This window comes from Ensifer sp. Root31 (genome assembly GCF_001424825.1).
GTDB classification, from domain to species: domain Bacteria; phylum Pseudomonadota; class Alphaproteobacteria; order Rhizobiales; family Rhizobiaceae; genus Ensifer; species Ensifer canadensis.
This window is the reverse complement of record NZ_LMCO01000056.1, coordinates 57,672-173,014: the sequence shown is the minus strand read 5'-3', so window position 1 is coordinate 173,014 and position 115,343 is coordinate 57,672. Positions and strand designations below refer to the sequence as shown.

The 115,343-nt window shown below is 63.0% G+C and carries 98 protein-coding genes, 1 other RNA gene and 1 riboswitch (2 of these 100 cut by a window edge); of the genes, 30 read left to right on the top strand and 69 right to left on the bottom strand.

Translation table 11 applies throughout. The annotated features are described in order from the left end of the window. Window positions 1-409, top strand: partial view of a VOC family protein gene (locus ASD00_RS32300; protein ID WP_025427711.1) — the 3' portion only. The gene continues 2 nt to the left of window position 1, outside the view; 409 of the gene's 411 nt are visible here — the last part of the coding sequence; the start codon is cut by the window's left edge — 1 of its three bases falls inside, at window position 1; it ends in the stop codon at window positions 407-409. Window positions 410-620: 211 nt separating this feature from the next. After that, window positions 621-1,274 carry a CatB-related O-acetyltransferase gene (locus tag ASD00_RS32295; RefSeq protein ID WP_198956844.1) on the top strand — a complete coding sequence of 218 codons (654 nt, stop codon included), beginning with the start codon at window positions 621-623 and terminating at the stop codon, window positions 1,272-1,274. A 34-nt stretch (window positions 1,275-1,308) separates the two neighbouring features. Here ASD00_RS32295 and ligA read toward each other — a convergent pair whose 3' ends face one another. From ligA to aqpZ, 10 genes are all read right to left on the bottom strand, one after another. Next, on the bottom strand, window positions 1,309-3,462 hold the full coding sequence (gene ligA, locus ASD00_RS32290) for an NAD-dependent DNA ligase LigA (RefSeq protein WP_025427713.1): 2,154 nt from the start codon (window positions 3,460-3,462) through the stop codon (window positions 1,309-1,311). Window positions 3,463-3,543: 81 nt separating this feature from the next. Further along, on the bottom strand, window positions 3,544-4,506 hold the full coding sequence (locus tag ASD00_RS32285) for a hypothetical protein (RefSeq protein WP_025427714.1): 963 nt from the start codon (window positions 4,504-4,506) through the stop codon (window positions 3,544-3,546). An 83-nt stretch (window positions 4,507-4,589) separates the two neighbouring features. Further along, window positions 4,590-6,263, bottom strand: coding sequence for a DNA repair protein RecN (recN, locus tag ASD00_RS32280; RefSeq protein WP_025427715.1), 1,674 nt, complete (start codon window positions 6,261-6,263; stop codon window positions 4,590-4,592). A 20-nt stretch (window positions 6,264-6,283) separates the two neighbouring features. After that, window positions 6,284-7,150, bottom strand: coding sequence for an outer membrane protein assembly factor BamD (locus tag ASD00_RS32275; protein WP_025427716.1), 867 nt, complete (start codon window positions 7,148-7,150; stop codon window positions 6,284-6,286). A 172-nt stretch (window positions 7,151-7,322) separates the two neighbouring features. Further along, entirely contained in the window at window positions 7,323-8,276 is a 954-nt protein-coding gene (gene lpxC / locus ASD00_RS32270) for a UDP-3-O-acyl-N-acetylglucosamine deacetylase (RefSeq protein WP_025427717.1), read from the bottom strand. 337 nt (window positions 8,277-8,613) lie between these two features. After that, window positions 8,614-10,383 carry a cell division protein FtsZ gene (gene ftsZ / locus ASD00_RS32265; RefSeq protein ID WP_057211125.1) on the bottom strand — a complete coding sequence of 590 codons (1,770 nt, stop codon included), beginning with the start codon at window positions 10,381-10,383 and terminating at the stop codon, window positions 8,614-8,616. A gap of 207 nt (window positions 10,384-10,590) precedes the next feature. Next, on the bottom strand, window positions 10,591-11,922 hold the full coding sequence (gene ftsA / locus ASD00_RS32260) for a cell division protein FtsA (RefSeq protein ID WP_025427719.1): 1,332 nt from the start codon (window positions 11,920-11,922) through the stop codon (window positions 10,591-10,593). Further along, complete coding sequence (ftsQ, locus tag ASD00_RS32255; protein ID WP_225906334.1) at window positions 11,919-12,824, bottom strand: cell division protein FtsQ; 906 nt, start codon at window positions 12,822-12,824, stop codon at window positions 11,919-11,921. The genes ftsA and ftsQ overlap by 4 nt, the downstream gene beginning before the upstream one ends. Window positions 12,825-12,856: 32 nt before the next feature. After that, on the bottom strand, window positions 12,857-13,783 hold the full coding sequence (locus tag ASD00_RS32250; protein ID WP_025427721.1) for a D-alanine--D-alanine ligase: 927 nt from the start codon (window positions 13,781-13,783) through the stop codon (window positions 12,857-12,859). Window positions 13,784-14,115: 332 nt separating this feature from the next. After that, a complete protein-coding gene (gene aqpZ, locus ASD00_RS32245; RefSeq protein WP_025427722.1) occupies window positions 14,116-14,802 on the bottom strand; it encodes an aquaporin Z in 687 nt (228 codons plus the stop codon). A gap of 323 nt (window positions 14,803-15,125) precedes the next feature. Here aqpZ and ASD00_RS32240 point away from each other — a divergent pair, with 323 nt between their 5' ends. After that, complete coding sequence (locus tag ASD00_RS32240) at window positions 15,126-16,436, top strand: MFS transporter (protein WP_057211123.1); 1,311 nt, start codon at window positions 15,126-15,128, stop codon at window positions 16,434-16,436. A 118-nt stretch (window positions 16,437-16,554) separates the two neighbouring features. On the opposite strand, the gene ASD00_RS32235 is transcribed toward ASD00_RS32240, so the two are convergent. The 18 genes from ASD00_RS32235 to ASD00_RS32155 all read right to left on the bottom strand — a co-directional run bounded on the left by ASD00_RS32235 (window position 16,555) and on the right by ASD00_RS32155 (window position 36,222). Continuing rightward, window positions 16,555-16,851 carry a hypothetical protein gene (locus ASD00_RS32235; protein WP_156585902.1) on the bottom strand — a complete coding sequence of 99 codons (297 nt, stop codon included), beginning with the start codon at window positions 16,849-16,851 and terminating at the stop codon, window positions 16,555-16,557. A gap of 446 nt (window positions 16,852-17,297) precedes the next feature. After that, window positions 17,298-18,272 carry a UDP-N-acetylmuramate dehydrogenase gene (gene murB, locus ASD00_RS32230; RefSeq protein ID WP_025427725.1) on the bottom strand — a complete coding sequence of 325 codons (975 nt, stop codon included), beginning with the start codon at window positions 18,270-18,272 and terminating at the stop codon, window positions 17,298-17,300. 2 nt (window positions 18,273-18,274) lie between these two features. Then, window positions 18,275-19,684: a UDP-N-acetylmuramate--L-alanine ligase gene (gene murC / locus ASD00_RS32225; protein ID WP_025427726.1), complete on the bottom strand. Its 1,410-nt coding sequence runs from the start codon at window positions 19,682-19,684 to the stop codon at window positions 18,275-18,277. Beyond that, the gene (murG, locus tag ASD00_RS32220; protein WP_025427727.1) at window positions 19,681-20,805 is read right to left on the bottom strand and encodes an undecaprenyldiphospho-muramoylpentapeptide beta-N-acetylglucosaminyltransferase; all 1,125 of its coding nucleotides are present in this window, start codon (window positions 20,803-20,805) and stop codon (window positions 19,681-19,683) included. Before murG ends, murC begins: the two co-directional genes overlap by 4 nt. Window positions 20,806-20,808: 3 nt before the next feature. Beyond that, the gene (gene ftsW / locus ASD00_RS32215; RefSeq protein ID WP_025427728.1) at window positions 20,809-21,963 is read right to left on the bottom strand and encodes a putative lipid II flippase FtsW; all 1,155 of its coding nucleotides are present in this window, start codon (window positions 21,961-21,963) and stop codon (window positions 20,809-20,811) included. Window positions 21,964-22,062: 99 nt separating this feature from the next. After that, a complete protein-coding gene (murD, locus tag ASD00_RS32210; RefSeq protein WP_025427729.1) occupies window positions 22,063-23,454 on the bottom strand; it encodes a UDP-N-acetylmuramoyl-L-alanine--D-glutamate ligase in 1,392 nt (463 codons plus the stop codon). A 7-nt stretch (window positions 23,455-23,461) separates the two neighbouring features. Beyond that, window positions 23,462-24,562 carry a phospho-N-acetylmuramoyl-pentapeptide-transferase gene (gene mraY, locus ASD00_RS32205; protein ID WP_025427730.1) on the bottom strand — a complete coding sequence of 367 codons (1,101 nt, stop codon included), beginning with the start codon at window positions 24,560-24,562 and terminating at the stop codon, window positions 23,462-23,464. A gap of 236 nt (window positions 24,563-24,798) precedes the next feature. Next, on the bottom strand, window positions 24,799-26,238 hold the full coding sequence (locus ASD00_RS32200; protein WP_025427731.1) for a UDP-N-acetylmuramoylalanyl-D-glutamyl-2,6-diaminopimelate--D-alanyl-D-alanine ligase: 1,440 nt from the start codon (window positions 26,236-26,238) through the stop codon (window positions 24,799-24,801). Between the two features lies 1 nt (window position 26,239). Continuing rightward, window positions 26,240-27,703 (bottom strand): UDP-N-acetylmuramoyl-L-alanyl-D-glutamate--2,6-diaminopimelate ligase, encoded by a 1,464-nt coding sequence (locus ASD00_RS32195; protein WP_025427732.1) that lies wholly within the window; start codon window positions 27,701-27,703, stop codon window positions 26,240-26,242. Between the two features lie 67 nt (window positions 27,704-27,770). Then, complete coding sequence (locus ASD00_RS32190; protein ID WP_025427733.1) at window positions 27,771-29,519, bottom strand: penicillin-binding protein 2; 1,749 nt, start codon at window positions 29,517-29,519, stop codon at window positions 27,771-27,773. Beyond that, a complete protein-coding gene (locus ASD00_RS32185; protein WP_025427734.1) occupies window positions 29,519-29,902 on the bottom strand; it encodes a hypothetical protein in 384 nt (127 codons plus the stop codon). The genes ASD00_RS32190 and ASD00_RS32185 overlap by 1 nt, the downstream gene beginning before the upstream one ends. Window positions 29,903-29,909: 7 nt before the next feature. Next, a complete protein-coding gene (rsmH, locus tag ASD00_RS32180; RefSeq protein WP_025427735.1) occupies window positions 29,910-30,935 on the bottom strand; it encodes a 16S rRNA (cytosine(1402)-N(4))-methyltransferase RsmH in 1,026 nt (341 codons plus the stop codon). 14 nt (window positions 30,936-30,949) lie between these two features. Then, window positions 30,950-31,390, bottom strand: a complete 441-nt coding sequence (mraZ, locus tag ASD00_RS32175; RefSeq protein ID WP_025427736.1) for a division/cell wall cluster transcriptional repressor MraZ — start codon at window positions 31,388-31,390, stop codon at window positions 30,950-30,952. A 588-nt stretch (window positions 31,391-31,978) separates the two neighbouring features. Next, window positions 31,979-32,378: RNase P RNA component class A (rnpB, locus tag ASD00_RS32910), an RNA gene on the bottom strand. Window positions 32,379-32,475: 97 nt separating this feature from the next. Beyond that, the gene (locus ASD00_RS32170; protein ID WP_025427737.1) at window positions 32,476-33,666 is read right to left on the bottom strand and encodes an FAD-binding oxidoreductase; all 1,191 of its coding nucleotides are present in this window, start codon (window positions 33,664-33,666) and stop codon (window positions 32,476-32,478) included. Window positions 33,667-33,997: 331 nt separating this feature from the next. Continuing rightward, window positions 33,998-34,525, bottom strand: coding sequence for a transglycosylase SLT domain-containing protein (locus ASD00_RS32165; protein WP_025427738.1), 528 nt, complete (start codon window positions 34,523-34,525; stop codon window positions 33,998-34,000). Between the two features lie 228 nt (window positions 34,526-34,753). Beyond that, entirely contained in the window at window positions 34,754-35,518 is a 765-nt protein-coding gene (locus ASD00_RS32160; protein ID WP_025427739.1) for an N-acetylmuramoyl-L-alanine amidase, read from the bottom strand. Next, the gene (locus ASD00_RS32155; protein ID WP_025427740.1) at window positions 35,515-36,222 is read right to left on the bottom strand and encodes a DnaJ family molecular chaperone; all 708 of its coding nucleotides are present in this window, start codon (window positions 36,220-36,222) and stop codon (window positions 35,515-35,517) included. Before ASD00_RS32155 ends, ASD00_RS32160 begins: the two co-directional genes overlap by 4 nt. Before the next feature lie 406 nt (window positions 36,223-36,628). Between ASD00_RS32155 and ASD00_RS32150 the strand changes: the two genes are divergently transcribed. From ASD00_RS32150 to ASD00_RS32140, 3 genes are all read left to right on the top strand, one after another. After that, a complete protein-coding gene (locus tag ASD00_RS32150) occupies window positions 36,629-37,843 on the top strand; it encodes a pyrophosphate--fructose-6-phosphate 1-phosphotransferase (protein ID WP_025427741.1) in 1,215 nt (404 codons plus the stop codon). A gap of 94 nt (window positions 37,844-37,937) precedes the next feature. After that, window positions 37,938-38,573: a LysE family translocator gene (locus ASD00_RS32145; protein ID WP_025427742.1), complete on the top strand. Its 636-nt coding sequence runs from the start codon at window positions 37,938-37,940 to the stop codon at window positions 38,571-38,573. A 116-nt stretch (window positions 38,574-38,689) separates the two neighbouring features. Then, a complete protein-coding gene (locus ASD00_RS32140) occupies window positions 38,690-39,682 on the top strand; it encodes a lytic transglycosylase domain-containing protein (protein ID WP_057211119.1) in 993 nt (330 codons plus the stop codon). Between the two features lie 38 nt (window positions 39,683-39,720). On the opposite strand, the gene ASD00_RS32135 is transcribed toward ASD00_RS32140, so the two are convergent. Together ASD00_RS32135 and ASD00_RS32130 are read right to left on the bottom strand one after the other, a co-directional pair. After that, window positions 39,721-41,076 (bottom strand): serine hydrolase, encoded by a 1,356-nt coding sequence (locus ASD00_RS32135; protein ID WP_057211116.1) that lies wholly within the window; start codon window positions 41,074-41,076, stop codon window positions 39,721-39,723. Window positions 41,077-41,140: 64 nt separating this feature from the next. Beyond that, complete coding sequence (locus tag ASD00_RS32130; RefSeq protein WP_057211114.1) at window positions 41,141-42,703, bottom strand: EAL domain-containing protein; 1,563 nt, start codon at window positions 42,701-42,703, stop codon at window positions 41,141-41,143. 177 nt (window positions 42,704-42,880) lie between these two features. On the opposite strand from ASD00_RS32130, the gene ASD00_RS32125 reads away from it, so the two are divergent. The 5 genes from ASD00_RS32125 (at window position 42,881) to ASD00_RS32105 (ending at window position 48,470) form a co-directional block, all read left to right on the top strand. Further along, window positions 42,881-44,131 carry a DUF3419 family protein gene (locus tag ASD00_RS32125; protein WP_025427745.1) on the top strand — a complete coding sequence of 417 codons (1,251 nt, stop codon included), beginning with the start codon at window positions 42,881-42,883 and terminating at the stop codon, window positions 44,129-44,131. Continuing rightward, the gene (locus ASD00_RS32120; RefSeq protein WP_025427746.1) at window positions 44,128-44,862 is read left to right on the top strand and encodes a class I SAM-dependent methyltransferase; all 735 of its coding nucleotides are present in this window, start codon (window positions 44,128-44,130) and stop codon (window positions 44,860-44,862) included. Before ASD00_RS32125 ends, ASD00_RS32120 begins: the two co-directional genes overlap by 4 nt. 120 nt (window positions 44,863-44,982) lie before the next feature. Then, window positions 44,983-45,768: a glycoside hydrolase family 25 protein gene (locus tag ASD00_RS32115; protein WP_025427747.1), complete on the top strand. Its 786-nt coding sequence runs from the start codon at window positions 44,983-44,985 to the stop codon at window positions 45,766-45,768. A 153-nt stretch (window positions 45,769-45,921) separates the two neighbouring features. Beyond that, window positions 45,922-47,115: a lytic murein transglycosylase gene (locus tag ASD00_RS32110; RefSeq protein ID WP_025427748.1), complete on the top strand. Its 1,194-nt coding sequence runs from the start codon at window positions 45,922-45,924 to the stop codon at window positions 47,113-47,115. Between the two features lie 416 nt (window positions 47,116-47,531). Continuing rightward, window positions 47,532-48,470, top strand: a complete 939-nt coding sequence (locus tag ASD00_RS32105; RefSeq protein ID WP_025427749.1) for a DMT family transporter — start codon at window positions 47,532-47,534, stop codon at window positions 48,468-48,470. A gap of 512 nt (window positions 48,471-48,982) precedes the next feature. Here ASD00_RS32105 and metF read toward each other — a convergent pair. The 4 genes from metF to ASD00_RS32085 form a co-directional block, all read right to left on the bottom strand. Continuing rightward, window positions 48,983-49,924, bottom strand: a complete 942-nt coding sequence (gene metF, locus ASD00_RS32100) for a methylenetetrahydrofolate reductase [NAD(P)H] (protein ID WP_025427750.1) — start codon at window positions 49,922-49,924, stop codon at window positions 48,983-48,985. 2 nt (window positions 49,925-49,926) lie between these two features. Next, on the bottom strand, window positions 49,927-50,946 hold the full coding sequence (locus ASD00_RS32095; RefSeq protein ID WP_057211113.1) for a metalloregulator ArsR/SmtB family transcription factor: 1,020 nt from the start codon (window positions 50,944-50,946) through the stop codon (window positions 49,927-49,929). Window positions 50,947-51,606: 660 nt separating this feature from the next. After that, on the bottom strand, window positions 51,607-53,256 hold the full coding sequence (ettA, locus tag ASD00_RS32090) for an energy-dependent translational throttle protein EttA (RefSeq protein WP_025427752.1): 1,650 nt from the start codon (window positions 53,254-53,256) through the stop codon (window positions 51,607-51,609). A 118-nt stretch (window positions 53,257-53,374) separates the two neighbouring features. After that, window positions 53,375-54,121: a ribonuclease gene (locus ASD00_RS32085; RefSeq protein WP_081788876.1), complete on the bottom strand. Its 747-nt coding sequence runs from the start codon at window positions 54,119-54,121 to the stop codon at window positions 53,375-53,377. 217 nt (window positions 54,122-54,338) lie between these two features. Here ASD00_RS32085 and ASD00_RS32080 point away from each other — a divergent pair, with 217 nt between their 5' ends. From ASD00_RS32080 to ASD00_RS32070, 3 genes are read left to right on the top strand one after another with little or no spacing between them, the layout of a single operon-like run. Beyond that, a complete protein-coding gene (locus tag ASD00_RS32080) occupies window positions 54,339-55,322 on the top strand; it encodes an alpha/beta hydrolase (protein ID WP_025427754.1) in 984 nt (327 codons plus the stop codon). Between the two features lie 12 nt (window positions 55,323-55,334). After that, window positions 55,335-56,288 carry a DMT family transporter gene (locus tag ASD00_RS32075; protein WP_025427755.1) on the top strand — a complete coding sequence of 318 codons (954 nt, stop codon included), beginning with the start codon at window positions 55,335-55,337 and terminating at the stop codon, window positions 56,286-56,288. Window positions 56,289-56,333: 45 nt separating this feature from the next. Beyond that, window positions 56,334-57,980: a thiamine pyrophosphate-binding protein gene (locus ASD00_RS32070; RefSeq protein ID WP_025427756.1), complete on the top strand. Its 1,647-nt coding sequence runs from the start codon at window positions 56,334-56,336 to the stop codon at window positions 57,978-57,980. A 276-nt stretch (window positions 57,981-58,256) separates the two neighbouring features. On the opposite strand, the gene ASD00_RS32065 is transcribed toward ASD00_RS32070, so the two are convergent. The 3 genes from ASD00_RS32065 to ASD00_RS32055 form a co-directional block, all read right to left on the bottom strand. Then, window positions 58,257-58,607 (bottom strand): cupin domain-containing protein, encoded by a 351-nt coding sequence (locus ASD00_RS32065; protein WP_025427757.1) that lies wholly within the window; start codon window positions 58,605-58,607, stop codon window positions 58,257-58,259. A 157-nt stretch (window positions 58,608-58,764) separates the two neighbouring features. After that, the gene (locus tag ASD00_RS32060; RefSeq protein ID WP_057211110.1) at window positions 58,765-59,103 is read right to left on the bottom strand and encodes a TIGR01244 family sulfur transferase; all 339 of its coding nucleotides are present in this window, start codon (window positions 59,101-59,103) and stop codon (window positions 58,765-58,767) included. A 77-nt stretch (window positions 59,104-59,180) separates the two neighbouring features. After that, on the bottom strand, window positions 59,181-60,026 hold the full coding sequence (locus tag ASD00_RS32055) for a DUF4432 family protein (protein ID WP_025427759.1): 846 nt from the start codon (window positions 60,024-60,026) through the stop codon (window positions 59,181-59,183). A gap of 166 nt (window positions 60,027-60,192) precedes the next feature. Between ASD00_RS32055 and ASD00_RS32050 the strand changes: the two genes are divergently transcribed. Together ASD00_RS32050 and ASD00_RS32045 are read left to right on the top strand one after the other, a co-directional pair. Beyond that, window positions 60,193-61,620, top strand: a complete 1,428-nt coding sequence (locus tag ASD00_RS32050) for a L,D-transpeptidase (protein ID WP_025427760.1) — start codon at window positions 60,193-60,195, stop codon at window positions 61,618-61,620. 490 nt (window positions 61,621-62,110) lie between these two features. Continuing rightward, window positions 62,111-63,400 (top strand): FAD-binding oxidoreductase, encoded by a 1,290-nt coding sequence (locus ASD00_RS32045; RefSeq protein ID WP_025427761.1) that lies wholly within the window; start codon window positions 62,111-62,113, stop codon window positions 63,398-63,400. Window positions 63,401-63,830: 430 nt separating this feature from the next. Here ASD00_RS32045 and ASD00_RS32040 read toward each other — a convergent pair whose 3' ends face one another. From ASD00_RS32040 to ASD00_RS32010, 7 genes are all read right to left on the bottom strand, one after another. Beyond that, window positions 63,831-65,351, bottom strand: a complete 1,521-nt coding sequence (locus ASD00_RS32040; RefSeq protein ID WP_025427762.1) for a globin-coupled sensor protein — start codon at window positions 65,349-65,351, stop codon at window positions 63,831-63,833. Between the two features lie 289 nt (window positions 65,352-65,640). Next, window positions 65,641-66,360 carry a ParA family protein gene (locus tag ASD00_RS32035; RefSeq protein WP_025427763.1) on the bottom strand — a complete coding sequence of 240 codons (720 nt, stop codon included), beginning with the start codon at window positions 66,358-66,360 and terminating at the stop codon, window positions 65,641-65,643. A 234-nt stretch (window positions 66,361-66,594) separates the two neighbouring features. Then, the gene (locus ASD00_RS32030; protein WP_025427764.1) at window positions 66,595-67,743 is read right to left on the bottom strand and encodes an iron-containing alcohol dehydrogenase; all 1,149 of its coding nucleotides are present in this window, start codon (window positions 67,741-67,743) and stop codon (window positions 66,595-66,597) included. Beyond that, window positions 67,740-69,125, bottom strand: a complete 1,386-nt coding sequence (locus tag ASD00_RS32025) for an aldehyde dehydrogenase family protein (protein ID WP_025427765.1) — start codon at window positions 69,123-69,125, stop codon at window positions 67,740-67,742. The genes ASD00_RS32030 and ASD00_RS32025 overlap by 4 nt, the downstream gene beginning before the upstream one ends. Before the next feature lie 86 nt (window positions 69,126-69,211). Further along, window positions 69,212-70,576, bottom strand: a complete 1,365-nt coding sequence (locus tag ASD00_RS32020) for a glutamine synthetase family protein (RefSeq protein ID WP_025427766.1) — start codon at window positions 70,574-70,576, stop codon at window positions 69,212-69,214. Between the two features lie 95 nt (window positions 70,577-70,671). Beyond that, window positions 70,672-72,219 (bottom strand): amino acid permease, encoded by a 1,548-nt coding sequence (locus ASD00_RS32015; protein WP_025427767.1) that lies wholly within the window; start codon window positions 72,217-72,219, stop codon window positions 70,672-70,674. Window positions 72,220-72,330: 111 nt separating this feature from the next. Then, entirely contained in the window at window positions 72,331-73,104 is a 774-nt protein-coding gene (locus ASD00_RS32010) for an N-formylglutamate amidohydrolase (protein ID WP_025427768.1), read from the bottom strand. A 173-nt stretch (window positions 73,105-73,277) separates the two neighbouring features. On the opposite strand from ASD00_RS32010, the gene ASD00_RS32005 reads away from it, so the two are divergent. The 7 genes from ASD00_RS32005 to ASD00_RS31975 all read left to right on the top strand — a co-directional run bounded on the left by ASD00_RS32005 (window position 73,278) and on the right by ASD00_RS31975 (window position 79,885). Further along, window positions 73,278-74,156 carry a MurR/RpiR family transcriptional regulator gene (locus ASD00_RS32005; RefSeq protein ID WP_025427769.1) on the top strand — a complete coding sequence of 293 codons (879 nt, stop codon included), beginning with the start codon at window positions 73,278-73,280 and terminating at the stop codon, window positions 74,154-74,156. A 187-nt stretch (window positions 74,157-74,343) separates the two neighbouring features. Then, window positions 74,344-75,447, top strand: a complete 1,104-nt coding sequence (locus tag ASD00_RS32000; RefSeq protein ID WP_025427770.1) for an ABC transporter substrate-binding protein — start codon at window positions 74,344-74,346, stop codon at window positions 75,445-75,447. A gap of 282 nt (window positions 75,448-75,729) precedes the next feature. Then, entirely contained in the window at window positions 75,730-76,605 is an 876-nt protein-coding gene (locus tag ASD00_RS31995; RefSeq protein ID WP_025427771.1) for an ABC transporter permease subunit, read from the top strand. After that, entirely contained in the window at window positions 76,602-77,390 is a 789-nt protein-coding gene (locus ASD00_RS31990) for an ABC transporter permease (protein WP_025427772.1), read from the top strand. The genes ASD00_RS31995 and ASD00_RS31990 overlap by 4 nt, the downstream gene beginning before the upstream one ends. 4 nt (window positions 77,391-77,394) lie before the next feature. Next, window positions 77,395-78,456 (top strand): ABC transporter ATP-binding protein, encoded by a 1,062-nt coding sequence (locus ASD00_RS31985; protein ID WP_025427773.1) that lies wholly within the window; start codon window positions 77,395-77,397, stop codon window positions 78,454-78,456. A 194-nt stretch (window positions 78,457-78,650) separates the two neighbouring features. Then, window positions 78,651-79,004 (top strand): TfoX/Sxy family protein, encoded by a 354-nt coding sequence (locus tag ASD00_RS31980; protein WP_025427774.1) that lies wholly within the window; start codon window positions 78,651-78,653, stop codon window positions 79,002-79,004. A gap of 166 nt (window positions 79,005-79,170) precedes the next feature. Next, a riboswitch (FMN riboswitch) is annotated at window positions 79,171-79,320 on the top strand. A gap of 91 nt (window positions 79,321-79,411) precedes the next feature. Continuing rightward, window positions 79,412-79,885 carry a 6,7-dimethyl-8-ribityllumazine synthase gene (locus ASD00_RS31975; protein WP_025427775.1) on the top strand — a complete coding sequence of 158 codons (474 nt, stop codon included), beginning with the start codon at window positions 79,412-79,414 and terminating at the stop codon, window positions 79,883-79,885. A 240-nt stretch (window positions 79,886-80,125) separates the two neighbouring features. Here ASD00_RS31975 and ASD00_RS31970 read toward each other — a convergent pair whose 3' ends face one another. From ASD00_RS31970 to ASD00_RS31890, 17 genes are all read right to left on the bottom strand, one after another. Further along, complete coding sequence (locus tag ASD00_RS31970) at window positions 80,126-81,403, bottom strand: low temperature requirement protein A (RefSeq protein ID WP_025427776.1); 1,278 nt, start codon at window positions 81,401-81,403, stop codon at window positions 80,126-80,128. 357 nt (window positions 81,404-81,760) lie between these two features. Further along, the gene (locus tag ASD00_RS31965; RefSeq protein ID WP_025427777.1) at window positions 81,761-82,198 is read right to left on the bottom strand and encodes an RpiB/LacA/LacB family sugar-phosphate isomerase; all 438 of its coding nucleotides are present in this window, start codon (window positions 82,196-82,198) and stop codon (window positions 81,761-81,763) included. 42 nt (window positions 82,199-82,240) lie between these two features. After that, the gene (locus ASD00_RS31960; protein ID WP_025427778.1) at window positions 82,241-83,008 is read right to left on the bottom strand and encodes a triose-phosphate isomerase; all 768 of its coding nucleotides are present in this window, start codon (window positions 83,006-83,008) and stop codon (window positions 82,241-82,243) included. Next, window positions 83,005-83,790, bottom strand: a complete 786-nt coding sequence (locus tag ASD00_RS31955; protein WP_025427779.1) for a DeoR/GlpR family DNA-binding transcription regulator — start codon at window positions 83,788-83,790, stop codon at window positions 83,005-83,007. The genes ASD00_RS31960 and ASD00_RS31955 overlap by 4 nt, the downstream gene beginning before the upstream one ends. A 104-nt stretch (window positions 83,791-83,894) precedes the next feature. Next, window positions 83,895-84,833, bottom strand: coding sequence for a TIM barrel protein (locus ASD00_RS31950; protein WP_025427780.1), 939 nt, complete (start codon window positions 84,831-84,833; stop codon window positions 83,895-83,897). 14 nt (window positions 84,834-84,847) lie between these two features. Beyond that, on the bottom strand, window positions 84,848-85,687 hold the full coding sequence (locus ASD00_RS31945) for a TIGR01459 family HAD-type hydrolase (protein WP_025427781.1): 840 nt from the start codon (window positions 85,685-85,687) through the stop codon (window positions 84,848-84,850). Beyond that, complete coding sequence (locus ASD00_RS31940; protein WP_025427782.1) at window positions 85,684-86,970, bottom strand: FGGY-family carbohydrate kinase; 1,287 nt, start codon at window positions 86,968-86,970, stop codon at window positions 85,684-85,686. The genes ASD00_RS31945 and ASD00_RS31940 overlap by 4 nt, the downstream gene beginning before the upstream one ends. Continuing rightward, window positions 86,967-88,019: a class II aldolase/adducin family protein gene (locus ASD00_RS31935; protein WP_025427783.1), complete on the bottom strand. Its 1,053-nt coding sequence runs from the start codon at window positions 88,017-88,019 to the stop codon at window positions 86,967-86,969. Before ASD00_RS31935 ends, ASD00_RS31940 begins: the two co-directional genes overlap by 4 nt. Window positions 88,020-88,031: 12 nt before the next feature. After that, window positions 88,032-89,564: a glycerol-3-phosphate dehydrogenase gene (locus ASD00_RS31930; RefSeq protein ID WP_057211108.1), complete on the bottom strand. Its 1,533-nt coding sequence runs from the start codon at window positions 89,562-89,564 to the stop codon at window positions 88,032-88,034. Further along, on the bottom strand, window positions 89,564-90,601 hold the full coding sequence (locus ASD00_RS31925) for a 2-hydroxyacid dehydrogenase (protein WP_025427785.1): 1,038 nt from the start codon (window positions 90,599-90,601) through the stop codon (window positions 89,564-89,566). The genes ASD00_RS31930 and ASD00_RS31925 overlap by 1 nt, the downstream gene beginning before the upstream one ends. Continuing rightward, window positions 90,598-92,175, bottom strand: coding sequence for an FGGY-family carbohydrate kinase (locus ASD00_RS31920; protein WP_025427786.1), 1,578 nt, complete (start codon window positions 92,173-92,175; stop codon window positions 90,598-90,600). Before ASD00_RS31920 ends, ASD00_RS31925 begins: the two co-directional genes overlap by 4 nt. Then, entirely contained in the window at window positions 92,175-93,299 is a 1,125-nt protein-coding gene (locus ASD00_RS31915) for an ABC transporter ATP-binding protein (RefSeq protein ID WP_057211106.1), read from the bottom strand. Before ASD00_RS31915 ends, ASD00_RS31920 begins: the two co-directional genes overlap by 1 nt. Then, window positions 93,296-94,414 carry an ABC transporter ATP-binding protein gene (locus ASD00_RS31910; protein WP_057211104.1) on the bottom strand — a complete coding sequence of 373 codons (1,119 nt, stop codon included), beginning with the start codon at window positions 94,412-94,414 and terminating at the stop codon, window positions 93,296-93,298. Before ASD00_RS31910 ends, ASD00_RS31915 begins: the two co-directional genes overlap by 4 nt. Window positions 94,415-94,417: 3 nt before the next feature. Then, window positions 94,418-95,275 carry a carbohydrate ABC transporter permease gene (locus tag ASD00_RS31905; RefSeq protein ID WP_025427789.1) on the bottom strand — a complete coding sequence of 286 codons (858 nt, stop codon included), beginning with the start codon at window positions 95,273-95,275 and terminating at the stop codon, window positions 94,418-94,420. 10 nt (window positions 95,276-95,285) lie between these two features. Next, window positions 95,286-96,209: a sugar ABC transporter permease gene (locus tag ASD00_RS31900; protein ID WP_025427790.1), complete on the bottom strand. Its 924-nt coding sequence runs from the start codon at window positions 96,207-96,209 to the stop codon at window positions 95,286-95,288. Between the two features lie 157 nt (window positions 96,210-96,366). Continuing rightward, the gene (locus ASD00_RS31895; RefSeq protein ID WP_025427791.1) at window positions 96,367-97,809 is read right to left on the bottom strand and encodes an extracellular solute-binding protein; all 1,443 of its coding nucleotides are present in this window, start codon (window positions 97,807-97,809) and stop codon (window positions 96,367-96,369) included. A gap of 126 nt (window positions 97,810-97,935) precedes the next feature. Beyond that, entirely contained in the window at window positions 97,936-98,904 is a 969-nt protein-coding gene (locus tag ASD00_RS31890) for a sugar-binding transcriptional regulator (protein WP_025427792.1), read from the bottom strand. A 32-nt stretch (window positions 98,905-98,936) separates the two neighbouring features. Here ASD00_RS31890 and ASD00_RS31885 point away from each other — a divergent pair, with 32 nt between their 5' ends. Next, window positions 98,937-99,233, top strand: coding sequence for a hypothetical protein (locus tag ASD00_RS31885; RefSeq protein WP_057211102.1), 297 nt, complete (start codon window positions 98,937-98,939; stop codon window positions 99,231-99,233). Window positions 99,234-99,572: 339 nt separating this feature from the next. Here ASD00_RS31885 and ASD00_RS31880 read toward each other — a convergent pair whose 3' ends face one another. After that, window positions 99,573-100,376 carry a LuxR C-terminal-related transcriptional regulator gene (locus tag ASD00_RS31880; RefSeq protein ID WP_082523797.1) on the bottom strand — a complete coding sequence of 268 codons (804 nt, stop codon included), beginning with the start codon at window positions 100,374-100,376 and terminating at the stop codon, window positions 99,573-99,575. A 186-nt stretch (window positions 100,377-100,562) separates the two neighbouring features. Here ASD00_RS31880 and ASD00_RS31875 point away from each other — a divergent pair, with 186 nt between their 5' ends. The 5 genes from ASD00_RS31875 (at window position 100,563) to ASD00_RS31855 (ending at window position 105,412) form a co-directional block, all read left to right on the top strand. Next, window positions 100,563-101,651: an ABC transporter ATP-binding protein gene (locus ASD00_RS31875; RefSeq protein ID WP_025427795.1), complete on the top strand. Its 1,089-nt coding sequence runs from the start codon at window positions 100,563-100,565 to the stop codon at window positions 101,649-101,651. Window positions 101,652-101,722: 71 nt separating this feature from the next. Beyond that, on the top strand, window positions 101,723-102,883 hold the full coding sequence (locus ASD00_RS31870; protein WP_057211169.1) for a spermidine/putrescine ABC transporter substrate-binding protein: 1,161 nt from the start codon (window positions 101,723-101,725) through the stop codon (window positions 102,881-102,883). A gap of 78 nt (window positions 102,884-102,961) precedes the next feature. Then, the gene (locus tag ASD00_RS31865) at window positions 102,962-103,828 is read left to right on the top strand and encodes an ABC transporter permease (protein ID WP_025427797.1); all 867 of its coding nucleotides are present in this window, start codon (window positions 102,962-102,964) and stop codon (window positions 103,826-103,828) included. After that, on the top strand, window positions 103,828-104,646 hold the full coding sequence (locus ASD00_RS31860; protein WP_025427798.1) for an ABC transporter permease: 819 nt from the start codon (window positions 103,828-103,830) through the stop codon (window positions 104,644-104,646). Before ASD00_RS31865 ends, ASD00_RS31860 begins: the two co-directional genes overlap by 1 nt. Before the next feature lie 4 nt (window positions 104,647-104,650). Then, on the top strand, window positions 104,651-105,412 hold the full coding sequence (locus ASD00_RS31855) for an SDR family oxidoreductase (RefSeq protein WP_025427799.1): 762 nt from the start codon (window positions 104,651-104,653) through the stop codon (window positions 105,410-105,412). Window positions 105,413-105,708: 296 nt separating this feature from the next. Here the strand turns inward: ASD00_RS31855 and ASD00_RS31850 are convergent, their stop codons facing one another. The 7 genes from ASD00_RS31850 to ASD00_RS31820 all read right to left on the bottom strand — a co-directional run bounded on the left by ASD00_RS31850 (window position 105,709) and on the right by ASD00_RS31820 (window position 114,450). Further along, a complete protein-coding gene (locus ASD00_RS31850) occupies window positions 105,709-106,515 on the bottom strand; it encodes a class I SAM-dependent methyltransferase (RefSeq protein ID WP_025427800.1) in 807 nt (268 codons plus the stop codon). 193 nt (window positions 106,516-106,708) lie between these two features. Then, a complete protein-coding gene (locus ASD00_RS31845) occupies window positions 106,709-108,370 on the bottom strand; it encodes a urocanate hydratase (protein WP_025427801.1) in 1,662 nt (553 codons plus the stop codon). 311 nt (window positions 108,371-108,681) lie between these two features. Continuing rightward, entirely contained in the window at window positions 108,682-109,011 is a 330-nt protein-coding gene (locus ASD00_RS31840; RefSeq protein ID WP_025427802.1) for a TfoX/Sxy family protein, read from the bottom strand. Between the two features lie 111 nt (window positions 109,012-109,122). Beyond that, on the bottom strand, window positions 109,123-110,220 hold the full coding sequence (locus ASD00_RS31835; protein ID WP_025427803.1) for a DUF917 domain-containing protein: 1,098 nt from the start codon (window positions 110,218-110,220) through the stop codon (window positions 109,123-109,125). A gap of 1 nt (window position 110,221) precedes the next feature. Continuing rightward, window positions 110,222-111,481, bottom strand: coding sequence for a Zn-dependent hydrolase (locus ASD00_RS31830; RefSeq protein ID WP_025427804.1), 1,260 nt, complete (start codon window positions 111,479-111,481; stop codon window positions 110,222-110,224). Window positions 111,482-111,489: 8 nt separating this feature from the next. Next, entirely contained in the window at window positions 111,490-112,869 is a 1,380-nt protein-coding gene (locus tag ASD00_RS31825) for an amidohydrolase family protein (protein WP_057211100.1), read from the bottom strand. A gap of 42 nt (window positions 112,870-112,911) precedes the next feature. After that, the gene (locus ASD00_RS31820; RefSeq protein ID WP_057211099.1) at window positions 112,912-114,450 is read right to left on the bottom strand and encodes an aromatic amino acid lyase; all 1,539 of its coding nucleotides are present in this window, start codon (window positions 114,448-114,450) and stop codon (window positions 112,912-112,914) included. 209 nt (window positions 114,451-114,659) lie between these two features. On the opposite strand from ASD00_RS31820, the gene ASD00_RS31815 reads away from it, so the two are divergent. Next, window positions 114,660-115,343, top strand: the 5' portion of a protein-coding gene (locus tag ASD00_RS31815) for a LysR family transcriptional regulator (RefSeq protein ID WP_025427807.1). Its footprint extends 513 nt past the window's final position; only the first 684 of its 1,197 coding nucleotides appear in the window; it begins with the start codon at window positions 114,660-114,662; the stop codon falls past the right edge of the window.

Here is a 115,343-nt window from a genome sequence, read left to right as displayed (position 1 = left end):
GCGCATGATTTTTGTAAACCTGCCCGTCAAGGACCTGAAGGCGTCCCGGGCCTTTTTCGCGGCACTCGGCTATACCTTCAACGAGCAGTTCTCCGACGACACGGCCGCCTGCACGGTGATCTCGGACAATATTTTCGTCATGCTTTTGACCGAACCGAAGTTCCGCGGTTTCATCACCGGCGAGATCAGCGATGCCAGCAAGGGCACCGAGGTCATCACCGCCCTTTCCGCCTCGAGCCGCGCCGAATGCGACGACATGCTCGCCAAGGCACTCGCTGCCGGTGCCAAGCCCTGGAAGCCGGCACTCGACTACGGCTTCATGTACGGCATCAGCTTCCAGGATCTCGACGGCCACGTCTGGGAATTCATGTGGATGGACATGGAAGCCGCCCAGCAGCAGGCCTCCTGATCTGACGCAATCCCCTTGCCTTGCGCCCGCCGCGTTTCGCGGCGGGCGCTTTTTTTTGTCTGATCCGGTGCACGCAACTATGAGCGAGGCTATCGGCCGCAGAGGTTTTGGGGAGAAATTGCCCGAAAAACCGGATAGTTGGGGAACCCATACGTCGAGAAGGCGAGTGAGCCGTCGCTGACGCTTGCAATGAGCAGAATGAGGAAGCCCCATGTCCATGAATGTCGAAGCCAAGCATTGGTCCAAGGTCGAGCTTTTGCACGAGACCGTGCGCAACCCGAATATCCATGTGCGCGGCACCAACAGCTACTACAGCAACGCTTGGACGGGTTCCTTCGAGGAGAGCGTCGTTCGCTACCTCTATGGCGACGACTACAGCCTCAAGGCCTGGGAGCCGCAATGGCCGATCGACCAGTTGCGGATCGGAGACTACGTCGCGATCGGTGCCGAGGCGGTAATCCTGATGGGTGGCAACCACACCCACCGCACCGATTGGGTCAGCCTCTATCCGTTCATCGATATGATTGGCGAAGCCTATATCGGCAAGGGCGACACGATCATCGGCGACGGCGCCTGGATCGGCATGCGCGCCATGATCATGCCGGGAGTCACCCTTGGTGAAGGCGCCGTCATCGCTTCGGGCGCGATCGTCACCAGAGACGTGTCGGCTTACACCATCGTTGCCGGCAATCCGGCCCGCCCCGTTCGCCAGCGCTTTCCCGAAGCAGACATCGAGACGTTGCTCTCACTCGGCATCTACCGATGGGAGAGGTCGAAGTTCGACGCGCTGCGCAATGTCATCTGCGCCGACGACATCGCCGCGCTGAAGGCAGCATCCGAAGCCTACGACGCGGAACAGGCATAACGACAACGCCTGCCAGCGCCCCTGATCGTGGGCATCAGCCCCCGATCAGCGCCAGCCACTCGTCCTCGTCCATCGTCTGCACGCCGAGTTCGCGCGCCTTGTCGAGCTTGGAGCCCGCTCCCGGGCCGGCGACGACGATATCGGTCTTCTTCGACACGGAACCTGCCACCTTGGCGCCGAGGCTTTCCGCCTTGGCCTTGGCCTCATCGCGCGTCATCTTTTCGAGCGAACCGGTGAAGACCACGGTCTTGCCGGCGACCGGGCTGTCGCTCGCAACCGGTATCTCCGCCCCTTCGGGCGTCACTTCGGCAAGCAGTCGCGTCACCACTTCAAGGTTCCTCGGCTCCTTGTAGAACTCGACGATGGCGCGGGCGACGACTTCGCCGATGCCGTCGATACTGTTGAGTTCGTTCCAGGCATCACCCGTAAAGGTGCCGGCTTCGCTCATGGCTGCGCCGAAGGCCTCGTAGGTGCCGTAGGAGCGCGCGAGCAGCTTGGCCGTGGTCTCCCCGACATGGCGGATGCCAAGCGCGTAGATGAAGCGATGCAGCGCGATCGAGCGGCGGGTGTTGATCGCGTCATAGAGCTTGCGCACGCTGACGCGGCCGAAGCCGTCGATGTTTTCGAGCTTTGTCAGCGACGTCTCCTGGCGCTTTTCCAGCGTGAAGATGTCGGCCGCCGTGCGGATCGACAGCGTCGGATCCTCGCTCTCGAAGAAGAACTCGATCTGCTTGGAGCCGAGGCCTTCGATGTCATAGGCATTGCGCGAGACGAAATGCTTGAGATGCTCGACCGCCTGCGCCCGGCAGACGAAGCCGCCGGTGCAGCGGCGCACTGCATCCACCTTGCCGGACTTCTCGTTGATGTCGCGCACCGCATGGCTGCCGCAGACCGGGCATGTCGTCGGAAAACGATAGGGCTCGCTCCCCTCCTTGCGCTCGTCCATCACCACGTCGACGATCTGCGGGATGACGTCGCCCGCCCGCTGGACGATCACCATGTCGCCGATACGGATGTCGCGACCCTCGCGGATCGGTTCGCCGCTGTTGCCGAGCCCCTTGATGTAATCCTCGTTGTGCAGCGTCGCATTGGTCACGACGACGCCGCCGACGGTGATCGGCTCCAGCCGTGCCACCGGCGTCAGCGCGCCGGTGCGCCCCACCTGGATGTCTATGGCCGTCAGCCGCGTAAATGCCTGCTCGGCCGGGAACTTGTGCGCCGTCGCCCAGCGGGGCGAGCGCGAGCGGAAACCGAGCCGCGCCTGCAGGTCGAGCCGGTCGACCTTGTAGACGACGCCGTCGATATCATAGTCGAGATCAGGCCGTTCGCGCTCGATATGGTGGTAATGCGTCAGCAGCTCGTCGGCCGACGAAATCCGCTGCATCAGTGGATTGACCGGGAAACCCCAGGCCTTGAATGCCTCGACCATGCCGAATTGGGTATCGGCAGGCATTTCCGACATTTCGCCCCAGGCATAGGCAAAGAAGCGCAGCTTGCGGCTGGCAGTCACCTTGGCGTCGAGCTGGCGGAGCGACCCGGAAGCGGTGTTGCGCGGGTTGACGTAGAGCGGCTTGCCGAGCGCTGCCATCTCGGCGTTGAGTGCGGCAAAGTCGGACTTCGCCATGTAGATTTCGCCGCGCACCTCGACGATCTCAGGAGCGCCGGCCGGCAGCGTCTGCGGGATCATGCCGATGGTGCGGATATTGGCGGTGACGTTTTCACCTGTTGTGCCGTCGCCACGGGTCGCCGCCGTCACCAGCCGCCGGTTCTCGTAGCGCAGCGACATCGAGAGGCCGTCGATCTTCGGCTCGGCGGTAAAGGCGATCGAATTATCCGGCAGCTGCCCGAGGAAGCGGTAGACCGAGGCGACGAAATCGCGGGCGTCCTCGTCGGAAAACGTGTTGTCGAGCGACAGCATCGGCCGGGCATGAACGACCGGCTGGAAGGTAACGGATGGCGCTGCCCCCACCTTCTTCGATGGGCTGTCCTCGCGCGCAAGCGCCGGAAACTGCGCCTCGATCGCATCGTTGCGCCGCTTCAGCGCGTCATAGTCCGCATCCGTGATCTCCGGCGCGTCGTTGCCATGATAGAGCGCGTCGTGCCGGGCAAGCTCGGAGGCGAGAAAGGCCAGCTCCTCGGCGGCTTCCGTTTCGTTCAGCTTCTCGACGGGTTTCAGTTCACTGGACATGCGCGACGACTCCGGATTGGGAGTCGTTTTTTAGAGCAACTGTCGGGAAAGAAAAGAGCGGCCGTTATCGGTCTCCCCTGATCATCCGGCCGGAGCGACACTTGGCTCGACGTCGGCGCAGCGGCGGATCTCCAACTCACACCAGCGCTCGTATCGCTTCTGGTAGCGCGCGCGTATCCCTTCCAAATCCTGCCGGTGGACGCCGCGTCTGGTGTAGATCCATTTGCCTTCCGCAAGGCCGCGCATGACGCGACCAACCGGATCGAGGCCGAACATTTTCAGGATGGCGGCGCCGCCCTTGTCCCAGCCGATGCCATAGAGGTCGATACCTTCGGGCGGAAACTCCTGGTACTCCAGGATCGCCGACACCGTCGCCCAGACGAGGATGCCGTTCTGCCGCCGGCGTTCGCTGCGCATGGAATCGAGCAGGTAGCTGAGATTGAGGATGGTAGCGAGATAGACCACCTTGGCCTTGCGCGCCTTCGGATGGACAAGCAACCCGTTGGCAAGCAGGTCGTCGAAGCCATAGTCACCTTGCAGGAACAGCTTGAAGTGCTTCTTCTCGAAGGCGTAGTAGTCGGTGAAACCGTAGATATTGTCGTCGGAGTCCTGCAGGCAGATCAGGCTGTAGGGATCGGAGAAGAAGGCTTTCATATCCTCCTCCGGATCGATCGCGTCGCTCTGAAAGACGTCCTGCGCCTTGCGGATGACATCATAGGCAACCGCCGTCGATGGCGGGACACGCACCAGGTACGGGCGGTCATCCTCAGCGCTGGAGCGCAGAAACCCGAGCGGTGCGGCGCCATCGTCCTTCTCGTCCGGCAGTTCGATGCTGCGCGCGCCGCGAAGTCGCGCGACCAGATAGGGGATGAGCGCCGTGCCGGCCACCACCGCCAGGATGCCGATCACCCCCAGCTGTTTGTTGGCTTCCTTCATCGTCAGGATGTAGCCGACGAAGGCGAGAGAATAGAGCAGGATCAGTTCCGGATGCTTGCGCATCTGGTCCAGTCGAAGCTGAATTCGCTGCTGGAGCTGTTCCCACATGCCAAAGCTCGCATATCCGCGCAACGCCTAATAAAGACACGCGCTCGACCGGGAGACAACTTGGCGAGAAGGCGTAGCGGGCACTAACCGTTGCCGGAAAGCAATCGGGCGGCGGCCGCCCTCGCCTCTTCGGTGATCGAGGCACCGGCGAGCATGCGGGCGATTTCCTCGGTGCGGGCCTTGTCGTCCATTCGGGCGACGCGGGTCGAGATCATCTCGGCCTTTTCGGTCGATGGTCCCTTGGAGATCAGCAGATGCGTCGCCGCGCGTGCGGCAACCTGCGGCGCATGGGTGACCGAAAGCACCTGCACCGTGCCGGAAAGGCGCTTCAGTCGCTGGCCGATGGCATCCGCGACCGCGCCACCGACTCCGGTGTCGATTTCGTCGAAGACGAGGGTCGGCGCCGAGCCGCGGTCGGCAAGCGCCACCTTCAGCGCCAGCAGGAAGCGCGAAAGTTCGCCGCCCGAAGCCACCTTCATGATCGGCCCCGGCCGGGTGCCCGGATTGGTCTGGACATGGAATTCGACCAGATCGATGCCGTCGACGGTCGGCTGGGCCGCATCGCTCTGCACTTCGACCATGAAGCGGGCACGTTCGAGCTTCAGCGCCGGCAGCTCGGCCATGACTGCAGCAGACAGCGCCGACGCCGTGTTCTGTCGCTTGTCGGACAAGGTGCGCGCCGCAGCGTCGAAAGCCACCCGTGCCGCAACAACCTGCATGTCGAGTTGCTTCAGCTTCTCCTCGCCGGCATCGAGGTCGGCCAGGTCGGAAATCATCCGCACCGCCAGCGCCGGAAGCTCGGCGACCGGCACGGAATATTTTCGGCTGGCGCCACGAAGCGCAAACAGGCGCTCCTCCACCCGCTCCAATTCCTTCGGGTCGAATTCGGTGTTGCGCAGCGCTCGCTCGACGGCCATTTGCGCATCCGAAAGCTGGTTCAGCGCGGCATCCAAGAGCTCGACGGTTTCTTCCAGCAGCCCCGGCGCCTCATGGCTCTTGCGCTCCAGCCGGCGCACCAGCGAGGCAATCAATGGAACCGGCGAGCCGTTGCCGTTGAGAAATTCGGAGGCTTCGTTGATGTCGCCGGCGATCCGCTCGGACTTCATCATCCGCGCGCGCTTTTCGGCAAGCTCGTCCTCTTCGCCATCGCGCGGGCTGAGCTTTTCCAGTTCTTCGACAGAGGAGCGCAGATAGTCCGCTTCGCGTGCTGCCGCCTCGACGCGCTCGCGATGCTTCTTCAGTCCGCGTTCGGCATCTTTCCAGGCGCGGTAGAGGCCGGAGACCTGCTCTGCCTCGTCGGTCGTGCCGCCAAAGGCGTCGAGAAGCGTGCGGTGCGCGTCGATATCGACAAGCGCGCGGTCGTCATGCTGCCCGTGGATTTCGACCAGTGTCTGGCCAAGTTGCCGCATCAATTGAACGCTGACCGGCTGATCGTTGACGAAAGCCTTGGTGCGGCCATCGGCCGACTGCACGCGACGGAAAATCAGATCGCCATCATCGTCGACGCCGTTGTCACGCAGCATCAGCCGTGCCGAGTGCCCCATCGGCACGTCGAAGACCGCCGTCACCTGGCCCTTGTCCGAGCCGTGACGCACGAGCGAGCCGTCGCCGCGCCCGCCAAGGGCCAGCGACAGGCTGTCGAGCAGGATCGATTTTCCGGCACCTGTCTCACCGGTCAACACGGACAGGCCGGCCTCGAACGCCAGATCAAGCCGTTCAATCAGGACGATATCGCGGATCGAGATCTGGGCGAGCATCCGGGGTCAAATCTTCCGTGTCAGGCGCCGATCAGCTTCTTGCCTGCGCGCGCAATCCAGGAATTGCCGCTTTCGCGAGGCTCGAGGCCACCCGACTGCAACAGCTTGAAGGAATCACCATACCACTGGCTGTCCGGATAGTTGTGTCCGAGAACGGCGGCAGCGGTCTGCGCTTCGGAGGCCACGCCCATTGCGTAATAGGCTTCGACCAGACGGGCCAGTGCTTCTTCGACCTGGTTGGTATTGGGATACTTCTCGACGACGGTGCGGAAACGCGACACGGCGGCGAGGTATTCCTTGCGCTCGAGATAATAGCGGCCGACCTGCATTTCCTTGCCGGCGAGCTGGTCGCGGGCAAAGCGGATCTTCGCCTGGGCATCCTCGACATATTGCGAGTCCGGATACTTGTCGACGACGGCCTGCATCGCCTCGATCGCCTTAAAGGCCGGCTTCTGGTCCTGCGTCACGCCCGGGATCTGCTTGGTATAGGCAAGCCCCTGAATGTACTGCGCATAGGCCGCATCTTCCGACTGCGGATAGAGGTTCAGGTAGCGCCCGGTGGAATTGATCGCCTCCTGGTACTGGCCGTTGCGATAGCTGACGAAGGCGTTCATCACGAGCGCCTTGCGCGCGTATTCGGAGAAAGGATGCTGCCGGTCGAGCGCTTCGAACTTGCGCGCCGCTTCCGTGGTCTTGCCGGCATTGAGGTTGGCGAGACCCTGGTTGTACAGCACCTCCGGCGGATCGGTCTCGGCCGTCAGCTTGGTGATGTCGATATCGGGATCGTTCTGGCAGGCGGTAATCAGGGCGCTGCCGGCAACGGCCGCGACTACCACGGCGAACACACGCGCTGACTTTTTCAAATCAACAGAAACTGCAAGAACCATCGGATATTCCCGTTCCATTCTGCGGGCATCGACCCCGCCAGACATGCGCTTTTAGAGCAAGTTGCCTCAATGCCGCAACGTCATGATCGGTGATTCATGCAAATTTATGGCGGCGCCGACATGAAAATGCCGGCCTTTCGGCCGGCGACTGGAGGAGAGTGTCTTTTTGTTGTTATGCGGACCAGGGCGCGAAGCCCGGAACTGCAACCGCAACCATGTCGCGCGCACGGGTGCGCTGACGTGGCGTGGCGGTTTCGACGACCTCGTAGGCCGAGGGATCACTGAGCAGAGCCTTGAGCACATTTGCGTTCATCTTGTGACCACCGCGATAAGAACGGTAGCAGCCGATAAACGGTGCGCCGGCAAGCGAAAGGTCGCCAACGGCGTCGAGCGTCTTGTGGCGCACGAATTCGTCCGTATAGCGAAGGCCTTCGACATTGATGACCGAATCGTCATCGGAGATCACGACCGAGTTTTCCAGCGACGAGCCCAGCGCGTAGCCGGCAGCCCAGAGGCGCTCGACGTCGCGCATGAAGCCGAAGGTGCGGGCACGCGACAGTTCGCGCTTGAACACCGAAGGCGTCATGTCGCCCTTCCAGGCCTGGCGACCGATCAGCGGGCAGTCGAAATCGATCTCGACCTCGAAGCGCATACCGTCATAGGGCGTGAATTCCGACCAGGACGCACCTGATTCGATCCGCACCGGCTTGATCACGCGGATGTAACGACGCTTGACCGCCAGCGCGCGAACGCCCACCTGCTCGATCGCATCGATGAAGGGTTCGGAGCTGCCGTCCATGATCGGCATCTCGGCGCCATGAACCTCGATGGTGAGGTTGTCGAGGCCGAGCGCGTAGATGGCGGCCATCACATGCTCGATGGTTGCGATCGAGGTGGCCGGCGACATGCCGAGAACGGTGCAGAGATCGGTGTTGCCGACCTGCGAGGAAACCGCCTTGAACTCGCTCAGGCGGCCGTTGGCGAGAACGCGCTGGAAAACGATGCCCGCATCGGCTTCGGCCGGATGAAAGGTGATTTCCACCTCGGCGCCCGAATGAACGCCAATTCCCTTGAGCGTTACCGGGCTAGCAATCGTGGTCTGAAATCCGAGCAGTTCGATTCCCATTCTCGTCGTCACTTTCAATACCTATGGCCATAAGGCCCAAACATCAGGCGGATGCAGCGGTTTTCAGGGCGCAAGAAAGGCGCCCGAGAGTTTCGGCCCAAAGGCCGGAACTCTGCGTTTCGAACAGACAGCGCGTGATCGAATCGCATGCATCCCCAATTCCGAGCTTGAAAATAGTGGTTCTGAGGCACCATTCCAAATCACTGTTCGTTTCGTTTTGTTACGCATCTGTAACACGCCGTTCGACGCCGGCAACCTATTGAAAGAATGCTAGAAATACAAAAATGCCCGGGCGGTAGCCCGGGCATTCGGCAAGGTGAAGGAACGGGCCTTCAAATCAGTTCGATTGACGGCGCAGGAACGCCGGGATCTCGAGCTGATCATCTTCGTGCGAGCGCGCCTGCGGTGCGGCGCGACCGTGATCGTCAAGCTGGCCGCGACGCGGCGCATAGAGGCTGGCCTCCGGCGAAAGCGGACGGCGCTGCTGGGAAGCCGCACTCGGCGCACCGGCCGTCATGTCGGCGTTGACGCTGGGGCTTTCCCTTTCGCGCAGGCCGAGCGAGCTGGTGATGCGGTTGAGAAGACCCATCGGGCCGCGCTCTTCCTGCAACTGCGGCGCCGGCTGGGCGCGCTGGTCCATCTCGGCCTTTACGACGGGCGGGAAGTCCTCGACCTTCGGCATGCGAACCGGCTCGGCCTGCTGGCGCACCACCGGAGCGATCGGCTCCTGGCGCTGAACCGGCTGCGGCTGGACCTGTGCGTGAACCGGCATTTCGACCGGACGCTGAACTGGAGCCGGCTGGCGCATGACCGGAGCGGCTTCTACCGGTGCGGCACCGGCAAAGAGCTTGCTCTGGGGACGAAAGTCGTCGTGAGCCTGCTGCATCGGAGCCGGAGCCTGGGTGGCGGCGCGGGTTGCGATGTCGAGTTCGCGTTCCATTTCCGCTTCGCGGATCGCAAGCGCGATCTGGTCGACGGAGTTCTGCTGCTGCACCGGCTGGGCGACCGGCTGCTGGACCGGAGCGGGCTGGTGCTGGGGAACCGCCGGCTGCTGTGCCGGAATGGCTGCGGACGGACGGATGATCGGCTTCTGCGCTGCTACCGAACGAAAGTCGGCCGAACGACCGGCTACCTCCGCGGCCGTGCGATCGATACCGGTGGCAACGACCGATACGCGGATCAGGCCTTCAAGTTCTTCGTCGAACGTGGCGCCGAGGATGATGTTGGCGTCCGGATCGACTTCTTCGCGGATGCGGGTCGCAGCTTCGTCGAGTTCGAACAGGGTCAGGTCGCGACCACCGGTGATCGAGATCAAGAGGCCCTGTGCGCCCTTCATCGAGGTTTCGTCGAGCAGCGGGTTGGCGATCGCAGCTTCGGCAGCGGCCATTGCGCGGCCCTCGCCCGAGGCTTCGCCGGTGCCCATCATGGCGCGACCCATTTCGCGCATCACCGAGCGGACGTCGGCGAAGTCGAGGTTGATGAGGCCTTCCTTGACCATGAGGTCGGTGATGCAGGCAACACCCGAATAGAGGACCTGGTCGGCCATCGCGAACGCATCGGCAAACGTCGTGCGGTCATTGGCGATGCGGAAGAGGTTCTGGTTCGGGATGACGATCAGGGTGTCGACCGACTTCTGCAGTTCGGCGATGCCCTGGTCGGCGAGCCGCATGCGGCGCTGGCCTTCGAAATGGAAAGGCTTGGTGACGACGCCGACAGTCAGGATGCCCTTGTTGCGGGCGGCCTGCGCGACGATCGGGGCTGCACCGGTGCCGGTGCCGCCGCCCATGCCGGCGGTGACGAAGCACATGTGGGTGCCATGCAGGTGATCGATGATCTCATCAATGCACTCTTCAGCAGCCGCGCGGCCGACTTCCGGCTGCGAGCCGGCGCCCAGACCCTCGGTCACGGCGACACCCATCTGGATGACCCGTTCTGCCTTGGTCATGGTCAGCGCCTGCGCGTCGGTGTTGGCAACGACGAAGTCGACGCCTTCAAGACCCGCTGTGATCATGTTGTTGACGGCATTGCCGCCGCCGCCGCCAACACCAAAGACGGTGATGCGGGGCTTCAGCTCCGTGATATCCGGCTTCTGCAAGTTGATAGTCATAGTACCCGTTCCTTCTGTTTTCTGGCCGCCTTGCCGAGCCGACCAAATCCTTGAAATTCCAACTTTGTCTTCGTCCAGCATCGTCCCTGTTCGGTGCCGGCCGTACTCCGCGCATAACCCCGAAAATCGTCTGCGATTTTCGGAAAGGCTTATGCACGTCACAAACCTTAGAGCGCGCTTTGCACGTCCATCCGGACGCGCGGCGCTCTAAAAACTTTCCTTCAGCCACTGGCCCATGCGGGCGATGCGGCCGTTGCCGTTGCCGATCGACGAGAACATGCCGCCCTGGGCCGCATGCGTTTCGAGGTCGGCGACCTGCGGATAGATCATCAGACCGACGGCCGTGGAGAACGCCGGTCCCTTGGCAGCAGCCGGCAGCCCGGAAACTCCGAGCGGACGGCCGATACGAACATTGCGCGCCAGGATGCGGCGTGCCGCTTCCGGCAGGCCGGTCAACTGGCTGGCGCCACCCGTCAGCACGATGCGCTTGCCGACGATCGGGCTGAAGCCCGAGCGCTGGATGCGGTCGCGGATGAGCTCCAGCGTTTCCTCGATGCGGGCGCGTACGATCCGCGACACCAGAGCGCGCGGCACGTGGGTCGGCTGGTCGCGGTCGTCCTCGCCGATCGGCGGGACCGAGACGATGTCGCGCTCGTCGGCGCTGTTGGGCAGGGCCGAGCCGTGCACGACCTTCAGCCGTTCGGCGTCTTCGATGCGGGTCGAAAGACCGCGCGCCAGGTCCGTCGTCACATGGTGGCCGCCGAGGCTGACCGCGTCGGCGTGAACCAGCTTGCCCTCGGCAAAGACCGAGATCGTCGTCGTGCCGCCACCCATGTCGATCGCGGCGCAGCCGAGTTCGACTTCGTCATCGACAAGAGCCGCCAGACCGCTGGCATAGGGCGTCGCAACGATGCCCTCGACCGAGAGATGCGCTCGGTTGACGCAAAGTTCGAGATTCTTCAGCGCCGCCCGCTCCGCGGTCAGCACGTGCATGTCGACGCCGAGCACGTCGCCGAACATGGCGAGCGGATCGCGGATGCCGCGCTCGCCGTCGAGCGAGAAGCCAGTCGGCAGCGAATGCAGGATGGCGCGGTCGGAACGCAGCGATTGCTGGCCGGCGGCCGACAGCACTCTCTTCAGGTCGCTGGCATCGACTTCCTGGCCACCGAGGTCGATGGTCGCGGTATAGACGTCGCTCTGCAGGCGGCCTGCGGAAATGTTGACGATGAGGCTGTCGATGGTGAGGCCGGCCATGCGCTCGGCCGCATCGACGGCGAGCCGCACGACGCTTTCGACCGCATCGAGATCGGCGACGACGCCGTTCTTCACGCCGCGGGATTTCTGGTGGCCGATGCCGATGATCTCGACGCTATGCGTGCGGTTCGGCAGGATCTGGCTTTCGGCGCGCGGCGTCAGCCGGCCGATCATGCACACGATCTTCGTCGAGCCGATATCCAGCACCGAGACGACATGAGACCGCTTCGAAGAAAGCGGCTTCAGGCGCGGCAGGCCAAAGCTGGAGGAACCGAACAAACTCATATCCGCCCCTCTTTCTTTCTCTCCGTCTCCTGCGCCTTCAGCATCTTGTCCCTCGCCTTCAAGGCAACTTCGCGCCGGGTGACCGCATCCGGCGTCAATTGAACTGTGGTTCGATCTTCCAGCCGCAGATCGACTGCGGCGATGTCGCGCTCGAGCAGCTGGTGCTCGCTTTCCATCTCCGACAGAACCTTCATCGCACGGGCGACATCGTGTTCCGGCAGCTTGACGACGATGCCGTTGTCGAGGCGCAGATCCCAGCGACGGCCGGCGACGCGCACGAAGGCCCTCACCCGCGAGCGAATCTCCGGCCAGCGGGAAAACTCGTCGTAGAAATCGGCCGCTGCCGTCTCGGCGTCGCGGCCGACGAACAGCGGCAGGGCTGCAAACTTGTTGTCGCGCAGCGGCGCAATCGCGCTGCCGCTGCGCTCGATCAGCGACAGGTCGGAGCCGTGCTGCCAGATGCCAAAGGCCTTGCGCTCGGTGAGCGTGACTTCGATCGTGCTCGGATAGACCTTGCGAACCGTAACGCCCTGCACCCAGGGCAGTTCGGCGATCAGCTTGCGCGCTTCGATGATGTCGAGCGCCACCAGCGACGTCGTGCCGTCAAGGCCGAGCTGCTGCAGGATATCGATCTCGGAGGTCTGCTCGTTGCCGGAGACGCGCACGTCCTCGATGGCAAAGCCGGCCGCCGTCGTCGATGCCTGCGCGACGTTCTGTGTATGGCCGCCGAGCGACATGCCGTAAAAGCCGGTGGCGGCGAAAAACGCGACGGCAGCGATCGTGCCGGTATGGGCTGGAAAGCGGACGCGGCCGCTGCCGAGGCTGACCAGGAAGCGAACGGCCTTGCGAAGCGGCCGCGGCAGAACGCGTGCGCCATCCGCCTCGGCAGCAACTGCGCCCAGCGGGTCACGAACTCTCTTGCCCCTTTTGCCCCTTACCGCAAGCACGAAGCGTCCTCCACCATCCAAGTCAGAAACTCGCCAAAACCAAGGCCAGCATGCTGAGCCATCTCGGGCACCAGGGAGGTTGGGGTCATGCCGGGCTGGGTGTTGATTTCCAGCCAGATCAATTCGCCTTCACCGGAGGTACGGTCGTCGAAGCGAAAGTCGGATCGGCTGACGCCCCGGCAACCGATTGCCTGATGCGCCTTCAATGCGAGTGTTTGTATTTTTTGGTAAATATTTGGTGAAACCTGTGCCGGAATGACGTGTTGCGAGCCACCTTTTACGTATTTGGAATCATAATCGTAGAAGGCGTGGCCCTGCGGGATGATTTCGGTGACGCCAAGCGCCTTATCGCCCATGACGCCGCAGGTGAGTTCGCGGCCGGCGACATAACGTTCGACCATGATTCGGTCGCCATAACGCCACTCGCTCGAGGTAACGACCTGCGGCGGATGCGACTGATCTTCCTTGACGATGACGACGCCGAAGCTCGAGCCTTCGCTGACCGGCTTGACGACGTATGGCGGGCGCATCGGATGTTTCGGACCAAAGCCCCGGCGATCCATCACCAGCGCTTCGGCAACCGGAACACCGGCGGCGGCGGCCACGTGCTTGGCCTGCGCCTTGTCCATGGCGAGTGCGGAGGCCAGAACGCCAGAATGGGTGTAGGGAATTTCCAGATATTCAAGAATGCCCTGGATCGTGCCATCCTCGCCGAACGGACCGTGAAGGGCGTTGAAGGCGACGTCCGGGCGCAGCGCGGCCAGAACCGAAGCGACATCGCGCGCGACGTCTACACGCGTAACGCGGAAACCTTCCGCTTCCAGAGCATCGGCGCATGCAGCCCCGGACGACAGGCTCACCGGTCGCTCCGAAGAAAATCCGCCCATAAGGACAGCTACATGCTTGCCGTTCATTCATACCCCCGAAAATACGTCACTATCGCAACACTTGCTTGCGCCTGGCTGAATCCGGCAACGCGAGTCACCGGTGGCCATCGGAGGCACTAGAACGGCATTATAGTTAATGAACCGTTTACTTTTATTAACCTTAGTCGGGAAACGATCGGCAGCCGTGCTCGAAAACGTTGCGATTACAACGCTTTCTGGCACGAAATCAGCGCGTTGGCGCGGCCTGTTTACACAAAACACAAACCGCTAAAAAATGAAGGCCCCGCACCAATTCGGTGCGAGGCCTTAACGATTGGCGGTATTTTCGGCTTAACGATCAGTCGTTTTTGCCGAAGCGATTAATCGTCTTCACCGACGATTTTCCAGACGATTCCCGCGATCGCGGCGCCGACGATCGGAGCCAGCCAGAAGAGCCAAAGCTGCGAAAGCGCCCAGTCTCCAACGAATAGCGCCTGCCCTGTGGAGCGGGCCGGATTGACCGATGTGTTGGTGACCGGGATCGACACCAGATGGATCAGCGTCAACGCCAGGCCGATGGCGATCGGCGCAAAGCCTGAGGGCACGCGGCCATGGGTGGCACCGAGAATGATGAACAGGAAGAAGAAGGTCATCACCACTTCCATCACCAGCGCGGCCGTCAGCGAATAGCCGCCGGGCGAATGTTCGCCATAGCCATTGGCGGCAAAGTCGCCGAGCTGGAAGTCCGCCTTGCCGCTGGCGACGACGTAGAGCACGGCTGCAGCGACGATCGCGCCCAGCACCTGGGCGATGATGTAGCCGATGAGGCTGGAGGCTGGGAACTTGCCGGCAACGGTCAGACCAACAGAAACGGCCGGGTTGAAATGGCCGCCGGAAATGCCGCCGACGGCATAGGCCATGGTGAGAACGGTGAGGCCGAAGGCGAAGGAAACGCCGAGCAGGCCGATCCCAACAGCCGGAAACGCAGCCGCCAGCACCGCACTGCCGCAGCCGCCGAAAACGAGCCAGAATGTACCGAGAAATTCCGCAGAAAGCTTCTTGAACATGCATTCGCTCCCGAAAACCGAAGCTGATCGCTTCAATCGCCCAGAGTTTGCCACATTTTGATTCCGGTCAACCCCGGTTGTGACAGGGATGTCATCGCCCGCAAAACACGAAACCGCACGCCGGGCCTTCACTTGTCTGCCTATTTTAGGAGCAGCCGTGCCTATGATTCGCGCGAGCCATGCACCCTCGGAATAATGCTGCGCCACCCCTCGGATTCGTTCGCATTTCTTACGAATTCAGGGTTTCAACATGCGGAAACTTGCGTTAAGACGCCCCGACCGCCTCCCAAGACGGCATGACATCCATATCAGGAACGACAACAATGACAGACGCGACAACCTCCCTGTCGCCGAAGGATAGCGCGTTGCAGACGCCGGCAGTGAACTCCCCTGCCCGGGTGCTGTTCGCCAGCCTCGTCGGCACCACCATCGAATTCTTCGACTTCTACGTTTACGCCACCGCAGCGGTGCTCGTATTCCCGCATCTCTTCTTTCCGACGTCCGACCCGACATCGGCCATGCTGCAATCCTTCGCCACCTTCTCCATCGCCTTCTTCGCCCGCCCGTTCGGCGCAGTGATCTTCGGCCATTTCGGCGACAAGGTCGGCCGCAAGGCGACGCTGGTCGCAGCGCTGATGACCATGGGCATTTCCACCGTCGTCATTGGCCTCTTGCCGACCTACGCGTCGATCGGCGTCGCGGCCCCGCTCTTGCTCGCCCTTTGCCGCTTCGGCCAGGGCCTCGGCCTCGGTGGCGAATGGGGCGGCGCCGTGCTGCTCGCAACCGAGAACGCGCCCGAGGGCAAGCGCACATGGTATGCCATGTTCCCGCAGCTCGGCGCCCCGATCGGCTTCATCCTGTCGGCCGGTACCTTCCTCATCCTCGGCGAAGTCATGACAGATGAGGCCTTCCTCGCCTGGGGATGGCGCGTGCCCTTCATTGCCAGCATCCTGCTGGTTATCGTCGGCCTCTATGTCCGCCTGAAGATCACCGAGACGCCGGAATTCCAGAAGGCGATCGACAAGCACGAGCGCGTCCAGGTTCCGATCGCGCAGATCCTCCGGTTCCACAAGCGCAGCCTCGTGCTCGGCACCTTCGTGGCGCTTGCCACCTTCGTCTTGTTCTACCTGATGACGGTGTTCTCTTTGTCCTGGGGCACGGCCAAGCTCGGCTATTCGCGTGAGCAGTTCCTCGTCGTGCAGATGACCGGTGTCGTCTTCTTCGGCCTGATGATCCCGGTCTCGGGCATCCTGTCGGACCGCTACGGCCGCCGCCTGGTGCTGATCATCACCACCATCGGCATCGGCGCCTTCGGCCTGGTCATGGCACCGCTCATGGCCGGCGGTCTCGGCGGCGCCTTCCTGTTCTCCATCCTCGGCCTCGGCCTGATGGGGCTCACCTATGGTCCGATTGGCGCAGCACTCGCCGCCCCCTTCCCGACCTCGGTGCGTTATACCGGCGCGTCGATGACCTTCAACCTCGCCGGCATCTTCGGCGCGTCGCTCGCGCCCTACATCGCCACCTGGCTTGCGACCAACTACAGCCTCGACCATGTCGGCTACTATCTGCTGGGGGCCGCTGCGATCACGCTCGTTTGCCTGGTGCTGTCGACGGAAGAAGAGGTTTCGGCCTGATTTCTGTTGCGCCTCGCCACACACGCGGCCTGTTCCACAAAAAACGAAAGAGCCGCAGCGACAACGCTGCGGCTCTTTCCGTGGGCCAGTTCTGGTAGCCAAGTCTCCGACCAGTTGCCTAGTCCGAACTTGCTCCGATGAAGATAGTTGCAGTTGCATCCGTTCTGAAGAGAAACGCGAAGTCCCAAAACACGGGATAGGCGGGATGCCCGTTGCTAAGCCAGAAGGTCTCGATTGTTGCTGATGTCTTGACCATCGTGTCGACCTGCGCCTTGAGCAGCTCAACTAAGGAAGTGAATTGTCCGGATTTAAGTGCTGTACTTGATGGACCAGCGCTAGAGTCACCAACATACAGCACGGCTTCCATAACCTCCGGCCACACCGACCCACTTTGTACTTCTTCTATTCCGCCCAACACAGCTCCTGTCCCAACACCATCTGAACAATTGCAGTTGAATCTATCTGGCTCCCCAGTTGCACCTCGTACAACTTCAGAAAAACGGAATAATTTGTTGAACCAGCATTCAAAATGGCAGCGATTTTTCCCAGTGTTCCCTGATCCATTGTTAGTCCAGACGTTAGAGTATGCGGAAGTTAGCAGGTGCCAGCTTGGTTGCGGCACGTCATGACAAGTTGGCTTTAGCCCGCGACCCTCGTTGCCAGCAAGCTCTGATCTTGTCTCCCTGAATCCAATTTCCTGGATCCAGCCTCCGCGCAAAGATGCCGACCTGGACCCGTGGATGCGAGGATCAAGCCCAAGCATGACGGCGAGAGAAAGAGACTCCGGCTGAGGACGCCAGAAAAGCGAAAAGGGCCGCAGCGTTGCCGCTGCGGCCCTTCATAAAACTATTCCCATAAGCCTCAGGCGATGCCGCGGCCGAGGAATTCCTTGATCTCGTAGCCCGGCATGAAGGTACCGATGCGCTTGATTTCCCACTCCAGCCGAACACCGGAATGTTCGAGCACGCGGTTCCGCACGGTTTCGCCGAGATATTCGAGCTCGTAGCCCGTCGCCTGACCGGTGTTGATCATGAAGTTGCAATGCAGCGGCGACATCTGCGCGCTGCCAATCATCATGCCGCGGCAACCCGCTTCGTCGATCAGCTTCCAGGCCGAATGTCCCTCCGGGTTCTTGAAGGTCGATCCCCCCGTCTTTTCGCGAATCGGCTGCACGGTTTCGCGGTGCTGGCGCACGGCGTCCATGTCGGTGCGGATCTTGTTCTTGTCCTCGGGATAACCTTCGAAGATGGCGTGCGTGAAGATTAGGTCCTTAGCCGCCGCGGAATGGCGATAGCCATAGCCCATGTCGGCATTCGACAGCACATGCGTATTGCCCTGACGATCGACCGCGTGCACCTCGACGACGCGCTCGCGGGTCTCCGAGCCGTTGGCGCCGGCGTTCATGCGCAATGCGCCGCCGATCGCGCCAGGAATGCCGTAGTAGAAATAGAAGCCGCCGATGCCGTTATCGAGCGCCATCGCCGCAATGTTCTTGTCCGGGCAGATCGCGCCGGCCTTGATGCGGTTCTCGCCGACGAGTTCGAGATCGCCAAAACCCTTGGCCGAAAGCCGGATGACGACACCAGGAATGCCACCGTCACGAACCAAAAGGTTCGAGCCGACACCCATGACCATGACGGGTACATCAGCCGGAACCAGCTTCAGGAAGGTGATGAGATCGTCAGTGTCGTGCGGCTGGAACATCAGCTCGGCAAGACCGCCGGCGCGGAACCAGGTCACGCGATCCATCGGCGCATCGGGCGTGATGCGGCCGCGAACGGCGCTGACTCCGCTTCCGAGTGCTTCGAGTAGTTTCTGACCGTTGACCTGTTTCATGCTCAATTTCCTGAAATGTCTGCGAGTTCCCGTGGCAGGGCAGCGGCCCAGTAGGTGATGCTGCCAGCCCCCAAGAGAACCACAAAATCACCCGGCTGCGCAATCTTGCTGACAACCGGCGCGATTGTTTCGGGTCCGACCACATGCCGGGCGTCGCGATGACCGCCGGCCTTGATGCGGTTGACGAGCTCTTCGGCGTTGACGCCGTCGATCGCTTCCTCCCCGGCCGCATAGACAGGCGCGATCAGAACCGTGTCGGCGTCGTTGAAGCAGGCTGAAAAATCTTCGAACAGGCTCGCAAGGCGCGAGTAGCGGTGCGGCTGGTGCACGGCGATGATGCGGCCCTGGCATGCCTCGCGCGCCGCCTTGAGCACGGCCTTGATCTCGACCGGATGGTGGCCGTAGTCGTCATAGATGCGCACGCCGTTCCAGTCGCCGGTAAAGGTGAAGCGCCGCTTGACGCCGCCGAAGGAGGCAAGCCCCTTGGCGATCGCCTCGGGGCTGACGCCGAGGCGCTGGGCGACCGCGATCGCGGCCGTGGCGTTCGACACATTGTGGCGGCCGGGCATCGGCAGGCGCAGATCCTTCATCGAGATCACCTGGCCGGTGCGGCGACGGCGGATCTCGATATCGAAGACGGAAGTGGCACCGTCCATGCGGATGTTGAGGAAACGAACGTCGGCCTGCGGGTTTTCGCCGTAGGTGATGACCTTGCGGTCCTCGATCTTGCTGACCATGGTCTGCACTTCGGGGTGATCGAGGCAGAGCACGCCGAAACCGTAGAATGGCACGTTCTCGACGAACTGGCGGAACGCGGCGCGCACGGCGTCGAAATTGCCGTAGTGGTCGAGATGCTCAGGGTCGATGTTGGTGACGACGGCGACATCGGCAGGCAGCTTGAGGAAGGTGCCGTCGGACTCGTCGGCCTCGACCACCATCCACTTGCCCTCACCCATGCGGGCATTGGTGCCGTAGGCATTGATGATGCCGCCGTTGATGACGGTCGGGTCGAGCCCACCGGCATCGAGAAGGGCAGCAACCATCGAGGTCGTCGTCGTCTTGCCGTGGGTGCCGCCGATGGCGATCGCATTGCGGAAGCGCATCAGCTCGGCCAGCATCTCGGCGCGGCGCACGACCGGCAGCAGTTTTTCACGGGCGGCGATCAGTTCGGGATTGTCCTTCTTGATCGCGGTCGACACGACGACCACTTCGGCATCGCCGATGTTCTCGGCCTTGTGGCCGACGTAGACCTCGATGCCCTTTTCGCGCAGCCGCTGGACATTGGCGCTATCAGACTGATCGGAGCCCTGCACCCGGTGACCGAGATTGTGCAGCACCTCGGCAATACCGCTCATGCCGATACCGCCGATACCGATAAAATGAACCAGACCGATCGTCTTCGGCATTTTCATGAGCGCTTTTCCTTGAATGTCTCGACTGTCAAACCGCTGGCAATAGCCTCTACCATCGATGCAAGCAAGCGCGCGGCGTCCGGCTTTCCGGTTTCGCGCGCATTGGCGGCCATCTGCGCCAGCGATTGTGGATTGGCCATGGCCTCAGCAAGAATGCCGGCAAGGCGCTCGGCGGTCAGCTCCGCCTGGGCGATCACCTTTGCGCCGCCCTTGGCGGCAATCGCCGCGGCATTGGCCGCCTGATCGTGATCGAGCGCATAAGGATAGGGAACGAGGATCGCCGGCCGGCCGATGACCGCAAGCTCGGAAACCGTCGAGGCGCCCGAGCGGCAGATGACCAGCTGGGCGCCGGCGATGCGCTCGGCCATATCGGTGAAGAACGGCGAGACCTCGGCGGGAACGCCGAGCTTCTCATAGGTGGCGATGACGCCGTCGCGATCTTCCGGACGCGCCTGCTGCGTCACCGTCAGCCGCTGGCGAAGTGCGTCGTCGAGACGGCAGATCGCCTGGGGGATCGCCTTCGAGAAATATTGCGCGCCCTGGCTACCGCCGAAGACGACGAGATGGAACGGCGCTTCGCCCGCCGCCGCGACATAAGGCACCTTGGCAGCATCGAGCACGGCCGGACGCACCGGGTTGCCCGTCGTCACCGTCTTGGCGGCAAAGGTACCGGTGCCCTCGGGCAGGAAGCCGCCGGCGATCGCCTTGACGCGGGAGGCGAGCGCCTTGTTGGCACGACCCATGACAGCGTTCTGTTCATGGATCATCGACGGCACGCCCATGCCGGTTGCCGCCAGCAGCGGCGGCACGGTCGGGTAGCCGCCGAAACCGACGACGGCCTTCGGCCGCAGCCGGGCGATCAGCCGGCGCGCGGCACGCATGCCGGTCCAGAGCGTCCACAGCGAGCGCACGACATGAATGGGGTTCTTCGAGCCGATGGTTGCCGACGGCACCACATGCACCTCGTCTGCCGGGAACTTGCCGGCGAAACGCTCGGCGCGACTGTCGGTCACCAGATGCACCGAATAGCCGTTGGCCTTCAGCTCATGGGCGAGCGCCTCGGCCGGGAACAGATGGCCGCCGGTACCCCCGGCGGCAAGAAGGATAATGCCTTTGGTCATTCTTTACTCCGCCGGCACGCCAATGCCGGACCGAAACAGGCTACGCTCCACGGCGCGCTTCTCTGGGCGATGGCGCGTGAGCGCCAGGATGAAGCCGGCGGTGACGCAGATCGCCACCATGGACGAGCCGCCATAGGAGATCAGCGGCAGGGTCATGCCCTTGGCCGGAAGCAGTTCGAGGTTCACGCCGATGTTGATCATCGACTGGATGCCGATCTGCAGCACGAGGCCGGCAACGGCGAAGCGGTTGAAGTCGTTGCGCTCGCGGAAGGCGTGGTTGAGGCCGCGCAGCACCAGGAAGGCGAAGATCATCACGATCAGCATGCAGAAGACGATGCCGAATTCTTCAGCCGCCACCGAGAACACGAAGTCGGTGTGGCTATCGGGAATGATGCGCTTGACGATGCCTTCGCCCGGACCGCGGCCGAACCAGTCGCCGCGGATGATCGCCTCGCGCGCCGTGTCCATCTGGAAGGTATCGCCCTCCCCGGTCAGGAATTTGTCGATACGGCCGGCCACGTGCGGCAGCATGGTATAGGCGACGAAGAAGCCGCCGAAGGCAGCGCCGGCGAGCACGATGATCCACAGCCACGGCATGCCGGCCATGAAGAACATGCCGCCCCAGACCGCGGTCGTCAGGATCGTCTGGCCAAGGTCGGGCTGGGCGACGAGCAGCGCGCCGACAATGCCGAAGAGCAGGATGGCAAAGAGATTGCCGGGAATTTCCGGCTGGCGCGCATGTTCCGAAAACAACCAGGCGCAGACGACCACGAAGGCTGGCTTCATGAATTCCGAGGGCTGGATGGAAATGCCGGCGATTGAGATCCAGCGCATCGAGCCCTTGACCTCCTGGCCGATGAACAGCACCAGCACCATCATCGCGAGCGACACGCCGAGCAGGATGATCGCGGCGCGGCGCACCTGCCTCGGCGACAGGAAGGAGATGGCGACCATCACCACCAGCGACGGCAAGAGGAAGACGGCGTGGCGCTTGACGAAGTGGAAGCTGTCGAGGCCGATGCGCTCGGCGACCGCCGGGCTTGCCGCAAACGACAGCATGAAGCCCACGCCCATCAACAGGATGAAGGTCGCCAGGAAGAACCTGTCGATCGTCCAGAACCAGTCGGCCACAGGGCCACGTTCGGCTCGGCTTACCATCTGTCAGTCCCCTTTATCAGGCGCGCCTGCGCCAAACGTCCGAAACCCCGGCATCACCGCCACCCGTCGCGCGCCGGATGGGCGCGCGGACGGCGAGCGTCAGATCAGCATCGTCACGCCCTGCAATGCCTTGACGTGCGTCACGAAGGCATCGCCGCGTATTTCAAAGTTCTTATACTGGTCGAAACTTGCGCAAGCCGGGGATAACATCACCGCCGACGCGCCTTTGTCATCGTGCTCGGCATCTGCTGCGGCATGCGCCACGGCCTTTTCCAGCGTGCCTGAAATCTCGAAGGGCACCGCCTCGCCGAGCGTTGCGGCAAAGGCCGGTGCGGCCTCACCGATCAGGTAGGCCTTGACGATCTTCGGGAAGAACGGCGACAGCGAAGTGATGCCGCCCTCCTTCGGAAGGCCGCCGGCGATCCAGTAGATGCGCTCGTAGCTCGACAGCGCCGGGGCCGCTGCATCCGCATTGGTCGCCTTGCTGTCGTTGACGAATACGACAGCACCCTTGCGGCCGACCGGCTGCATGCGATGCTTCAAGCCGGGGAAGCTTTTCAGCCCCTGGCGTATCTCGTCTTCGCTGACATCGACGGCAAGGCATGCGGCGATTGCCGCGGCAGCATTCTGCGCATTATGGCCGCCGCGCAGCGTCTGGATGCCATCGAGATCTACGAAGAGCCGCGACGTTCCGCCGTGCGCCTCAAGGACGCGCGAGCCTTCGGCATAGATCCCGTCGGCCAGAACATGCCGGCGCGAGATGCGAACCACCTTGGTGCCCGCCCGCTCGACGCGATCGGCAATCAGTGCGCAGAAGCTGTCGTCGACACCGACGATCGCCGTGCCGCTGCCGGCCACCAGCCGCTCCTTGATATCGGCATAGTGCTGCATGGTGCCGTGCCGATCGAGATGATCGGGCGTGAGATTGAGCAGGATACCGGCCGTCGGGTTGAGCGTCGGCGCCAGATCGATCTGGTAGGACGAGCACTCGACCACATAGAAGCGGCCGGCCTTCGGGGGCTCAAGCGTCAGTACGGCCGTGCCGATATTGCCGCCGAGCTGGGTGTCACGGCCGCTTTCCCTCAGGATATGGGCGATCAGCGCCGTGGTCGTCGATTTGCCGTTGGTGCCGGTAATGGCGATGAACGGGGCATCGGGCGCCTGCGCCCGGCGCTCGCGCACGAAAAGCTCGACATCGCCGATGATCTCGACGCCAGCGGCATGCGCGAGGTCGACGGTCCAATGCGGCTTCGGATGGGTCAGCGGCACGCCGGGCGAAAGCACGAAGGCGGCAAAGGCACGCCAGTCGATGCCGTGCAGGTTCGCTGTCGGCACACCCGCCTCGCCGGCCTTGGCGACGCTGTCGGGATTGTCGTCCCAGGCCGTCACCTCGGCGCCGCCGGCGACGAGCGCCTGCGCAGTCGCCAGCCCCGAACCACCAAGCCCGAAAAGAGCGACCTTCTTGCCCCTGAATGTGCTGACCGCGATCATCGTCCGCTCACCGCAGCTTGAGGGTGGACAGGCCGACCATCGCAAGGATGACGGCGATGATCCAGAAGCGGATCACGACCTGGCTTTCCGTCCAGCCCTTCTTTTCGAAGTGGTGGTGGATCGGCGCCATCAGGAAGACGCGGCGCCCGGTGCGCTTGAACCAGAACACCTGGATGATCACCGACAGCGTTTCCATGACGAACAGGCCACCGATGATGATCATGACAAATTCATGCTTGACCGCGACGGCAACGGTGCCGATCAGGCCGCCGAGCGCCAGCGAACCGGTATCACCCATGAAGATGGCGGCGGGCGGCGCGTTGAACCAGAGGAAGCCGAGGCCGGCGCCGATGACGGCGCCGAGGATGACGGCGAGCTCGCCCGTGCCGGGCACGAAATGGATCTGCAGGTAATTGGCGAAAACGGCGTTACCGGCGAGATAGGCGATGAGGCCGAAGGCGGCCGCCGCGATCATGACGGGCACGATGGCAAGCCCATCGAGACCATCCGTCAGGTTCACGGCATTGCCGGCGCCGACGATGACGAAGCCACCGAACAGCACGAAGAAATAGCCGAGATTGATCACGAGGTCCTTGAAGAACGGGAAGGTGACCGAGGAGCCGAAGGTCGAGCCGGCAGCACCGCCCGAAAGCGACGCCTGCATCATGAAGAACACGGCAATCGCGGCGATGATGAACTCGAAGCCGAGACGCGCCTTGCCGGAAAAGCCTTTGTCCGACTGCTTGGTGACCTTGAGATAGTCGTCATAAAAGCCGATGGCGCCGAAACCGAGCGTGACGAGAAGGGTCGAGACCACATAGACGCTGGAAAGATCGGCCCACAGAAGCGATGACACGACGATGCCCGCAAGGATCATCAACCCGCCCATCGTCGGCGTGCCGGCCTTCTTGAAATGCGTCTGCGGACCATCGGCGCGGATAGGCTGACCCTTGCCCTGACGGATGCGGAGGGAGGCAATCATGCGCGGACCGAAAAGGAAAACGATCAAGGCCGAAGTGAAAAGCGCTGCACCGGTACGGAACGTGATGTAGCGAAAGAGATTGAAAAACTGAAAGTGGTCCGCCAGTTCCACGAGCCAGATGAGCATAAGGGACCTTTCCCCAAAGGTTTAAAATCGGACACCGTCCAACAGAATCATCTGAAAAACGATACGCGCTTGTATGCGAAAGTGTTAGGCCGCGCTGCCTAACCCAAGGCTGTATCCACCGCCGCCAGCATCGGCGACGACCACTACAACGCAGCGCGCCGCTTGAGGCACGCGAAGATCGTTGTCGTCATTTGGTCGACTGCATCATTGCCGCTGAACCGCTTGCAGTCCGGCAATCACGCAGTTGCTTCGTCCCCCTCGGCCTCGGGCTCCGGATAGGCTTCGATCAGCGCATGCACGATCTTGCCGCAGCCCGTGCCCTTCGAAGACTTGATCATCACCACGTCGCCGGTCGCAACCGCGCCGAGTGCATAGGCCTTCAGTTCGTCCACCGTTTCGCGGTAGACGACGGAGATTTCCGGCGGCAACGCGTCGCGCAGGTGGGCCATCAACGGCCCGGCAAGCCAGACATCGGTGATGCCGGCTTCGACGAGAGGTTTGGCGAGCGCGGCATGAACGCCGGCGGCGTGTTCGCCCATCTCCAGCATGTCGCCGAGCACGGCGATGCGGCGCCCGCCCGGCGCCGGTGCTGAATCCTGCAGCAGCGAAATCGCCGCGCGCATCGAGCTCGGATTGGCGTTGTAGCTCTCGTCGATCAGCGTCAGTGTGCCCGCGCCGATCAACAGTTGGTGCCGGCGGCCCCTGCCCGTTTCGGCCTGCATCGTCGCCAGCGACGAGGCGGCGTAGTCGACATCGGCGCCGACCAGCTTCACCGCCGCGAGCACGGCCAGCGCGTTCTCGGCGATATGACGTCCAGGAGCGCCGATGGTGATTTCCATCGTCCGGCCGCCAAGGGCGGCCCAAAGCACTGAACCGTCCGCCGCACCGGCAAACTCGACGAGGCGGAACTCCGCCTTCGGGTTGACGCCGAAGGAGTGGATATAGCTGACGCCAGCCGTACCCGCGGCCTTTTCGAGCAGCTTGTACTGGGCACTGTCGTGGTTGATGACCGCGTGGCCGCCATTGACGACGCCCTCGAAGATCTCGGCCTTGGCCTCGGCGATCTGGTCCAGGCTGTCGAAGTTTCCGAGATGAGCGGCAGCGATGCTGGTGACGATTGCCACATGCGGGCGGACCATCTTGGTCAGCGGCCGGATCTCGCCCGGATGGTTCATGCCGATTTCGAAGATGCCGAAATCGGTGGCCTCGGGCATGCGCGCAAGCGTCAGCGGCACGCCCCAATGATTGTTGAACGAGGCCACGGAGGCGTGCACGCGCCCTTGCGGCACCAGCACGTGCCGCAGCATCTCCTTGGTGGTGGTCTTGCCGACGGAACCGGTGACGGCGATGATCTTCGCAGCACTGCGGTCGCGCGCCGCGCAACCGAGCCGAATCATCGCTTCAAGCACGTCGTCGACGACGATCAGTGGCGCGCTGAGGCGGCCGAGCGCCGGCAGTTTGCCTTCGCTGACAACGAGGAGTGCGGCGCCATTGGCGAGCGCAAGGCCCGCATAGTCGTGGCCATCGACCCGGTCGCCCTTGATCGCGAAGAAGGCTTCGCCCTTGCCGACCGAGCGGCTGTCGATCGATATGCCGCTTACTCCTTCGGGCAGGTTTCCAACCGGACGGCCGTTCATTGCGGCCAGAAGATCGCTGCTTGTCCAGAGCCAGTTCAAATCACAGACCTCCCAATGCCTTGCGGACTTCCGCATGATCCGAGAACGGCAGCGTGACGGAACCGACCGTCTGGCCTTCCTCATGTCCCTTGCCGGCGACGATCAGCGTGTCGCCGCTTGTCAACATGCCGACGGCGGCACGGATCGCTTCGGCGCGGTCGCCGATTTCGGTTGCACCTGGAGCCGCAGCCATGATTTCCGAGCGGATCACCTCAGGCACTTCCGAGCGCGGATTGTCATCCGTGACGATCACGACGTCGGCAAGCCGCGTGGCGATCTCGCCCATGATCGGTCGCTTGCCCTTGTCGCGGTCGCCGCCGCAGCCGAAGACCACGATAACGCGGCCCGTCGTGAACGGCCGCACCGAGGCCAGCACATTTTCGAGCGCATCGGGCTTGTGGGCATAGTCGACATAGGCAAGCGCGCCGTCCCTGGTCTGGCCGACCAGTTCGAGGCGGCCGGAGGCACCCTGCAGCTTTTCAAGCGCGGAGAACGCCGCCTTGGCGCTGATGCCGGTGGAGATCGCAAGTCCCGCCGCGACAAGCGCGTTGGCAACCTGGAAATCGCCGGCAAGCGGAATATGGATTTCGAAGATGTCGTCGCCGACATGCACTTCGGCCGACTGCTTGTGGCGGAAATGTTCGACCCGCTTCAGCGAGATGAATTCGCCCTTGCGGCCGACGGTGCGCACGTCGAGCTTGGCCTTGCGGGCAGCCGCAATCGCCTGTTCCGACCACTGGTCGTCGGCAAAGACAACCGCGGGCGCGCCCTTCGGCAGTAACGCTTCGAACAGCCGCATCTTGGACGCCATATAGTGCTCGACCGTCGGATGGTAGTCCATGTGGTCGCGGCCGAGATTGGTAAAGGCCGCAGCCGAAAGCTTGACGCCGTCGAGCCGGCTCTGGTCGAGGCCGTGGCTGGAAGCCTCCATCGCCGCATGGGTGACGCCGGCATCTGCGAGTTCGGCAAGAAGCTTGTGCAGGGAAACCGGATCGGGCGTGGTGAGAGAACCGTAGTCGTTGCGGCCGGGCGCCACCACGCCTGTCGTGCCGATCATCGCGGCAGCAAGGCCCGAATGCGCCCAGATCTGCCGGGTGAAGGAGGCGACCGAGGTCTTGCCGGCCGTGCCCGTCACCGCAACCATCGTCTCAGGCTGGCGACCGTAGAACGCGGCGGCGGCGCGCGCGAGAAAGGCGCGCGGGTTGCCGAGCGAAAGAACGGGTGCGGAGGATCCATCAGGCTTGACGCCGGATTCAGCGACGACGGCAACGGCGCCGCGCGCAAGCGCGTCGACGATATAGCTGGTGCCGTTTGCCTTGGTGCCGGAGACGGCGACGAAAAGATCTCCTGGCTGCACATGCCGGCTGTCGGCCGTAATGCCGGCAACCTCGATCTGCGAGGAAGCGCCATCCAGTTGCGCAGAAAGTTCAGGGAAGCTCGTTCCCGCCAGGTCTTTTATCTTCATGAACCGCACGTCTCACATCGCTCTCAATTCGCCGGAATCGCGAATCGTCCGCATTCTCATTTCATGCCTAATAAGACACAAGCATGGCAGAACCATCTTCTCCGAACTTCGGTTCGACGCCGAGAAGCGGTGCGGAGCGGCTGATGATGTCGCGAACCATGGGCGCGGCATTCGAGCCGGCGGTCCGTCCGCCGCCTTCGCCGGTCTTCGGCGCGTCAATGAAAGTCAGCACGATGTACTTCGGATTGTCGATCGGAAACGCTGCGAGAAAGGCGTTGAAGTTCTGGTCGCTGGCATAGCGGCCGTTGACGACCTTGTCGGCCGTGCCGGTCTTGCCGCCGACGTTGAAGCCCGGCACCTGCGCGCGCTTGCCCGAACCGGCGATGCCGTTCCAGCGAAGCAGAAAGCGCATGTCGTCGCTGGTGCTTTTCTTGACGACCGTCGTCGCCAGTTCATCGGCCTGCTCCTGCGAGCGTGGCAGGAAGGTCGGCGGGATCAGCTTGCCGCCGTTGACGAGCGCGGCACCTGCGACAGCCGTCTGCAGCGGCGTCGTCGAAACGCCGTGGCCGAAGGAGATGGTGATCGAGTTGATCTTCTTCCATTCGCGCGGCTGGCTCGGGGATTTGACTTCCGGCAGCTCGGTCGGCAGCTTCGACAGCAGGCCGATCCGGGTCAGAAATTCCTTGTGGCCGGGAATGCCGATCAGGTCGGCGATCTTGGCGGTGCCGATGTTCGACGAATACTGGAAGATTTCCGGAACGGTCAGCACCCGGCGCTTGCCGTGGAAGTCCTTGATGGTGAAGCCGCCGATGCGGATCGGTGCCGAGGCGTCGAAGCTGTCGTTGAGCGTTACCTTGCCGGAATCGAGACCCATGGCGATCGTGAACGTCTTGAAGGTGGAGCCCATCTCGAACGTGCCGTTCGACATGCGGTTCATCCAGCCCTCTTCGGCACCTTCGGCCGGCTTGTTCGGGTCGTAATCGGGGACCGACGCCAACGCCAGCACTTCGCCGGTATTGACGTCGAGCACCACGGCCCCGGCGGCCAGCGCCTGGTAGTTCTTCATGCCGGCATCGATGACGTCGCGCACGATGTTCTGCACCCGAACGTCGATCGACAGCTTGACCGGCTCGAGCTTGGCATCGCTGGTCATGCCGATGGCGGCGAGATCGGCGAGCCCCTGCCCGTCGATGTAGCGCTCCATGCCGGCAACACCGCGGTTGTCGATGTTGACGTGGCCGAGAACATGGGCGGCGGTCGGGCCGCCCGGATAGAAGCGGCGCTTTTCCGGCCGGAAACCGACGCCGGGAATGCCGAGCGCCAGGATTTCGCTCTGCTGCTTCGGGGTCAATTGGCGGCGCAGCCACTGGAAGCGCGATTTCGACTTCAGCTTGTTGTAGATGTCGCGGGCGTTGAGATCGGGCAGCACGGTTGCAAGCCGCTCGACCGCCTCATCCGCATCGACGATCTTGTGCGGCTCGGCATAGAGAGAGACCGTGCGGATGTCGGTGGCGAGGATCTCGCCGTTGCGGTCGAGAATATCCGGGCGCGAGGCCATCAGATTGTCGGCGCGGCCGATACTCGAAACCGTCTCCGGCTGCGCCATGCCGTATTGCACCAGGCGGCCACCGATGACCGCATAGACGATGCCGAAGCTGGCGATGATGATCGCCACGCGGTTCTTCGCCTGATTGGTGGTCTTCTTGCGTGTGCCCTGGAAGGTGACGTTGAGCTTGGCCTCGGCCGGCAGGTTGTTGCCGCCTGCGGAGAAATGCGCCTTGCTCTTCAAGACCATGATGCGGGAGAGAAACGACATCAGCGCGCCACCGAACCTGTTGCGATATTATCGGTCTTTTTCTCCGACGCCTTGGCGGCGGCGAGCTTCTTTTCTTCTTCCGTCGGCGGCACGTCGGCCTTCAGCATCGGCAGCTCCTGCGGGCGCACGAGTTGCGTCGACGGCGTCGGTGCCAGTTGCAGATCAGCGCCGAAGGCGCCAACCAGACGTTCCAGCCGGTTCGGCTGCGTCAGCAGCGCCCAGTCGGCGCGCAGAAGGTCGATCGTGTCTTCTTCCAGCTTGATGGCGGCATCGAGCCTGCGCACCTCTTCCAGCTTGTTTTCGGCACGATGCTTGATCGTGTAGGTGACCGTGGCGGCTGCCGTCATGACGACGATCAGGACTATGTCGAGTGTTCGCAGCATATCTCTCTCAGCCCCCCAACCGTGCAAGGCTCGCCAGTTCCGGCAGATTGAAAATGGATAGATCGTTTCCCGGCGATGGCGCTTCCGTGCGGATACCGGCTCTGAGCTTGGCAGACCGGGCGCGCGGATTGAGGGACGCTTCTTCCTCGCTGGCGGCCACCATAGGCTTTCCAACTGGTGTGAAGGTTGCCGCACGCGCGGTCACCAGTGGCAGATGGCGCGAACCCGCAGCCTTGCCCGAGCGATCCTGGAAGAAAGCCTTGACGATCCGGTCTTCGAGCGAATGGAAGGTGACGACCACGAGACGGCCGCCCGGCTTCAGCGCCCGCTCGGCGGCAAAAAGCGCCTGGGCGAGTTCGCCGAGTTCATCGTTGACGAAGATGCGCAGCGCCTGGAAGACGCGGGTTGCCGGATGGATCTTGTCCTTGGCCTTGCGCGGAGTGACGATTTCGATCAACCCGGCGAGATCGCGGGTGGTTTCGAACGGCGTTTCGGCCCGGCGCTTTTCGATGGCGCGGGCGATGCGGCCCGACTGCTTTTCCTCGCCGAGGAAACCGAAGATGCGGATGAGATCGGAAACCTTGGCCCGGTTGACGACGTCGGCGGCAGAAACGCCGGCTGCCGACATGCGCATGTCGAGCGGGCCCTTCTTCTGGAAGGAGAAGCCGCGCTCGGCCTCGTCGATCTGCATCGACGACACGCCGATATCGAGCACCACGCCGTCGAGACTGCCGGCGGGCGCATGCTCGGCGAGCTGCGAAAAACGGGAGTGAATGAGCTTGAGCTTACCACCCGCGGCCGCAGCCATCGACTGGCCCGCGGCGATCGCCGTCGGATCGCGATCGAGCGCGATCACATCGGCGCCAGCATCGAGGATGGCGGATGCATAACCGCCGGCACCAAACGTGCCGTCGAGAATGACCTTGCCGGGGGCCGGATCGAGCGCCGCGAGAACCTCGCTCAGGAGGACGGGAATGTGACGGACCGGTCCGCCATCGGCTTCAGAAGTTCCTCCGCCTTGTTCCGTCACCATTCCGCCTCTCCATTCTATTCCGGACGCAACCCCCGTGATTTGCGCCCTTCCCGGGCCGCCGCTTGCGCCTTTGCAAAGGCCTGCGGCTCCCAGAGCTGAAAATAATCGCCCCGCCCGACGAACATCACGTCGGTCGAGATACCGGTGAAGTCGCGGATGAAATCCGTCACCATCAACCGACCTTCCGGATCGAGCTTGACGAAGACCCCGCCCCCGTGAACGAGCAGCGACATCTCGTTGGCCGCCGGAGAAAAAGGATCCTCGGCCGCCATCTGCCTCTCGAACCGATCCAGGAGCTCCGGCCCACCGACGCTGATCGCCGGAAAGACGAAATCCTGGAAGCAGTATAGCTCTCGAACGCCTCCATCCGACAGCACGGAACGAAACGCCGAAGGCACGGACACCCGCCCCTTTGCATCGATCCGATTGGTAGCATTTGACAAGAAGCGGTTCATGACGCGAAACGGCCGCCCAAGACTGACGGGCCATTATCATCGACCCGCGGGAACACTCGACCACACCCACAAAACGCCCCCGCCGGACACCAACATGTCCGCCCATCTCCCGAAGCCGGGAGACACTGGAGTTTTGCGATGACGGGCCACGACGCGGCCCTTGCGCAGTACCATTATGGGATATCATGGGACCATATGGGCGTCAATGGGATTGGCTCTTGAACAGCTGGGTAGCTGATCAAATATTGATAGGTTGTTAAGTTTAACGAAGGGTTACGAAAGCACCCCCGATGCCTCGCAATGCGACGGCCAAACGGCTTCAAATCGTTGGGAAATCGGAATATCAGCAAGATTGCAGCCAAGCGGGCGGACGGCGCTGCGGCCATGGTTTTCGCGTCCTAGCTGGCACAAAGAGCAAAGGACGTCAGCCGAACTTGCGCTGCCCAAAGCCTCGCTGCTGCTAAGAGCATCGCCGTCTACTGCATGTATCCTTAAATCGTATTCGATTTAAGGATACATGCAGCAATTCGAAGTGCTACCGCGACCTTTGCGCGTCTAACAAGACGCGCGGCGCTATAGAAGGAAGAAATCGCCAGTTGGCCTGTAAGCCGGGTTCTGTATGGCCCCATTGCCCGAAGACAACGGAACGTGGCAGCCATTCATCTGGGACTACGTTTGCACGCAGCCTCTTGCAACCCACCCGGATGACTGGCCCGGAAACAGGCTGGACGCTTGCGCGCCCGCGTCATCCCTATTCGGTCTTGCTCCCGGTGGGGTTTGCCGTGCCGTCCATGTCGCCATGTCCGCGGTGGGCTCTTACCCCACCCTTTCACCCTTACTCCGCAAGCGGAGCGGTTTGCTTTCTGTGGCACTTTCCCTGAGGTCGCCCTCGCCGGACGTTATCCGGCACCGTATTTCCGTGGAGCCCGGACTTTCCTCCCCCCGCGGCCTTTCGGCACTTGCGGAGCGCGGCTGCCCGGCCAACTGGCAGGCGGTCCTTAACCGACCGGGAAGCCGAGCGCCAGAGAAAAACGGCGATCTCGACGTTTCGGCTTTGGCACGCCGCCACACTTTTACTTCAGTGCTTAGCGGAACGAGACGGCGAAATCCGTTTCATAGGCCGGATCGTCGATCCGACCATCCATCACCAGCTTGGCGCCAAGCCGACCGATCTCGTCGGAGCTTTTCGCCGCCTGGCCGTTACCACCCGTGACGACGGCAATACGATCGCCGCCGGCAAAGCCGATATAGGGAAAGCCGTGGCGGGTGAACGACGTCACGCAGGGGCGGAAATGCGTCGAAGCGGGCTTGAAGCCGGGCATCACCTCGGCGAGCAATCCGCCCATGTGTTCCGCTGCTCCGGCGCCGGCGCTGCCCCGGAACCACGCCCGCACCTCGGGCTCGCTCTTGAGAATGCGGTCGGTCGGATCGCCGCCGATCTTGATGTAATGCTTGCCGTCGGCATAGGCGACCGGCGGCAGCAGGTAGTAGCTCTTCGCCTGCTCCGGCGACGCACCGATCAGCGATGGCATATGGTCATAGGTTGGCAGATCGTCAGCCGCGACCTCCGCGAAGAACACGGTGCGCGCCTTGACGACGAGGTCGATCGGTCGGGGAAGAAGCGTGTCGGAAAGGGAAAACCCGCCGGCGGCAACGATCACGCGTCCCGCAGTGAGTGTTGCGCCCTCTGTCGTCGTGACGACGACGCGGTCGCCGGCCTCGGATACGGACGCCACTTCGCTGCGGACAATCCGGGCGCCGGCCTTTTCCGCACAGATCGTCTGCGCCAGAACGAGCGCATGTGGATTGATGTAGCCGGCCCCTTGCGCCTCGTGGATGCCGGCAAAGCCCTGGGGGAAACGGAACCAGGCAAAGCGTTCGGACAGTGCATCTTCGTCCAGAAGCGGCGCCTCGACGCCGAGCGCGTCGCGAGCCTTGGCGACCTTCTCGATATAGTCGTAGCTTCCGCCCGGCGCCGGGCCGGCGATCAGGCAGCCGACTTCCGCATAGAAATCGATGCCGCTTTGCCCGGCGATCTCTCTGTAACGGTCGATGGAACGCTTGGCGAGACGCGCCCAGACGGGATCGTCGTCGATCGTGCGGGTGATTCGGGCATTGTCGTAATGGCTGGAAAAGACGCCGCCGTGATTGGCCCAGTCGCTGGGCTCGTCCGGCCCGACCAAGGCCACCCGTGCGCCGGAAAGCGCCAGGTACCGTGCTGCGGCCGCCCCCATCATGCCCTTGCCGACAATGATGAAATCAAAGCTTTCCGACATGTCCGTCCCCATCATCTCGATCAGGCGGAGATAGCATGTCAGTGCAGTTATGACACTGCGGGGGCATCACATTTCGAAGTTCGCCGGAACGCGAGACCTGTCCGGCTGGAGCATCTGCCACCGCTCAAGGACGGTCAGCGGATGATGCTCGGTATTCGATAGAATACAATGCCCCTTACTGCATAATTCCTTAAATCGGATCCGATTAAGGACGAAATTATGCAGCAAGTTTAAAGTGCTACAGCGACCTTTGCGCGTCTAATAAGACGCGCGGCGCTGTAAAACATGCTTTGCGCGCACGACCTGGTGCGCGCCATACGGACGGCATCACTTAGTCGATGATGCTCTGGACCTTGCCGCAGTAACGCTTGGAGACCGGGTTCATGCGCTTGGCAGCGTGGCCGGCATTGTACTTCAGGATGGTGCCGCAGGTGGTGCCGCCGGAAAGCTCATGCGCCACAGCAAGATACTTCATGCCGAACTTGATGTTCGTTTCGGGATCGTAGAGACCCTTGGAGGAGCCGGAATAGCCCATCATGCGCGCCGTCGCCGGCTTGATCTGCATCAGGCCGATTTCGCCGGCACTGCCGCGCGCCATGGCATTGAAATTGCTTTCGACCTTGACCACCGCATGGGCCAGGTCCGCCGGAACGCCGTACTGCTTGGCGTAGGACTGGATCAGGATTGTGTACTGCGTGCCTTCTAAGATTTCCGGTTTCGGGTAACCTGTCGTCCGTGTAACTGACTTGAGGGATGAGGTCTTGATGGTCTTGTCGATATTCCCCGCATACGACGTACCAATCCCGGCGAAGAACATGCCAAAGCATGCCGCCACCGCAGCAACAGACGATATTCTCATGTAGTTTGAAGTCTCCGGTCTGGGGAATGGGCGGCACGGCGCACCCCGCCGTTCAAGCCTCACTTCCCGATCGTTTCATTGACAGGAAATGAGCGTTGCGCCCTGACGTTCCCTGCAGTTCCAATCAGCGGCAAATGAATGCCGCATCATGGTAAACATGTGGCAACGCAGCAAATTTGTGCGACAAAAGACCGGGAAAGCTAATTTAGCACGCAAAAATTTTGCGCGTCAGGCACCAAACTGCGGTAGTCCCGCAAGCAGACGGTGCAACGTATCGAGGGTCGAGATATCGGCGATGCCGTCGACCCTTTCCTGGCGAAAATGCCGTTGGAAGGCGGCGACGGCGCCCTCGGTTTTTTCGCAGAATTCGCCAGTGACTTCAATGCCGTAACCATAGAGCGACAGCATGGACTGGATCGCCTCGACCGGTTGGCCGTGATCGCCGCGCTGAAAAAAGCGACCGCCGCCGATCGGCGCCGGCTCCACCCAGTGCCCGACGCCCTCGCGATGCAGGCGATCCCACGGAAATTTTTCACCCGGATCGACCTTGCGAATTGGCGCAATATCGCTGTGTGCGAGGACCCGTTCCGGGGCGATCGACCACCGTTCGCCACAGTCCCGACACAATTCGACGACCGCAGCGATCTGTTTTTCGGGAAAATCCGGTAGCCCGCCGGGGTGACCGGCGTTGGCGATCTCGATGCCGATCGAGCAGGAATTGATGTCCGTCTCGCCCTTCCAGAAGCTTTTGCCCGCATGCCAGGCCCGCAGCGTCTCCGGCACGAGCTGGTCGACGCGACCGTCCTCGTGGACGAAATAGTGGCTCGAAACCTGGCTTTCCTGGCGGCACAGCCATTCGAGCGCAGATTTCGCCGTCGGCATCCCAGTGTAGTGAAGCACGATCATATCGGGCACCCGCGCATCCGCACGGTCGCCGAAGTTGGGCGACGGCATGAAACGTGCACCCGAGTAGTCGCAGTATTTCGACGTCATGCGGCGCGGCGTTCTCTCTCGATCGCCTCATAGGCGGCGTTCAGCGCGGCCATGCGGTCATTGGCGATCGCATGGAACTCTTGCGGCACGCCACGCGCAACCAGCATGTCCGGATGGTTCTCGGACACCAGCACGCGGTAGTGCTTGCGGATCTTAGCAAAGTCGTCCTTGGGCGAAACGCCGAGCACCTGATAGGGATCGCGGCCGTCGCTGTGCACGTGGCGCGCCATGATCCGTTCGAAATGCGCTTCGTCCATGTGGAAGATCTCGGCGACCCGCATCAGGAAGGCCAGTTCCTTTTCATGCACCGCGCCGTCGGACTTGGCGATGTGGAACAACCCGTCGATGATGTCTTCCAGGATCGGGCAATTGCTCTCGCAGGACGAGCAGAGCGACGCCATCTTCTCGGCATAGGCTTCGAAACCGGCGACGTCCTGGCGCGCGAGGTTATAGAGACGGGCAACATTCTGGGCCTGATCGGCGGGAAACTCGAAGATATCGCGAAAGGCCGAGACCTCCGCCTCGGTCACGACGCCGTCGGCCTTCGCCATCTTGGCCGAAAGCGCGATCATCGCCACGGAGAAAGCCACCTTGCGCCGGGTTTCCGGGTCGCCTTCGAACAGTGTGCGCACGGCCTCGACCACACCGGCAAGTGCGTTGCCGGTGGCGGTGACGATTTTGAGGAGGCTATCCCAGAATGACATGCACGATTTTCCTGTCTCTCCAGCCTATAGCATGGACTATTGTGGTGGCAAATTGCAAGCGGTGGCCTGCGGCGAACCACGGGAATGACGAATTTGTGATGGCCCCTCACTATTGTCAATCCGTTGCGGTAACGTTGCGCCAGCGCGAGGGTTCCCATCTGTTCCCTGGGGAACAGGTCAGCACCTTCGGGAAGAGGCTCAACCCCCTGCCCCACAGCGGGTTGGCGCCGAGCCTGCCTCTTGCCGCCGCGGTTTGCGCGGCATCATGTCCACGGTCGTTTTCGAGACCGAGGCGACAAAACCCAAGCACTTGCCGACCGGACATCCACAGACCTGTCATTTAACTTCCATCGGATTTACGCTAGAGAGGCCCCACCAATTGCATGCCGAATCCCGAGGAGGAAACATGGCCAAGAAGAAAGTCGCAATGCTGACGGCCGGCGGGCTGGCGCCTTGCCTGTCATCCGCCGTTGGTGGCCTGATCGAACGCTACACCGACATCGCGCCCGACTACGAGCTGGTGGCCTACCGCTCCGGCTACCAGGGCGTGCTGCTTGGCGACCGCATCGAGATCACCAGGGACATGCGCGAAAATGCGCATATCCTGCACCGCCACGGCGGCTCACCGATCGGCAACAGCCGCGTCAAGCTCACCAACGCTGCCGACTGCGTCAAGCGCGGCCTGGTCAAGGAGGGTGAAAACCCGCTGCGCGTCGCTGCCGAGCGCCTCGCCTCCGACGGCATCGGCATCCTGCACACGATCGGTGGCGACGACACCAACACCACCGCCGCCGACCTTGCCGCCTATCTCGGCGCCAATGGCTACGACCTGACGGTCGTCGGCCTGCCGAAGACGGTCGACAACGACGTGGTGCCGATCCGCCAGTCACTCGGCGCCTGGACGGCCGCCGAACATGGCGCCCGCTTCTTCGATCATGTCAGCAACGAACAGAGCGCTGCCCCGCGCACGCTCGTCGTCCATGAAGTCATGGGCCGTCACTGCGGCTGGCTGACGGCGGCAACCGCCCGCTCCTATGTCCAGATGACTGAGGACAAGCAGTTCGTCGACGGCTTCATGATGAACAAGCAGCTGAAGAACATCGACGGCCTCTACCTGCCCGAGATCAAGTTCGACCTCGAGGCCGAGGCCGAGCGGCTGCGCGCCGTCATGAACCACTCGGGCTTCGTCACGCTGTTCGTCAGCGAAGGCGCCTGCCTCGACGCGATCGTCGCTGAGCGGGAAGCTGCCGGCGAAACCGTCAAGCGCGACGCCTTCGGCCACGTGAAGATCGACACCATCAATGTCGGCAACTGGTTCTCCAAGCAGTTCGCGGCCCTTCTCGGCGCCGAGCGGTCGATGGTGCAGAAGTCGGGCTACTACGCCCGCTCCGCGCCGGCAAACGTCGACGATCTCCGCCTGATCCAGAGCATGGTCGACCTGGCGGTCGAAAGCGCGCTTAACAAGGTCTCCGGCGTCACCGGCCACGACGAGGATCAGGGCGGCAAGCTGCGCACCATCGAGTTCCCGCGCATCAAGGGCGGCAAGCACTTCGACACCTCGACGAAGTGGTTCGGCAACGTCATGGATGTCATTGGCCAGAAGTGGCAGGCGGAAGACTGATCAGAGATCTCTGATTAACAGTTGACGGCTCCGCGCCTTGGTGGCTCCCTCCCGAGATCAGTCTCGGAAAGCCCTCAAGCGCGGAGCCTTTTTCATGTCGTTCGAACACTGGTTTGCCTTTGCCGCTGCCTCTGCAGTGCTGCTCGCCATTCCCAGCCCGACCATATTGCTCGTCATTTCCTATGCGCTCGGCCATGGCCGCAAGACGGCGGGCGCGACGGTTGCCGGCGTGGCGCTCGGTGATTTCACCGCCATGACCGCATCGATGCTCGGGCTCGGCGCACTGCTCGCCACCTCCGCTGCGGTCTTCACCGTGTTGAAATGGGTGGGGGCCGCCTATCTCGTCTGGCTCGGCATCCAGCTCTGGCGGGCACCGGTTGCCGGAAGCGAAGGTACCGGTGAGCATGCGCCCGCCAAGGAACGGCCGCTGCGCATCTTTTTCCATGCCTATGCCGTCACCGCACTCAACCCGAAGAGCATCGTCTTCTTCGTCGCCTTCCTGCCGCAGTTCCTCGATCTGTCGCAGCCGCTCTTTACCCAGATGGCGATTTTCGAGGTAACGTTCCTGACGCTCGCCATCCTCAACGCAAGCCTCTATGCAGCGCTTGCGACCGCCGCCAAAAGCACGATTTCGAAGCCGAATATCAGGCGGATCGTCAACCGCACGGGCGGCTCGCTGCTCATCGGCGCCGGGCTTCTGACGGCAACCATGAAGCGGGCGTCGGCCTGAAATTCGCTCGTGCGCTTGCTGCGCGACGCCCCATGGGTTAATGGAGATTCACGCATGGCGGCTAATCGCCGTTGATTTGCCGGGGCTGCGGGGCCCAGAAGCACGAAAGTGACAGCATGCCGAAATTCCGTATTTCCCTTTCAAAACAGACGTTTGGCGTGGCAGCTATTCTGTCGGCGACACTCGTCTCCGGGTGCTCGACTGTCGAGCATACCTCGGTGGAAGAGCTTACGGCCGTGCAGACGGTCACCCCGCTTGCAAAACCCGGCACCGAAATGACGGCCTATGCCCTTCCGACACCGGATGGCGCGGCAACCGCGGCATCCGCTGCCCTGTCGGCACAAACGGCCGGCATGGCAACCACCTTTCCCGTCGGCACTGATCTCGCGCAGGCCGCCGGTCCGGCACCGACGGTCGTCGCCGTTCCCGGCGGCAAGCCGGGCGCAGCGCAGGCCGTCGCCATGGCGACGCCGGTAGCAGCTTCTGCCAATGCCGCTGTCCTGCCGGAAAGCGCATCCGCCCTCGTCTCGCCGAAGACGAGCCGCGTCCAGGATCTTCCCGTTTCGACGCTTGCCGTTGCTGCCGCGATGGAATCGGACTTCGACACCGGCGAGCCCGTCGGCCTCGAAACGCTCGTCGCCAACCGCATGATCGTGCCCACCGAAAAGCCGAAGATGGGCGTGATCGGTTCGAGCGTCGCCGCCGTTGCCAGCGTCATTCCCGATTCGATGAAGCTGACCAAGGCGCCGACCAGCTCGCGCCCGGAACTCGACAAGCTCATCAAGCATTACGCCGACCTCAACGGCATTCCCGTCGAGCTCGTGCACCGCGTCGTCAAGCGCGAGAGCAACTACAACCCGCGCGCCTACAGCAAGGGCAATTACGGTCTGATGCAGATCCGCTACAACACCGCCAAGGGGCTCGGCTACGAAGGCCCGGCCGAAGGCCTGTTCGATGCGGAAACCAACCTGATGTATGCGACCAAGTACCTGCACGGCGCCTGGATGGTTGCCGACAACAAGCACGACGGCGCGGTCAAGCTCTATGCCAGCGGCTATTACTACCACGCCAAGCGCAAGGGCCTGCTCGAAGAACTCGGCATGAAATAACGACGCCGGATCGTTTTGGTGAACGTTTCAGGAGGCGCTCAATCGAGCGCCTCTATTATTTTGGCGTTGAGCTGCTGCACGTCGTAACCACCGCGTGACGGCGTCAGCCCCAGGCGCACGACCGCAAGGCGAAGCGAAGGCACCAGCAAGATCGCCTGCCCGTCATGCCCGAGCATCCAGAAGGCATCGGCAGGAAAGACGCCTGTGCCGGCGCGAACCCCATTCTCCTGCAGCCACACCTGGCCCGCGCCATATTCGCCGCCGGATGCCTTGGTCGGCGTCCGCATGAAAGCGACATAATCCCTAGGCAACAGCCCCCTACCCTTCCAGTTGCCGTCCTGAAGCAGGAATTGCGCAAAACGCGCCCAGTCGCGCGCCGTTGCATACATGTAGGACGATCCGACAAAGGTGCCGCTGGCATCGGTCTCGAGCACCGCACTCGTCATCCCGAGCGGCAGGAACAGGGCATCGCGCGGATAGGCAAGCGCTGCGGCGGGGTCGTCGAAGCTTTGCATCCAGAGCCGCGACAACAGCGTGCTCGTGCCGCTGGAATAGCTGAAGGTCGAGCCCGGCTTCGATGTCGCCGGCTTGGCTGCGGCGAAGCCCGCCATGTCCCTTTCGAGATAGAGCATGCGCGTTACATCGCTGACATTGCCGTAGCCCTCGTTGAACTCGAGGCCGCTCTCCATTCCCATGAGGTCGGCAAGCCTGATCTTGGCGCGCGCGTCGCCGCTCCATTCCGGCAGCAGGCCGGCGCGCGTCACGTCCATGTGCCCTTCGGCGACGCGCATGCCGATCAGCGCTGATGTCACCGATTTGGTCATCGACCAGCCGAGAAGCGGCGTCGAGCGATTAAAGCCCGCGCCGTAGGTCTCGGCAATCAGATGTCCGTCGCGCACCACCGAGATCGCGCGCATGCCAGGACCGGCAAGGTTGCCATCCTCGATCAATGCCTGAACGGCCGGATCGATATCCGCCTTGTCGCCGTCCGGCCAGGAGACATCGGCCGATCGGGCGATGTCAGGCGTCGACGGCTCCACCGCTGGAGCCAGGGCAGCGAGATCGTCGTCGGAAACGTTGGCGCAGCCGAGCCCTGGGCGATAGACCGCATGGGCCGGGGCGGCAAAGCCGAAGATGCGGGCAGACACCAGCCGCTTCTCCCGGTCGACCGAGACGCTGATGAATTTCAACAACGGATGGCCCGGCGCCTGGACGTCGTCGGCAAGCACCGCCTGCCCGTCACGCCCGGCGATGAAGACATTCGAGCAGACGATCTTGGCGGCGTAGCCATCGCCGACCTTCAGCAGCCCCGGCGGCGCCACGGCCAGCCACCCACCGACGCAGGCAATGGCCACGACAACAGCAGCCCCGACAGTTTTCAATACGCGTGCCATCGCATTCTCCCGTCTGACGCGAGAGAGAGAAGCAGCATTTGAACGAAAGGAAAAGCCCTTGCCTTTATGCGAGCCGACGGGCGTCTTCGCCGTCCCTATCGCGCAACAGGGCTGAGAGGTCGCGCGCGGGCAATGCCGGGGATATCCATGGCCCCCAGGCTTCTACAGCGCCTGCGGTGCGGGCGCAGTCCATTTCGCTTTCCCTGGCGATGCCGCGCACCGCCATCGGCAGCCGCAGCACCTGCCCTGTCTTGACGAGGCAGGCGAGCAGCGCGACGCTGCGCTCGCTGCCATGCGACCTGCGGATCGCCGGCAAATCCACAGTCAGTTGGTCCGGCTTAAGCTCCCCGACAAGGTTGAGCGGCAGCGAGGCAGCAGCGCCACCGCTCAGCGCGATGCGCACGCCGAGCGCACGCAGACCGTGCAGATTTTCACTGATCAGCCCCATATCGCCGGTCGAGGACGCTTCTGCCACCTCGATCGTCAGCCGGCCGGGCGCCAGTCCCGCCTCGTCCAGGCACGCCTTGATATGGCCGAGGAAATCGCGATCCCGCAGTTGCAGCGCGAGGGGTGCCACCGTCAGGCCGACGGGCGATGGCCAGCTCGCCGCCTGCCTGCAGGCCTGCCGAAGGGCCCAGTTGCCGACCGAGAGTGCCAGTGCTCCCTGTTCGAGCGGCTCAACAAAAGCCTCCATGTCGATGACGCCGCGGACCGGGTGCAGCCAGCGCAGCAATGCTTCGAAGCCGCGGATGGCGCCGCTCGCTGCACCGGCGATCGGCATGTATTCCAGAAAGAATTCCCGCTGGGCGACCGCGCGGGCAAGGTCGCGCTCGGCCTCGGCGCGCATTTCCGCGGCTCGCGCAAGGTGCGGCGCGTAGATGACATGGCTGTTACCGCGCATTTCCTTGGCTTCGTAGAGCGCCAGGTCCGCCCGCTTCAACACGGAGCCGGTCGACAGGTCGCCTGGTTCCAGGAACGTAACGCCGATGCTGCAGCCGGATGCCACTTGGCCGTCCGAAAGATCGAACGGCGCGTCGAACAGCGCCTTCACCCGGCCGGCAAGCGCCGCGACCTCGGCATCCGACGGAGAACCCGGACCAAGCAGCACGAATTCGTCGCCACCGAGCCGATAGACCGTCGCCTCGCCGGAAAACGCCCGCCGCAGCCGAGTGCCGATGCCGCTCAGCAACCGGTCACCGGCATCATGGCCCATCGTGTCGTTGACCGCCTTGAACCGGTCGAGGTCGATGAGCAGCAGCGGCCTGCGCTCGAATGCCGTGCCATCGGAGCGAAGCGCGCGAAGCACATCGGCCTCCAGCGCCGAGCGGTTTTCAAGCCCGGTCAACCGGTCGCGGTGAACCTCGTTGCGCAGCCGCCGCTCGGCGCGGCGCGCGGCGCGCAACTCGCGCTCCAGCCGTCGTGAATAGGACCAGCGGTAGAAAGAGGCACCGGCGACGAAGGGCATGACGCCCGCCGCAAGTGCTCCGGAAAAATTCCAATGTGTAAAGGATCCATCCGTGAACAACGTTTCCGTGGTCAGCCAGATCGCTGGAAACAGTGCCCCCAGTGCCGTGCCGGCAGCTGCAAATCGCTGCTCGGGCTTCGGCAGAAACGTTCTTAACATCATGTCGACGCCCCCCGAATATAGGGAGGAGCTAGCACGCCAGGGTTTAATGAATTCTTATGGGTGAAAAATCGTAGTCGGCATTTTTTGTGCGGCGCAGCAGCTGTGAAAAAACCCGTCATCAAAGTGTAGCCGAGTCACTTTAGAAGCGGCTAAGTTTCAACTGGATGAGCGGCAGAGATGACCGAACTTGCCCCTGACGTCGGCTTTGGCAGAAAAAATCCCAAGCTAAAAAACGCCCTCCTGCAACACAAGACCCTTTCGCTTGCCGGCCTGTCCGAGCGCCTGTTTGGCCTGCTCTTCTCCGGCCTCGTCTATCCGCAGATCTGGGAAGACCCAATCGTCGACATGGAAGCAATGCAGCTTCGCCCTGGACACCGCATCGTCACCATCGGTTCCGGCGGCTGCAACATGCTGACCTACCTGTCCGCCGGCCCTGGTCGCATCGACGTGGTCGATCTCAATCCGCACCACATCGCGCTCAACCGGCTGAAGCTTGCAGCCTTCCGCCATCTGCCTGCTCACAAGGACGTTATCCGGTTCCTGGCAACGCAGGGCACGCCATCGAACGTGCAGGCCTTCGACCTGTTCATCGCCCCGAAGGTCGATCAGGCCACCCGCAGCTACTGGAACGGCCGCAGCGTCACCGGGCGCCGGCGCATCGGCGTCTTCGGCCGCAACATCTATCGCACCGGCCTGCTTGGCCGCTTCATCGCCGCAAGCCACATCCTGGCGCGACTGCATGGCGTCAATCCGGAAGAGTTCGTCCAGGCCAGCTCCATGCGCGAGCAGCGCCAGTTCTTCGACACGCGACTGGCGCCGCTGTTCGAGCGCCCGTTCATTCGCTGGATCACCAGCCAGAAGAGCTCGCTGTTCGGCCTCGGCATCCCGCCGCAGCAGTTCGACGAGCTGGCGAGCCTGAGCAACGACAAGTCGCTTGCCTCCGTGCTTCGCCACCGCCTGGAAAAGCTGACCTGTCATTTCCCGCTCAAGGAAAACTACTTCGCCTGGCAGGCCTTCGCACGCCGCTATCCCCTGCCGCACGAAGGCGAGCTTCCGGCCTACCTGCATGCCGGCAACTACGAGACGGTCCGCGATCGTGCCGAATGCGTCGAGGTCCACCACGCCAATTTCACCGAGCTTCTGGCGAAGAAGCCGGCAGGATCGGTCGACCGCTACGTGCTGCTCGACGCCCAGGACTGGATGAACGACCAGCAGTTGAACGATCTCTGGACCGAGATCACCCGCACCGCAGACGCAGCCGCGACAGTGATCTTCCGCACGGCCGCTGAAGAGAGCATCCTTCCCGGCCGCCTCTCCACGGCTTTGATGGAGCAGTGGCACTATGATGCCGAGACATCGCTGAAGCTCGGCAACGCCGATCGCTCGGCCATCTATGGCGGCTTCCACATCTACCGGAAGAAAGCATGAGCGGGGTGGAGCACGCCGAGATCAGCCACCAGCGGCGCATGGACCAAATGTATCGCTATCAAAGGCACGTCTACGATCTGACGCGGAAGTATTATCTCTTCGGCCGCGACACGCTGATCCGCGAGCTGAACGCGGGCGCGGGCGCCTCCGTGCTCGAAGTCGGGTGCGGCACGGGGCGCAACCTCGCGCTCATCGGAACGTGCTTTCCCAAGGCCCGGCTCTTCGGCCTCGACATCTCCGCGGAGATGCTGGCCTCGGCGGAAACCAAGCTCAGCCGCCGCGGCAGTTCGGCGGCCACGCTGCGCATCGCCGACGCCACCAGCTTCCAGCCCCAGCTTTTCGGCGAAACCGGTTTCGACCGGATTGTCATCTCCTACTCCCTGTCAATGATACCGGACTGGCAGGGCGCGATCGAAGCGGCGATCGACGCGCTGAACCCCGGCGGCTCGCTGCATATTGCCGATTTCGGCCAGCAGGAGCGGCTGCCGGCAAGCTTCCGCCGCCTGCTGCGCGGCTGGCTGACGCGCTTCCATGTGACCCCGCGCGAAACACTGTTCGAGGTGCTGGGAGAGCGGGCAAGACGCGACGGCGCACAGCTCGAGCGCCGGGCCATCGGCCGGGGTTATGCCTGGCTTGCGGTCTACCACCGCCCGGCCGTAACAGCGGCGTCAGTGACAAATCCGGCCGCTGCACGGCTTGGCGACCGAAGTGCTGCCGCAATTCCCGCTTGAGCTAACTCAATTTTTACGATGATATGGTGAAAATGAGGTTCACGCCTCACTGGGGGACATCACCATCATGAAAGCCATCGTGTGAGGCAGGATCGTCGTTCGTTTCGAAACAGGACCTCCATGCGCCGGCTTCTTCTGGCACTGCTGCCCATTGCCACTCTCCTTTCCGCCTGTTCGTCGACCGACTACGATCTGTTGCAGACCGCATCGATCCCGCCGCGCTTCAGCGATACCGACCCGCAGGATTTCGGTGGCCGCACGCCGCACCACCACAACATCCACGGCATCGACATCTCCAAATGGAACGGCGATATCGACTGGATGAAGGTGAAGAATTCCGGCGTCTCGTTCGCCTTCATCAAGGCGACGGAAGGCAAGGACAGGGTGGATACGCGCTTCAACGAATATTGGCAGCGCGCTCGCGCCGCCGGCATTCCCTATGCGCCCTATCACTTCTACTATTTCTGCTCGACCGCGGATGCCCAGGCCAACTGGTTCATCGCCAATGTGCCGAAGAGCGCCGTCTACCTGCCACCGGTCCTCGACGTCGAGTGGAACGGCGAATCCAAGACCTGCCGCCACCGCCCATCGCCGGACGAGGTCCGCGTCGAGATGAAGCGCTTCATGGACCGGCTGGAGGCCCATTACGGCAAGCGGCCGATCATCTATACCTCTGTGGATTTCCACCGCGACAATCTCGTCGACCAGTTCAAGGAGCACCACTTCTGGGTTCGCTCCGTCGCCAAGCATCCGGGCGAAGTCTATGTCGAGCGCCGCTGGGCATTCTGGCAATATACCAGCACCGGCGTGATACCGGGCATTGACGGCACCACCGATATCAACGTCTTTGCCGGCTCGGCCAAGAACTGGAAGAATTGGGTCGCCGCCGTTTCCAAGCCGGGATGACGACAGCCACGGTTCTGTGCAGAAGCGCGGCAAACCGACCCATTTTCTTCTTTCCGTCATAATGCTCTGAGAGAGCAGCAGCAGATTGCATCTTTGGTACATTGACCGCCAGCGGCGGCGCTTCGCGCCCTGCGGCGACAGAAAGGAATTATGATGATCCTCAAAGCCCGGCATGCTCTTGCATCCGTCGCGCTCCTCGCGCTGACAGCCTCCCCCGTTCTCGCGCAAGCGCCGGCATGCGGCGGCGATCTTGGCGCCTTCCTGCAAGGCGTCAAGGCGGAGGCGGTCGCCAAGGGCGTTCCGGCCGACGTCGTCGACCGTGCGCTCGCCGGTGCCGCCATCGACCAGAAAGTGCTGAGCCGCGACCGCGCCCAGGGCGTGTTCAAGCAGACCTTCACCGAATTCTCCAAACGCACCGTCAGCAAGTCGCGGCTCGATATCGGCGCGCAGAAGATGAAGGAATATGCCGACGTCTTCGCCCGTGCCGAAAAGGAATACGGCGTGCCGGCCCCCGTCATCACCGCCTTCTGGGCGATGGAGACGGACTTCGGCGCCGTTCAGGGCGACTTTAACACCCGCAATGCGCTGGTGACCCTTGCCCATGACTGCCGCCGGCCGGAAATGTTCCGCCCGCAGCTCATCGCCGCCATCGAGATGGTTCAGCACGGCGACCTCGACCCGGCAACGACGACAGGCGCCTGGGCCGGCGAAATCGGCCAGGTGCAGATGCTGCCCGAAGATATCATCGCCTATGGCGTCGATGGCGATCGCGACGGCCACGTCAATCTCAAGAAGAGCTCGCCGGACGCAATCCTGACCGCCGCAAAGTTCATCCAGAGCCTTGGCTTCAAGGCCGGCCAGCCGGCGATCCAGGAAGTCAGCGTTCCCGAGCAGTTGCCTTGGGAAAAGACCGGCCTGCAGCCGGGCATGAAGGCGAGCGACTGGTTCGCGCTCGGCGTCAAGCCGCGCAACGGTGACACCGCCTTCGGCAATCTCGAAGCCTCTCTGGTGCTGCCGCAGGGCCGCAAGGGCGTCGCCTTCCTCACCTACCCCAACTTCAACGTCTATCTCGAGTGGAACCAGTCGTTCATCTACACGACTTCGGCTGCCTATTTCGCGACCCGCCTTGGCGGCGCCCCGACCTATGAGGGCGGCAATCCGGAACCGGGCCTCGACGACACCGGCATGAAGGCGCTGCAGGCCAAGCTGCAGACCCTTGGCCACGACGTCGGCAAGGTCGACGGCATCCTCGGCTCGGGCACCCGCGCAGCATTGCAGAAGGAACAGCTGCGTCTCGGCCGTCCCGCCGACGGCTGGGCAACCCTGGAACTGCTGAACTCGCTGTAAACGCGATCTTCCGGCCGGATTTTGGCCGGGCGACCATTCGTCTGTCCGCTTCGATCGAAACCGGCCGAAGTGGACAGACGTTCTCCCTTATCGAACGATCCTACAGCGCCGCGCGTCTTATTGGACGCGCAAAGGTCGCTGTCGCACTTTGAATTGCTGCATGTCTTTGTCCTTAAATCGAATAGGATTTAAGGACAAAGACATGCAGTAGACATCGATGCTTGGCGCTTTCGCGCACCGCGGATGGCAAGAAGTGGGTGGTGCACTTCAACGCGCCGCGCTAGATCTGTGTGACGCCTTTTCATGCAGCCTTTCAGACGCCGGAGGCATGCAGCGGAGAAAGCGCCCAATTCGATTGCGCATCCCGACTGGTCGATTTGACCGACAGCGGCCGCGCAGAAAGCGCGAGCAGACCCATGAACGCACTAGGACAGACCGGCAGCCAGCAGATGACGATGCGGACCTGGGCGCTTCTCGCCCTGCTTGGGCTCATCTGGGGCGGATCGTTCTTCTTTGCCCGTGTCGCCGTCGCGCACGTGCCGCCGTTCACCCTGGTGTTCCTGAGGCTCGGCCTCGCCGCCCTGGCGCTGCATCTCTACATCCGCAGGCGTTTCGGCATCTATCAGGCGCTCGCCAGCCGCTGGCGCGAATTCCTGCTGATGGGCCTGATCAACAACGCCATCCCACATGCCTTCATCTTTCTCGGGCAAACCCAGATCGGCGCCGGCTTGGCGGCGATCCTGAATGCAACCACGCCGGTCTGGACCGTGATCATCGCCAACATGGCGACCGACGACGAGAAACTCAGCTCCGCCAAGATCGGCGGCTGTTTGCTCGGCCTCGCCGGCACCATCGTGCTCATCGGGCCAAGCGCCATCGCCGGGCTTTTCGGCAACGCCAGCAGCGTGCCGCTCTGGGCGCTGATGCTGCCGGTGCTTGCCGCCGTCAGCTATGGCCTGGCGGCAACCTATGGCAAGCGCTTTCGCGGCCTTGCCCCGCCGGTCACCGCTGCCGGCCAGTTGACCGCCTCGACGCTGATGATGCTGCCGGTCGCAGCCCTCGTCGATACGCCCTGGGCCCTGCCGATGCCGCCGCTTGACGCGACGCTTGCCATCCTGGCGCTGGCGCTCGTCTCCACCGCCTATGGCTACATCCTGTTCTTCCGCATCATGGGCGAAGCCGGCGCCACCAACGCCTCGCTGGTCACGCTTCTCGTCCCGCCAAGCGCAATCCTGCTCGGCTATCTCTTTCTGGGTGAGACGCTGCAGCCAGCGGATGTGGGCGGTATGGCGCTGATTGCCGCCGGCCTTGCCGTTTTGGACGGCAGGATCTTGCGGATGAAGCGCGCCGCATAAGAGGAATCGAACAAGCCGGATACGGCAGAAAGCGTGCCCTTTAGAAGCACTCACGCACGGTTACAAGCGTTTACATTAACCTTCCGGCAGTGATTGTGAAAAAAATGTGGCGGCATAAAATGCGATTTAATTTCAAAACATTAGCCCTGTTGACAAGGCAATTGGGATCACGCGTTTTCGCACTGCAGCACAAGTTTCCCTTTCAAGCGCCGTTAATTCGCCCTATGTTTTAACCGTCAGCGCAAGGAGGGTCTTCGATGGGACTTACACATTCGTTGAATGTCCTCATGATTAGTGCAGCGTTCGTATTCGTGGCCACAATGCTCTTCATCTGAAGTCAGGCCGCTGAGAGTCCAAACCGAAATAGGGACTTTAATTTTCCGGAAATCCAATTTGCGGCAGAAATTTTTGGGCTAGATCGACAAGAGCAATCTGCCCCGACGCTGCAGGAAAAAAGAAAGCGCATGAAGGACACCTTCATGCGCTTTCGCTTTTTCGGATTGTTTTGCGTTCTACGCCGCCGCACCGGCAAACGCCTTCAGCGAGATATCCTCGCCCCGCGACGCCTCGTCCGCACGCTCGAACCCGACGAGATCGCAGACGGCCGTGATCAGCGGCGAACGGTTCATCGTATAGAGGTGGAAGTCCCTGACGCCGCGGCGGGCAAGATCGACGATCTGCTCGGCAGCAATATGCGTCGCCTCCTTGAAGCGCTCGGCCGGCTGGCCTTCCAGATGCGAAAGGCGGGTGACGATCACCTCCGGCACGCTGGCGCCGCAAAGACCGGCGAACTTCTGCACCTGACCGAGATTGTTGATCGGCAGGATGCCGGGCACGATCGGGATCTCGATGCCGGTCCGGCGGACGCGCTCGAGGTAGCGCTCGAAATCGTCGTTGTCGAAGAAGAACTGGGTAAGCGCCCGCGTCGCGCCCGCATCCACCTTGCGCTTCAGCATGTCGATGTCAGCCGCCACATCAGGGCTTTCCGGGTGCTTTTCCGGATAGGACGACACAGAGATTTCGACGTCACCACGATCGCGAAGCGCCCGCACGAGGTCGGAGCTGCTCTCGTAACCACCGGGAAAGGGCTGATAGGTGCTGCCGATGCCGCCCTGCGGATCGCCGCGCAATGCGACGAAGTGCCGAACGCCGAAAGCGAGAAATTCGTCGATAACAGTGTCCACCTCGGCCTTCGGCGCGCCGACGCAGGTCAGGTGCGCGGCCGTGTTGGCAAAGCCCTTCTCCTCGATCATCCGTCTGACTGTTGTCAGAGACCGCGCCTTGGTCGAACCGCCGGCCCCATAGGTGACAGTGACGAAGGCGGGACAAAAGACCGAGAGATCTTCCGCAGTCTGAAAGAGCTGTGCTTCCATCTCGTCGGTCTTGGGGGGGAAATATTCGAAGGAAAGCCGCAGATTGCCGCGCTCGGCGGGATAAAGCGTCTGTGCCGTCATTCTCAAATTCCCCCTGCTTGCATGCGCTGATGTGGCGCTTCGCTCTCCTCGACGGCCCGCTGATCGCGCGCAAGCCAGATCGTCACCGTCAGTTTTCCTCCGTCCGTGCCTTCCGGCGACAGATCGGTCGTCTTTTCCAGGGCGAGCCCGGCCTTTGCCAGCCAGTCGGTCATCGCCTGATGCGAGAAGCCAAGCCGCGCATGGGCATGCTCGTCGCGTAAGTGCTCCAGCCCGTGCGGCGCAAAATCGATGATCACCAACCGCCCGCCCGGCGTCAGCATGCGTGCCGCCTCAGCGATCGCCGCTTCCGGCTGATCGAGGAAATGCAGCACCTGGTGGATGGTGACGAGATCGAAGAACTGGCCATCAAGCGGCAAGTTGAAGATATCGCCGTGGCGGATCGACGCCTTGGTGATGCCGGCGCGGTCGAGATTGGAGCGGGCAACGGCCAGCATGTCGCGACTGGCATCGATGCCGATGCCGCGCCGATAGAGCCCTTCGAACAGTTGCAGGATGCGCCCTGTGCCGGTGCCAAGATCCAGCAGGCTCTCGACCGGCTCGTCGCCAACCATGTCGCGCAGTGCCGTCTCCACATCCCGCTCGCTGACATGCAGGCGCCGAAGCTCGTCCCAGCCGGCCGCGTTGCGGCTGAAATAGGCCTGCGCCTTTTCGGCCCGCGCTTTCTTCAAGGTGACGAGCCGGGATGCATCGCGCGACAGAACTGCGTCGTCGCCGGTGGCGGATGCAAGCATCGCCCTGACCAGCGACACGCGGGCGCCCTCCTGGCGAAGGCGGAAATAGGCCCAGGCGCCTTCCTGATAGCGGTCGACGAGTTCGACCTCGGCCAGGAGCTTCAGGTGCCTCGAAATGCGGGGCTGCGATTGTCCGAGAATTTCGGTAAGATCAGTGACGGTGAGATCCCCAGCGGCAAGCAGCGCGAGAAGGCGCATGCGGGTCGGCTCACCCGCAGCCTTCAGCACATCCACCAGCGCGTCGAGACCAAGCTCTCTCTGATCCGCCATATCATTCCCCATCAACACATAAAGATATGTTTATGTGATTTGCGGATGTAGCGCAAGCGGATTTGCGCGAAGAGACCAAACTATGCCGCTCCAGGAACAGGATTTTCCACCGTTTCGACACGCAAACGGGCGAAGCTTGCGCTCCGCCCGTTGACGATGCCTTTGCGGCGTGGCGTGCCACTGACCCTGCCCTGCGCTCTCCGCCTCGCGGCCCGCTCCCGCCCTTGACCGCGGATGCCCACAGTCTCAACGCAGCGCAATGTGGACGACGCATCCAAAGAAGCGGTTTCAACGAGAGGGCCAGCGGCAAGGGTCACGCACCGCAGCGTCCATGACGCATTCTATGGAATGGTTGGCGGGAGAGCGTATCGCCCGAACCAGCCATCGGTTCGGGATACGACATATGCAAGCAGGCGGCTGAGACTGGCGCGAAACGAGACGGGGCAGGATGCCGCAACGTCAAAGCTGTGGCATGCCTTCTCCCTTAAATCGTTTCCGAGCCAGGGCTGAAAGCACGTCACCCAAAGGTGCGCTGCGGTTTTGCGATAACGAAATGTGCAAAACCAGAGCTTACGGCGCAGCAAGCGAATCCTGGAAATCGCTACGCTTTGAGCGGGGCGCACGTCGCGCAAGCCGAGGCTCACGCGACGTGCCAGAGTGTTAGCGCGTCAGGCGCTTGTAGGTGACGCGCTTCGGGTTGACCGAATCCGGGCCGAGGCGACGGATCTTGTCCTTCTCGTAGTCTTCGAAGTTGCCTTCGAACCATTCGACCTGGCTGTCTCCTTCGAAGGAGAGGATGTGGGTCGCCAGACGGTCGAGGAACATGCGATCGTGGCTGATGATAACGGCGCAACCGGCGAAGTTTTCCAGCGCGATTTCAAGTGCCGCCAGCGTCTCGGTGTCGAGGTCGTTGGTCGGTTCGTCGAGCAGCAGCACGTTGCCGCCGTTCTTCAGCATCTTGGCGAGGTGAACGCGGTTGCGCTGACCACCCGAAAGATTGCCGACCTTCTGCTGCTGGTCGCCGCCCTTGAAGTTGAAGGTCGAGCAATAGGCGCGCGAGTTCATCTCGTATTTGCCGAGCTTGATGACTTCGGCACCACCGGAGATTTCTTCCCAGACGGTCTTGTTGCCGTCGAGCGCGTCGCGGCTCTGGTCGACATAGCCGAGGTGCACGGTTTCGCCGATACGGATCGAGCCGCTGTCGGGCTGTTCCTGGCCGGTGATCATGCGGAAGAGCGTCGTCTTACCGGCACCGTTCGGGCCGATGATGCCGACGATGCCGCCCGGCGGCAGCTTCAGCGACAGGCCGTCGATGAGTAGGCGGTCGCCGTACCCCTTGGTGACGCCGTCCATTTCAATGACCACCTGGCCGAGACGCTCGCCGACCGGGATGATGATCTGCGCGTCGCCCGGACGCTGGTTTTCAGCGGCGTTGACCAGTTCGTCGTAGGAGCGGATACGCGCCTTGGACTTGGCCTGACGGGCCTTCGGGCTGGATGCGATCCATTCCTGCTCGCGGGCGATCGCCTTCTGGCGGGAAGCCTCTTCGCGGCCTTCCTGCTGCATGCGCTTGGCCTTGGCGATGAGGTAGGCCGAATAGTTGCCCTCGTAGGGAATGCTGCGGCCGCGGTCGAGTTCGAGGATCCAGCCGGTGACGTTGTCGAGGAAGTAGCGGTCGTGGGTGATCATCAGCACGGCGCCGGGATATTCGCGCAGGTGCTTTTCGAGCCAGGCGATCGTCTCGGCGTCGAGGTGGTTGGTCGGTTCGTCGAGCAGCAGCAGGTCCGGCTGCGACAGAAGCAGCTTGCAGAGCGCAATACGGCGCTTTTCACCGCCCGAAAGACTTGTGACGTCTGCATCACCCGGCGGGCAGCGCAGCGCTTCCATGGCCATTTCGACCTGGCTCTCGAGATCCCACAGGTTCTGGCTGTCGATGATGTCCTGAAGCTTTGCGCCCTCTTCCGCCGTCTCGTCGGAATAGTTCATCATCAGCTCGTTGTAGCGCTCGACGATCGCCGTCTTGGCGGCAACGCCTTCCATGGCGTTTTCGAGCACGGTCTTGGTCGGGTCGAGCTGCGGCTCCTGCGGCAGGTAGCCGATGGTCGCACCTTCGGCGATCCAGGCCTCGCCGGTATATTCCTTGTCGAGGCCGGCCATGATGCGCAGCACCGTCGACTTACCGGCACCATTCGGGCCGAGGATACCGATCTTCGCGTCCGGATAGAACGACAGATGAACGTTCTCCAGGACCTTCTTCGCGCCATAGGCCTTATTGAGCCCGGCCATATGATAGATGAACTGACGTGCCATAAAAGAATGCTCCGCATGGGAAGGAAATTTGCCCGCTATGTAGGCGAATTAGTGCAAAGGGGCAATCGCCAAAGGCGTTTGCCCCCGCCTATCCCATGCCGGAGCGCCTTGTCAGCCGCTATCCGCGGCCTGCCGCGTCAGCAATGCCCTTGGCACATTTGAACTCCGTCGGCCCCGCCGCCTGGATCAGCGGCGCGAGGCTGGATTTGCCCGAAACGTCTCCCGTCAAGCCGATCGTCAGGCCGGTGATGACGCTGCGTCCCGCGACCGTCTGGCAGCGCATGCGCACCCGGTCGCCGGCCCCTGCGCCGAAGCTCTGGTCGAAAGCCTGCTTGATCGCCTTCTCATCGAGTTCCGAGCCGATACGCGCCCGAAAGAGCGCGCCGACGGCGGACCGGTTGAGCTCGTCGAGCATATGCAGTTGCGTGGCGAAATAGTCGTCGACCGGTGCCGTCTGGCAGGTGCCGCTGCGCAACCATTGGTGACGATCGAGGCCGGATTGAACGCCCGGCATGGCGACCAGCAGCCGCGCCGCCGTATCATCGGCCATGGCGAGCTTCGGCAGATCGAGCCAGTCGCCCTTGCGGTCCTGGGTGCGCATCTCGGCCGCCACCCCGCAATAGCTCTTGCGCAAGGGCCAGAGCCCGTGCAGCGACAGGTTCGTGGCATCGAAACGTTCGGCCGTCTGGTTGGCGAATTCCTTGCGTTGCGGCCGCGTCTCGCAGAAGCCCGGCTGCCAGCTGACGGCAAGCACATATTCCGTGCGGCCCGAGGCGCCTTCCGCCGCGGCATCAACCTTCTCTTGCGCCAAGGCAAACGAGGATGGAGCAAGCAGCATTGCCAGCGCCATCGCAACAATTGTCATTGGACTTGATACCGCTTTACTCCAACATGCCATGACACTCTCCCGATAAAACAAAACGGGAACAAATATCGCTCAAAACGGGAAAATTGGAACTGTTAATTACAGGTCCGCGAAATCGCTTGTGACCTCATGCGTAACGATCAACAAGCAGCGATTGCCTTTCCCCTGTAAATCGATTTGATATCGGCAGAGTCTGACGATTGGTCCGGGAGAAGGCATGTTCGGGCAGGTGAGGACGCATCAGAGCCCGACAGGCGCTATCTTGAACTGGCGCCATTTTCCGGCAGCTGCCGACGCGCGTGGCATTCTTCTTGTCAGCCATGGCCTTGCCGAACATTCCGGCCGCTATGCCCGTTTTGCCGAGGCGATGGCCGGCCACGGCTTTCACGTCTATGCCCACGACCATCGCGGACATGGCGCGACGCGCGCGCCGGATGCGCCGCTGGCCATGTTCTCGAACAGCTCAGGTCTCGACAAGGTGTTTGCCGACATCAGGGCCATGCGCACGCTCGCCACCGCCGCCCATCCGGGCGGCCTGCCGGTCATCCTCTTCGGTCACTCGATGGGCGGGCTGATCGCGCTCAACGCCGCCGAGACCGATCCAGGTCTCTACGATGCACTCGCCGTCTGGAACTCGAATTTCCGCCCTGGTATCGCCGGGCGCGGCGGCCAGTTGATCCTGAAGATCGAAAAGGCGCTCAAGGGCTCGGATGTGCCGAGCCCGCTGTTGTCGAAGCTCACTTTTGGCGCCTGGGGTCAGGCGATCAAGGATCGCAAGACCGATTCCGACTGGCTGTCGCGCGACGAGGCGGAGGTGGCCAAATATATCGCCGATCCGCTGTGCGGCTTCGACGCGACGGTGTCGCTCTGGCTGGATCTGATGCGGCTCGCCTTTGCCGGCGCACGGGCCGACCGGCTGGCGCGCCTGCCCGCCGGCCTGCCTGTTCATCTCGTCGGCGGCAGCGCCGATCCCTCGACCGAAAACGGCGGTGCCGTCCGCTGGCTCGGCGAGCGCATGAAGGCGCGCGGAATGACGGATGTATCGGTAACGATCCATGAGGGCATGCGCCACGAGACGCTCAACGAAATCGGCCGTGAGAAGGCAACAGCGGAGTTTGCGGCCTGGTGCCAATCGGCCGTCGGCAAATCTTCTGTCGGCCATTCTGTTGCCGCCAAGGCTGTGGCCGGCAAGAGGACCTGACCCGACATCATCATGGCAGACATGTCCCTCCCCAAGACCTCCAACGCCAATGACCGCATCTCCTTCGGCCTGACGCTGATGGTCCTTTCGGTGCTGTTGTCGCCGCTGATCGACATCTTCGCCAAGCTCGCGATCTCGACAGTACCGTCGGCACAGATCACCGCCGTGCGCTTCATCCTGCAGGTCGTCTTCATCCTGCCGATCGTGCTCGTGCGCGGCAGCCTGTTCGACCTCACCTGGCGCAAGACCGGGCTGCACGCGCTGCGCGGCGGCCTGCTTGTCGTCACCATGCTGTCCTTCATCACCACGCTGAAGGTAATGGAGGTGGCCGACGCCATCGCCATCTTCTTCGTCGAGCCGATCATCCTCACCATCCTCGGCAGCATCTTCCTCAAGGAGACGATCGGCTGGCGGCGCTACACCGCCTGTGCCGTCGGTTTCCTCGGCGCGCTCCTTGTCATCCAGCCAAGCATGCAGGAGGTGGGCCTGATCGCGCTGCTGCCGATCGTCGCCGCCTTCGGCCTGGCGGTGTTCCTGCTGGTGACGCGCATGGTGGCGCAGAATGAGGACCCGTGGTCGATGCAGTTCCATGCCGGCATCTGGGGCGGTCTCTTCTGTCTCGTACTGCTCTGGCTCGGCGAAGGCAGCGGATCTGGTATCTTCGACCCGGTCTGGCCCGAGGGCAACACCTGGTTCTATCTGCTCGGCGTCGGCGTCACCGCCACTATCTCCGGCGTGCTTGGGGTCTATGCCTATCGCTCCGCCCCCGCCTCGGTGCTGGCGCCGCTGCAATATCTCGAAATCGTCTCGGCGACGATCTTCGGCTGGCTCGTCTTCGGCGACCTGCCCGACGCGCTGAAATGGCTGGGCATTTCCATCATCATCGGCTCCGGCCTCTACATCATCTGGCGGGAACGCCGGGTCGACAAGACCGCGAGCATCGCTCCGGTTTCGCCGGCGATCTGAAAACAAGTGATCTGAAAACAAAAGAATGACTATCGGGAGGAAAGCATGAAAACTGGAGGTCAGCTCGTCGTCGACGCGCTCGTCGCCAATGGCGTCAAACGCATCGCCTGCGTACCGGGGGAAAGCTATCTGGCGGTGCTGGATGCGCTCTACGACACCGACATCGATGTCGTCGTCTGCCGCCAGGAGGGGGGCGCTGCAATGATGGCCGATGCCTGGGGGCGGCTCAGCGGCGAGCCCGGCATCTGCATGGTAACGCGCGGCCCCGGCGCCACCAATGCGTCGGCCGGCCTGCATGTGGCCCGGCAGGATTCGATCCCGATGATCCTGTTCATCGGCCAGGTCCAGAGCGAGGCTCGCGAGCGCGAAGCCTTCCAGGAGATCGAATATCGCCGCGCCTTCACCGAGGTCGCGAAATGGGTCGGCGAGATCGACGATCCCGCCCGCATTCCCGAATTCGTCACCCGCGCCTTCGCGGTCGCGACCTCAGGCCGGCCGGGCCCGGTCGTGCTGACGCTTCCCGAGGACATGCTTACGCGCAGCGCCGAGGCGCCAGCGGCAAAGCCCTACCAGCCGGTCGAGGGCCATCCGGGTCCGTCCCAGATCAAGCAGCTCGGCGCGCTGCTCGAAGGCGCCAAGCGCCCGATCGCCATCCTCGGCGGCACGCGCTGGACGGCTGACAGCGTCGCCGAATTCCAGCGCTTTGCCGAGCGCTGGAGCCTGCCTGTCGGCTGCTCCTTCCGCCGCCAGATGCTGTTCGACCACCTGCACCCCAACTATGCCGGCGATGTCGGCATCGGCATCAACCCGGCGCTGGCAAAAGAGATCAAGGAAGCTGATCTGGTGCTTCTGGTCGGAGGGCGCTTCTCCGAAATGCCGTCGTCCGGCTATACGCTGATGGATGCGCCCTATCCGCGCCAGACGCTTGTCCATGTCCACCCCGATGCATCCGAACTCGGCCGCGTCTATCGGCCGGAACTGCCGATCGCCGCCAGCCCCCGCGATTTCGTCACAGCACTCGAAGGGCTCGCGCCAGCGGCCGAGCCGGTGTGGTCGGCACGCACCAGGGCGATGCATGAAGGTTACCTCAAGTGGTCGACACCGCCGGAAACCGGCCCCGGCGACGTGCGCATGGGCCCGATCATGAACTGGATCGAGGCGAACACACCGGAAGACACCATCTTCACCAACGGCGCCGGCAACTACGCCACCTGGGTGCATCGCTTCCACCGCTTCCGCAGATACGCAACACAGGCAGCCCCCGCCTCCGGCTCCATGGGTTACGGCCTGCCGGCAGCCGTTGCCGCCAAGCATCTGCACCCGGATCGCGAAGTCATCTGCTTTGCCGGCGACGGCTGTTTCCTGATGCACGGTCAGGAATTCGCAACTGCCGTGCGTTACCGCCTGCCGATCATCACTGTGGTTGTCAACAACGGCATCTACGGCACGATCCGCATGCACCAGGAGCGGGATTATCCCGGCCGCGTCAGCGCCACGGACCTGACCAATCCTGACTTTGCCGCCCTTGCCCGCGCCTATGGCGGCCACGGCGAGACGGTGGAAAAGACTGAGGAGTTTGCCGATGCATTCCTGCGCGCCCGCGCCAGCGGCAAGCCGGCGATCATCGAGATCAAGCTCGATCCGGAAGCCATCACCCCGACGCGCACGCTGAGCGAAATAAGGAAAGGCTGAGCGGAACGGGCAGGTTTTCCTTCGAGCACGCTTCAATCACGGCGCCGACGCGCCGTGGCTGGATTCCTGTGACAAGCACAGGAATGAGGGCATGGAACTGTTGCGGCCAACCGAGCCCGTTTCCGACGTGATCGCACATCTCCGCAAACGCGGCATGCGCGCTGCGACACCTCCTAGCGCTCCCTCATTCCTGTGCTTGTCACAGGAATCCAGCTGCGTCGTGTCGACGACGCAGGGAGGTGGTGTCCTCCTCTATACTGAGTTGCCGCTTCTTGCTTATTCCAGCCACTCCGTCGCAAACGCACCGGTCACATGCAGGTCGGTGGTTTCCAGGCGCCCAGGTCCGAGGTTTTCGAACTTGTGCGGCACGTTGGCCGGCGCCACGACGATCTGCCCGGCTTCTGCCTCGATCTTGCGATCGCCGACGGTAAACAGCGCGCGGCCGGTGCGGATGATGAAGGTCTCGGGATAGGGATGACGGTGCAGCTTCGGCCCGCCGCCAACCTTGTCGGTGGTATAAAACATCACCGAAACGTCGGCGCCATAGGAGCCGCCCTGGAACTCGCCCTGCCAGACATCGGGCTTTTCAGCCCACTGCTCGCGTTCGATCAAATGTATTCCCGTCATGCCATATCCTCCGCCGTTCGTGTATCCGAACCGCGGTCGAGCCGGCGCGTCAGGTGCGCATTCCCTGGGGCATGCATCCCTTGGGGGCTATGTGGACCCGAGGACACATCGTCGCAAAGGGCGCACGAAGTGCGCCCTTATGCTGCGGTAGGCCGGCTCAGCCGCGAATATGCTGTGTCTGCTGGAAGACCGCCGTCGAGCGAGCGCCGGAGCGGCAATAGCCGAGCATCGGGCGCTGGAATTCGTCAAGCGCGTCGACCATCTTTTGGACCGCATCCGCCGTCACGCCCATCGGGCCGACCGGGATGTGCATGGTCTCGATGCCCAGCTCCTGCGCGCGCGCTGCGATGGAATCGAAGGTCGGCTGGTCCGGCGCCTCGAAATCGGGGCGGTGGCAGACGATGGACTTGAAGCCAAGCGCCTTGATCTGGTCGAGGTCTTCGACCGTGATCTGGCTGGAAACCGAGTATTCATCGTTGATCGGGCGGATGTCCATGGTCGCTTAATCCCTGCAAAAAACCTTGGCCACTGATGTAGGCGCGGTGCCCGCCGGCGTCAATTCCAATCGCTCAGTCAGGAGACACCGAAGGCAAGCGCATAGGTCTGTGTCTGCCCGGGCTCGAGCAGTTGCAGCTCACCGGCAGCAGCAAGCTCCGGCCGCTTGGCGAGGCGATGCGACGCAGGCTCGATGCTGATGACATCGGCCGCACCACGCTGACAGCGCCACATCTGCAAGTAAGGCAGCGTGTCGGCGCGAAAGCGCACCGCCAAGCACTTCCCGCCCGCACCGACCAGCGGCGAAAGCGCCACTTCGGACCAGCCGTCGGCCCCGACGCTGGCCGGGATGCAGAAATGCGCGCTCTCGCCCTCGCCGAAGCGCCAGGCCCGTTCACCCTCGGCAAAAGAGGGACTGGTTATGCGGGTCGCGTCGCCGACCAGTCGGCCGGCAATATTGAGGTGGTACATCATCATCGGCGGAAAGGCGCCGGCGCCGGTGTTGGTGAGCCGGTCTTCCAGCATCACCTCATGTCGGTCCGCATCCACATGCCAGCGCCGTTCCAGGAGCGCGTGGCCGCCATCGGCAAGATTGACCTCGACGGTGGCGATGCAAAGCGTGGTGTCGGCGGACATGTGCGTGTGCTTGACCGGCGTGCCGGCAAGCGAACCGTGCAAGGGATAGCGCGTGCCTTCCCCGCGGCCGGCAATCGGTTCGGGATGGCGGATGTGGTCTGGTCCGCAGGTAAAGAGAAAACCGGCGAGTGCCCGGTCGATGCGCGGGTCGCCATCGGAGGGGATCGCGGTACCCGGCGAAAGATCGACGCCATCAACGACGAAGGCGGCGATATCGAGTGCCGACAGACGGTCGAACAGCAGATGATTCTCCTGTTCGTTATCGGGTGCATCAAATCTCGTTCGCATGCACCAGCCTCCAGTCCAACTCACGGGAATCACAGCGATCACAAAGACATGATAGCCGACAGGGGCTGTTTTTCATCGGTTGAAAGCTGCTAAGGGTGCGCCTAGATAGAATTTAACCGCTTATTCATGATGAATTCACTTTTTTCACATTAACGTCGAAATCCAAATGTACCGCGCCACATCAACCACCATGAGAACAGGTTTTATCGTGACGTCAGCGACCCGCACCGGCCTCTCGCTCCTCGCCGCAGCCGGCTTCCTCGCCGTGGATCTTGCATCCGCCTTTGCTCAGGAAGGTTACGGCCGCAATCGCCGCGGCAATGGCGACGTGATGCTGGTGACGCCGGAAGGCGAAATTCTCGACTATATGCCGGGCCCCGATGAAGTGCGCACCATGCGTGACCGTCGCGGCCGCACCGTGCTGGTCGACAACTGGGGCAACGTGGTCGCAACCGTAGTACCGTCCGACGGCTATCGCGCCTATCGCCGCCAGGGCGACGTCGATGTCTATTCCAACCGCCGCAACGGCGACCGCGGCTACGGCTATTCCGAGCCGGGCGATGTCACCGGATCCATTCAAGACTATCGCGATCCGGCCTATCGCGACGTGGTGCCGCCCTCGGTCGAGCGCAACGACCTGCCCAACAGCCTGCCCGGCCTGATCGACGGCAGCGAAGAGGCGGCGATCGATCCGCAATATGAGCAGCCATTGCGGCAGTCCATGCCGCCGGCCATATCGGTCAAGTCCAAGTCGCGCGCCGAAATCACCGCGCTGCAGGTCTTCCTCGACCGCGAAGGTTTCTCGCCCGGCGTCATCGACGGCAAGATGGGCTCGAACGTCACCAAGGCGATCGAGGCCTGGCAGCAGTCAACCGGCGAAACGCTCGATCCGAACAACACCGAAGATATCCTCGAGCGCCTGCGCATGAACGGCGGCCTGCCGATCACCAGCTATACGATCACGGCCGCCGATGCCGCAGGCCCCTATGTCGCCTCGATCCCCGACGACTACGCCCACAAGGCGATGCTGCCGCACATGTCCTTCACCGCGACGACCGAAATGCTCGGCGAGAAGTTCCACATGGACGAGACCTATCTGCGCGAGCTCAACCCAGGCGTGGACTTCACCATTCCGGGCACGATCATCAAGGTCATCAATCCCGGAGAAAACCGCAAGGAAAAGGTCGCGCGCATCGTTGCCGACAAGGCCCGCAAGCAGGTTCTGGCCTATGATGCCGCCGACAAGCTCGTCGCCGCCTACCCGGCAACGATCGGCTCGTCCGACACGCCCTCGCCGTCAGGCATCGTCAATGTCGAGCGCATCGCGCTCAATCCCGGCTACACCTACAACCCGAAGATCAACTTCAAGCAGGGCAACAACGACAAGATCCTGACGCTGCAGCCGGGGCCGAACGGCCCGGTCGGCACGGTCTGGATCGCGCTCTCGAAGCCGACCTACGGCATTCATGGCACGCCGGAGCCCTCCAAGATCGGCAAGACCCAGAGCCACGGCTGCGTTCGCCTGACCAACTGGGACGCAACGGAACTTGCCAAGATGGTGAGTGTCGGCGTCACGGTCGAATTCGCAGACTGAGGCATCAGCCGCTCGATACATCCCGCAGAAAACGATCAAAGCCCGGGTACCACCCGGGCTTTCTTCTTTGCCGACCGTGGCAAGCGTTGCCGCGTAGGAACCCCGGTGGAATTGACTGAAATCGCAGCTTTTTTCGCATCCCGTCCCCCAATTGGGGGAGTGACAGCGACATGTCTCCGTTGAAAATGAGCTTGCCTGATCGATGACGTCATCGGTCAGGTTATTTTCATCGGAACCCATAGGGCCGGTGCGGCGGACCGCCGACCCGGCAAAGACATTTACACCCGACTACTCCACCGACACGACCCAGACCGCGGCCGCCCACGAACCGGCTGCGGTCATTTTTTTGCGGACGCCCCACAGTCAACCTTCATGACCTCATGAAACCCCTCATGACCTCATGAAACATTGTCATGAGAATTTTCGAGGCGATGGCCCTATCACTTAGCCACCTCTAAATTTCAGGCCCTTGACCGAAGGAATGTCCGCGATGGCGACCGAGCGCACCTTGCCCAACCTCTGGCATGCGACGGCACCGGCAGCGCCGGACACGCGCCCGCTTGCCCGCGACCTGACGACAGATGTCGCCATCATCGGCGGCGGCTTCACCGGTCTTTCGGCTGCACTTCATCTCGCGGAAAAAGGCGTCAAGGCCACGGCGATCGAGGCGAAGATGATCGGCTTCGGCGGCTCCGGCCGCAATGTCGGCCTCGTCAATGCCGGCATGTGGGTCAAGCCCGACGATCTGATCGCGACGCTGGGGCTCGAGGCCGGCAACCGCCTGCTCGGCGAACTCGGCGACGGCCCGGCAATGGTCTATGCCCTGGTCGAGAAGCACGGCATCTCCTGCGAAGCCGTCCGCAACGGCACCCTGCACATGGCCGTCGGCGCCGAAGGCTTGAAGGATATCAGCGACCGCGAGACCCAATGGAAGAAGCGCGGAGCGCCGGTCGAGGTTCTCTCGGCCGAGCGATCGAGCGCGCTCTCGGGCGCTGAAGGTTTCTCCGGTGCGCTTCTCGATCGTCGCGCCGGCACGATCCAGCCGCTTGCCTATGCCCGCGGCCTTGCCCGTGCGGCCCTTGCCGCCGGTGCCGAGATCTATACCGACACTGCGCTCGTCGGCGCCGAACGCAAGGGCGAAACCTGGGTGCTGAGAGCCGGCCAGAACATCGTCAGGGCCAAGCAGGTGATCCTCGCCACCAATGCCTATGGCGGCATGTTTGCCGAGACCCCGTGGCAGGAACACACGCAGGAACTGACGATCCTGCCCTACTTCCAATTCGCCACCAATCCGCTGCCGGAAAAGGTCGCAAGCCGCATCCTGCCGGAGCGCCAGGGCACATGGGATACGGGCCTTGTCATGACCTCGTTCCGCATGGACCAGCAGAACCGCCTGATCTTCGGTTCGATCGGCCGGCTCGATGCGATGGCCGAGGGCACGCACCGCGCCTTCGCCGCCCGCTCCGTGCGCAAGCTCTTCCCCTATATCGGCGATTTCCGCTTCGAATACTGGTGGGACGGCCGCATCGGCATGACGACCAACAACCTGCCGGCCATGCATACGCTGGCGCCGAACGTCGTCTCCGTCAGCGGCTACAACGGCCGCGGCATCGCACCCGGCACCGTCTTCGGCAAGGCGCTCGCCGACCACGTCACCGGCCAGACCTCCGCGATCCCGCTTGCCGAAACGCCTGTGACGCCCGACACCTGGCGCAGCGTCAAGTCCGCCTTCTACCATGCGGGCGCACAGGCCAAGCATCTGGTCGACCGCCGGTTCTGAGCGGTTTCGTCAACGCGCGACGAGACATCCCTTGCAGACATCGAAGATGGTGAACTCCGTCTGAGACGGGCGCCATGTCGACGCACGTTCATGCGCAGGTGGCACCCCATCCTCCGTCTTCCTCGGGCTTGACCCGAGGATCCAGGGCCTGCCACGCGAAATTGGCATGTGCTTTCGTGGAACTGCAGAACGGGATCCTCGGGTCAAGCCCGAGGATGACGACCGGAGAAGTGAAGCCCGGGGACGGAACGTCACGAAGACAAGCTCGGGGCTGACTGAGTGGTCAAAACTTACCATGATCACAGCGGACGCCGAAATTCCTACGAACTTCGCGGCGATCCAAGTGCGCTCATAAAACTCTGGCTATAATAGACAGCGCCCCGGACCGGGATGATCCGAGGCGCTATTGCCCATACTGCGATACGTGGGCTCAGGCCGCGCGGCGATAACCGGACGCGGTGCCGACGTGAACCTGGGTAGACGTCTGGAACGCCTTCAGCTTCAGCGCGATCTGTTCTGATTCCACCGTCAGCGCCTGGCTCGCGGCATTGGCTTCTTCAACCATGGCAGCATTCTGCTGGGTGATCTGATCCATCTGGCCGATCGCCGTATTGACCGCCTGCAGGCCGGTGGCCTGTTCCGCCGTGCTGGCGCGGATGTTGCCGAAGACCGAGCTGACTTCGACCACCTGCGAGACGATCTGCTGCAGCGACTGGGCGACCTGGTTGACCGAGCTGACGCCATCATCCACCTGGCCGCGCGACTTGGCGATCAGGCCCTGGATGTCCTTGGCCGCATCGGCGCAGCGCTGGGCGAGCGCCCGCACTTCCGAAGCGACAACCGCAAAGCCCCTGCCCGCCTCGCCGGCACGCGCCGCCTCGATGCCGGCGTTGAGCGCAAGCAGGTTGGTCTGGAAGGCAATCTCGTCAATGACGTCGACGATGCGGGCGATGCTCGCAGACGAGGTCTGGATTTCCTGCATCACCTCAATCGCGTGGCTGACCACCTCGCCGCTCCGCTCGGCATTGGCGCGGGCGGCAATCACCGTCGAGTTCGCCTGATCGGCGCCTTCGGCCGTCTGCTTGACGGTGCGCGTCACCTGTTCGACGGCAGCGGCCGTCTCCTCGAGGTTTGCCGCCTGGCGTTCGGTGCGCTTGGCGAGATCGTTGGCTGCTGCCGCAATTTCCTTGGCGCTCAGATGGATCTGGCTGGCGCCGGCCTCGATGCCGCCGATCGCGCGGGCAAGCTCGCTGATCGCATGGTTGAAGTTCTCGCCGAGTTCCTCGTAGGCAACCGGCAAATCGGCGGCGATGCGCGCCGTCAGGTCACCGTCGGAGATCTTCTTCAGGGCAACGCCGAAGGTCTGGCTGACGAGCTTGCGTTCGGTCGCCAGTACCTCTTCCTGCACCGCGCGCTGCTTCGTGACGTCGGAGGCGTCCATATAGACCGAGATCGACAGGTCCATGTCGAGGAACATGCCCTTGACGAGGCTCGAAAGCATCGCGCTCATCTCTTCCGCCGAGGTCGTCTGGCGCGAAAACAGACCGCCCTTTGGCCAATTCGCTTTGACGATCTCCGTGATCAGATGTTCGGCGATCAGCGCGTAGCCGCCGATATACCAGCGCGGCTCCAGCCCGATACGGGCGTGCACCTGGCCGATGGTGCGGACCTTCGCGCCATATTCGTCGTTGAAATTGGCGTCGGCGATGTTGGCCCAGTGGCCGACCTGCGCGCCCTTGGCGCGGTTGATGTGCGCATCCGACGAGAAGAAGCGGTTCGTCTCCGGCGTCTTTTTGACCCGGGCGTAAAACTTGTCGAGCGCCGGCGCCAGCTCCTTTTCGAGGATCGGCTTCAGGGCCTTCAGGCTCGCCTTGGCGGCATCGTCAAGCGCCATGAAATTGAGACGACCGGCAATGTCTTCCTTGCCGGCAGCGACGTGTTCCGTTTTCATGCGCGATTTCCCTGCATGCTCTTGCTGGATCATGGAAGCTGGACGGGAGACCAAGCGAGAAAGGTCGAATCCACAATCCTTGCCGCAATCATGGCGGCTACCTGCACCCTCGCAAACCGCCATAAGGTGCAATCGCTTTCCACCAGCACTGGTATAAGCCCATGGTAAAGGAAGCCTTACGGGCAACAGCCTTTTCGGGTGGTCGCAACGCGATTCAACCGGAATTGACGAACATCAATTCCGGTTATGGCAGTCTTCAAAGCGGCTAACTTCGTATGCCGATCCCTGATCAGGCCGCGCGCCGCGTCGCCCAGGATGGTGCACGCGAAGCCCAGGAGCGGCGCGCCCTCACCGGCGTCAGAGCCTGCACTTCCTTGGCAAGCGCAGCTGCATTTTCGCGGGCCTTGTCGAGGTTGCTGACGCGGGTATCATCCATCGACTGAAGCGTGCCGCCGCAGTCGAAAATCTCGCGATAGGCAACGCGCTCGACGATCGGCGTGTCGAGCACGGAGACGCCGCGCGAAGCAAGCAAAGTCTTGATGGTCTGCAGCGCCCGCGTCGTCACCAGAGAATTGACCCGGGTGAGAACGACGGAATGGTTGATGCGCACACGCGACCTGTCCTCGATCTGGCGGATGAGCTCGAGGATCTGCACGGCACCGCGCGCATCCATCGCGCAGCCCTGCACCGGGATCAGCACCTGGTCGGAAAGAGCGAGAGCCAAAGCGACGATCTGATCCTTGGCGCCGGCGAGGTCGATGATGATGTAGTCGGCTTCGTCCTTCATTTCCCGGATATGACATTCCAGCGATGCCGGCGTGATATGCGAGATGACGGAGAGATTGGCGATCTGGCCGGAGTTTTCCGCCCAGCTGGTGATCCAACGCTGCGGATCGGCATCGAGGACCACAACACGGTGTCCCTGTCTCGCCAGTTCCGTCGACAGGATCAGCGCCGCCGTCGTCTTGCCCGCGCCGCCCTTTGCATTGGCGAATGTGATGACCGCCATCTTCTTCCTCATTCTGTCCTGTGTTCCGTGGCCTGCCCAACCGATGCTTCGCCGGGCAATGCCGCTTAATAGAACCTTTCAGAACATGGTTAACGAATTGGAAATTTTCGTTGGCGAAGATTAACCCCCGCCCTGCCCAATCCGCAGGCAGGGCGCGAAAAAGCCCGGAAAACCAATGGTTTCCCGGGCCGAAGAAAATTAACGGTCAGTTACTTTAGAGCGACTTGCCGGCGGTCAAATGCACTCCCTGAACAGCTTCTTGGCCGCATCGAGCGTCAGTTCAACCGGGTTGCCGCCGGCGGTCGGATCGACGATCGCCATTTCCGACATCTCGTCGATACGGTCGGTGCCGACGCCGAGTGCGGAAAGCTTGTCGGGAACGCCGAGTTCCTCGCGCAGCTTCAGCACGTAGTCGTAGAAACCGTCGAAGCCACCGGAAATGCCGAGATAGGCGGCCGCCCTGACGATCCTGTCCTCGATCGCGCTGCGGTTGAAGCGCAGCACCGGCGGCATCACCACGGCATTGGTCATGCCGTGATGGGTGTTGTAGATCGCACCGACCGGATGCGACAGCGAATGGATCGCGCCGAGCCCCTTCTGGAAGGCGACGGCACCCATGGCGGCCGCGCTCATCAGGTTGGCGCGTGCTTCGATATCGGTGCCGTCCTTGTACGCGCGCGGCAGGTATTCCTTGACCAGGCGCATGCCTTCAAGCGCGATACCGGCCGACATCGGATGGTAGAACGGCGAAGAATAGGCTTCCAGGCAATGGGCAAAGGCGTCCATGCCGGTGCCGGCGGTAATCACTTTCGGCATGCCGACCGTCAGTTCCGGGTCGCAGATGGTGACGGCTGGCAGGAACTTCGGGTGGAAGATCACCTTCTTCACATGGCTGGCGGAGTTGGTGATGACGCTGGCGCGGCCAACCTCTGAGCCGGTGCCCGCTGTCGTCGGCACCGCGACGATCGGCGCGATGCCTTCGACGCTCGCACGTGTCCACCAGTCGCCGACATCCTCGAAGTCCCAGACCGGGCGGCGGCTCTGGCCGGCCATGAAGGCCACGCACTTGCCGAGATCGAGGCCGGAACCGCCGCCGAAGGCGACGACGCCATCATGGCCGCCGTCCTTGAACGCCTTGACGCCGGCGGCGAGGTTGACGTCATTCGGGTTCGGATCGACGTCGGCGAAGATCGCCCGGCCAAGGCCGTTGGCCTCGAGGATATCGAGCGCATTCTGCGTGATCGGCATCGGCGCCAGGCCACGGTCGGTGATCAACAGCGGCTTCTTCATGCCGACAGCCTTGCAATGTTCGGCAAGCTCCTTGATCCGGCCGGCGCCAAACTTGATGGCGGTCGGGTAGCTCCAGTTCGCGGTGATCGTCATGCTGTGACTTTCTTCAGATGGTAGGATTTCGGACGGGTAAGGTTCTGGAAGCCGATGACCGAAAGCGAGCCGCCGCGGCCGGTTTCCTTGACGCCGGTCCAGCACAAGGCCGGATCGAGATAGTCGGCGCGGTTCATGAAAACGGTGCCGGTTTCAAGGTCGCGGCCGATGCGCGAGGCGCGGTCCGCATCCTGGGTCCACAGCGACACGGTCAGACCGTACTGGCAATCGTTCATCAGCTCGATCGCCTGGCTGTCGCTCTTCACCTTCATGATGCCGACCGCCGGACCGAAGGTTTCTTCGCGCATGAAGGCCATCGAGTGATCGACATCAACAAGCACCTGCGGCGCGAGATAGGCGCCGCCATCATCCTGCGGGAATAGTTTCGGATCGACCAGCGCCTTGGCGCCCTTGGCGATCGCATCGGCGATCTGCTCGCGCACAGTTGCGGCGAAGCGCTTGTGCGCCATCGGGCCAAGCGTCGTTTCCGGATCGAGCGGGTTGCCGAGCTTGTAGTTCGACACCCAGGCAACCGACTTCTCGACGAAGGCGTCATAGAGCGATTCATGCACATAGATGCGCTCGATGCCGCAGCAGCACTGGCCGGAATTGAAGGTAGCGCCATCCATCAGCGTGTCGACGGCCGCATCGAGATCGGCGTCTTCCATGACATAGCCCGGATCCTTGCCGCCGAGTTCGAGGCCGAGACCGGTGAACGTTCCGGCGGCCGCGCGCTCGATCGACCGGCCGCCTTCGACCGAGCCGGTGAAGTTGATGAAGTCGAAGCTTTTCGCCGCGATCAGCGCCGCCGTCGTCTCATGGTCGAGGAAAACGTTCTGGAACACGTCGGCCGGAACGCCGGCCTCGACGAAGGCGCGCACCATGCGTTCGCCGACGAGGATCGTCTGGCTGGCATGCTTGATGACCACCGTGTTGCCGGCCATCAGCGCCGGCGCGACCGTGTTGATCGCGGTCATGTAGGGGTAGTTCCACGGCGCGATGACGAAGACCACGCCATGCGGCTCGCGCTCGATACGACGGCCAAAGCGGTCGCTCTCTTCGACGAGGATCGGCTTCAGCGCGTCGGCAGCAATCGAAGCGACATAGTTCGAGCGCTCGTTGAAACCCTTGAACTCGCCGCCGTGGCGCACCGGCCGGCCCATCTGCCAGGCCAGTTCCGGCACGACCTCGTCGACCATCTCGTTGAGACGGGCAACGCCTGATAGTACCAGGTTGACGCGCTCGTCCAGCGGACGGCGGGCCCAGCTCTTCTGCGCCTGGCGCGCGTGGGCGACGGCCTGCTTGGCCATTTCCAGCGGCAGCGCCGGGCGCTCGGCATAAACCTCTCCGTTCACCGGAGAAATACACTTGATCATGCTCATGATCGTCTTCCTGCTTCCATTTCGAATGACGGCGTAGCCGGCCCTTGGTACCGGACCGGCCACTGAGATCTAAGTTTCCGGCCTTGTCAGGCCCGCTCGAAGCCGCGCGCCACTTCCCAGTCGGTGACGCGACGGTCGTATTCTTCCTGCTCCCACTCGGCCGCGCGGACATAGTGGTCGATGACGTCGTCGCCGAAGGCGGCACGCAGCATCTTGGACCCCGTCAGCGCCTCGGTGGCGGCGCGCAGGGTGCGCGGGATCTCGCGCACGTTCTTGCCGCCGTAGGCATCGCCGACGAAGGGCGCTTCCAGTTCCATCTTGCCTTCGATACCGGAAATGCCGGCCGCGAGCAAAGCCGCGAAGGCGAGATAAGGGTTGAGATCGGAGCCGCCGACGCGGCACTCGATGCGGATCGCCTTGGTGTCTTCACCGCAGAGGCGGTAGCCGGCCGTGCGGTTGTCCTTGCTCCACACCGCCTTGGTCGGCGCGAAGGTGCCGGCCATGAAGCGCTTGTAGGAGTTGATGTAGGGCGCGAGGAAATAGGTGATCTCGCTGGCGTGGCTGAGCAGGCCGGCCACATATTGGCGCATCTGCTCCGACATGCCGTATTTGCCGTCCTTGTCGAAGAATTTCGGCGTCTTGCCGTCAGGGCTCCACAGCGACTGGTGGATATGCGAGGAGGAGCCCGCGGCCGAATAGTTCCACTTGGCGAGGAAGGTGATCGCCTTGCCGCGCGACCAGGCAATCTCCTTGCAGCCGTTCTTGATGATCGCATGCCGGTCGGCCATCGTCAGCGCGTCGGCATAGCGCACGTTGATCTCTTCCTGGCCGGCGGACGCCTCGCCCTTGGAATTCTCGACCGGGATATCCGCGCCCTGCAGGCCGTTGCGGATCGCCCGCATTACATCCTCTTCCTTGGTGGTCTGGAAGATGTGGTAGTCCTCGTTGTAGCCGCTGACCAGCTGCAGGTCGCGATAGCCGGACTGGCGCGCGTCGTCATAGGTCTGATCGAACAGGAAGAATTCGAGCTCGCTCGCCATGAACGCCTTGAGGCCCATCGCCTCCAGCCGCGCGATCTGCTTCTTCAGGATGGCGCGCGGTGAATGCGGCACTTCGGCATGGGTGTGATGATCGAGCATGTCGCACAGCACGAGTGCGGTGCCTTCGAGCCACGGAATGCGCCGCAGCGTCGAAAGGTCCGGCTTCATCGTGTAGTCGCCATAGCCCTTCTCCCAGCTCGTCGCCTTGTAGCCGGAGACGGTCTCCATCTCCATGTCGGTCGCCAGCAGGTAGTTGCAGCTATGCGTTTCCTGCCAGGCGCTGTCGACGAAATACTGCGCGTGGAAGCGCTTGCCCATCAGCCGGCCCTGCATGTCGACTTGGCAGGCGAGAACCGTATCGATGCGGCCGGCGGCGACATCCTCTTTCAATTGCTCGAACGAATAGCTCATCAAATTTCATCCCATGTTTCGGCAAGCGGCCGTTCCCGTGGCCGCAAAAAGAAAGGCGGAAGCTGCAGATGCGCTCCCGCCCATTTTATTATTGGTTAGACTTGGCCGACCGCCTTTTCGGCAGCGGCGATTTCCGCCTGGCGGCGAGCCACTTCATCGCCGATCGGCGGACCGCGGAACCGGCGGTTTTCCAGGCCGAACCAGATGATCGCAGTCAGCGCCAAGAAGCCGACGGTGATGTAGAGCGCCCAGTCGTTTGGCGGCTGGATGCCGAGAACGAAGATCAGCACCATGGCGATGATCGAGAGCACCGCGAAGAGCTTGAACATGCCCTCGCCCAGGTTCCACGGACCCATCTTGTCCCACTTCGACGTACCCCAGGCGAACAGACCGAGCGTGATCGGGATCGCGAAGGAGAAGAACAGGAAGATGACGGTGCACGATACGACGATCGTATAGACCGGCGTTTCGCCGATCGAGACCAGCGACGAGCCCCAGACGAAGAGCACGGAGAGGATCGAACCGGTCCAGATCGCAGCCACCGGCGTGCGGTAGCTCGGGCTGACCTTGGCCAGAGCCTTGGACGCCGGCAGGCCGCCGTCACGCGAGAAGGCGAAGATCATGCGCGAGACCGACGTGACGGTTGCCAGGCCGCACAGCCACTGGCTGACGAGGATGGCGAGGTAGAGCACGTCCTTGATCACAGGGTGAACCTGCGCGTCCATTGCCCAGAAGAACACGTTCCAGCCCTGCTTGGCGGCTTCGTCCATGTTCGGCAGCATCAGCACGAAGGAGCAAAGCATGATGTAGCCGAACAGCGCCGACCACAGCACCGACGAGACCATGCCGCGCGGCACGGATTCTGCCGCCTTTACGGTTTCTTCCGAGGTGTGCGCGGAGGCGTCGTAGCCGGTGATCGTGTAGATCGGCAGCAACAGGCCGAGCAGGAACACCCAGGTGCCCGAGGTCGCCGGCCATACGTTTCCACCCGTCTCGCCGGAATAGTTGGAGAAGGTGAAGAGGCGGGCGATGTCGTAGCTGTCGGCGACGGCAAGGCACACGAGCGCAAGCAGGATCGCCGTTGCGAAGATCAGGTAACCCGAGAAGTCGGTGAGCTTGGCCGTAAGCCCGATGCCCATGTGGTTTACCAGCGCCTGAGCGCCCGTGATGACCGCAAGGAAGATGATGCGGGTGAGCGTCGTATCCGCAAGACCGAAATACGGCGTGCCGAACGAGCCCATGAAGAAGTAATAGGTGCCGACGTTGATGGCGCCGAGAACGGTGACGAGACCGAGCAGGTTGAACCAGGCGGTTACCCAGCCGGTGAAGCGGTTGCCGAGGATCGAGCCCCAGTGATAAAGGCCGCCGGCCGTCGGATAGGCCGAGCTGATCTGCGCCATGGCGACGGCAAAGACGAGCGAAATGAAGCAGCCAAGCGGCCAGCCGATGCCGATTGCGGCCCCACCCGCACCCGACGTCGCCTGCGCCAGCGAGTTGATGCCGCCGGAGAGAATGCAGATGATGGAGAATGAGACCGCGAAGTTCGAGAACTGGCTCATTCGCCGCTCGAGCTCCTGGGCATAGCCCATCGAATGCAGGACCTGCATGTCCTGCTTTTTGTCGAGATCACTGTAGTCTGACATTTTTCTTCCCCTGATTTCTTCAGACCCGACCGCCCCATTGCAGCAGGGTCCCATCACCACCTGCCCCGGCAAGCCGGAACAGGACCGCGGCAAAGCCGCTCCCCAGGGTCTTTATTTTGCTGAAAGCGCTGCCACGCCTTTGCTGAGCAGCCCTTCCAGATAATCGGCCATGACCCTCTGGCCGATCTCGTTTCGAATGAGATCGTTGCGGATCTCGATCATCACATTCGGCAGCCCGTTGTGGACGCCGTATTCGATCAGACTGTGCGTAACGCCGTCGGCCGGCCCGTAAGGCTCGTTGCGGCGGATATCGTAGGCGACCTTGCCCCTGGTTGCGAAGGTCAGCATCTGATCGGCGAGCCGGCTGTCGGCATCATGCAGGATGCCCACTTCGACGGAACGCGGCTTGCCGAAATAGACGGGCGTGAACGAATGCATCGTGACGACCACCGGCGGTCGGCCTTTGGCCTTGCGCTCGGTCACGAACTGGCTGATGGCGTCGTGAAACGGCAGGTAGATCTCGTCGACCCGTGCCCGGCGCTCCTCCTCCGCCATGTCGCGGTTGCCCGGAACCTCATAGACTTCGCTGACGGCAGGCATGGCGCCGTCGGCCTCCGGCGGGCGGTTGCAATCATAGGCAAGGCGCGAAAAGCGCTGGTAGATCAGGACCGCGTCGAGCTTGCGCGACAGAAACTCTGCAACCGCGAGCGCGCCCGGGTCCCAGGCAATGTGGCTTTCGAGCGCCTGCGGCGAAAGGCCGAGCGAACCGAGACGCTCCGGCACCCGGCGCGACGCATGTTCGCAAACGAGAACGATATCGCCTCTCCCGGCCGCGTTCTCGATCGCAACCGGATCGCCATCTGTATCGGTCAAAAGTCGCGTCAACACCGGCATCCCCTCTTGCCCCGTTAGACGTTCGTTAATGAAAAGATTTGTTCAGAGATTAGCGAGTGTCAATCGAAATCTGAAACGATCTCTTCAAAATTGCGATTGACTCCAATTGTGACAGCGATGTTTAATCTGTCACAAACTGGCGTTAGACCAGTTCAGGGGAGACTATGACTAGCAAGGCGACACCCACGACGGTGTCGGATGTGATCAACGCCCACTTCGCCGCGCTGACCCGCGCGGAAAGACAGTTGGCAGAGACACTTCTCGACAACTATCCCGTATCGGGACTCGGTTCGATCACCACGGTCGCCGAGAACGCCGGCGTATCGACTCCGACCGTCGCCCGCATGGTGCAAAAGCTTGGTTTCAAAGGCTTTCCCGATTTCCAGTCGCGGCTGCACCAGGAGCTGGAAGCCACGATTTCCAACCCGATCACCAAGCATGACCGCTGGGCCGCAAGCGCGCCGGGCACCCACACGCTCAATCGCTTTGCCGATGCCGCCATGAACAACATGCGCGAGACGCTGGCGCAGATCGAGCCGCGCGAATTCGACGAGGCGGTCGCCCTTATCGCCGACCGCAAGCGCAACGTCTATCTGCTTGGCGGCCGCATCACCCGCGCCGTTGCCGATTATCTCTTCACCCATCTGCAGGTGATCCGCCCTGGTGTCACCGAAATCGCGTCGAATGCCAGCGCATGGCCACACTACGTGCTCGACATGCGCCACGGCGACGTGCTGATTCTCTTCGACATCCGCCGTTACGAGCAGGAAATGGAGACGCTGGCGAAATCGGCGCGCGAACGCGGCGTCGAGATCGTCCTCTTCACCGATCGCTGGAGCTCGCCGGTGGCAAAATCCGCCTCCAAGGTCTTCCGCTCGCAGATCGAGGTGCCCTCGGCCTGGGACAGTTCAGTGGTGATCCTGTTTCTGGTCGAGGCCCTGATCGAGGCCGTCCAGAGCACCAACTGGGACGCAACCCGCGACCGGATGAAGACGCTAGAGGGATTGTTCGATTCGACCCGCATCTTTCGCAAACCGGTTTAGGAGGAGTGGCCGGCACGTTCACGGAATTTTATGCACGTGTGTTTCAGTGAAGGCGCCGTGTCGAAAAAAGAATTGTTCTTCCAACGACATGCGCGGCGCGAACAGACAGATCGCTGTCACACAAGTTTCATCGCATCTCTTTAACAGCATCGCCGAAATTGACTGAAAACCCATAAGGAGAACGCCAGTGATTTCAACGACTCAACGCCTGCTCTCGCTTTCCACCGCCATGCTTCTGGCAACGACGGCCATCGCCGCTGCCGAGCCGAGCGAAGAGCTCATCGCCGCCGCCAAAAAGGAAGGCTCGCTGACCACCATCGCACTTCCGCACAACTGGTGCGGCTATGGCGACGTCATCGCAGGCTTCAAGGCCAAGTATGGCCTGGAAGTCAACGAGCTGAACCCGGATGCCGGTTCGGGCGACGAAATCGAAGCCATCAAGGCCAACAAGGGCAACACCGGCCCGCAGGCGCCTGACGTCATCGACGTCGGTCTCTCCTTCGGTCCGTCGGCCAAGGCCGAAGGCCTGATCCAGCCCTACAAGGTCTCCACTTGGGATTCGATCCCGGATTCGGCCAAGGACGCCGAAGGTTACTGGTACGGCGACTACTACGGCGTTCTCTCCTTCGTGGTGAACACCGACATCGTCAAGGACGTGCCGAAGGACTGGGCCGACCTGAAGAAGTCGGACTACGCCAACTCGGTCGCCATGGCCGGCGACCCGCGCGCCTCCAACCAGGCGGTTCAGGCCGTCTACGCCGCCGGCCTCGCCGCTGGCGAAACCGATGCCGTCAAGGCTGGTGAAACGGGCCTCGGCTTCTTCGCCGAAGTCAACAAGGCCGGCAACTTCGTTCCGGTTATCGGCAAGTCCGCCTCGCTCGCGCAGGGCTCGACCCCGGTCGTGATCGCCTGGGACTACAACGGCCTTTCCTGGCGCGACAGCCTCAACGGCAACCCGCCGGTTGAAGTCGTCGTTCCGGCTTCGGGCGTCGTCGCCGGCGTCTACGTCCAGGCGATCTCGGCCTACGCGCCGCACCCGAACGCGGCAAAGCTGTGGATGGAGTATCTTTATTCCGACGAAGGTCAGCTCGGCTGGCTGAAGGGCTATTGCCACCCGATCCGCTTCAACGACCTCGCCAAGAACGGCAAGATCCCGCAGGAACTGCTCGACAAGCTGCCGCCGGCAGCAGCCTACGAAAAGGCTGTCTTCCCGACGCTCGAAGAGCAGGCCAAGGGCAAGGAAGCGATTACCACCAAGTGGGATAGCGTCGTCGGCGCAAACGTGCAGTAATATCCATGACTTCCGCCTCTCCGCGCCTCGGCGCGGGGAGGTTTCCCTAAAGCGCGTCACGATCACCAGGATTCGCTTGCTGCGCTTTAAGGTCTTGTTTTTGCGCATGTCGTTGTCGCAAACCGCAACACGCTTTTGCGCGACATGGTTTAATCTCGTGCACAATTCCTTAGCTCGGTATCGATCTAAGGAATTTTGCAGCAAATCAAAGCGCTAAGGCGATCTTTGTGCGTTCATGCGGACGCGCAAAGGTCACTGCAAGCCTCGGGACAGAAAGCCTATATGAGCACCGCTTCACCGACCTTGATCAGCAAGCGAGCCGTCATCGACTGGCTCGGCATTGCCCCCTTCATGCTTTTCGCGCTGCTGTTCCTGATCATCCCGACGCTTTATCTCGTCACCGGCGCGTTCCTGACGCCCGATGGCAGCTTTACCTTCAAGAACATCGGCGATCTGTTCACGCCCTCGATCCTCAGCGCCTACTGGATCTCGATCCGGATCTCGATCGCGTCCTCGATCGGCGGCGCGCTGATCGGCTTCTTCCTCGCCTGGGCAATCGTGCTCGGCGGCGTGCCGACCTGGATCCGCTCGGGCCTCCTGACCTTTTCGGGCGTCGCCTCGAACTTCGCCGGCGTGCCGCTCGCCTTCGCCTTCCTCGCGACCCTCGGGCGCACCGGCCTCGTCACCGTCTTCCTGCGCGAATGGTTCGGCTTCAATCTCTATTCGACCGGCTTCAACCTGCTGTCGTTTTTCGGATTGACCATCACCTACATGTATTTCCAGATCCCGCTGATGGTGCTGATCCTGACGCCGGCGCTCGATGGTCTGAAGAAAGAATGGCGCGAAGCCTCTGAAATCCTTGGCGCCTCGACCTGGCAGTACTGGCGCATGGTGGCGCTGCCGATCCTGTGGCCGAGCCTGCTCGGCACCACGCTCCTGCTGTTTGCCAACGCCTTCGGCGCGATCGCCACGGCCTATGCCTTGACCGGGTCCTCGCTCAACATCGTGCCGATCCTGCTCTATGCGCAGATCCGCGGCGACGTGCTGCACAATCCGAACCTCGGCTATGCGCTGGCGCTCGGCATGATCGTCATCACCGGCATCTCGAACGTTCTCTATATCTGGCTGCGTATGCGCGCCGAACGGTGGCAGAAATGAAAGCACAACGTCTCGGCGCCTGGATCGCCATCGCCATCGGTGCAAGCTACTTCATCATCCCGCTGCTGGGCACGCTGGAATTCTCGCTGCGCATGCGCCGCGGCGAATACTCGTTCGACGCCTATCGCTCGGTCTTCTCCGACCTGCAGTTCCGCGAGACCTTCGGCTATTCGATGATGATGGCCGTGTTGACCATCGTCTTCGGCATGCTGCTGGTGGTGCCGACCGCCTATTGGGTCCGCCTTCGCCTGCCGCAGGTGCGCCCGATCATCGAATTCATCACCCTTCTGCCGCTGGTCATCCCGGCGATCGTCATCGTCTTCGGCTATCTGCGCCTCTACAACTCCTCGTCGTGGATCCCGCTGACCGGCTCGATCTCCGGCACCAATGCGCTGTTGATGTTCTCCTACATGACGCTGTCCCTGCCCTACATGTACCGGGCGGTCGATACCGCGATGCGGGCGATCGACGTCCGCACGCTGACGGAAGCCGCCGAAAGCCTCGGCGCCAAATGGCCGACGATCCTGTTTCGCTGCATCTTCCCCAACGTCATGAGTGGCGTGCTCTCCGGCGCCTTCATCACCTTTGCGATCGTCATGGGCGAATTCACCATGGCCGCGCTGCTCAACCGCCCGGCCTTCGGTCCGTACCTGCAGCTCGTCGGCGCCAACAAGGCCTATGAGCCTTCGGCGCTCGCGGTCATCGCATTCGCCATCACCTGGCTCAGCATGGGTCTGATCCAGCTCGTTTCCCGCATCCAGAAATCCGCTCCGGCCAAGGCTTGATCACATGGCATTCCTGACACTGAACAATATCCAGAAGTCCTTCGGCCCGGTTCAGGTCGTGCACAACTTCAACATGGTCATCGACAAGGGCGAGTTCGTTTCGTTCCTAGGCCCGTCAGGCTGCGGCAAGACGACGATCCTGCGCATGATCGCCGGCTTCGAGACGCCGTCGGGCGGCACGATCACCATCGACAGCAAGGACCAGGGAACGCTGAAGCCCAACCAGCGCAACATCGGCATGGTGTTCCAGGCCTATGCGCTGTTTCCCAACATGAACGTCAACGACAACGTCGCCTTCGGCCTGAAAGTCGCCGGGGCGCAGAAGTCGGAGATCGATACACGCGTCAAGCAGATGCTGAGCCTGATCAAGCTCGAGCACCTGGCCGACCGCTTCCCCTACCAGCTTTCCGGCGGCCAGCAGCAGCGCGTGGCGCTCGCGCGCGCCCTCGCCGTCAAGCCGCAGGTGCTGCTGCTCGACGAGCCGCTGTCGGCGCTCGACGCCAAGATCCGCGTGTCGCTGCGCGAGGAAATCCGCCAGATCCAGCAGCAGCTCGGCATCACCACTGTCTTCGTCACCCATGACCAGGAAGAAGCCCTGTCGATCTCCGACCGCATCGTCGTCATGAATTCCGGGCGAGCCGACCAGATCGGCACGCCGTTCGAGATCTACAACACCCCTGCGACCCGATTCGTCGCCTCCTTCGTCGGCACGCTCAACATCATCGAAGCCAAGGTCGCCGACCCGGCCGCCGGTGCTGTCACCATCGGCAACCAGCAGGTGTCGCTGAAGGAGCCGATCGCCGGCATGAAGGGTGGCGACAACATTTCGCTGGCGCTGCGCCCGGAGGCAGGCTCGATCGCCGACAGCGCCAGGGGCGACACCGCGCTGACCGGCGAGGTGGTTTCGACCAGCTTCCTCGGCTCGGTCATCCGCACCAAGCTGCGCATCGGCGGCGACGTCATCTCCTTCGACATGTTCAACGACCCCGGCCTGACGCCGCCGGCCTTCGGCTCGAACGTCACGCTCCGCTTTGCCGCCAAGGACCTGCTCGTCATCCGCGAGTAGATCTCCAGCGTCCCCCTACAGCGCGTGCGTCTTGTTACGCGCAAAGGTCGCTGTAGCGCTTTGAAGTGCTGCATGTTTTTATCCCTAAATCGAATAGGATTTAAGGAAACATGCAGTAGCTGCCTTGCACATGCCGTGGAGAGATTGCCTGAACCGTCGAATGAAAAACAGCGCATTTTGCACCGGCGGCCGCCATGACTAAAGCGCAGCCGAGTGCGTTCGTCACCCATATCCACGAAGAACTCGCGGATATCGGTCCCGTTGACATAGGCCGCTTCTTCGGCGGTTGGGCCTATCTTGTCGCTGATCGCCAGTTCGCCATCAGCATCAAGGATCGCCTCTATTTCAGGGTTGATCAGCCCCTGAGAGATGCGCTTCTCAGCGAAGGATGTCAGCCGTTCACCTACAACAAGGGCGGCAAACCGGTGGTCGTGCACCGCTACTACGAAGCACCGGTCACTTGCCTTGATGACAGGCAGGCGCTGCTCCATTGGTCCGCACGCGCGATCGCCGCCGAAGACGAAGCCCCGCGTCGCGTCCGCAGATAAATGTCTCGTGGCGGCGACGCGGCACGCGGCCGAGGTCAGACTACGGCGGCTCCCGACGGGAACAGATTTGTCCGGGAGCGATACGGCACGGAAAAAATCTGTCGCGATTTCCCGGATTTTCGTCGCGTCATGCGTTTGACCAGGCACGGCCGATCTATATAGTCGCTCTTGTTCTCAGGGCGGGGTGAAACTCCCCACCGGCGGTAGCGATCGAAAGATCGAAGCCCGCGAGCGCTTCGGAGGTCTACTTCGGAGGTCAGCAGATCCGGTCAGATTCCGGAGCCGACGGTCACAGTCCGGATGGAAGAGAGCAAGCAGGAACGTGGACCCCACACCGGGGTTTCGCGCGCGTGCATGTTCGCCCGACGGGAAAATTGGAAACGCCAAACCCTGGAAGGCTTGAGACCATGACTATTCTTTCCCACCCCACCGCCAAGATTGCGATTGTCCGTGCCCGCTGGCACGCCGACATCGTCGACCGCTGTGTCGATGCCTTCGTCGCCCAATGGACGAAGTTCGGCGGCAGTGCCGCCGACGTCGAGATCTTCGACGTGCCAGGCGCGCTGGAAATCCCGCTGCACGCGCAGAAGCTTGCCAGGACCGGCCGTTACGCCGCGATCCTCGGCACCGCCTTCGTCGTCGATGGCGGCATCTACCGCCATGACTTCGTCGCTGGCACGGTGCTCGACGGTATGATGCGCGTCCAGCTCGATACCGACGTGCCGGTGCTGTCGGCCGTGCTGACGCCGCACAATTTCCAGGAAAGCGCGCCGCTGATCGCCTTCTTCCGCGAACACTTCGTCGCCAAGGGCGAAGAAGCCGCCAATGCCTGCGCCCAGATCCTCGACGCCCGCGCCAAGCTGGCGCTGCTCAACGCCTGATCTGCTGGCGGGCCGCAAGCCCGCGCCGTATCCGGCCGCCACCCCTCATCCGGCCTGCCGGCCACCTTCTCCCCGCCTGCGGGGAGAAGGCTAGGGTGAGGGGCAAGGCTCGCTCAGCGCTCCGATGCGCAACCATCGAGCCGCTTCGCGGCGCCTGCTTGAATCAACCTCTGAACCACCTGAATCAAGCCGCCAGCAACAGCCGGCAAACCGCTGTTTCGAATAGCCAATTCCCGGCGTTCAATGCACCGGCTCTGCCTCATCAAGGCACCGTTCCAGCGCCGCCATCCGGTGGCGATGACCGACCGCCTCGAAACCGACGACGGTCACGAACGGCGCAAACATCAGAATGATCAGGCAGATCGCCATGTCGACGCCCGCCATCGCGGCCGCGATCGACGCCGCAAGCAGCAGCATCGTGCCGGCGAGCAGCCAGGCATGAAGCGGTTCCGACTGCCGCAGCAGATAGGCATACATGCCGTAGACCAGAGCGATATAGGCCGCGACCGGGACCGCCACCGTCAACACGGTCGCAAGCGACCCGATATGCGCCTTGTGCTCGATGTAATAGGCGGCGACATGCAGGCCCGCACCGGTCGCAACGATCGCGGCGAAAATGAACATGTGACCATAGCCCCAGACGAAGGAGCGTCTGCGGTGCACGTGCAGGACCTCGGCACTCGGCAACAGGAAATAGATCCACCACATGCCGAAGGTAAGCCCGGTGCCCGCAAGGCAGACGAGCGCCACGTCGAGGTTCCAGCCCTCCCCATCCACCACCGCCGTGATCGAGGCGACCGTGCCGACGACGCCTTCTCCGAGCGCGATGATTGCCAGAAGGCCGTAGCGTTCCGCAATATGGTGGGCATGCCAGGGCGTGCCGCCATGCCGCGTCTCGGCGATATAGGGCCCGAGCATCTCGATGACGGTGAGCGCCACGACCATGGCGAAGGTGACAACGATCGAGAAGTCGACGAAGATCTGCACGACCCAGCCGAGTTGCGCAACCGTGATCGCTACCACATAGGTCATGCAGGCCTGCCGTCGTGCCGGATCTTGGCCGGCGGCGCGCAGCCACTGGAAGATCATCGCCACCCGCATGACGACGTATCCGAGCACCATCACGCCATTGTCGAGATGGGCACCCTCGTCGACCGAGCGGAACATGGCGGGAAGGCCGATCGCCAGGATCAGCACGCCGACCATCTGCACCATGGTCACGCACCGGAACACCCAGTCGTCGGTGTCATAGGCGGAAGCAAACCAGGTGAAATTGATCCAGGCCCAGCAGATGGCGAAGCTGGCGAAGAAGAAGCCGATCAGCCCCGCCTTGAAATGTCCTTCGGCCATCAGATGCGCAAGCTGCGATGCCGCAAGGCTGAAGGCGATGACGAAGGTCAGGTCGAACAGAAGCTCGAGCGTCGTGGCTGTGCGGTGGTGTTCGTGCGTGTCGCGGCCGCTCATGCGCGCCAGGCGGTGGCTTCCGGCATGCGGCGGTGTCGTTGGGGCGTCGGGCATGGGGCGGCATTCCTCGCTGACGTGACGATATGCAAGCATGTTCAAATATTTACAGAAGCTTCGTCAAGCCGGCAGTGCCCCGGCGGTCTGCCAAAACACCCGACAGCGCCGCGCCTCAAACATGACGCGCAAACGACGCTGAAACGAATTAGGCAGTGGCAAATCAGGAAAAGACGCCCGGCATCTCTGCCGGGCGTCTCGCCGCGATGCGCGAGGGAGGATCAACGTGCATTGCGGTATTAGAGCATTTCCAGGAAAAGTGCGAATCGGCTTTCCGCCAGGAAATGCGTAAAAACAAAGAGATAGAGCGGGTCTGTGGCTCCGTTTAAACCGGAAACGCTCTAGCAGTTGGCTCGCTTACTTCGCCGCGTCGAGACGATCGATCGCGTCGACATTGCCGGCCGACGGGCCGTTCGCGTCGAATTCGGAGGCGAGCCAGGTATCAACGATCGACTTCGCCAGCTCCGGCCCGATGACGCGCGCGCCCATGGTGATGATCTGTGCGTTGTTCGACTTTGCCGCCCGCTCAGCGGAATAGGTGTCGTGGGTCAGCGCGGCGCGGATGCCCGGCACCTTGTTGGCCGAGATGCAGACGCCGATACCGGTGCCGCAGAACAGGATGCCGCGCTCGTTGTCGCCATCGACGATGGTCTGCGCCAGCTTCTGCGACAGGTCGGCGTAGAAACCGGACTGGCTGAGGTCGCTGACTTCGAGGTCGGCCTTGCCCTTGAGATGGGCGGCGATGACGTCGAGCAAGGGCTTGCCGGCGCTGTCTGCTCCGATTGCGATCTTCATGATTGTTCCTTTCCGTCTTGTTGATCTGCGGGGTACGAGGGCTCAGATCGCCTTCGAGACGCGCTGCAGAATGTCGAGATAGCCATTGACGTCCCAGGCGGAGCGGCCGATGAACAGGCCGTCGATGTGCCCCTGGGTGATCAGTTCTTCGCAATTGCCGGGATTGACGCTGCCGCCGTAGAGGACGGGAACGCGCACGCCGAGCGCGCCTTGCGCCACGTCGGCGATCCGCTTATGGCGCTCGTCGGCATAGTCTGATGTTGCCGGAATGCCGTTGACGCCGATGGCCCAGACCGGCTCGTAGGCGAGCAGGATCGTCGCCTTGCGCGCGTCGCCTTCCAGCAGTTCCAGCGCGCCTTCAACCTGCCGCTTCAGGACGGCATCCGCCTCGCCCGCCTCGCGCTCGGCGAGCGTCTCGCCAATGCAGATCAGCGGCACCAGGCCGTGGCGCACCGCCGCTGCCGTCTTCAGGCCCACGGTACGGTCGGTCTCGCCGAAGTGCTCGCGCCGTTCGCTATGGCCAAGCTCGACCACATCGAGGTTGCAGTCCCTCAGCATCACCGGCGAAACCTCGCCGGTCCAGGCGCCGGCGTCGTCCCAATGCATGTTCTGCGCACCGACCTTGACGCCCGTTTGCACGAGCCGTTCCTTGACCTGTCTGACGGCGGTAAAGGGTGGAATGACGAAACGCTGGATGCGCTCGTCGCGCGCTCCGTCCGCTGCGGCCAGCCTCTCGGCAAAGACCATGGCCTCCGCCAGCGTCTTGTTCATCTTCCAGCTTGTGCCCACCCAGAGCTGCGGCTTGTTCATGCTTTCTCCGATGCTTTTCGATTGTCGACCGTCACCAGGGGGATTCCGGCCTCGCGGAGCGTCGCGGCATGCTCATCCGCCACCTCGGCGCCGGTCAGCACCGCATCGAAGGCGTCGAGCCCTGTCAGGAAATGCAGGGCGGAACGCCCGAACTTGTCGTGATCGACCATGAGATATTTGCGCGCCGCCGACTTCACCATCAGCCGCTTGGCCTGCACGACCTCCTGGTCCTGGTGGAAGGCTGCCGTTCCCGCGACTGCGGAGCTGGAGAGGAAGGCGATATCGACGCGCAGCGAGCGCAGCGCCTCTTCGGTGACGATGCCGAAAAAGCCGTTGAACTTCTTGCTGTACTGGCCGCCGAGCGCGATGACGTTGATGCCGGGCGCACCGGACAGACCGGTGATGACGCCGAGGTTGTTGGTGATGACGGTCAGCGGCCTGATGTCCCTGATGCAGCCGGCAATCGCGCCGGCCGTCGAACTGTCGTCGATGAGGATGCTCTGCCCCGGCTCGATCAGGCTCGCCGCATATTCGGCAATGCGGTTCTTCTCGGCGGCGGCAATCTTCTCGCGGTAGCGGAAATCGCTTTCGAACTGCGGGCTCGACTGGATCGAAGCGCCGCCATGCACCTTGCGCAACAGGCCAGCCTGTTCGAGATCGTCGAGGTCGCGATGCACCGTCATCTTGCTGACGCCGAAACGGAGTGACAGATCCTCGACGGACGCCGTGCCGGCCTCCATCAAAACATCCATGATCGCCTGTCGCCTGTCTTCCGGCTTCATCGTCATCCGCCTCGATCCCGATGCCGCGAGAGCGCGACATCACACCTGAGAAGATAACACCTTTATGTTATATTTCAATCTAGCTAATGATACTTTGTGATATTTCAGTGTGATTTTGATGATCGGTTGAACCCGGTATCGATGTAGGGCTCCCAGAACTCCACGGATTCGCGGATCATCTCCACAACGTTGTGGTCGGTCGGTTCCCGCTCGCGGAAGGACAGCTCCAGGCAGATCTCGTTGTCGGTGCCGCCGCCGGCCTTGACCGCATCGATCAGCTTCTCCGGCGTGATGCGGCCATCCCGGTTGTAGGCAGCGGTAAACGGCCAGTGCCCGCCCTTGTTCATCGACGACTGCTTGATGTGGATGATCGGCGAGCGCTCGGGAAATGCGCCCGCCCAGGCATAGGGGTCGATGTCATCGGGGTCGTCGGAGGTGACGTCGCCATGGTCGATATCGACCATCATCTTCATTGGGAGCGGCAACTCCGCCTCGGCGAGCCGCCGGTCGAGCGAGCGGCACTCGGCGATCGTGTGGCCGAACTCGCGCCCGACCGACATCGGTTCCCAGAACACATAGGAAAGACCGGCCGCCTTGCCGTGTTCCGCCACGTCGCGCCAGCAGTCGATGGCGATCTTCATCATCTCCTCGCGCCGGGCCGGGTCGTCATAGTCCCTCAGCGTGAAGATCGCAAACTGCGTGCCCATGCCGGATGCGCCAAGCTCGGCGGAGATATCGGCAAAGGTCTTGAACCAGTCGACATAGTAGCGTCGCACATCCGGGTCGGGGTGGCCGAAGTGGTTGAGCCTGCCATAGGGCCCGGTCATGCCCGAGGTGATCCTGACGCCGGTGCGGCTAAGCGCTGCCCTGAACTGACGGATGGTCTTGGAGATCGTTGCCGCCGGCCAGCCCGGATTGACGAACTCATGCGTCAGCTGCACGTAGCCGATGCGGATCTGCTCCCCGATTGTCTCGATCAGATCATCAGGCTCGGCAAAACGATTGACCAGCGGATTGGTGTTGAGCGACAGCGTGAAAGCCAAGACCGTACTCCTGACTACCAGAGAAATTTCGGGAGGATGAAATCGGGCGTGGCGCCATGCTCGGCAAAGAGTTTTTGCCGCTCCTTGTCGGAGGCATGCTCCAGTATCCCGGTGGTCACCAGCGCCGACTCAAGGCCGGCACTTGCCGCCCCGGCGATATCGTGTTCGATGCTGTCGCCGATTGCGCAGACGCGCGACGGATCGGGATGACCGAGAAAGTCGAGGGCAAAATCGTAGATGTCGGCGAATGGTTTTCCGATCCAGCGCACCGTGCCGCCGAGTTCCTCGTAAAGCTCCGCAATCCGCCCAGCCCCGAAAGCCATTCCGCTCTTGGTCAGCATCACCTTGTCGGGGTTGGTGCAGAGGCACGGCACGCCGCGCCGTGCCGCAGGCGCCAGCAGCGCCTCATAGTGCGACAGCGGCAGGACATCGCCTTCGCTCGCAGCCAGAAGCACGAAGTCCGCATCCGCGCCATCTTCGGTGCGCTCGAGGTCGAGCCCGGTGAGCGGCGACAGATCGCCGTCGCGGCTGACCAGCAGGCACTTTTTCGGAGGCCCGCTTGCCTGCCCGCCTTCCTTTTTCAGGATCTGCCACGCCACTTCGCCCGAGGTCAGGAACCAGTCCCAGCTGCCGGCGACGAAGCCGAGATCGACGAGACGGCGGTCGTTTTCCGCCGAGCGCTTGCCGGAATTCGAGAGAATGATGATGCGCTTGCCCTGATTCTTCAGCCGCACCAGCGTTTCGGCAGCACCAGGATAGGGCCTGCGGCCGTCGCGCAGCACGCCGAACTGGTCGATCAGAAAGGCGTCATAACGATCGGCGATATCGCCGAGGCCTGAGATGACAGTACTCATAACACACCTGCCTGTCTTGCACCGGCAAGCGCCAGCCGCGCCGTGCCGGCTGCGGCCTCTTCCGAACGTACCGTCAGGAACGGCACGCCGAGCTTGCGCGCGCGGATTGCCGACCACGCCGCATTTCTTGCACCGCCACCGACGGTGCGTATGGAACCGAGCTTGGGTCCGCCGAACGATGTCAGCCTGTGATAAGCAAGGCTTTCGATACCGGCGATGCCTTCGAAGATTGCCTTCAGAAACATCGCGTCATCCTCGGGTCGCGGCGTCAGGCGTGGCTCAAGATTCGGATCGGCGATGGGGAAGCGCTCGCCGGGCTTCGTCAGCGGGTAATAGTCGAGCCCGCTATCGACAGCCGGATCGATGCGGGCGGAAAGCTCATCGATGCGCTCTGCGGAAAAATACTCGGCCAGAACAACGCCTCCCGTATTCGATGCGCCGCCCGCCAGCCACATGTCGCCGATCCGGTGGCTGTAGAGGCCATATTCCGGGGCAAACAGCGCCCGGTCGGAAAGCACCTTCACCGTCAACGTCGTGCCGAGTGCGCTGACGCCATCGCCCGGACGATCGGCACCGGTCGCCAGAAACGAGGCACAGCCATCGGTCGTGCCGGCGACTAAAATGACATCCGGCGTCAGGCCGAAGGCTTCGGCTGCGGCCGCCGATATCGTCGCAACCGGCGCACCGGCCGGCAGCACCTCCGGCAGGAGATCGATGCGCGCGCCAGTTCGTGAGATCCACTCCGGCCAGCACCGCGCCACCGGATCGTAGCCGGTCTTCAAGGCATTGTTCTCGTCGGAAACGTCGTAGAGCCCGGTAAAATGCCCGGCGAGCCAATCGGCCTGATGGATGACACGGAAGACATCCGGCACCGATTGGAACAGCAGCACCTTGGCAAGACCGGAGGTTGCCCCGTGGGCGGCACTTTCCTTCGGTGCATGGGCGGCAATTGCGTCCAGCATCGTCCGGTCGGAAACCGGATCGTTGTACATCATCGGCGTGGCAAGCGGCGCACCGTCGGCGGAAACGGGCAGCATCGTGCCCGAGGTTCCGTCGATGCTGATGGCGCGGATCCGTCGACGATCGACCGCCTCGAGCACCTCGCCAAGCGCCGCCCGCACCGCCTTCCACCAGCCGACCGGATCGCGGTGGTCATCGGAAAAAGCGGCGAGCTTGGCCGCACCAGAGGCGACGATCGTGCCGTCAGGCACCATCGCCACGGAGCGCGCGCCCGACGTGCCGATATCGATGCCGACAACAAGGGCGTTCTGATCTCCACTCATTGCAGCGCCTGCCCTGCCCGGTTGAGCTTCTGGCGATATTTCTCCGCGTCCCAGCCGAGCAGTTCGGCGTTCTCGGCATCGCTCAGATAGCGAAGACGCCCATTTGCGGGAATGCGGGCCGTCACGTCGGCAAGGCAGCGCGCCATGGCGAGCGCGCCTGCGGAAATGGTCTTCTCGACCAGTACCCCCTTGCCGGGAAACAGCAGAAGCGGCGGCAGGGTTTCGCCACGTTCATTCCTGGCGGTCTCGATCGAAACGGCGGTTTCGCCCGGCGCGGCGATGACGGACCCCTTGCCGAGGAAGATGACATGGTCGGGATAGAGGCTGCCGCCGGCAGCAATCCGGCAGCTTTCGAGGTCGGTTGCGACCGCATGCAGTCGTGCGTCGTCGGGCAGGCAATAGCCACTGTCGACCGCAAGGCGGGACAGTGCCGCGAGATCGGCTGATGGCGCCGCCCGTCGCTGCGTCGTCAACCGGCGGGAGACCTCGGTCAGAAGGATTGCCGCATCGGCGACGGTCTCGGCGGCAACTGCAAGGCCGTGATTGCCGAGGATCAGCACCGACGTCTTCTCCTGCAGCCGCTCGGCGATCGCCTTGGCAAGCGGCAGCCCCGGCCGCGCATAGGGTACGAAGACATGCGGGATACCCGTCAGGCGTTCGGCAGCGATGGCCGCACCGATCGTCTGCACGGCGGTCGCGATGGTTTCGACGCAATGGACATGGATCACCACCTTCTGCGGCATCAGCGCATGTACCGTCGTCTCGATCGACGGCCTGAGGCCGGAAGGGTTCATTTCGGAGATGACGAAGTCCTGGGCTTTCTCGGCCGCGGGATCCATGCGATCCAACGCTTCGAGCAATGGGTCGAGCGCCACCGGCACCATGACGTCGCGCTGGCGCGCATGGGCAAGCCAGAGGCCGGAGGCCTTGATCCAGAGCGTGCCGACCTCCTTGATCGACGTGTTTCCGCCCGCCCCCTGCACCAGCAGCGGGTCGGCGCCGACCCGCGCCGAGATATCAAGCAAGGCCTCCAATTCCAGACTGCGCATTCCCACTCTCCTTCAGGCCGCCACTTGCTGGCGTTCCAGCCAGCCGGCGAAAGCCAGCCTCTCGGCCTGTGTCATTTGCAGGCCGTGTTTCGTCCGCCGTTCCAGTAGGTCTTCAGCCGTCGACGCCCATTCGTTGTCGATCAGGAAGCGCGCCTCGCGCTCGCGAAACAGCGGGCTGAAGACAGCGCCGAGGTCTTCGAGCGATTTGGCATTGCCGATCAGATCGTGCGTGCGCGTGCCGTAGAGCCGCGCGTAATGCTTGGCGAGGTCGGCCGTCAGCCAGCGATAGCGCGCCTTGAGATCCCCAAGAAACTGCTCGAAATCGGCATTGGCCATGTCGCCACCCGGCAAATGCGCCTTGGCGGTCCAGGCCGCACCCATCTCAGGGAAGAACGGTTTCAGCCGCTCGAGCGCATGTTCCGACAGCTTGCGGAAGGTGGTGATCTTGCCGCCGAAGACGGAGAGAAGCGGCGCCTGGCCGTTGGCCGCATCGACCTCGAAGATATAGTCGCGCGTCACCGCCGACGGGTTTTCGGCATTGTCGTCATAGAGCGGACGCACGCCGGAGAAGGAGTGGACGATATCGTCTTCGGTCAGTTGCTGCTTGAAGTAGCGGTTCACCGATTTCAAGAGATAGGCGATCTCGTTGCCATCGGCGGATACGTCCTCGGGCCGCCCCTCATAGGGGATATCCGTCGTGCCGATCAGCGCCAGGTCGTTCTGGTAGGGGTTGATGAAGATCACCCGCTTGTCCGGGTTCTGCACCAGATAGGCCTGCCGCCCCTCCCAGAATTTCGGCACGACGATATGGCTGCCCTTGACCAGTCGCACACTGCGGCTGGAATTGAGCCCGGCGATCCGGCCGATGACATCGTTGACCCATGGCCCCGCTGTATTGACCACGCAGCGCGCCTTGACCTCGGATTTCACGCCGGTGCGCAGATCCGTCATCTCCACCTGCCAGAGGCCGTCGACGCGACGAATGGCGCTGCAGGCGGTTCGGGTCAAGACGCGCGCGCCCTTCTTCTGCGCATCGAGTGCATTGAGCACAACGAGCCGGGCGTCATCGACCCAACAGTCGGAATATTCGAAGGCCTTGCGATAGTCCCGCTTGATCGGCGCACCCTCAGGCGCAGTGCTGAGATCAAGGCTGCGGGTGCCTGGCAGACGCTTGCGGCCGCCGAGGTGGTCGTAGAGGAACAGTCCGAGCCGCACGAGCCAGGCGGGCCTGTCGGCCGGATTGTGCGGCAGCACGAACCGCATCGGCCAGATGATGTGCGGCGCGGATGAGAGCAGCACCTCGCGCTCGATCAACGCCTCGCGCACCAGCCGGAACTCGTAATATTCGAGATAGCGCAGCCCGCCATGCACCAGCTTGCCCGAGCGCGAGCTTGTGCCTTGCGCCAGATCGTCCTTCTCGCACAAGAGGACCGAGAGCCCTCGCCCGGCCGCATCGCGCGCGATCCCCGCACCGTTGACGCCGCCGCCGACGACAAAAAGATCATATATTCCGGTCTCGGAACCCACGTTCTTGCCTCCCGTCATCAGCACGGATTGACCGGCGGCAGGCCGGCGATGTAGCGGCGCACCTCTTCGGCAGCCATCTCGGCGGCGTAGGTGACGGTGCGAACAGAAGCGCCGGCGATATGCGGCGTCAGTGTCACGTTCGGAAGCTGGAGCAGTGGCCAGTCCTCCGGCACCGGTTCGACAGAGAAGGTCTCGAGCATGGCCGCCGACAGGTGGCCGCTCACAAGGTTCTCATAGAGCGCGTGGTAGTCGCAGAGCGGCCCGCGCGCCGTGTTGACGAAGATTGCACCGGGTTTCATGTTCGCGAAGGTCTCGGCATTCATCATGTTCCGGGTTTCCTCGGTGACGCGCGGGTGCAGCGTCACAAGGTCGGAGCGCGACAGGAGGTCGTCGAGCGCCACATGCTCGACGCCGGCGTTGAGATCGTCGGCGCTCAGCTGCACATAGGGGTCATGCACCAGAACCTTTGTGCCGAAGGCCCGCAGCAGCCGCACCACCTTGGTGCCGATGTTGCCGTAGCCGATGACGCCGACGGTCATTTCCGAAAGCTCACGGCCGGTGCGGTCGGCGCGGTAGAGGTCGCCGCGCCACTCGCCCTTGCGTAGCGCCTCGTGGCCGGTGCGGATCAACCGCGTCTCGGCGAGGATGGCGCCGAGCGTGAACTCGGCAACGGCGCTGGCATTGCGGCCGGGCGTATTGACGACGCTGATACCGGCGTCGCGTGCCGCCGACATGTCGATATTGACGGGCCCGCCACGCGAGACGGCAACGAGCTTCAGCCCGGGAAGCGACGTCAGCATGCCGCGCGAGAGCGGCGCAAGCTGCGTCACCAGGATTTCCGCGTCGCCGATGAATTCGACGATATCGTCCGCCTTCCCCAGATATTCCTTGAGACCGTCCATGCCTTCGACGGCGTAACCATGCTCCATCGGCACATCCGGCCAGGGCAGCTCGAGGGTGCGGATCTCATGGCCGTCGCCGCTTGCTTCGACGATCTTGTCGCGAAACACGTCCGGCAGCATGAACCGGTCGCCGATGATGGCTATCTTTTTCATTTCAGTTCTTCCTGTTGTGATCCCGAGGCAGCATCCTGGGAAAGTGCGTGCCACACGGGTCGAAGCGCGATGCGCGACTGCTGGTAGGAGGGGAAGAGGCCGTCGTAACGGCGCGCAAGCGCCGCGTCGGCGGGCTCGGCAGCGCGCTGATGCGGCGACACCCAGTCACGCACGCATTCTGCCATCGAGGGGTAGATACCGAGGGAGACGGCCGCGATCATGGCTGCTCCTGCCGCCCCCGCCTCCTCGCGCTCGCTGGTCTGGACACTGGCCCCGAGCGCACCACCAAGAATGCGCCGAAGCGAGGCGCTACGTGCGGCACCGCCGGTCAGCCGGATGCGGCCCGGAAGCGGCCCCATCTCGGCGTAGCAATCGCGCGCGGCCATGGCGAGCCCGTCGAACACCGCCTTCACCATGTCGCCGAAGCCGTGGGTGATCGAAAGCCCGACGAAGGAAGCGCGCGCCGAAGCGTCGACGAAGGGCCCGCGCTCGCCCGCATCCGAAATATAGGGCTGGAACAGGAGCGACGTATCCTTGGCCTCCGCCAACCAGCCGTCGACATGGGACAGAAGCTCGCCCTTGGTCTTTTCGACGCCCATGCCTTTCAAGAGGCCGCCGGCGACCGACAGGATCCAGTCGATGTTGAGCGTTGCCGCCATGTTCGACTGCATCTGCGCATAGGTGTCCGTGATCGGCATGCACATGGTGTAGCCGGTGAGATCACGGTTGAGCCGCACGTCGTCGGCGCTCGTGGCAAGGCGCATGTGCATGCCGGTCGAGCCGATGATCGAGCAGCCGGTGTCGGTGCCTGGATCGTAGAGCCCGGCGCCAAGTGCCGTGCAGACGACATCGACATAGCCGAGCACCACCGGTGTGCCCGTGGGAAGACCGGTGGCGCCGGCTGCCTCCGACGAAAGCAGGTGGTGCGACGTTGCCCCGTCGACGATCTCTGGCAGGAAATGCTTGAGCTTCTGAAGGCCGAGAAAACGGATGACGTCGTCGTTGTAGCTGCGGGTGCGGAAGTTGCCGAAGGTGAAGTTGGCTTCGGAGGGATCCGTGGCACGCATTTGCGTCAGCTTGAAGTAGAGCCAGTCCTTGCAGTGAAACGTGGTTGCAACACCGGACAGCATTTCCGGCGCGTTGTCGCTCATCCAGCGCAGCTGCGCGCCTTGCTGGCACGCGGCAAGCCCGGAGCCGGTGCTGGCGAAACGCTCGACATCGCCGCTGTCGCCACGTAGGCGCTCCACCGTGTCGCCAGCACGCGCGTCGAGCCAGAGCCAGCCTTTACCGATGGGATCGCCCGCTCTGTCGATCATCCAGGTGCCGTCGCCCTGCCCGGTCACCGCGATCGCCGCAACACGGCCAGCGAGGTTCTCGACCCTGGCCGAAAGCTCGGTCAAGGTGGTGACCGTGTCGGTCCAGGTGCGATTGAGGTCCTGCACGCTGCCGGTCCTGCCGACCGCCTCGTACGTGTTCGGCACCGATGCCATGGCAAGCTGCCGCCCACCAAGGTCGAAGGCCACCGACTTGATGACCGACGTTCCCGCATCGATGCCGATGAGGATGTCGCGCATCAGGCAAGCTCCACGCCGTGGCTGATCGCCTTGCCGCTGTCACCGTCGAACACATGCAGGCTCGACGGATCGAGGTGGATGCCGATCGGCTGGCCGACGGCAAGTTCGGTGCGGTCATGCTCGACCAGCACCATGGTGCCGCCGGCAAAGTCTGCCGCGATATGCGTCTGGTCACCGAGCCATTGGTTGACCGCCACACGTCCGGAAACTCCGTCGGCGCTGCGGCGCACCGCATATGGCCGGATCCCGAGCACCACCTTCTGCCGCTTCATCAGCGCGTCGCGCACGGCATGGGAGAAATCCGACGCCGGATATTCCAGCCGCACGCCGTCCCTGAGGCCGAAGGCGACCTTGGCGTCCGAACCGGTGACACTCGCCTCGAACACGTTCATCGGCGGCTCACCGACGAAGGTGCCGGTGAAGAGGTTCGCCGGACGCTCCTTGATCTTCTGCGGCGTATCGAACTGCTGCAGCACGCCGCCTTCCATCACCGCGATGCGATCGGCAAGGGCATTGGCTTCTGTCTGGTCGTGGGTGACGAGGATCGCCGTCAGTCCGCGTTCCTTGATGTAGTGCTTGATGCGGCCGCGCAGCACGGCGCGCAGCTGCGGCTCGAGCTGGCCCATCGGCTCGTCGAGCAGGTGCAGGTTGGCATCACGGATCAGCGCCCGCCCCAGCGAGGCGCGCTGCTGCTGGCCGCCGGAGATCGAGCTCGGATAACGCCCGAGAATATCCTCGATCTCGAGCAGCTTGGCGATACCAGCCACCTTCTCGTCGACGACGCTCTGCGACAGCTTGGACGCCTTGAGCGCAAAGGCGATGTTCTCGCGCACCGTCAGCGGCGGATAGAGCGAATAGCCCTCAAACGCCATGGCGACGTTGCGGCGCACCGGCGCAAACGTCTGGACTTCGCGTCCGCCAAGCGAGATCGTGCCGCGCGACACCGCCTCGAAACCGGCGATCATGCGCAGCGTCGAGGTCTTGCCGCAGCCGGACGAGCCAAGCAGCGCGATGATCTCGCCCTTCCGGACGTCCATGTTGAGCTTCTTGACGGCGTGGACGCCGTAATCGACCGGACCATAGAACTTATCGACGTCCCTGATCAAAAGAGCGGTGTCGTTCATGCCGCTTCTCCATTGCGCTTGGATGCGATGTCGGCGCGCGGCAGAAGCCGGCCGCTCGCCTTGTCGAAGAGGAAGGCGTGGGCACCGTTGACGGCGATATGGGCCGGTCCTGCCACCGGTCCAGGCGTTCCGGCCGGACGCGACACGAGGATTTCACGGCCGCGCGCGGTCATCGCCAGCGTCACGGTCTTCTCGTTGAGCGGCGTTTCCGCCTCCACCGTCACCGGGATGGCGCCCGGCGCCGATGCTTGGACAAAGACGATGCTTTCCGGGCGCAGACCGAGAACACAAGGTTTGCCCGAGACATCGCCGTCATAATCGGCAAGCCGCACCCGGACGTTGGAGAGTTCGACGAAGACACCGTCACCGCTCTTCTGCGGCGCCACGTCCAAAAGATTGATCGTCGGATCGCCGAAGAGCCGCGCGATCTCGATGTCGGCGGGTGCGTTGTAGATTTCCTGCGGCGTACCGATCTGGCGGATGCGCCCCTGCGACATCACCGCGATCCGGTCGCCGAGCGCCATCGCTTCCTTGTAGTCCTGGGTCACGTAGACGACGGTAGCACCTTCTGCTGCCAAAAGGCGCGGCAGTTCCAGCCGCATCTCGAAGCGGAGTTTCGCGTCGACATTGCGCAACGGGTCGTCGAGCAAAAGCAGCGGCGGCGAGCCGACCAGCGCGCGGGCCAATGCCGTGCGCTGCTTCTGGCCGTTGGAAAGCGCCTTCGGGTGATGGCTCAGTACATGGTCGATCTTCAGGAGCTTGGCGACCTTTTGCACGCCCGCGGTGATCGCATCCTTCGACGACCGCGTCGCCGTCAGCGGGCTGGCGATATTGTCGAAGGCGCTCATGTGGGGAAAGAGCGCGAAGTTCTGGAAGGCCATGCCGACACCGCGGTGTTCGGCATCGACATCGGTCATGTCCTCGCCGCCGATCAGCACCCTGCCCTCGTCGGGCTCGATGACGCCGGCGACAAGGCGCAGCAGCACCGTCTTGCCGGCGCCGGACGGGCCGAAGAGCACCAGGCGTTCGCCATTGGCGACATCGAGCGACAGGTCGTCGAGAACCGTCTGGCTCTTGTAGCGCTTGACGATGTTTTTTAGGTGAAGCGTCGTCATGTCTTACCCTTTCACCGCGCCAAGCGACAAACCTTCGACGAGGTAACGCTGGGCGTAGAGTGCGAGCGCGAGCGTCGGCGTGACCGAGAGAACGATGGCCGAGGCTATCTGCCCGTATTGGATGCCTGAGGATGTGACGAAGGCAAGTGCGCCCACGGTCACCGGCTGCTTGTCGGCGGAGGCCAGCACCAGCGCGAAGACGAAATTGTTCCAGGCGAAGATGAAGGCGAGCAGGCCGGCGGCAGCGATACCGGGACCGGCGAGCGGCAGGGCGATCTTGCGGAAGGTCGCAAACCAGGAATGGCCGGCGATGCGGTAGGCATATTCGACGTCGGCCGAGATATCCTCGAAGTAACCACGCACGATCCACAGGATCAGTGGCAGGCAGATCAGCTGGTAGACCCAGATCAGGCCGAAATAGGTGTTGGAAAGGCCGAGCCACTGGAAATATTGGGTCAGCGGCAGCAGCACCAGCAGCGGTGGCGCGAAGCGGAACGACAGCAGCGTGAACGCGATGTCTTCCGAACCCCTGAACTTGTGCCGGGCAAAGGCGTAGGCCGCGGGAACGCCGAGCACCAGCGCCACCGCAACGGAAGCGACCGACAGGAAGATCGAGTTGCCGAGGTTGCGCATGAAGGCGATGTCGAGCGTACCGGCGGCCGTCTGCAACTTGCCGGTGATCAGCGCCGCATAGTTGGATAGTGTCGGCGAGAACACGATCGATGGCGGAATGGTCAGGATCGTCTCGTTCGTCTGGAACGACATCAGGAAGATCCAGAAGATCGGGAACATGAAGAAGACAACGACGAGCGTCAGGGCGACAGCGCGCAGGACCCGTTCGATGGGAGACGTGGTTTCCATGTGAACCTCCTTACGCTTCGCCGCGGGCGCGTTCGCGCAGGCGCAGCCAGTTCTTGATGAAGACGTTGGAGAGCGTGTAGGTGATCGCCCACAGGATGATCAAAAGCGCTGCCGAACGGCCGACATTGGTCGACTGGAAGAAGTTGAGATAGGCCTCGACCTGAAAGACGGTCAGCGTGTTGCCGGGGCCGCCTTGCGTCATCGCATAGATGATGTCGAACTGCTGGATACTGTCGAGCAACCGGAACAGCGTCGCCGTCAGGATATAGGGCGTCAGCATCGGCAGGGTGATGCGGAAAAAGACGAAGCTTCGCGGCACGCCGTCAAGCGCCGCCGCCTCGAAAGGCTGGGTCGGCAGCGACCGAAGGCCGGCCAGAAGCAGGATCATGATGAAGGGCGTATAGACCCAGATATCGACGAGGATGACGGTCAGGAGTGCCGTGTCGGGCGAAGAGGCCCAGCGGAAGTCATGCAGGCCGATCAGGCTTGCGAGGTAGCTGAGGATGCCGAAACTCGGATTGGTCATCAGCTTCCACATCAAAGCGGCGAGCGCCGGCGCAATCATCAGCGGCAACAGCAGCATGATCGAGATGAAGTTGTTGATCGTTGAGCGGCGCTGCAGCAACAATGCGATGCCGAGACCGAGCAGCAGTTCCAGCGTCACGGTGATCCCGGCATAGAGCAGCGACACCTTCAGCGTGTTCCAGAAGGCCGGATCGGTGACGAAGTTCAGGTAGTTTTCGCCCCAGTTGAACTGACGCGCCCAGGGCTGGCTCAACCTATAACGCTGGAACGAATAGATAACCGCCGTGAAGAAGGGGATGAGAATGCCGATGCACACGAGCAGCGCCGGCAGGCTCAGCACATAGGGAAGCATCTTCCTGCTGATCCTGAAACCTGACGCCGGTTTGCGGAGTGTTGCTGTTGAAGCCATGTGGAGCTCCGTTCTCTAAAGTCTTGAAGAAAGCACGCGGCACGCGAGGTCGAGCCCCGCGCCAGTCCACCGGCATCTCAGGTTGGTTTGGGCGGCCTTAAGCCGATCTCGCGGGATGCCCGGCGCCGAATGCGCCGGGCATCGCTTGGGAGGCGTATCAGCCGAGACCAGCTTCCTTCAGCTGGCGATCGATGCTTTCGACGAGCTGGTCGAGACCTTCATCGACCGGTACCTGCTTGGCGACCATCTTCTGCAGCGTCGCCGCCCATTCGGTGGTGACGTCGAAGAACAGCGGCTGCGGCGTGAACTTGATCGAGGCGCCGGCGGCCGAAGCGTCGAACATTTCGACATAGCCCGGATACTTGCCGTTCAGCTTCTCGCGGAACATCTCGTCCTTCCAGATCGACTGGCGAACGGGATCGACGAAGTCCATCTTGGTGGCGCCGAACAGCGCGTGCTCCGGACCCGACGCCCACTGCAGGAAGTACCAGGTGGCGTCCTTGTCCTTGGAGAAATTGGACATGGCGAGCGACCAGATCCAGATGTTTGGCGTCGAGGCCGTGGCTTCCGGGTTGGCGGCAAAGGCGGCGTAGCCGAGCTTGCCGGCCATCTTGTTGTCGCCGCCGTTCATGAAGTAACCAAGGCAATCGGCGTCGAAGATCATCGCCGATGCGCCGGCACCGAGATCGGCGCCGACCTGATACCAGGTATAGGTCGACCAGTCCTTCGGGCCGCTTTCCTGGATCATCTGCACGAACTTGGTGTGATAGGCCTTGGACTCGGCCGTATTCATCGCTGCCGACAGCTTACCGTCGGCTGAAACGTTCAAGTCCTTCTGGTTGAAGTTGGCGTAACCGGACAGGAAGCCCGGATGGATCGTCGCCCAGGAGCGCGAACCTCTGACGCCGATGCCGTAGATGCCGCCGATGTCCTTCTGCAGCTTGGCCGCGACCGCGATCATGTCGTCGAGGTTCTTCGGCAGCTCGACGCCGGCCTTGTCGAACATCTCGCGGTTATAGGTGATGTTGTTCTGTTCGAACGCCCACGGAATGCACCATTGCTTGGCGTCTTCCGAACCGAGCGCCCCGCCCGGCTGACCGTTCCAGGCGCAGGAGTTCTTCACGCCGGCGAGGAAATCGTCCCAGTTGTAGTTCGGGTTGGTCTTGGTCGGATCCTTGATCCATTCGTTGAGGTCGGCGATCCAGCCGGCCGGACCATAGGTCCAGGTCATGTAGGCGCCGGTCATGAAGGCGTCGTATTCGGACGAGCCCGACGAAAGCGCTGCCGTCACCTTGTCGAAATAGACGTCCTCCGGGAACACGTCATAGGTGACTTCGATACCGGTCAGATCCTTGAAGGCCTGAAGGTTGGCAATCATCGCGTCAGCATAGGGATGCTTGTTCAGAAGCAGCTTCAACGACTTTCCGGAATGCGCCTTCCAGTCGAAATCGGCGGCCAGCGCCTGGGTCGACATCATGTTGAAGAGCGTGCCGGCCGAACCGGCCGCAATCCCGGCAGCGCCGAGACCCTTGAGCATGCCGCGACGATCTACCTCTCCGCGCAGAAACGCGCTGATGAGGTCTTTCTCCTTCTCGTACATAAGTCTTCTCCTCCGTTGCGGGTATGATTGCATCATGCGATCACCGGCTACCCGACCGGTATTCCTCCCCCGAGGCGTTAGAGCGACACCTCCTCGCCCTCGCCTCTCGACTTTGTCAGGCACTCCTCATTTTCCGTCGGCGGCCAGCGCCCGAGCGGTCTTTTCGTCGGTGATGAGGCCGCTCAGCAGGCCGCTGCCAAGCACGGCACGAATGGCAGGCGTCTTGATCTTGCCGCCGGCGACGGCCACCGTGCGCCGATCCTTCAGGTCGTCGCGGCTGAGCGTGAAGGTGCGGTTCGACAGCGTCGTCTCGATCGGGCGACCATCCTCGTCGAAGAAGTGGCCAAGCAACTCGCCCTTGCCCCCGCCCCTCTGAATTTCCTCGATCTCGCTCATCTCGATCATTCCGGTCGAAACCAGCGACGCCTCGCGCTCTGCCGTGCCGATGCCAACCAACAAGAGGTCGGCGGTCTTGGCGAGATCGAACACTTCGCGCACGCCGCGCTGGCTGAAGAGCACGTCGCGATCCTCGACGGTGTTGGCGAAGAACGGCACGGGCATGACATAGGCTTCCGCGCCGGTACGCTCGGCCAGCCGGTGGATCACGTCATGCGGGTTTGCCGAGAACTTGCGGGTGAGACCGCCGAGCAGCGAGACGAAACGGGTGTTATTGCTGGTGGTGCGCGGCAGATACTCGACACAAGCAGCAAGCGTGCGGCCATGACCGACGCCGACGAGCGCAGTTTCGCCGCGTTCGATCTCGCGCTTCAGGAACTGCGCGCCAGAAATGCCGAGCGCCTTCAGCGGCAGATCGTCGGCATCGAAGTCGGGAACGACCTCGCAGTAGTCAAGTCCGTAGCGCGCGGAAAGCTTCTGCTCCAGCTCGACGCATTCCGACACTTCGCCATCGATATAGACCTTCACCAGGCCTTCCTGGTTGGCCTTCATGATCAGGCGGTGGGCTTTCAGTGACGTCAGCCCCAGCCGCTTGGCAACCTCGGCCTGGGTCAGACCGCCGGCATAATGCAGCCACGCGGCGCGCGTCGCCATGCTGGTTTCGTCGTCGCGAAGGTTTGCACCACCGATGATCGCCATCGTCTCCACCCAGGTTCGTTATGTTGCAACGCATGATACCTTTTGCATTGCATGATATTTTTATCTCGTTGCTGAAAGAAATTTCATGCCGTGAAAAAAATGTCAAGCAAGTACGTGCGCGGTGCGTTCATGGTTTGTGGATCGCGGCGAATGACGAGGAGAAAGGACTGGCCGACGAGCGTGCAATGGGCCGAGAATCGATGGCGATGGGACTGCTGCCGCTGGCGGGCATAGGGAGGGCCGAGGGCGCATCGAGACGCCTCATCCCTGTGCCTGTCATAGGGATCCAGCCAACCCAAGGCCTTGGGCTGGAAGGTCTTCTGACCTGACAGACGTCAGGTCGCTGGATTCCGGCACAAGGCCGGAATGAGGGAGAATGGGATGCGCCGCACCTCCAACACAGCCATTCTCAGCCGACGCTTCACACTTTGGCAGTTCTCTGGGAACGCCAAGGGTGCAAAAACCTCCTCATCCCTGTGCCTGTCACAGGGATCCAGCCAGCCCAAGGCCTTGGGCTGGAAGGTCTTTTGACCCGACAGACGTCAGGTCGCTGGATTCCGGCACAGGGCCGGAATGAGGGGCGACGGGGATACGCCGCCCGTCAAGCAAGGGCGCGCTCTTAGAATTTCGCCAACACGCCCCCCGAAAGACTGGTGTGGCGCTGAACCCTACTGGCTGAGATTGCGCAGGTAGAGGGAAAGAAGCTGCGTCTGAGAGGAGATGCCGAGCTTACGGTAGACGTTGCGGCGGTGGACCTTGACCGTGCCGGTCGAGATCCCAAGCTTCAGGCCGATCGATTCCGACGAATGACCCTGCAGCACGAGTTCGATGATCGAGGCTTCGCGCTCGGTCAGATTCAGGTGCTGCCAGACGCCGTCCGCGGGAGGGTGCGCCGACTTTCTCCGGCTGCGGCCGGTCTTTGCCAGCGCCGTGTCGAACCGGCGCCCGAGGTCGGCCCAGTGGTGGCGCACAAGGGCGGAGACCAGCGGCTCGACCTTCTTCAGCAACGCGAATTCCGCCGTGCTGAACGGGCCTGTCGCCTCGCGCCGCATCAGCGAAAGCACGACGGTGATCTGCTCGCTGATCGGCACGAAGAAGCCGACCTCCTCCGCCAGTCCCGTCTGCACGTAATAGGTCCGATAGTATTCGCTGGAGAAGAACCGGTCCGGCGCCCGCTCCCGCATGCGCCAGACACCCGGCTTGCCCTCGCAGGCCGCGTGGTAGAACGGATCAAGCAGATAGGGCCCGGCCTGGTAGAGGCTGACGAATAGAACATGGTCCTTGGCATTGAAGGTACTGTAGAGGTCGATCGGCCGTTCCTTGCCGCGATAGGCGAAAACCACGACATAATCGAAGGTCATCAGCGTCGACATCAATTGCCGATAGGCCGCACCCACAGCCTCGTCGTCCATGGTCGCACCGTCGACCATGGGCGCCAAGACCTGAAATAATCCCTCGAGATCGATGCCCAAACCGCTCTCCCGCCGATCCGGCCCTGTTCCGGGGTATACTCCTCCCACAAGCCAATTCGCGTTGAAATACCTCTCTCGGGGTATATACCGGCACCGGGCGCTTTGACTAGGCTGCCTGTCAATGACGGTGGAGCGCGGGGGCATCAGAGCCTTGGCGGTATCCGACAACAACCGCAGGGAACAGACGTGACATCCGCTTCGACGAACGACATCGAATTCCGTTCGGTCGCCAAACGCTATGGCAGCGTGACCGCCGTTTCGGACATCAACTTCGCGGTGCCCCGGGGCGCCTTCATGGCGCTGCTCGGACCTTCCGGCTGCGGCAAGACCACCTGCCTGCGCATGATCGGCGGCTTCGAGCAGCCGAGCGAAGGCACCGTCTATATCAACGGCGAGGCGATGAACGGCGTTGCCGCCTATCGGCGCCCGGTCAACATGGTGTTCCAGCACTATGCGCTGTTCCCGCATCTCGACGTCGAGCAGAACGTCTCCTATGGCCTCAGGCAGATGCGGCCGCGCATCGCCAGTGCCGAGATTTCGCGCCGCGCCCAGGAGGCGCTGGAGATGGTCCGGCTCGGCGGCTTCGGCAAGCGCCGGATCCACGAAATGTCCGGCGGCCAGCAGCAGCGCGTCGCGCTCGCCCGCGCCATCGTCAACAAGCCGAGGGTGCTCCTGCTCGACGAGCCGCTGGCGGCACTCGACAAGAAGCTGCGTACCGCCATGCAGATCGAGCTGCAGACCCTGCAGCGCGAACTCGGCATCACCTTCGTGCTCGTCACCCACGACCAGGAGGAAGCGCTGTCGATGAGCGACTTCGTCTGCGTCATGAATGCCGGCCGCATCGTCCAGGTCGGGCCGCCGCAGGAAATCTACGATCGCCCTGCAAGCCTGTTCGTCGCCGATTTCGTCGGCAAGACCAACCGGATCGCTGCCACCGTCGACAATGGCGGCGCCTCCATCCTGTTTGCCAACGGCACGCGGTTTGCCGCCCCGGCCACCACGACACCGAGCGCCGGTGCTGCCATGGTCGCGTTGCGCCCCGAGGCGATCAGCCTGAAACGCAATGGTGCTGCCGCCACTGCCGCCCTCACCGGCACCGTCACGCACCGCATCTTCCTGGGATCATCGGTCGAATACTCCATCGATGTCGATGGCCTCGGCGATTTCCTCGTCACCGCCGACCGCCGGGCGCTCGGCGACAGCGATCTCGTCGAGCCCGGCGACAAGGTCGGCCTCGCCTTCGATCCGAATGCGCTTCACGTCTTTCCGGCCTGAAATGTGTTTCCGGCCCGACCCGGCCGCCCCCTGAGCCTTGCATGAACGTCAACGATAAAGGGAACAGCGTCATGACCAAATGGTACAGAGAAAATGCCCCGATCACCGCCGAGCAATTGGCCGACGAGCTGATGCGCCTGAAGCGCGGCTCGGTCACCCGCCGCCACTTCCTCGGCGTCACCGGCCTTGGCCTTGCAACGGCGGTTCTGGCGCGCCAGCCGGGCCTCTTCAATTCGACGGCCTTTGCCGGCGATCTCGGCACGCAGATGTCGATCGCCACCTGGCCTAATTATCATGATCCTGCCACCTTCGAGGCGTTCCAGACGGCAACCGGCGTTGCCGTCGAGGTCAACGTCTTCGGCTCGAACGAGGAAATGCTCGCCAAGCTCCAGGCCGGCGGCACCGGCTGGGACCTGTTCGTGCCCACCAACTACACCATCTCCACCTATGTGAAGCTCGGCCTGATCGACGAACTCGATCTCTCCAAGCTGCCGAACTACGACGCCTCGACCGAGACCGCGCGCTTCACCAACGAGGGTGTCGTCGACGGCAAGACCTATGCCGTGCCGAAGAACTGGGGCACCACGGGCATCGCGCTCAACTCCAGCAAGATCAAGACACCGGTGACCAGCTGGAAGGACTTCTTCGAGATCGCCATGACCGAGGCCGACGGCCGCGCCATGGTCCACGACTACCAGCTGACCACCATCGGCAATGCGCTCGTCTCGCTCGGCTATTCCTTCAATTCGACCAAGCCGGAAGGGCTCGCCAAGGCCGAGGAACTGCTGATCAAGGTCAAGCCGCACCTCTACGCCATCAACAGCGACTACCAGCCGTCGATGCGCGCCACCGACGCCTGGATGACGATGTGCTGGACCAATGACGGCGCGCAGCTCAACCGCGACATGCCGGAAATCCAGTTCGTGCTCGGCAAGGACGGCGGCGAAATCTGGTCGGACTTCTACGCCATCCCGAAGAGTGCGGCCAACAAGGCGGCCGGTTATGCGCTGCTCAACTACCTGATGGCACCGGAAAACGCCGTCAAGGAACATATCGCCAATGGCGCGCCGACCACCGACAGCCGCGTGATGAAGCTGCTGCCGGCCGACGTCACCGGCAACAAGATCGTCTATCCCGACGAGGCCTCGCTGACGCCGCTCGAATTCGGCGCCGCGGTAACCTTGACCGATCCGGGCCGCGCCGAGCTGATGGCGCGGTTCAAGTCAGCCTGATTGAAACTTTGACGTGACCGCCCCTCATCCTCGCGGTGAGGGGCCGAAATGCCAATGAAACTTGACGGATCAACTCACATGCCCGCGGCAACGAACACGAAGAGAAACCTGGTGACGGCAGCGCTGGTGGCGCCGGCGGCGGCATGGCTGATGATCTTTCTGGTCCTGCCGTTCATCGCCATGCTGGTCTTCGCCTTCGGCGAGCGCGCGCCCGAAGGCGGCTATCAGGCGGCGTTCACCTTCGCCCAGTTCGCCAGGCTCCCGACCCGGGCGGCCGCCTTCTGGAACACGATGGTGCTGGCGCCGGTCGGTGCGCTGCTCTGCCTGCTGGTCGCCTACCCCGTCGCCTATTATCTCGCCGTCAAGGCGGACCCGCGGTACCGCCTTATCCTCGTGTCGCTGGTGGTCGTACCCTTCTGGACGAGCCTGCTCGTTCGCACCTATGCCTGGATGTATATCCTCGGCTCGCGCGGCATTCCGAACCTGCTGTCGATGATCGGCCTTGAGGATGTGCGCCTGCTCAATACGCCGGGCGCCGTGCTGCTCGGCATCGTCTATGGCTACCTGCCGCTGATGATCATGCCGATCTATGTCAGCCTCGAAAAGCTCGATCGCCGGCTGCTCGAAGCCTCCGCCGATCTCGGCGCGAGACCCGTCTCGACCTTCTTCGGCGTCACCCTGCCGCTGTCACTGCCGGGCGTGATGACGGGCGTGGCGCTCGTCACCATCCTGCTGCTCGGCGAATACCTGATCCCGCAGCTTCTCGGTGGCGGCAAGGTGTTCTTCATCGGCAACGCGCTGGTCGATCTCTTCCTGCAATCTCGAAACTGGCCTTTCGGCTCGGCGATCGCCGTGACGCTGGTGGCCGTGGTCGTGGTCATCCTGATGGTGGCGATGCGCATCGCCTTCAGGGTCGCCGGCACAAGACAGGTGGATCTCGTCTGATGCGCGCCTTCATCTCCTCGGTCTATATCTTCCTCTACGCGCCGATCGCGCTGGTCGTCCTGTTTTCGTTCAATGCCGGCCGCAGCGCCAGCGAGTTCACCGGCTTTTCGACCGCATGGTACGGCAAGGCGCTCGGCAATACCTTCCTGGTCTCGGCGCTGCAGAACAGCCTGATGATCGCCTTTACCAGCGCCACCCTTGCCGCCATCTTCGGCACCATGGCCGCACTCGGCATGGAGCGGCTGGCGCCGCGCAACCGGGCGATCTTCGACGCGCTCTTTGCCGCGGCCATCGTCGTGCCCGGCGTCGTCATCGGCATCGCCACGCTTGTGGCGCTCGTCGCCGTCTTTTCCTTCGTCAATCCGGCGCTATCCGCCATCTGGCCGGGCGACCAGCCGCCACAGCTCGGGCTCGGCTATGGCTCGATCATCGCCGCGCACGGGCTGTTCTCGATGGCGCTCGTTACCATGATCGTGAAAGCTCGCATCGCCAGCCTCGGGCGCGATATCGTCGAGGCATCGAGCGATCTCTATGCGACGCCGCTCACCACCTTCCGCCTGATCGTGCTACCGCAGATCCTGCCGTCGATCCTGGCGGGTTTCCTGCTCGCCTTCACCTTCTCCTTCGACGATTTCATCATCGCCTTCTTCGTCGCCGGTTCGAAGACGACGCTGCCGATCTACGTCTTCGCTTCGATCCGCCGCGGCGTGACGCCGGAAATCAACGCGATCGCGACGCTGGTGCTCGTCGCCTCGCTGCTCCTGATCCTGACCGCCCGCATCCTGATGCGGGACAAAAAACCGAAATCCGGGGAGTGAACAGATGATCCTGAAAGACCGGGTCGCGATCGTGACCGGAGCGGGCTCCGGGATCGGTCAGGCGGGCGCTGCCATCATGGCGCGCGAGGGTGCGCATGTCGTCGTCGTCGACCGCAGCCCCGAGGCCGGCAGCCTGACCGTCGACACCATCCGCGCCATGGGCGGCAAGGCCGAGGCCGTCACCCTCGACGTTACCGACGATGCAGCGCTTGCCGACGGCATCGCCGATATCCTCTATCGCCACGGCCGCATCGATATCCTGCACAATCACGCCGGCGCGCAGGTTGCCGGCGATCTTGAAGAGGTCGAAGTCTCCGGCTTCGACCGCTCGTGGAACCTCAATGTGCGTGCGCATTTCATGGCCGCCCGCCTGGTCATGCCGTCGATGAAGGCCGCCGGCCGCGGCGTCATCGTCAACACCTCGTCATCGTCGGGCGTGCTCTACGACCGCGAGATGATCGCCTACACCACCACCAAGCATGCGGTTATCGCCATGACCAAGCAGATGGCCGGCGACTACGCCCGCCACGGCATCCGCGTCAACGCGCTCTGCCCCGGTTGGGTCGATACGCCCTTCAACGACCCCTTCATCGCCCAGATGGGCGGTCGCGGCGCGATCGAGGCCTACATCCGCGAAAAGGTACCGCTCGGCCGCTGGGCAAGCGTCGACGAAATCGCCGAGTCGATCCTGTTCCTGGTGTCCGACCGATCGTCCTACATGACCGGCCAAATCCTGGTGGTCGATGGCGGCGAGACGGTGGTGTGACGTCCGGACGCTGAGGTACCCACCAGGCCTCGTTGTGAAGGCGCCGCCGCCCCACTCGCCTCATTTCCGCGCTGGCTCGGAGCGTTTTCCTCGCGTCCCTGGTGTCTGTGGTGCGCGAAGCGCTTCCTCCTTTCCCTCATTTCTGTGCTTGTCACAGAAATCCAGCCACGGCGCGTCTGCGCCGTGAAGGACTTGTGCCAGACGCCGGAACGAAGGAGCCTCTGGCGCCGCCGACGCGGCGCCGCTGGATCTCTGTGACAAGCACAGAGATGAGGTCGGCAAATGTTGACGCCCTATCACACCTCCGGAACAATACCCCGGCATGCCCAGGCCACTGCCGCAAACGACCGGGGGCCGTCGGGTTGGCCAGCCTCATAGGCGGCCTTCACGGCTGCATCGATCTTCACCCGCTGGGCTGGCTCTAGTGCCGAGACGTATTTGCCGAGAGGTCCCTCACCCGCGGAGATCGGCTGCCAGAAATCTGCGAACGACTGATAGTCCATCCGGATCATAAGCGACGTCTGCTCGATATCCACGAGGCCATGCGCCGCGAAGCTCTGTATCATCTCTCCGGGCCGCATCATCGGCTGGAAACAATAGCGGGCGCGTACCTGATCGGCATTTTCATCGAGCATCGCCGCCGTATCGAGCACCATGCGCATGCCCGGCAGACCGCCGAAATGATCCCAGACCACGGCCGCAACCACGCCGCCCGGCCGCACCACCCGGCGCATTTCGGCGACGGCCTTTTCCGCTTCAGGTACGAAATGCAGGACCAGCAGCGCCAGCGCCCGGTCGAAATAATCATCGGCAAAGGGAAGCGCGCAGGCATCGGCCTGCTGGATCCTGATCCTCGGATCGGTGTTCGCCTTGATCGCCGCTTCGACGAAGACGGGCGAAAAGTCGATCGCCGTGATCTCACGGAGATCTGCCGCATGCGGCAGCGCAAAGGTCAGGCTTCCGGTACCACATCCGACGTCGAGGATCCGCTCGCCATCTGCAAGGCCTGAAAAGTTGATAAAAAGCGGCGCGAGCTGTTTGCTCCAACGCCCCATCAGTTGCTCATAGCCAGTCGCACTTTGAACATTGAAGCTTGATGTCATGATCGCCCCCAAGCAGCAAAGCCAGCATTCTACCGCGTTTCCATAAATCGTATTCGATTTAAGGAAACATGCGGCAATTCAAAGTGCTACAACGACCTTCGCGCGTACGCGCGGCGCTGTAGCTCGCGCACTGCTCGATACCAAGGCGTCGACGATCCTCTCGGAGAGACGGTGGCAAGACGCCGGCCCCTGGCTATGTCAGGGCAATGTGCCCGATGCCCTTGGCGGCGATCTCCTCAAAACTCTCGTCGTAGCCGGCATCGGCGTAGCGGATGACGCCGAGTGCGGTGTCGTTGGTGAGCGCATGGTCGAGCCGCTCGTCGGCAGCTTGCGTGCCGTCGGCCACCACCGTCACGCCGCAGCTCGTCATGTAGCCGGCATAGCCGCCGCCGCCCGAATGCACGACGACGAGATCCGCCATCGAGGAGCAGAGCAGCATGGCGTCGAGCAGCGGCCAGTCGGCGATCGCGTCCGATCCGTCCTTCATCCGCTCGGTCATGATGTTGGGATGCGCCATGGCGCCGGCATCGAGGTGGTCGCGCGAAAAGGCGACTGGTCCCTTCAATTCGCCCGACGCCACCAGTTCGTTGACGCGACGGGCCAGCGCTGTGCGCTCACCATGGCCGAGCCAGGCGATGCGCGCCGGCAGGCCCTCGAACGGGATGTGCTCGCGTGCAAGCCTGATCCAGTTGGTGACGATCTTGTTGTCCGGGAACATTTCGAGTAGCAGGTCGTCGATGCGCGCGATGTCGCTCTCCTCGCCGGACAGAGCCATCCAGCGGAAGGGGCCGATGGCGCGGGCAAAGAGTGGGCGCAAATAGGCCTCGGTGAAGATTGGAATGTCGAAGGCGTTGGTAACGCCGCCCTCGCGCGCCTGGGTGCGGATGAGGTTGCCGTTGTCGAAGACTTCCGCGCCCTTTTTCTGAAACTCGAGCATCGCCGTAACATGCTCGACGATCGAGGCGCGGCTTGCGGCCATCAGCTGGCCCTGGCCGTCGTCACGCAGCGATTTCACCTGATCGACCGTCATGCCCTTCGGCACGTAGCCGTAGACGAGGTCGTGCGCCGAGGTCTGGTCGGTAACCACGTCGGGCACGATGCCGCGCCGGGCGATTTCCGGGTAGACCTCGGCGGCGTTGCCGATGAGCCCGACGGAGAGCGCCCGCTTGTCCCGGACCGCCGCATCGATCATCGCAAGTGCCGTATCCAGATCCGGTGCGATCTCCTGGAGGTAGCCGATCTCCCGGCGCTTCTTCGCCCGCTCCGGGTCGATATCGACGCAGAGGATGGCGGCGCCCGCCATGCGGCCGGCAAGCGGCTGCGCGCCCCCCATGCCGCCGAGCCCGGCCGTCAGCACGAAGCGGCCGGAAAGATCGCCGCCGAACCGCCGCTCGGCAATGCGCATGAAGATCTCGTAGGTGCCCTGGATCACCCCCTGGCTGCCGATATATTGCCAGGCCCCGGCCGTCAGCCCGCCCCAGCAGATCAGCCCCTTGCGTTGCAGCTCGTAGAAGACTTCGGCCTTGGCCCATTGGCCGACGATGTTGCAGTTGGCCATGATCACCAGCGGCGCCTTGGCATGGGTCTTGAGCAGCCCGACCGGCTTGCCGGACTGGATGATCAGCGTCTGGTCCTCGTCCATCTCGATCAACGTCTTGACGATGGCGCGGTGCGCCGGCCAGTTGCGCGCGGCCTTGCCGAGCGCGGCATAGACGATGAGGTTGTCCGGATCCTCGCCGACAGAAAGCACGTTTTCGAGTAGCCGCAGCAAGGCCTCCTGCCGCCAGCCCTTGGCGCGCAGCACCAGTCCGCCGGGGATCGGAAAGTTCGGGTGACGGGGGTTGGCCTTGGGCATCGTCTCGTTCCTCTTCGTTGTCGCGAGGCAGCTCGCTGCCCCTCACCCTAACCCTCTCCCCGCAAGGGGAGAGGGGATTGTTCACAGCTTGCGGCGAACATCGCGTGCGAAGCCGCTATGGTCCATCGCCCACAGGCCGGGGGCGTAAACGGCTCCCCTGCTCGCTGCCAACGCGCCATCTCATCACAATCGTGCCTCTCCCCTTCTCGGCGAGAAGAATAACCACGGCTTGCCGCCCCGGGTCGCAACGACGTCGCCTCTCCCCGCCTACGGGGAGAGGTTAGGGTGAGGGGCAAAACCACTCTCTGCATTCACTTCGGCGGCAACGTTTCGACGAAGGCAGTCGCCGCATCGATGAGCCGCTTGCGCACGGCGTCGTCGCCATAAGCGTCTGCCCCGGCCCGCACCCAGCCATGCATCGCGCGGCCGTTCATCACCATCAGTTCGACATCGGACAGCGCCAGCGCCCAGCCGTCATTGCCCTTGCCGAGCCGCACCAGCATCGATCCTTCGCGCGCGCCGCAGAGCAGGTTGCCGTTGAGCAGAAACGCCCAGCCGCCGAACATCGCCTTTTCCGACAGCCCCGGCCGCCCGGCGATCTCGTCCTTGATCAGTTCCTCAAGTCCCGCATCCCGCGCCATGACCTCTCTCCCCTGGCGTTTCCTGTGCACACGAAATCTGGAAACGCTTTACCTCATTGTTCTCTTGCATTTCCGGACGGAAAACCGCTTCGCGCTTTTCCTGGACATGCTCTACGACCGCCCGGCCAGAGCGTAGCGGGCGAGCTCTATGCCCATCGCCTTTTCGACCGAGGGGTAGACCGTCGGGTCGAGCACGCTGGACGCAAGCGGGATCACCGACTTCGGCACATGCAGCACGAAGATCGTCATGCCGACCCGCAGTTGGCCGACGCTCAAGGGTTCGCCCTCTGATGACAACGTGGTGATGACGTCAGGGAAGGTGGCAAGCCTCCGGCCTTCCGCAGAGTCAACCGCCATGTATTCATTCATCACGTGCAATACCGTTGAGTCAGCCCCCTTCCCCAGCGTCACCGTGCCGATGTCGAAGGCCTCCTTGGTGTAGGTGACCGACTTGTCGGTGATCGTGCCTTCGGCAAGGATCGCGCCATTGGTCGTCTTGACGATCGCATCGATCACCGCGCTGCCGCCCTTGGCTTCCGCCGCGATGATCGCCTCGCCGAGCGCCAGCGCCAGCGAGATGCCGCCGAGCGCCGCATTCGCCTTGACGTAGGACGCGCGGACCGGATTGCGGCACGAGGCGATGAAACCGCCGGACATGTCGGAGGCGGTGCGCAGGATCGGCGAGACCTTGGCGGTCGCGCCGCGGACCACCAGCTCGATATAGCGGTTCTCGTCGCGATTTCCCCCGACGGCGGTCTGGATCATCTGTTCAGGCGACCCGGCAAGGCCGATCGAGCCCATGTCGCCGGTCGGGTGCGCCCGGATGTCGCCGACCGCATCGACCACCTTGGTCCCGAGGATCGCCGATGGCAGCCAGCCATTGAGCGTCGAGGACTTGCCGTTCTGGCCGATGATCAGGCCCGAAAGCTTCTCGCCGAGCGCCTCCTGCAGCAGTTGCACCGCCTTGACGTAGTCGACGCCGCGCATTTCCCAGGGGGTGGTCGAGGCCGGCGCGCCGATGGCGGCTGCTGTCGCCACCCAGTCGTCGGCATCAAGCTCGTCGACCGACACCAGTTCCGGTTTGCCGATCGAGACCGCGGCATAGCCGAGCATGCGGCCGTGATCGGCCCAGCCGCCGCCGCCGGCGGCATAGACGGAGCCGCCCTTGACCGCAGCTTCGACATCCTTCTCCGTCAATATCCGACCCATCTCAAACCTTCTCCTGCAATTGTTTGTCGAGCCTTCTGACGGCATCGAAGAGCACGGCAGTGCCTAGCGCGATATCGTCGTTCTCCGCCCACTCGTCCGGGGCGTGCGAACGACCGCCCCGGCACGGAATGAAGATCATCGCCGAGCGGGTGATGCGCCCCATCCACGCGGTGTCATGCCCGGCTCCGGAGGCCATGCGCCGGTGGCGGGCACCGATCTGGCCGCAGCTTTCCTCCAGCGTCGAAAGCAGCAGCGGATCGCCGGGTGTGGGATGATTGTCGGAGATAACATTGGCGGGCGCGATGGTCACGCCGGCCTCACCGGCAACGCGCGCGGCAAGCGCGCCCAGTTCGACGATGAATTTCTCCATCTGCGGCTGCAGTTCGGCACGTGCATCGATCAGCAACCGCGCCCGCGACGGCACGACATTGGCGGCGTTCGGTTCGATCGAGAACTCGCCGACGGTCGCGGTGAAGTGTCCCTCGCCCTTGGAGAATTCGGTTGCCAGCGCCTCGATTGCCAGCACCAACCGGGAGGCTGCGACAAGCGCATCGCGCCGGTGGTCCATCGGTGTCGTGCCGGCATGGTCGGCCTGCCCTTCGACGATGATCTCGATGCGGGTGATGCCGGAGATCGCTGTGACGACGCCGATATCCAGGCGCCCGGTCTCCAGCACCGGCCCCTGCTCGATATGCAGTTCCAGAAAGGCCTTGATGTCGGAACGCTTGAGCGCTGGCAGCCGCGACGGATCGCCGCCAACTTCGACGATGCCCTGCCGCAGGCTCAGTTCGCCCTGCACCCGGCTCAGCCAGCCATCCGGCAGGATGCCGGCCATGCCGCGGCTGCCGACGCAGGAAACGCCGAAGATCGACACTTCCTCGGCAAGGAAATCGACGATCTCCAGGTCGTGATCGAGTTCGATGCCGCCGTCGGAAAGCGCGCGCGCCACTTCAAGTGCCGCGGCGACGCCGGCAATGCCGTCGAAGCGACCGCCCTCCGGCACCGTGTCGGAGTGGGAACCAAGCATCAGCGTTCCGAGCGCGGACTTTCGCCCCTTGCGCCGGCCGATGAGATTGCCGGCCGCATCGATGCGCGTCTCCAGCCCCGCCGCACGAAAGCGGCGATCGAGGAAGGCGCGGCCCTCCAGAAACAGCGGCGTGAAAGCCCGGCGGGTATAGGGCCGATCCGGCTCCGTGATCCCCGCAAGCCCGTTGACGATGCCGGCGATCCGGCTGGCATCCACCGGCAGATTGGTCTTGATGCTCGTGCTCATCGGGCCTCCTGCAAAGGCAAAGTCTGCAGCGGGCGAACGAAGGCGCCGGTGCCAGGCTTGGCGACGACGGCGCGCCCGTCAAAGGCAAGCGACCCGCGCAGATAGGTGGCAGACACCCGCCAGGGCAGCCTGATGCCGTTATAGGGCGACCAGCCGACGACGTTGTGACCGCTTGTCGCCGCATCATAGGTATAGGGCTCGGGCGTCATGACGATGATATCGGCGTCCTTGCCGGCCTCCAGCGCGCCCTTCTGGTGGTCGAGCCGGAAATGCCGCGCCGGGTTCAGCGTCATCAGCTCGGCCGCCCGCGTCAGCGGGATGCCGCGCTCAAGCGCGCCCTTGACGAACAGCGGCACCATGACCTCCAGACCCGGCACGCCGGAGGCATTGGCGAGCATGTCCGGATTGGTCTTGCGATCCTCCGACCAGCTGACATGGTCGGTCGAAACCATCGTCACCGTGCCATCGGCCACATGCCGCCATAGCTTTTCCACCTCGGCACGCGGGCGGATCGGCGGATTGATCTTCGCCTTGCCGCCAAGCCGGCGAACGTCGTTCTCCTCGTCGAGCGTCAGATAATGGATGCAGCATTCGATCGTCGCCGCGTGGCCCTGGCGCCGGTAGGCGTCGGCAATCTCGTAGCCGCGCCCGAGCGAGCAGTGGACCACATGCGCCGGGCATCCGGTCGAAGCACCCGTTTCGTAGATCTGGTTGGTCGCCAAGAGCTCGGTGAGCGGCGGACGGGAAAGGCCATGGGCGCGATAATCGGTGATCCCAGCGGCCCTGACCTTTTCGATCGCGCCGCGCACCGCCTCGTCGTCCTCGTTGTGCACCCCGGCTGTAAGCCCCGTCGGCGCGATCGCGCGAAAGCAATCCTCGAGCAGCGCTGCGGGAATGCGCGGAAAGCGCTTGGGGTCGGTGCCGAAGGTGGAGAACTTGAAGGCGGCAACGCCGGCCTCGACCATTTCGAGGATGCGGGCCGGCCCCTCCTCGGGGTCGACCGTGCCGTAGAGGGCGAAGTCGACCCGCGCCTGCGGGCTCGCATGGGCGACCTTGCGCCCAACGGCCTCCGCCGAGCAGACGAGATTGCCTTCGTCATAGGGCATGTCGACGATCGTGGTCACACCGCCGGCCGCGGCCGAGCGCGTCGACCAGACGAAATCCTCCTGGTTCTTCTGCGACAGCGAATGCACCTGCGCGTCTATGGCGCCGGGAAGGATCATTGCGCGTCCGAGATCGTGGCGTTCACGGGCAGCCGGTGCCACCCCCTGCCCGACATGCACGACCTTGCCATCGCGCACGGCCACATGTCCGCCTTCGACGATCCGGTGCGGGAGAACGATGGTGCCTTTCAGGACAAGATCGAAATCGGACATCGTGTTCTCTCCATCGGATCAGCCTTGTTGGATCAGCCTGGATCACTTGCTCAGCGCAAAGAAGTCGTCGAACTCCGGCATCGGCGCCATGGTGACGAAGGTGCGCAGCAGGTCATGGCAGGTAAACGCGCCTTGCAACGCCTCGATTTCCTTCGATAGCGGCCGGTCCTTCAGATAGATCGGGCTGATCGAGCGGGTGCGCTCATGCGCGAGCTTGACGATGCCGTGTGGCGCATCGCCGACAAGATCGATCGCCTGCGACGACAGGATCGCCTCGATCGCCGCCAACTGCCGCAGATCGCGCACCTGGGTTTCCATGCGCTCGACGATCAAAGGCAGGAAGGTCGCCTCTTCCTCCAACCCGCCGGCAACGACGATCGACTGGGCCGAAAGCGGCACCGCCATCGACTGCACGCGCATGTAGAGCTCGACCGCAAGCTTCATCAGCGGGCCGAGGCCGGTGGCGATTTCGCCCGGCGCCACCAGATTGACCGGCAGGTTGCGGCGCCCGCCGTTCGACAGAAGGATGCAACGGTTGAGCACGTTGCGCGCCACATGGGAAAACGCGATTTGCGCCGTTTCGACATAGAGCGTCGTGGTCAAGGGCAGCGAAGCACCCGAGGCATGCACCTGGCCGCCGAGCACCACCGGATTGTCGTCGGAAAGATAGGTCGCCTCGACCAGACGGCCGGCGGCAACCAGCAGCGTATCGACAACGGCGCCGAACACCTGTGCGGTCATGCGCAGGCTCAATGGGTCATGGATCGCCGTCGGCAAGGGCCAGTCGGAAACGCCCGATTGGCCGTAGAGCCAGGAGCCGACCAGCGCCTCGCCCCGCGTCGACAGCGTCGCGGCCACCCGCCACGGATCAGCCGAAGCGCCAAGCGCCTGCGACGACATCACGCCGGTCACCAGCAGCACGCGGATGGCCGCTGCCGCCTCGCGCAGCACGTCGGCGGCCGCCGAATAGGCAATCGCATTGACGCTGAGTGCCGCAAGCGCGTCGCGCGGCCGCATCACCAAAGCCGTCAGCCCGGCATCGGCAAGCGCCGTTTCGGCCGGAACCAGCCGGCCGCGATGATAGGCTTCGCCGACCCCGGTCAGAACGGCCGCGATCTGCCCCATCAGGCCGATATCGGCGCAGCCCATCGAGCCGTGCCGACGCACTGCCGGGATGATGTCGTGCTCGATGAGTGCGAGGAAGGCGTGGATCAGCTCGGGGCTGCATCCGGTATGCCCGCGCATCGCGGTGTTGCAGCGAATGGCGATGGCCTTGCGCACGATCGGCACCGCAAAAAATTCGCCGGTGCCGAAATGATGGGCACGCACCAAGGAGGTATTGAACTCCGCCAGATCGTCCGCCGTCCAGAGCCGGTCCTTCATCGAGCCGACGCCGGTGTTGGACCCGTAGACCGGCAGGCCGAGCGCGATGCGATCGGCGATCACCTTGTGGGCAGCCGCCACCCGCTCCATGCCGCCCTCGTCCGCGACCGGTCGCGCCGCACCCGAGCCGATTTCCTCGAGCGTCGCGAAGTCGAGCGGTTTTCCGCAGAGAACGATGGACTTGACCTGTTGCAGCATGCCTCGAGAACCTTACCACGCGATCCGCCTCGACGCCGAAACGATGCGTGGATGCAAAGACTTGATGCGATCCCGCCTCTATGGGCGAGGGATCGTCTGCCAGCATGCTATGCGTTTTGTTCGCTCTCGTGATATATCCCAAATCCGGAACGGCCGATGCCAAATTCTGAACATGGTGGCACCGACGATGCCGGCGGAGAACTTACGCAATGGATATCGCCACGATCCTGCTCGTCGAGGCCGTCATGCGCGAAGGCGGCATAAGGCGCGCCGCCACCTTGAGCAGCCGTGCGCCGTCGAGCGTCAGCGCCGCCGTTCGCCGCTTCGAACAGGCCGTTTCGATCCCGCTTTTCCGTCGCGACGGCGGCCTCGTGGCCCTAACGCTGGAGGCCCGTGCACGCCAGGCCGATGTGACCGAAGCAAGCGCCACAATCCGGGCGCTGCTGACTACGGCTAGCGGCGAACCACCGACTGCGATCCCGCCTGTCGGCCTCGTCGCCCTCGACCGTTTCGTCCGGATCGCCCGGGCCGGCAGCATCCGGGCGGCCGCCCGCACCCTCGGCCTTGGACAGCCGCAACTGACACGGCAGATCGCCGACCTCGAACGTCATCTGCAATGCCGGCTGCTCGGGCGGTCCCATGGCGGCATCGTCTGCACCCCGACAGCCCTCGGCATCATCCCTGAAGTCGAACGCCTGCTCGACATCTGGGCGCGGCTGACGCGCGCTTCGGCCGACCGGTTCCGCCGCGACGTCACCACCTGGCGCCTCGGCGCGGTCATGCCGCTCGGGCCGGAAAGCGAGATTGCCCGCATGCTGGCGGCGCTGACGGCCACTTGGCACCGCTCCCGCCCGCGGCAATCGCTGTTCATCTCCAGCACCACCGCCGACGAG

Bases quoted from the DNA above. Each gene is read 5' to 3' on its own strand.
- ASD00_RS32295 (WP_198956844.1), top strand. From the start codon at position 621: ATGTCCATGAATGTCGAAGCCAAGCATTGGTCCAAGGTCGAGCTTTTG.
- ligA (WP_025427713.1), bottom strand. From the start codon at position 3,462: ATGTCCAGTGAACTGAAACCCGTCGAGAAGCTGAACGAAACGGAAGCC.
- ASD00_RS32285 (WP_025427714.1), bottom strand. From the start codon at position 4,506: ATGTGGGAACAGCTCCAGCAGCGAATTCAGCTTCGACTGGACCAGATG.
- recN (WP_025427715.1), bottom strand. From the start codon at position 6,263: ATGCTCGCCCAGATCTCGATCCGCGATATCGTCCTGATTGAACGGCTT.
- ASD00_RS32275 (WP_025427716.1), bottom strand. From the start codon at position 7,150: ATGGTTCTTGCAGTTTCTGTTGATTTGAAAAAGTCAGCGCGTGTGTTC.
- lpxC (WP_025427717.1), bottom strand. From the start codon at position 8,276: ATGGGAATCGAACTGCTCGGATTTCAGACCACGATTGCTAGCCCGGTA.
- ftsZ (WP_057211125.1), bottom strand. From the start codon at position 10,383: ATGACTATCAACTTGCAGAAGCCGGATATCACGGAGCTGAAGCCCCGC.
- ftsA (WP_025427719.1), bottom strand. From the start codon at position 11,922: ATGAGTTTGTTCGGTTCCTCCAGCTTTGGCCTGCCGCGCCTGAAGCCG.
- ASD00_RS32250 (WP_025427721.1), bottom strand. From the start codon at position 13,783: ATGAACGGCAAGCATGTAGCTGTCCTTATGGGCGGATTTTCTTCGGAG.
- aqpZ (WP_025427722.1), bottom strand. From the start codon at position 14,802: ATGTTCAAGAAGCTTTCTGCGGAATTTCTCGGTACATTCTGGCTCGTT.
- ASD00_RS32240 (WP_057211123.1), top strand. From the start codon at position 15,126: ATGACAGACGCGACAACCTCCCTGTCGCCGAAGGATAGCGCGTTGCAG.
- murB (WP_025427725.1), bottom strand. From the start codon at position 18,272: ATGAAACAGGTCAACGGTCAGAAACTACTCGAAGCACTCGGAAGCGGA.
- murC (WP_025427726.1), bottom strand. From the start codon at position 19,684: ATGAAAATGCCGAAGACGATCGGTCTGGTTCATTTTATCGGTATCGGC.
- murG (WP_025427727.1), bottom strand. From the start codon at position 20,805: ATGACCAAAGGCATTATCCTTCTTGCCGCCGGGGGTACCGGCGGCCAT.
- ftsW (WP_025427728.1), bottom strand. From the start codon at position 21,963: ATGGTAAGCCGAGCCGAACGTGGCCCTGTGGCCGACTGGTTCTGGACG.
- murD (WP_025427729.1), bottom strand. From the start codon at position 23,454: ATGATCGCGGTCAGCACATTCAGGGGCAAGAAGGTCGCTCTTTTCGGG.
- mraY (WP_025427730.1), bottom strand. From the start codon at position 24,562: ATGCTCATCTGGCTCGTGGAACTGGCGGACCACTTTCAGTTTTTCAAT.
- ASD00_RS32195 (WP_025427732.1), bottom strand. From the start codon at position 27,703: ATGAAGATAAAAGACCTGGCGGGAACGAGCTTCCCTGAACTTTCTGCG.
- ASD00_RS32190 (WP_025427733.1), bottom strand. From the start codon at position 29,519: ATGTCGTTTCTCTCCCGCATCATGGTCTTGAAGAGCAAGGCGCATTTC.
- ASD00_RS32185 (WP_025427734.1), bottom strand. From the start codon at position 29,902: ATGCTGCGAACACTCGACATAGTCCTGATCGTCGTCATGACGGCAGCC.
- rsmH (WP_025427735.1), bottom strand. From the start codon at position 30,935: ATGGTGACGGAACAAGGCGGAGGAACTTCTGAAGCCGATGGCGGACCG.
- mraZ (WP_025427736.1), bottom strand. From the start codon at position 31,390: ATGAACCGCTTCTTGTCAAATGCTACCAATCGGATCGATGCAAAGGGG.
- ASD00_RS32170 (WP_025427737.1), bottom strand. From the start codon at position 33,666: ATGTCGGAAAGCTTTGATTTCATCATTGTCGGCAAGGGCATGATGGGG.
- ASD00_RS32165 (WP_025427738.1), bottom strand. From the start codon at position 34,525: ATGAGAATATCGTCTGTTGCTGCGGTGGCGGCATGCTTTGGCATGTTC.
- ASD00_RS32160 (WP_025427739.1), bottom strand. From the start codon at position 35,518: ATGACGTCGAAATACTGCGACTACTCGGGTGCACGTTTCATGCCGTCG.
- ASD00_RS32155 (WP_025427740.1), bottom strand. From the start codon at position 36,222: ATGTCATTCTGGGATAGCCTCCTCAAAATCGTCACCGCCACCGGCAAC.
- ASD00_RS32150 (WP_025427741.1), top strand. From the start codon at position 36,629: ATGGCCAAGAAGAAAGTCGCAATGCTGACGGCCGGCGGGCTGGCGCCT.
- ASD00_RS32145 (WP_025427742.1), top strand. From the start codon at position 37,938: ATGTCGTTCGAACACTGGTTTGCCTTTGCCGCTGCCTCTGCAGTGCTG.
- ASD00_RS32140 (WP_057211119.1), top strand. From the start codon at position 38,690: ATGCCGAAATTCCGTATTTCCCTTTCAAAACAGACGTTTGGCGTGGCA.
- ASD00_RS32135 (WP_057211116.1), bottom strand. From the start codon at position 41,076: ATGGCACGCGTATTGAAAACTGTCGGGGCTGCTGTTGTCGTGGCCATT.
- ASD00_RS32130 (WP_057211114.1), bottom strand. From the start codon at position 42,703: ATGATGTTAAGAACGTTTCTGCCGAAGCCCGAGCAGCGATTTGCAGCT.
- ASD00_RS32125 (WP_025427745.1), top strand. From the start codon at position 42,881: ATGACCGAACTTGCCCCTGACGTCGGCTTTGGCAGAAAAAATCCCAAG.
- ASD00_RS32120 (WP_025427746.1), top strand. From the start codon at position 44,128: ATGAGCGGGGTGGAGCACGCCGAGATCAGCCACCAGCGGCGCATGGAC.
- ASD00_RS32115 (WP_025427747.1), top strand. From the start codon at position 44,983: ATGCGCCGGCTTCTTCTGGCACTGCTGCCCATTGCCACTCTCCTTTCC.
- ASD00_RS32110 (WP_025427748.1), top strand. From the start codon at position 45,922: ATGATCCTCAAAGCCCGGCATGCTCTTGCATCCGTCGCGCTCCTCGCG.
- ASD00_RS32105 (WP_025427749.1), top strand. From the start codon at position 47,532: ATGAACGCACTAGGACAGACCGGCAGCCAGCAGATGACGATGCGGACC.
- metF (WP_025427750.1), bottom strand. From the start codon at position 49,924: ATGACGGCACAGACGCTTTATCCCGCCGAGCGCGGCAATCTGCGGCTT.
- ASD00_RS32095 (WP_057211113.1), bottom strand. From the start codon at position 50,946: ATGGCGGATCAGAGAGAGCTTGGTCTCGACGCGCTGGTGGATGTGCTG.
- ettA (WP_025427752.1), bottom strand. From the start codon at position 53,256: ATGGCACGTCAGTTCATCTATCATATGGCCGGGCTCAATAAGGCCTAT.
- ASD00_RS32085 (WP_081788876.1), bottom strand. From the start codon at position 54,121: ATGACAATTGTTGCGATGGCGCTGGCAATGCTGCTTGCTCCATCCTCG.
- ASD00_RS32080 (WP_025427754.1), top strand. From the start codon at position 54,339: ATGTTCGGGCAGGTGAGGACGCATCAGAGCCCGACAGGCGCTATCTTG.
- ASD00_RS32075 (WP_025427755.1), top strand. From the start codon at position 55,335: ATGGCAGACATGTCCCTCCCCAAGACCTCCAACGCCAATGACCGCATC.
- ASD00_RS32070 (WP_025427756.1), top strand. From the start codon at position 56,334: ATGAAAACTGGAGGTCAGCTCGTCGTCGACGCGCTCGTCGCCAATGGC.
- ASD00_RS32065 (WP_025427757.1), bottom strand. From the start codon at position 58,607: ATGACGGGAATACATTTGATCGAACGCGAGCAGTGGGCTGAAAAGCCC.
- ASD00_RS32060 (WP_057211110.1), bottom strand. From the start codon at position 59,103: ATGGACATCCGCCCGATCAACGATGAATACTCGGTTTCCAGCCAGATC.
- ASD00_RS32055 (WP_025427759.1), bottom strand. From the start codon at position 60,026: ATGCGAACGAGATTTGATGCACCCGATAACGAACAGGAGAATCATCTG.
- ASD00_RS32050 (WP_025427760.1), top strand. From the start codon at position 60,193: ATGTACCGCGCCACATCAACCACCATGAGAACAGGTTTTATCGTGACG.
- ASD00_RS32045 (WP_025427761.1), top strand. From the start codon at position 62,111: ATGGCGACCGAGCGCACCTTGCCCAACCTCTGGCATGCGACGGCACCG.
- ASD00_RS32040 (WP_025427762.1), bottom strand. From the start codon at position 65,351: ATGAAAACGGAACACGTCGCTGCCGGCAAGGAAGACATTGCCGGTCGT.
- ASD00_RS32035 (WP_025427763.1), bottom strand. From the start codon at position 66,360: ATGGCGGTCATCACATTCGCCAATGCAAAGGGCGGCGCGGGCAAGACG.
- ASD00_RS32030 (WP_025427764.1), bottom strand. From the start codon at position 67,743: ATGACGATCACCGCGAACTGGAGCTACCCGACCGCCATCAAGTTTGGC.
- ASD00_RS32025 (WP_025427765.1), bottom strand. From the start codon at position 69,125: ATGAGCATGATCAAGTGTATTTCTCCGGTGAACGGAGAGGTTTATGCC.
- ASD00_RS32020 (WP_025427766.1), bottom strand. From the start codon at position 70,576: ATGAGCTATTCGTTCGAGCAATTGAAAGAGGATGTCGCCGCCGGCCGC.
- ASD00_RS32015 (WP_025427767.1), bottom strand. From the start codon at position 72,219: ATGTCAGACTACAGTGATCTCGACAAAAAGCAGGACATGCAGGTCCTG.
- ASD00_RS32005 (WP_025427769.1), top strand. From the start codon at position 73,278: ATGACTAGCAAGGCGACACCCACGACGGTGTCGGATGTGATCAACGCC.
- ASD00_RS31995 (WP_025427771.1), top strand. From the start codon at position 75,730: ATGAGCACCGCTTCACCGACCTTGATCAGCAAGCGAGCCGTCATCGAC.
- ASD00_RS31990 (WP_025427772.1), top strand. From the start codon at position 76,602: ATGAAAGCACAACGTCTCGGCGCCTGGATCGCCATCGCCATCGGTGCA.
- ASD00_RS31985 (WP_025427773.1), top strand. From the start codon at position 77,395: ATGGCATTCCTGACACTGAACAATATCCAGAAGTCCTTCGGCCCGGTT.
- ASD00_RS31980 (WP_025427774.1), top strand. From the start codon at position 78,651: ATGACTAAAGCGCAGCCGAGTGCGTTCGTCACCCATATCCACGAAGAA.
- ASD00_RS31975 (WP_025427775.1), top strand. From the start codon at position 79,412: ATGACTATTCTTTCCCACCCCACCGCCAAGATTGCGATTGTCCGTGCC.
- ASD00_RS31970 (WP_025427776.1), bottom strand. From the start codon at position 81,403: ATGCCCGACGCCCCAACGACACCGCCGCATGCCGGAAGCCACCGCCTG.
- ASD00_RS31965 (WP_025427777.1), bottom strand. From the start codon at position 82,198: ATGAAGATCGCAATCGGAGCAGACAGCGCCGGCAAGCCCTTGCTCGAC.
- ASD00_RS31960 (WP_025427778.1), bottom strand. From the start codon at position 83,008: ATGAACAAGCCGCAGCTCTGGGTGGGCACAAGCTGGAAGATGAACAAG.
- ASD00_RS31955 (WP_025427779.1), bottom strand. From the start codon at position 83,790: ATGAAGCCGGAAGACAGGCGACAGGCGATCATGGATGTTTTGATGGAG.
- ASD00_RS31945 (WP_025427781.1), bottom strand. From the start codon at position 85,687: ATGAGTACTGTCATCTCAGGCCTCGGCGATATCGCCGATCGTTATGAC.
- ASD00_RS31940 (WP_025427782.1), bottom strand. From the start codon at position 86,970: ATGAGTGGAGATCAGAACGCCCTTGTTGTCGGCATCGATATCGGCACG.
- ASD00_RS31935 (WP_025427783.1), bottom strand. From the start codon at position 88,019: ATGCGCAGTCTGGAATTGGAGGCCTTGCTTGATATCTCGGCGCGGGTC.
- ASD00_RS31930 (WP_057211108.1), bottom strand. From the start codon at position 89,564: ATGACGGGAGGCAAGAACGTGGGTTCCGAGACCGGAATATATGATCTT.
- ASD00_RS31925 (WP_025427785.1), bottom strand. From the start codon at position 90,601: ATGAAAAAGATAGCCATCATCGGCGACCGGTTCATGCTGCCGGACGTG.
- ASD00_RS31920 (WP_025427786.1), bottom strand. From the start codon at position 92,175: ATGCGCGACATCCTCATCGGCATCGATGCGGGAACGTCGGTCATCAAG.
- ASD00_RS31915 (WP_057211106.1), bottom strand. From the start codon at position 93,299: ATGAACGACACCGCTCTTTTGATCAGGGACGTCGATAAGTTCTATGGT.
- ASD00_RS31910 (WP_057211104.1), bottom strand. From the start codon at position 94,414: ATGACGACGCTTCACCTAAAAAACATCGTCAAGCGCTACAAGAGCCAG.
- ASD00_RS31905 (WP_025427789.1), bottom strand. From the start codon at position 95,275: ATGGAAACCACGTCTCCCATCGAACGGGTCCTGCGCGCTGTCGCCCTG.
- ASD00_RS31900 (WP_025427790.1), bottom strand. From the start codon at position 96,209: ATGGCTTCAACAGCAACACTCCGCAAACCGGCGTCAGGTTTCAGGATC.
- ASD00_RS31895 (WP_025427791.1), bottom strand. From the start codon at position 97,809: ATGTACGAGAAGGAGAAAGACCTCATCAGCGCGTTTCTGCGCGGAGAG.
- ASD00_RS31890 (WP_025427792.1), bottom strand. From the start codon at position 98,904: ATGGCGATCATCGGTGGTGCAAACCTTCGCGACGACGAAACCAGCATG.
- ASD00_RS31885 (WP_057211102.1), top strand. From the start codon at position 98,937: ATGATACCTTTTGCATTGCATGATATTTTTATCTCGTTGCTGAAAGAA.
- ASD00_RS31870 (WP_057211169.1), top strand. From the start codon at position 101,723: ATGACCAAATGGTACAGAGAAAATGCCCCGATCACCGCCGAGCAATTG.
- ASD00_RS31865 (WP_025427797.1), top strand. From the start codon at position 102,962: ATGCCCGCGGCAACGAACACGAAGAGAAACCTGGTGACGGCAGCGCTG.
- ASD00_RS31860 (WP_025427798.1), top strand. From the start codon at position 103,828: ATGCGCGCCTTCATCTCCTCGGTCTATATCTTCCTCTACGCGCCGATC.
- ASD00_RS31855 (WP_025427799.1), top strand. From the start codon at position 104,651: ATGATCCTGAAAGACCGGGTCGCGATCGTGACCGGAGCGGGCTCCGGG.
- ASD00_RS31850 (WP_025427800.1), bottom strand. From the start codon at position 106,515: ATGACATCAAGCTTCAATGTTCAAAGTGCGACTGGCTATGAGCAACTG.
- ASD00_RS31845 (WP_025427801.1), bottom strand. From the start codon at position 108,370: ATGCCCAAGGCCAACCCCCGTCACCCGAACTTTCCGATCCCCGGCGGA.
- ASD00_RS31840 (WP_025427802.1), bottom strand. From the start codon at position 109,011: ATGGCGCGGGATGCGGGACTTGAGGAACTGATCAAGGACGAGATCGCC.
- ASD00_RS31835 (WP_025427803.1), bottom strand. From the start codon at position 110,220: ATGGGTCGGATATTGACGGAGAAGGATGTCGAAGCTGCGGTCAAGGGC.
- ASD00_RS31825 (WP_057211100.1), bottom strand. From the start codon at position 112,869: ATGTCCGATTTCGATCTTGTCCTGAAAGGCACCATCGTTCTCCCGCAC.
- ASD00_RS31820 (WP_057211099.1), bottom strand. From the start codon at position 114,450: ATGCTGCAACAGGTCAAGTCCATCGTTCTCTGCGGAAAACCGCTCGAC.